At 48.9% G+C, this 115,343-nt stretch carries 102 protein-coding genes, 1 rRNA gene and 1 riboswitch (1 of these 104 running past the window's edge); of the genes, 52 read left to right on the top strand and 51 right to left on the bottom strand.

What is annotated here, in order from left to right; translation table 11 throughout:
• Together BM318_RS00005 and BM318_RS00010 are read right to left on the bottom strand one after the other, a co-directional pair.
• A 16S ribosomal RNA gene (locus BM318_RS00005) occupies positions 1-121 on the bottom strand; the annotation flags it as partial.
• Between the two features lie 431 nt (positions 122-552).
• Positions 553-1,239: a DUF4294 domain-containing protein gene (locus BM318_RS00010; protein ID WP_092979666.1), complete on the bottom strand. Its 687-nt coding sequence runs from the start codon at positions 1,237-1,239 to the stop codon at positions 553-555.
• Between the two features lie 101 nt (positions 1,240-1,340).
• Here BM318_RS00010 and BM318_RS00015 point away from each other — a divergent pair, with 101 nt between their 5' ends.
• The 3 genes from BM318_RS00015 (at position 1,341) to BM318_RS00025 (ending at position 3,533) form a co-directional block, all read left to right on the top strand.
• Positions 1,341-2,429 (top strand): M42 family metallopeptidase, encoded by a 1,089-nt coding sequence (locus BM318_RS00015; RefSeq protein ID WP_092979668.1) that lies wholly within the window; start codon positions 1,341-1,343, stop codon positions 2,427-2,429.
• 3 nt (positions 2,430-2,432) lie between these two features.
• Positions 2,433-2,996, top strand: coding sequence for an NUDIX hydrolase (locus BM318_RS00020; RefSeq protein ID WP_092979669.1), 564 nt, complete (start codon positions 2,433-2,435; stop codon positions 2,994-2,996).
• Positions 2,997-3,062: 66 nt separating this feature from the next.
• The gene (locus tag BM318_RS00025) at positions 3,063-3,533 is read left to right on the top strand and encodes a hypothetical protein (protein WP_092979670.1); all 471 of its coding nucleotides are present in this window, start codon (positions 3,063-3,065) and stop codon (positions 3,531-3,533) included.
• A 10-nt stretch (positions 3,534-3,543) separates the two neighbouring features.
• On the opposite strand, the gene hisS is transcribed toward BM318_RS00025, so the two are convergent.
• From hisS to rpsF, 5 genes are all read right to left on the bottom strand, one after another.
• A complete protein-coding gene (gene hisS / locus BM318_RS00030; protein WP_092979671.1) occupies positions 3,544-4,926 on the bottom strand; it encodes a histidine--tRNA ligase in 1,383 nt (460 codons plus the stop codon).
• Between the two features lie 42 nt (positions 4,927-4,968).
• On the bottom strand, positions 4,969-5,442 hold the full coding sequence (locus BM318_RS00035) for a DUF6495 family protein (protein ID WP_092979674.1): 474 nt from the start codon (positions 5,440-5,442) through the stop codon (positions 4,969-4,971).
• A 126-nt stretch (positions 5,443-5,568) separates the two neighbouring features.
• Positions 5,569-6,021 (bottom strand): 50S ribosomal protein L9, encoded by a 453-nt coding sequence (gene rplI, locus BM318_RS00040; protein ID WP_092979676.1) that lies wholly within the window; start codon positions 6,019-6,021, stop codon positions 5,569-5,571.
• Between the two features lie 12 nt (positions 6,022-6,033).
• Positions 6,034-6,330, bottom strand: coding sequence for a 30S ribosomal protein S18 (rpsR, locus tag BM318_RS00045; protein ID WP_092979678.1), 297 nt, complete (start codon positions 6,328-6,330; stop codon positions 6,034-6,036).
• Positions 6,331-6,333: 3 nt separating this feature from the next.
• Positions 6,334-6,672 carry a 30S ribosomal protein S6 gene (gene rpsF, locus BM318_RS00050; protein ID WP_092979681.1) on the bottom strand — a complete coding sequence of 113 codons (339 nt, stop codon included), beginning with the start codon at positions 6,670-6,672 and terminating at the stop codon, positions 6,334-6,336.
• A gap of 244 nt (positions 6,673-6,916) precedes the next feature.
• On the opposite strand from rpsF, the gene BM318_RS00055 reads away from it, so the two are divergent.
• The gene (locus BM318_RS00055; protein ID WP_092979682.1) at positions 6,917-7,609 is read left to right on the top strand and encodes a LytR/AlgR family response regulator transcription factor; all 693 of its coding nucleotides are present in this window, start codon (positions 6,917-6,919) and stop codon (positions 7,607-7,609) included.
• Here the strand turns inward: BM318_RS00055 and priA are convergent, their stop codons facing one another.
• Genes priA through nadC form a run of 3 tightly spaced genes read right to left on the bottom strand, consistent with a single transcriptional unit; the run spans position 7,610 to position 11,938 of the window.
• The gene (gene priA / locus BM318_RS00060) at positions 7,610-10,063 is read right to left on the bottom strand and encodes a replication restart helicase PriA (protein WP_092979684.1); all 2,454 of its coding nucleotides are present in this window, start codon (positions 10,061-10,063) and stop codon (positions 7,610-7,612) included.
• A gap of 39 nt (positions 10,064-10,102) precedes the next feature.
• Positions 10,103-11,080 carry a YihY/virulence factor BrkB family protein gene (locus tag BM318_RS00065; RefSeq protein WP_092979686.1) on the bottom strand — a complete coding sequence of 326 codons (978 nt, stop codon included), beginning with the start codon at positions 11,078-11,080 and terminating at the stop codon, positions 10,103-10,105.
• A complete protein-coding gene (nadC, locus tag BM318_RS00070; protein ID WP_092979688.1) occupies positions 11,081-11,938 on the bottom strand; it encodes a carboxylating nicotinate-nucleotide diphosphorylase in 858 nt (285 codons plus the stop codon). It abuts the gene before it with no gap.
• 97 nt (positions 11,939-12,035) lie between these two features.
• Between nadC and BM318_RS00075 the strand changes: the two genes are divergently transcribed.
• Positions 12,036-12,509 (top strand): 23S rRNA (pseudouridine(1915)-N(3))-methyltransferase RlmH, encoded by a 474-nt coding sequence (locus BM318_RS00075; RefSeq protein ID WP_092979689.1) that lies wholly within the window; start codon positions 12,036-12,038, stop codon positions 12,507-12,509.
• A 22-nt stretch (positions 12,510-12,531) separates the two neighbouring features.
• On the opposite strand, the gene serA is transcribed toward BM318_RS00075, so the two are convergent.
• The gene (gene serA / locus BM318_RS00080) at positions 12,532-14,442 is read right to left on the bottom strand and encodes a phosphoglycerate dehydrogenase (protein WP_092979691.1); all 1,911 of its coding nucleotides are present in this window, start codon (positions 14,440-14,442) and stop codon (positions 12,532-12,534) included.
• Between the two features lie 175 nt (positions 14,443-14,617).
• Positions 14,618-15,088, bottom strand: a complete 471-nt coding sequence (locus tag BM318_RS00085) for a methyltransferase family protein (protein WP_245759692.1) — start codon at positions 15,086-15,088, stop codon at positions 14,618-14,620.
• Between the two features lie 74 nt (positions 15,089-15,162).
• Here BM318_RS00085 and BM318_RS00090 point away from each other — a divergent pair, with 74 nt between their 5' ends.
• From BM318_RS00090 to BM318_RS00100, 3 genes are all read left to right on the top strand, one after another.
• Positions 15,163-15,741: a non-canonical purine NTP diphosphatase gene (locus tag BM318_RS00090; RefSeq protein WP_092979693.1), complete on the top strand. Its 579-nt coding sequence runs from the start codon at positions 15,163-15,165 to the stop codon at positions 15,739-15,741.
• A gap of 68 nt (positions 15,742-15,809) precedes the next feature.
• Positions 15,810-16,595 (top strand): carboxypeptidase-like regulatory domain-containing protein, encoded by a 786-nt coding sequence (locus BM318_RS00095; protein WP_092979695.1) that lies wholly within the window; start codon positions 15,810-15,812, stop codon positions 16,593-16,595.
• Positions 16,596-16,645: 50 nt separating this feature from the next.
• On the top strand, positions 16,646-18,343 hold the full coding sequence (locus BM318_RS00100; protein WP_092979697.1) for an alpha-amylase family glycosyl hydrolase: 1,698 nt from the start codon (positions 16,646-16,648) through the stop codon (positions 18,341-18,343).
• Between the two features lie 21 nt (positions 18,344-18,364).
• Here the strand turns inward: BM318_RS00100 and BM318_RS00105 are convergent, their stop codons facing one another.
• Genes BM318_RS00105 through BM318_RS00115 form a run of 3 tightly spaced genes read right to left on the bottom strand, consistent with a single transcriptional unit; the run spans position 18,365 to position 19,983 of the window.
• Positions 18,365-18,751 carry a VOC family protein gene (locus tag BM318_RS00105; RefSeq protein ID WP_092979699.1) on the bottom strand — a complete coding sequence of 129 codons (387 nt, stop codon included), beginning with the start codon at positions 18,749-18,751 and terminating at the stop codon, positions 18,365-18,367.
• A 12-nt stretch (positions 18,752-18,763) separates the two neighbouring features.
• A complete protein-coding gene (locus BM318_RS00110) occupies positions 18,764-19,288 on the bottom strand; it encodes an SRPBCC family protein (protein ID WP_092979701.1) in 525 nt (174 codons plus the stop codon).
• A gap of 32 nt (positions 19,289-19,320) precedes the next feature.
• Positions 19,321-19,983, bottom strand: coding sequence for a TrmH family RNA methyltransferase (locus tag BM318_RS00115; protein ID WP_092979703.1), 663 nt, complete (start codon positions 19,981-19,983; stop codon positions 19,321-19,323).
• A 59-nt stretch (positions 19,984-20,042) separates the two neighbouring features.
• On the opposite strand from BM318_RS00115, the gene BM318_RS00120 reads away from it, so the two are divergent.
• A complete protein-coding gene (locus BM318_RS00120; protein WP_092979704.1) occupies positions 20,043-20,735 on the top strand; it encodes an SIR2 family NAD-dependent protein deacylase in 693 nt (230 codons plus the stop codon).
• Here BM318_RS00120 and BM318_RS00125 read toward each other — a convergent pair.
• Positions 20,698-21,177, bottom strand: coding sequence for a heme-binding domain-containing protein (locus BM318_RS00125; RefSeq protein WP_092979706.1), 480 nt, complete (start codon positions 21,175-21,177; stop codon positions 20,698-20,700). The two genes, BM318_RS00120 and BM318_RS00125, sit on opposite strands and share 38 nt — an antisense overlap.
• A 40-nt stretch (positions 21,178-21,217) precedes the next feature.
• On the opposite strand from BM318_RS00125, the gene BM318_RS00130 reads away from it, so the two are divergent.
• Together BM318_RS00130 and purB are read left to right on the top strand one after the other, a co-directional pair.
• Positions 21,218-21,784, top strand: a complete 567-nt coding sequence (locus BM318_RS00130) for a hypothetical protein (RefSeq protein ID WP_143099891.1) — start codon at positions 21,218-21,220, stop codon at positions 21,782-21,784.
• Between the two features lie 37 nt (positions 21,785-21,821).
• Entirely contained in the window at positions 21,822-23,165 is a 1,344-nt protein-coding gene (gene purB / locus BM318_RS00135; RefSeq protein WP_092979710.1) for an adenylosuccinate lyase, read from the top strand.
• A gap of 4 nt (positions 23,166-23,169) precedes the next feature.
• Here the strand turns inward: purB and BM318_RS00140 are convergent, their stop codons facing one another.
• From BM318_RS00140 to BM318_RS00160, 5 genes are all read right to left on the bottom strand, one after another.
• Positions 23,170-23,979, bottom strand: coding sequence for a mechanosensitive ion channel family protein (locus BM318_RS00140; RefSeq protein WP_092979712.1), 810 nt, complete (start codon positions 23,977-23,979; stop codon positions 23,170-23,172).
• 153 nt (positions 23,980-24,132) lie between these two features.
• Entirely contained in the window at positions 24,133-24,687 is a 555-nt protein-coding gene (locus BM318_RS00145; protein WP_092979713.1) for a DUF4252 domain-containing protein, read from the bottom strand.
• A gap of 109 nt (positions 24,688-24,796) precedes the next feature.
• Positions 24,797-25,339 carry a DUF4252 domain-containing protein gene (locus tag BM318_RS00150; protein WP_092979715.1) on the bottom strand — a complete coding sequence of 181 codons (543 nt, stop codon included), beginning with the start codon at positions 25,337-25,339 and terminating at the stop codon, positions 24,797-24,799.
• A 12-nt stretch (positions 25,340-25,351) separates the two neighbouring features.
• Positions 25,352-25,768 carry a hypothetical protein gene (locus tag BM318_RS00155; protein ID WP_092979716.1) on the bottom strand — a complete coding sequence of 139 codons (417 nt, stop codon included), beginning with the start codon at positions 25,766-25,768 and terminating at the stop codon, positions 25,352-25,354.
• Entirely contained in the window at positions 25,755-26,264 is a 510-nt protein-coding gene (locus BM318_RS00160) for an RNA polymerase sigma factor (protein ID WP_092981988.1), read from the bottom strand. Before BM318_RS00160 ends, BM318_RS00155 begins: the two co-directional genes overlap by 14 nt.
• Positions 26,265-26,466: 202 nt before the next feature.
• On the opposite strand from BM318_RS00160, the gene BM318_RS00165 reads away from it, so the two are divergent.
• Positions 26,467-28,005, top strand: a complete 1,539-nt coding sequence (locus BM318_RS00165; RefSeq protein ID WP_092979718.1) for a S41 family peptidase — start codon at positions 26,467-26,469, stop codon at positions 28,003-28,005.
• 70 nt (positions 28,006-28,075) lie between these two features.
• Here BM318_RS00165 and BM318_RS00170 read toward each other — a convergent pair whose 3' ends face one another.
• Entirely contained in the window at positions 28,076-29,956 is a 1,881-nt protein-coding gene (locus BM318_RS00170; RefSeq protein ID WP_092979720.1) for a TonB-dependent receptor plug domain-containing protein, read from the bottom strand.
• Between the two features lie 72 nt (positions 29,957-30,028).
• Positions 30,029-30,250, bottom strand: a riboswitch (cobalamin riboswitch).
• A gap of 64 nt (positions 30,251-30,314) precedes the next feature.
• Between BM318_RS00170 and BM318_RS00175 the strand changes: the two genes are divergently transcribed.
• The 5 genes from BM318_RS00175 to BM318_RS00195 all read left to right on the top strand — a co-directional run bounded on the left by BM318_RS00175 (position 30,315) and on the right by BM318_RS00195 (position 35,129).
• Positions 30,315-31,514, top strand: a complete 1,200-nt coding sequence (locus tag BM318_RS00175) for an ABC transporter substrate-binding protein (protein WP_092979721.1) — start codon at positions 30,315-30,317, stop codon at positions 31,512-31,514.
• A 2-nt stretch (positions 31,515-31,516) separates the two neighbouring features.
• Positions 31,517-32,539: an iron ABC transporter permease gene (locus BM318_RS00180; protein WP_092979723.1), complete on the top strand. Its 1,023-nt coding sequence runs from the start codon at positions 31,517-31,519 to the stop codon at positions 32,537-32,539.
• Positions 32,540-32,637: 98 nt separating this feature from the next.
• Positions 32,638-33,387 carry an ABC transporter ATP-binding protein gene (locus BM318_RS00185; RefSeq protein ID WP_245759693.1) on the top strand — a complete coding sequence of 250 codons (750 nt, stop codon included), beginning with the start codon at positions 32,638-32,640 and terminating at the stop codon, positions 33,385-33,387.
• Positions 33,388-33,396: 9 nt separating this feature from the next.
• Positions 33,397-34,767 (top strand): DNA recombination protein RmuC, encoded by a 1,371-nt coding sequence (gene rmuC, locus BM318_RS00190; protein ID WP_092981989.1) that lies wholly within the window; start codon positions 33,397-33,399, stop codon positions 34,765-34,767.
• The gene (locus BM318_RS00195; protein ID WP_092979727.1) at positions 34,764-35,129 is read left to right on the top strand and encodes a 6-phosphogluconate dehydrogenase; all 366 of its coding nucleotides are present in this window, start codon (positions 34,764-34,766) and stop codon (positions 35,127-35,129) included. The genes rmuC and BM318_RS00195 overlap by 4 nt, the downstream gene beginning before the upstream one ends.
• Here the strand turns inward: BM318_RS00195 and pgl are convergent.
• Positions 35,119-35,838 carry a 6-phosphogluconolactonase gene (pgl, locus tag BM318_RS00200; protein ID WP_092979729.1) on the bottom strand — a complete coding sequence of 240 codons (720 nt, stop codon included), beginning with the start codon at positions 35,836-35,838 and terminating at the stop codon, positions 35,119-35,121. The genes BM318_RS00195 and pgl overlap by 11 nt on opposite strands.
• A gap of 7 nt (positions 35,839-35,845) precedes the next feature.
• Entirely contained in the window at positions 35,846-37,372 is a 1,527-nt protein-coding gene (gene zwf / locus BM318_RS00205) for a glucose-6-phosphate dehydrogenase (RefSeq protein WP_092979731.1), read from the bottom strand.
• Positions 37,373-37,476: 104 nt separating this feature from the next.
• On the opposite strand from zwf, the gene gndA reads away from it, so the two are divergent.
• Positions 37,477-38,895: an NADP-dependent phosphogluconate dehydrogenase gene (gene gndA, locus BM318_RS00210; RefSeq protein WP_092979733.1), complete on the top strand. Its 1,419-nt coding sequence runs from the start codon at positions 37,477-37,479 to the stop codon at positions 38,893-38,895.
• 15 nt (positions 38,896-38,910) lie between these two features.
• Here gndA and BM318_RS00215 read toward each other — a convergent pair whose 3' ends face one another.
• Positions 38,911-39,768: a DUF5777 family beta-barrel protein gene (locus BM318_RS00215; RefSeq protein WP_092979735.1), complete on the bottom strand. Its 858-nt coding sequence runs from the start codon at positions 39,766-39,768 to the stop codon at positions 38,911-38,913.
• Positions 39,769-39,875: 107 nt separating this feature from the next.
• Between BM318_RS00215 and BM318_RS00220 the strand changes: the two genes are divergently transcribed.
• Both BM318_RS00220 and BM318_RS00225 read left to right on the top strand, forming a co-directional pair.
• Positions 39,876-40,301: a hypothetical protein gene (locus BM318_RS00220; protein ID WP_092979738.1), complete on the top strand. Its 426-nt coding sequence runs from the start codon at positions 39,876-39,878 to the stop codon at positions 40,299-40,301.
• The gene (locus BM318_RS00225) at positions 40,298-40,855 is read left to right on the top strand and encodes a YceI family protein (protein WP_092979739.1); all 558 of its coding nucleotides are present in this window, start codon (positions 40,298-40,300) and stop codon (positions 40,853-40,855) included. The genes BM318_RS00220 and BM318_RS00225 overlap by 4 nt, the downstream gene beginning before the upstream one ends.
• Before the next feature lie 40 nt (positions 40,856-40,895).
• Here the strand turns inward: BM318_RS00225 and carB are convergent, their stop codons facing one another.
• Together carB and rpmH are read right to left on the bottom strand one after the other, a co-directional pair.
• Complete coding sequence (gene carB / locus BM318_RS00230; RefSeq protein WP_092979740.1) at positions 40,896-43,748, bottom strand: carbamoyl-phosphate synthase large subunit; 2,853 nt, start codon at positions 43,746-43,748, stop codon at positions 40,896-40,898.
• Between the two features lie 89 nt (positions 43,749-43,837).
• On the bottom strand, positions 43,838-43,996 hold the full coding sequence (rpmH, locus tag BM318_RS00235) for a 50S ribosomal protein L34 (protein ID WP_092979741.1): 159 nt from the start codon (positions 43,994-43,996) through the stop codon (positions 43,838-43,840).
• A gap of 246 nt (positions 43,997-44,242) precedes the next feature.
• Here rpmH and BM318_RS00240 point away from each other — a divergent pair, with 246 nt between their 5' ends.
• Entirely contained in the window at positions 44,243-44,758 is a 516-nt protein-coding gene (locus tag BM318_RS00240) for a hypothetical protein (RefSeq protein WP_092979743.1), read from the top strand.
• On the opposite strand, the gene cls is transcribed toward BM318_RS00240, so the two are convergent.
• The 3 genes from cls to BM318_RS00255 all read right to left on the bottom strand — a co-directional run bounded on the left by cls (position 44,755) and on the right by BM318_RS00255 (position 47,920).
• The gene (gene cls, locus BM318_RS00245) at positions 44,755-46,218 is read right to left on the bottom strand and encodes a cardiolipin synthase (RefSeq protein ID WP_092979745.1); all 1,464 of its coding nucleotides are present in this window, start codon (positions 46,216-46,218) and stop codon (positions 44,755-44,757) included. The two genes, BM318_RS00240 and cls, sit on opposite strands and share 4 nt — an antisense overlap.
• Positions 46,218-47,174, bottom strand: a complete 957-nt coding sequence (locus BM318_RS00250; RefSeq protein WP_092979747.1) for a lytic transglycosylase domain-containing protein — start codon at positions 47,172-47,174, stop codon at positions 46,218-46,220. Before BM318_RS00250 ends, cls begins: the two co-directional genes overlap by 1 nt.
• Before the next feature lie 68 nt (positions 47,175-47,242).
• Positions 47,243-47,920: an alpha/beta hydrolase gene (locus tag BM318_RS00255; protein WP_245759694.1), complete on the bottom strand. Its 678-nt coding sequence runs from the start codon at positions 47,918-47,920 to the stop codon at positions 47,243-47,245.
• A 165-nt stretch (positions 47,921-48,085) separates the two neighbouring features.
• On the opposite strand from BM318_RS00255, the gene BM318_RS00260 reads away from it, so the two are divergent.
• Entirely contained in the window at positions 48,086-48,379 is a 294-nt protein-coding gene (locus BM318_RS00260; RefSeq protein WP_092979749.1) for a GNAT family N-acetyltransferase, read from the top strand.
• Between the two features lie 85 nt (positions 48,380-48,464).
• On the opposite strand, the gene mtaB is transcribed toward BM318_RS00260, so the two are convergent.
• From mtaB to BM318_RS00275, 3 genes are all read right to left on the bottom strand, one after another.
• Positions 48,465-49,805, bottom strand: coding sequence for a tRNA (N(6)-L-threonylcarbamoyladenosine(37)-C(2))-methylthiotransferase MtaB (gene mtaB, locus BM318_RS00265; RefSeq protein WP_092979751.1), 1,341 nt, complete (start codon positions 49,803-49,805; stop codon positions 48,465-48,467).
• Positions 49,806-49,843: 38 nt separating this feature from the next.
• Positions 49,844-51,019, bottom strand: coding sequence for a GlmU family protein (locus BM318_RS00270; protein WP_092979755.1), 1,176 nt, complete (start codon positions 51,017-51,019; stop codon positions 49,844-49,846).
• Positions 51,020-51,157: 138 nt separating this feature from the next.
• The gene (locus BM318_RS00275; protein WP_092979757.1) at positions 51,158-51,415 is read right to left on the bottom strand and encodes a type B 50S ribosomal protein L31; all 258 of its coding nucleotides are present in this window, start codon (positions 51,413-51,415) and stop codon (positions 51,158-51,160) included.
• A 194-nt stretch (positions 51,416-51,609) separates the two neighbouring features.
• Here BM318_RS00275 and BM318_RS00280 point away from each other — a divergent pair, with 194 nt between their 5' ends.
• Both BM318_RS00280 and BM318_RS00285 read left to right on the top strand, forming a co-directional pair.
• Positions 51,610-52,125 carry a DUF4199 domain-containing protein gene (locus BM318_RS00280; protein ID WP_092979758.1) on the top strand — a complete coding sequence of 172 codons (516 nt, stop codon included), beginning with the start codon at positions 51,610-51,612 and terminating at the stop codon, positions 52,123-52,125.
• Positions 52,126-52,269: 144 nt separating this feature from the next.
• Complete coding sequence (locus tag BM318_RS00285; protein WP_092979760.1) at positions 52,270-53,217, top strand: glycosyltransferase family 2 protein; 948 nt, start codon at positions 52,270-52,272, stop codon at positions 53,215-53,217.
• Between the two features lie 46 nt (positions 53,218-53,263).
• Here BM318_RS00285 and BM318_RS00290 read toward each other — a convergent pair whose 3' ends face one another.
• Positions 53,264-55,927 (bottom strand): T9SS type B sorting domain-containing protein, encoded by a 2,664-nt coding sequence (locus BM318_RS00290; RefSeq protein ID WP_092979761.1) that lies wholly within the window; start codon positions 55,925-55,927, stop codon positions 53,264-53,266.
• Positions 55,928-56,061: 134 nt separating this feature from the next.
• On the opposite strand from BM318_RS00290, the gene BM318_RS00295 reads away from it, so the two are divergent.
• The 5 genes from BM318_RS00295 to BM318_RS00315 all read left to right on the top strand — a co-directional run bounded on the left by BM318_RS00295 (position 56,062) and on the right by BM318_RS00315 (position 61,235).
• Positions 56,062-57,780 (top strand): phospho-sugar mutase, encoded by a 1,719-nt coding sequence (locus BM318_RS00295; protein WP_092979762.1) that lies wholly within the window; start codon positions 56,062-56,064, stop codon positions 57,778-57,780.
• Positions 57,780-59,603, top strand: a complete 1,824-nt coding sequence (locus tag BM318_RS00300; RefSeq protein ID WP_092979764.1) for an ABC transporter ATP-binding protein — start codon at positions 57,780-57,782, stop codon at positions 59,601-59,603. Before BM318_RS00295 ends, BM318_RS00300 begins: the two co-directional genes overlap by 1 nt.
• 67 nt (positions 59,604-59,670) lie before the next feature.
• Positions 59,671-60,219: an RNA polymerase sigma factor gene (locus tag BM318_RS00305; RefSeq protein ID WP_092979765.1), complete on the top strand. Its 549-nt coding sequence runs from the start codon at positions 59,671-59,673 to the stop codon at positions 60,217-60,219.
• A 73-nt stretch (positions 60,220-60,292) separates the two neighbouring features.
• Positions 60,293-60,787 (top strand): hypothetical protein, encoded by a 495-nt coding sequence (locus BM318_RS00310; RefSeq protein WP_092979767.1) that lies wholly within the window; start codon positions 60,293-60,295, stop codon positions 60,785-60,787.
• Positions 60,780-61,235, top strand: a complete 456-nt coding sequence (locus tag BM318_RS00315) for a hypothetical protein (protein WP_092979769.1) — start codon at positions 60,780-60,782, stop codon at positions 61,233-61,235. The genes BM318_RS00310 and BM318_RS00315 overlap by 8 nt, the downstream gene beginning before the upstream one ends.
• Positions 61,236-61,241: 6 nt before the next feature.
• Here the strand turns inward: BM318_RS00315 and BM318_RS00320 are convergent, their stop codons facing one another.
• Positions 61,242-62,306: a WD40/YVTN/BNR-like repeat-containing protein gene (locus BM318_RS00320; protein WP_245759695.1), complete on the bottom strand. Its 1,065-nt coding sequence runs from the start codon at positions 62,304-62,306 to the stop codon at positions 61,242-61,244.
• Between the two features lie 63 nt (positions 62,307-62,369).
• Between BM318_RS00320 and BM318_RS00325 the strand changes: the two genes are divergently transcribed.
• From BM318_RS00325 to BM318_RS00360, 8 genes are all read left to right on the top strand, one after another.
• Positions 62,370-63,584 carry an RsmB/NOP family class I SAM-dependent RNA methyltransferase gene (locus BM318_RS00325; protein WP_092979771.1) on the top strand — a complete coding sequence of 405 codons (1,215 nt, stop codon included), beginning with the start codon at positions 62,370-62,372 and terminating at the stop codon, positions 63,582-63,584.
• A 64-nt stretch (positions 63,585-63,648) separates the two neighbouring features.
• A complete protein-coding gene (purL, locus tag BM318_RS00330; RefSeq protein ID WP_092979773.1) occupies positions 63,649-67,302 on the top strand; it encodes a phosphoribosylformylglycinamidine synthase in 3,654 nt (1,217 codons plus the stop codon).
• An 86-nt stretch (positions 67,303-67,388) separates the two neighbouring features.
• Positions 67,389-69,164: an AMP-dependent synthetase/ligase gene (locus BM318_RS00335; protein WP_092979774.1), complete on the top strand. Its 1,776-nt coding sequence runs from the start codon at positions 67,389-67,391 to the stop codon at positions 69,162-69,164.
• Positions 69,165-69,280: 116 nt separating this feature from the next.
• Positions 69,281-69,748: a MarR family winged helix-turn-helix transcriptional regulator gene (locus BM318_RS00340; protein WP_092981992.1), complete on the top strand. Its 468-nt coding sequence runs from the start codon at positions 69,281-69,283 to the stop codon at positions 69,746-69,748.
• 48 nt (positions 69,749-69,796) lie between these two features.
• A complete protein-coding gene (locus BM318_RS00345; RefSeq protein ID WP_092979777.1) occupies positions 69,797-72,202 on the top strand; it encodes a 3-hydroxyacyl-CoA dehydrogenase/enoyl-CoA hydratase family protein in 2,406 nt (801 codons plus the stop codon).
• A 17-nt stretch (positions 72,203-72,219) separates the two neighbouring features.
• Positions 72,220-73,407, top strand: a complete 1,188-nt coding sequence (locus tag BM318_RS00350; RefSeq protein ID WP_092979780.1) for an acetyl-CoA C-acyltransferase — start codon at positions 72,220-72,222, stop codon at positions 73,405-73,407.
• A 65-nt stretch (positions 73,408-73,472) separates the two neighbouring features.
• The gene (locus BM318_RS00355) at positions 73,473-75,284 is read left to right on the top strand and encodes an acyl-CoA dehydrogenase family protein (RefSeq protein ID WP_092979782.1); all 1,812 of its coding nucleotides are present in this window, start codon (positions 73,473-73,475) and stop codon (positions 75,282-75,284) included.
• A gap of 109 nt (positions 75,285-75,393) precedes the next feature.
• On the top strand, positions 75,394-75,891 hold the full coding sequence (locus BM318_RS00360) for a hypothetical protein (protein WP_092979785.1): 498 nt from the start codon (positions 75,394-75,396) through the stop codon (positions 75,889-75,891).
• Positions 75,892-75,898: 7 nt separating this feature from the next.
• On the opposite strand, the gene BM318_RS00365 is transcribed toward BM318_RS00360, so the two are convergent.
• Positions 75,899-77,701, bottom strand: a complete 1,803-nt coding sequence (locus tag BM318_RS00365; protein WP_092979786.1) for a glycoside hydrolase family 15 protein — start codon at positions 77,699-77,701, stop codon at positions 75,899-75,901.
• Positions 77,702-77,823: 122 nt separating this feature from the next.
• Between BM318_RS00365 and BM318_RS00370 the strand changes: the two genes are divergently transcribed.
• From BM318_RS00370 to BM318_RS00395, 6 genes are all read left to right on the top strand, one after another.
• Complete coding sequence (locus BM318_RS00370; RefSeq protein WP_092979788.1) at positions 77,824-80,034, top strand: bifunctional alpha,alpha-trehalose-phosphate synthase (UDP-forming)/trehalose-phosphatase; 2,211 nt, start codon at positions 77,824-77,826, stop codon at positions 80,032-80,034.
• 111 nt (positions 80,035-80,145) lie between these two features.
• Positions 80,146-81,018: a TolB-like translocation protein gene (locus BM318_RS00375; protein ID WP_092979789.1), complete on the top strand. Its 873-nt coding sequence runs from the start codon at positions 80,146-80,148 to the stop codon at positions 81,016-81,018.
• A gap of 5 nt (positions 81,019-81,023) precedes the next feature.
• Positions 81,024-81,653, top strand: a complete 630-nt coding sequence (locus BM318_RS00380) for a TMEM175 family protein (protein ID WP_092979791.1) — start codon at positions 81,024-81,026, stop codon at positions 81,651-81,653.
• Positions 81,654-81,703: 50 nt separating this feature from the next.
• The gene (locus BM318_RS00385) at positions 81,704-83,044 is read left to right on the top strand and encodes a M28 family metallopeptidase (RefSeq protein ID WP_092979793.1); all 1,341 of its coding nucleotides are present in this window, start codon (positions 81,704-81,706) and stop codon (positions 83,042-83,044) included.
• Between the two features lie 56 nt (positions 83,045-83,100).
• Positions 83,101-84,465 (top strand): gliding motility protein GldB-related protein, encoded by a 1,365-nt coding sequence (locus tag BM318_RS00390; RefSeq protein ID WP_177218229.1) that lies wholly within the window; start codon positions 83,101-83,103, stop codon positions 84,463-84,465.
• Between the two features lie 80 nt (positions 84,466-84,545).
• Positions 84,546-86,177, top strand: a complete 1,632-nt coding sequence (locus BM318_RS00395) for a M1 family metallopeptidase (RefSeq protein WP_092979796.1) — start codon at positions 84,546-84,548, stop codon at positions 86,175-86,177.
• Between the two features lie 10 nt (positions 86,178-86,187).
• Here the strand turns inward: BM318_RS00395 and BM318_RS00400 are convergent, their stop codons facing one another.
• Entirely contained in the window at positions 86,188-89,589 is a 3,402-nt protein-coding gene (locus BM318_RS00400) for a ThuA domain-containing protein (RefSeq protein ID WP_092979798.1), read from the bottom strand.
• A gap of 84 nt (positions 89,590-89,673) precedes the next feature.
• On the opposite strand from BM318_RS00400, the gene BM318_RS00405 reads away from it, so the two are divergent.
• Positions 89,674-91,068, top strand: coding sequence for an amidohydrolase family protein (locus BM318_RS00405; protein ID WP_092979800.1), 1,395 nt, complete (start codon positions 89,674-89,676; stop codon positions 91,066-91,068).
• A gap of 31 nt (positions 91,069-91,099) precedes the next feature.
• Positions 91,100-92,095 carry a sugar phosphate isomerase/epimerase family protein gene (locus tag BM318_RS00410; protein ID WP_218154971.1) on the top strand — a complete coding sequence of 332 codons (996 nt, stop codon included), beginning with the start codon at positions 91,100-91,102 and terminating at the stop codon, positions 92,093-92,095.
• 6 nt (positions 92,096-92,101) lie between these two features.
• On the opposite strand, the gene BM318_RS00415 is transcribed toward BM318_RS00410, so the two are convergent.
• The 9 genes from BM318_RS00415 to BM318_RS00455 form a co-directional block, all read right to left on the bottom strand.
• Positions 92,102-95,188 carry a WD40/YVTN/BNR-like repeat-containing protein gene (locus BM318_RS00415; RefSeq protein WP_245759696.1) on the bottom strand — a complete coding sequence of 1,029 codons (3,087 nt, stop codon included), beginning with the start codon at positions 95,186-95,188 and terminating at the stop codon, positions 92,102-92,104.
• 48 nt (positions 95,189-95,236) lie between these two features.
• Positions 95,237-95,761 carry a hypothetical protein gene (locus BM318_RS00420; RefSeq protein ID WP_092979804.1) on the bottom strand — a complete coding sequence of 175 codons (525 nt, stop codon included), beginning with the start codon at positions 95,759-95,761 and terminating at the stop codon, positions 95,237-95,239.
• Positions 95,762-95,819: 58 nt separating this feature from the next.
• Entirely contained in the window at positions 95,820-97,232 is a 1,413-nt protein-coding gene (locus BM318_RS00425; RefSeq protein WP_092981994.1) for a DEAD/DEAH box helicase, read from the bottom strand.
• Between the two features lie 126 nt (positions 97,233-97,358).
• Positions 97,359-97,712 (bottom strand): hypothetical protein, encoded by a 354-nt coding sequence (locus BM318_RS00430; RefSeq protein WP_092979806.1) that lies wholly within the window; start codon positions 97,710-97,712, stop codon positions 97,359-97,361.
• 141 nt (positions 97,713-97,853) lie between these two features.
• Positions 97,854-98,585, bottom strand: coding sequence for a DUF4328 domain-containing protein (locus tag BM318_RS00435; RefSeq protein WP_092979808.1), 732 nt, complete (start codon positions 98,583-98,585; stop codon positions 97,854-97,856).
• Positions 98,586-98,665: 80 nt separating this feature from the next.
• Positions 98,666-99,418 (bottom strand): subclass B1 metallo-beta-lactamase, encoded by a 753-nt coding sequence (bla, locus tag BM318_RS00440; RefSeq protein WP_092979809.1) that lies wholly within the window; start codon positions 99,416-99,418, stop codon positions 98,666-98,668.
• Positions 99,419-99,423: 5 nt separating this feature from the next.
• A complete protein-coding gene (locus BM318_RS00445) occupies positions 99,424-100,425 on the bottom strand; it encodes an MBL fold metallo-hydrolase (RefSeq protein ID WP_092979810.1) in 1,002 nt (333 codons plus the stop codon).
• A gap of 70 nt (positions 100,426-100,495) precedes the next feature.
• The gene (locus BM318_RS00450; protein WP_143099892.1) at positions 100,496-101,242 is read right to left on the bottom strand and encodes a hypothetical protein; all 747 of its coding nucleotides are present in this window, start codon (positions 101,240-101,242) and stop codon (positions 100,496-100,498) included.
• A 98-nt stretch (positions 101,243-101,340) separates the two neighbouring features.
• On the bottom strand, positions 101,341-102,858 hold the full coding sequence (locus tag BM318_RS00455) for a TIR domain-containing protein (RefSeq protein ID WP_092979813.1): 1,518 nt from the start codon (positions 102,856-102,858) through the stop codon (positions 101,341-101,343).
• A 180-nt stretch (positions 102,859-103,038) separates the two neighbouring features.
• On the opposite strand from BM318_RS00455, the gene BM318_RS00460 reads away from it, so the two are divergent.
• From BM318_RS00460 to BM318_RS00490, 7 genes are all read left to right on the top strand, one after another.
• On the top strand, positions 103,039-106,272 hold the full coding sequence (locus tag BM318_RS00460; protein WP_092979815.1) for a VPS10 domain-containing protein: 3,234 nt from the start codon (positions 103,039-103,041) through the stop codon (positions 106,270-106,272).
• A gap of 72 nt (positions 106,273-106,344) precedes the next feature.
• Positions 106,345-108,306: a S9 family peptidase gene (locus BM318_RS00465; RefSeq protein WP_092979817.1), complete on the top strand. Its 1,962-nt coding sequence runs from the start codon at positions 106,345-106,347 to the stop codon at positions 108,304-108,306.
• 89 nt (positions 108,307-108,395) lie between these two features.
• Entirely contained in the window at positions 108,396-109,151 is a 756-nt protein-coding gene (locus tag BM318_RS00470; RefSeq protein ID WP_092979818.1) for a DUF2490 domain-containing protein, read from the top strand.
• Positions 109,148-110,365 (top strand): bifunctional alpha/beta hydrolase/OsmC family protein, encoded by a 1,218-nt coding sequence (locus BM318_RS00475; protein WP_092979819.1) that lies wholly within the window; start codon positions 109,148-109,150, stop codon positions 110,363-110,365. Before BM318_RS00470 ends, BM318_RS00475 begins: the two co-directional genes overlap by 4 nt.
• A 4-nt stretch (positions 110,366-110,369) precedes the next feature.
• Positions 110,370-110,861, top strand: coding sequence for a YdeI/OmpD-associated family protein (locus tag BM318_RS00480; protein ID WP_177218230.1), 492 nt, complete (start codon positions 110,370-110,372; stop codon positions 110,859-110,861).
• Positions 110,862-110,924: 63 nt separating this feature from the next.
• Entirely contained in the window at positions 110,925-111,524 is a 600-nt protein-coding gene (locus BM318_RS00485; RefSeq protein ID WP_092979821.1) for a superoxide dismutase family protein, read from the top strand.
• 497 nt (positions 111,525-112,021) lie between these two features.
• Positions 112,022-113,200 (top strand): LETM1-related biofilm-associated protein, encoded by a 1,179-nt coding sequence (locus BM318_RS00490; protein WP_092979823.1) that lies wholly within the window; start codon positions 112,022-112,024, stop codon positions 113,198-113,200.
• A 79-nt stretch (positions 113,201-113,279) separates the two neighbouring features.
• Here BM318_RS00490 and BM318_RS00495 read toward each other — a convergent pair whose 3' ends face one another.
• From BM318_RS00495 to BM318_RS00515, 5 genes are all read right to left on the bottom strand, one after another.
• Positions 113,280-114,035: a LytR/AlgR family response regulator transcription factor gene (locus BM318_RS00495; protein WP_092979824.1), complete on the bottom strand. Its 756-nt coding sequence runs from the start codon at positions 114,033-114,035 to the stop codon at positions 113,280-113,282.
• A gap of 8 nt (positions 114,036-114,043) precedes the next feature.
• The gene (locus tag BM318_RS00500; RefSeq protein WP_245759697.1) at positions 114,044-114,382 is read right to left on the bottom strand and encodes a 2TM domain-containing protein; all 339 of its coding nucleotides are present in this window, start codon (positions 114,380-114,382) and stop codon (positions 114,044-114,046) included.
• A 32-nt stretch (positions 114,383-114,414) separates the two neighbouring features.
• Positions 114,415-114,717 (bottom strand): 2TM domain-containing protein, encoded by a 303-nt coding sequence (locus BM318_RS00505; RefSeq protein ID WP_092979825.1) that lies wholly within the window; start codon positions 114,715-114,717, stop codon positions 114,415-114,417.
• Between the two features lie 64 nt (positions 114,718-114,781).
• Complete coding sequence (locus BM318_RS00510; protein ID WP_092979827.1) at positions 114,782-115,063, bottom strand: 2TM domain-containing protein; 282 nt, start codon at positions 115,061-115,063, stop codon at positions 114,782-114,784.
• Positions 115,064-115,161: 98 nt separating this feature from the next.
• On the bottom strand, positions 115,162-115,343 hold the end of the coding sequence (locus BM318_RS00515; protein ID WP_245759698.1) for a 2TM domain-containing protein. It continues 1,204 nt past the right edge of the window; 182 of the gene's 1,386 nt are visible here — the last part of the coding sequence; its start codon lies off the right edge, out of view; it ends in the stop codon at positions 115,162-115,164.

A 115,343-nucleotide genomic window follows, 5' to 3' on the forward strand; every position in this document is an offset into this window, starting at 1 on the left:
GTTACGCACCCGTGCGCCACTCGTCATCAGAAAAGCAAGCTTTTCTATGTTACCGTTCGACTTGCATGTGTTAGGCCTGCCGCTAGCGTTCATCCTGAGCCAGGATCAAACTCTTCATCGTAGATTCTTAAATTTGGTGAGATCATAAAAGATTATTTAAAATCCTCCTACCACCAGCAAAACCCCCGATCAAAAGCCCTCCCAACTCGGTCCAGGTTTTTTTAATATTTCCTTGACGGATGTTGTTTGTACTTACCAAGTTATAGCTCCCCCCGGCTAGGAAGGGATCTACACTTAATGCTGTATGTCATTATGTCAATGAACAAAAACAAACCGCCTCTCTAGACGGCTTCCTTTTTCTCTCGCCCCCAAGGTTCCCCTCAAAAGCGGGTGCAAATATAGGAGGTATTTTTTAAAAAACCACCACTATTTTTTCGAATTTTTTTTGACAAAAATTTACCTGCAGGGTTAACCCGCTAAGAATTAGAATTTTGCCGAAAAAGTCTTCTGAAAAAGGACATGGAAGATACTAAAAAGTAAAGGATTGAGCAATCAATATCCTCGCTTTTTTTCTTCCTTCCATTTATTAGTAAGCGTAACGTAGTCAAAATCGAGCACAGATTCCTGACGCTCTAACTGCTCCGCCGCAAACGCGCGCTGTAATATGTCCTCGATCAGGTAATCCTCATGTATGCTCTCCGGGTGAAATTCCTCCTTGATGGAAATATCGAACATCTTAGCCGTGGTCTGGTACCAGAAGGCGCGCCAGCCACTACGCAGCTCTTTGACCAGCTCAAAAGCCGTGATCCCTGTTTGCCTGTAAATGAGCTTGACAAGGATCTGCCCCTCAGTACGTGTTAGCTTTTTGAGCTCTTCCGAAAACTCCTCCTCAATAAAACGCTGGACTATTTTGGTGTAGGCCTTGCGCTTCCGAGGGGATTTAATTTTGCCCAGGCGATCATTCAGGGCCAGCAATCGCTCCGAGGCGAGTTTTGCATACGGGTATACCTTGAGTGTTTTACGCCTTAGGATATAATAACTCAGCTTCTCCTTATAGGAATCGAACTTAAGAGGTCCGAACAGGAAGACTTCCTCGAGTTCAATGGAACTGCGATATACCGAATCCCCCTCCACAATGATCAGCTTTTCCTGTACCGAGTCTAAAGGCTGGTCCTCCAACTGGCCGAGAACCAGCAGCGGACAACAGAAAAGAGCGAGCAAACCAATTATTTTCTTCATAATATCCTTAGGGACAAGGCCCCGTCAAAAGTAACGATTCGATGAGGCAAGTAGTATTAAATAAGTGTGAATATTGCTAAGTTTGTAACAAAGAATCGAATATGAAAACTGAGCAAATCCTGGATAAAAAAGCCCTGGATTTTTTTGAGCAATACCTCAACAACGCCTCTCCTACCGGATACGAATCCGAGGGGCAGAAATTGTGGATGAATTACCTGAAGCCGTATGTAGATGACTTCATCACAGACACCTACGGCTCGGCCGTGGCGGTGATTAACCCGGAAGCCGAATACAAAGTGGTCATCGAAGGCCATTCAGACGAAATCAGTTGGTATGTAAACTATATTACCGACGAAGGCCTGATCTACGTGATCCGCAATGGCGGAAGCGACCATCAGATCGCCCCTTCCAAATGGGTAAATATCCATACCAAGAAAGGGATCGTAAAGGGCGTTTTTGGCTGGCCGGCAATCCATACCCGCGACAAGTCAAAGGAACAGGCGCCCAAACTGGACAATATCTTTATTGATATTGGTGCGAAGAATAAGGAGGAAGTGGAGAAAATGGGTGTTCATGTGGGTTGCGTGATTACCTACCCGGATAGTTTCCAGGTTTTGAATAAGGACAAATTCGTTTGCCGTGCCATCGACAACCGGGCAGGAGGCTTTATGATTGCCCAGGTGGGTAGGCTGCTTAAAGAGAATGGCGTCAAGCTGCCCTTTGGCCTTTATATTACAAATTCTGTTCAGGAGGAAATCGGGCTGCGGGGTGCGGAAATGATCTCGCGCCGAATCAGGCCTAATGCTGCCATCATCACCGATGTTTGCCACGATACAACCACCCCGATGATCGAAAAGAAAAAAGAAGGGTTGATCGAAATGGGTAAAGGACCGGTTATTTCCTATGCCCCTGCGGTACAGAATAAATTGCGGGAGAAGATTATTGAAACTGCTGAGGAACACAAAATACCGTTCCAGCGTCTGGCGGCTTCCCGTTCCACGGGTACCGATACGGATGCCTTTGCGTACAGCGACCAGGGGGTAGCCTCTGCGTTGATTTCCCTGCCCTTACGTTACATGCACACCACGGTGGAAATGGTTCACAAAGACGATGTGGCCAACGTTATTCAATTGATGTATCAAACCCTTCTCAACATGAAGGCCGGGGAATCTTACAGTTATTTCGATTAACGCATGCAAGCGGCCGAGGAGTGGATCCCTATCTGGGAGCCGGACATGACGCCTACTGGCAGGACAGCGCTGAAAGCTGAGGCGCACCGAAATGGTTGGTGGCATCCCACGGTTCATATTTGGTGCTTTGATGCTGCTCGCAATGTATTGGTGCAGCGCAGGTCGGCCTCCAAAAAAACCTTTCCCGGGCTTTGGGACGTTTCCGTAGCCGGGCATGTCAGTGCCGGGGAAGAGATTGTAGATGCAGCCCTTCGGGAAATCCAGGAGGAAGTCGGGTATGAAGCAAAAGCTGGTGACCTGAAACTCCTGGGGATTTTCCCGGAGCGGAACCAGCATCCCGGAGGCATCGAGGATTACGAATTCCACCATTGTTTCACCCTTGAAATGCCCCTGCCCCATCCGCAGCTCACTCCGGAAACCGGGGAGGTCGATGCGCTGGCCTGGGTGCAACTCCTGACCCTGACCCAGGAAACGCTCGGACTCACCGCCCCGGGTAAATACGTACCACACGATCCCGAATACTATGGAGCCGTTTTTCGGGAAATCCGGCAACGGACGGTATTATAGAGACATATATCCGTACAGATCACGCATCCATTTCCAGAATTTGAATCTATCCTGTAAAGGATTCTTATGCGTACTGTACTGGTTTTAACCGTTTCCCTGCTACTCTTTTCATGTTCCCCGGATACTGATGACGAAAGAATCGGGATTTCAGGGGATAGTTTCCTGATCTTCGGACATTTCTTCGGAGAGTGCATTGGAGAAGGTTGCGTGGAGACCTTTAAATTAACGGAGTCGCAGTTGTTGGAAGATACCATCGATGACTATTCCGGGCAACAACTCAATTTTGAGGTGCTAAGCGATGCGCTTTATCAGCAGGTCAGGGATTTACCGGATTTCTTCCCCCTGGAATTACTCAACGAGAAGGAGGCTGTCATTGGATGTCCCGATTGCGCCGATGGTGGAGGGCTATTCATTGTCTATTCAAAAAACGGGACGCAACAAAGCTGGCGCATTGACCAGTCCAAGGGGAATGTTCCCGTATACCTCCACGATTTTATCGATCAGGTGAACGCACGAATTGCGTTGATCAACCAGTAAGTCCTTGTATTTAACGGAGCAACTGGGCTGCGAAGTCTTCCCACTGCGCCATGGAGAAAGTTGCTTGCTCCCCACTTTTCATTTCCCGAACAGTGAAATTGCCGGCCTTTAATTCCTCGTCACCAATCAAAATTACCCTGGGGACCCCGCGTTTATCGGCATACTTAAACTGTTTCCCCACTTTGGCGGCATTGGGATAGATGTCGGTGCGGACGCCTTTGGAGCGCAGGTTTAATACGAGCTTAAAGGCAGCCTTTGCTTCGGCTTCCCCAAAATTGATACAGAACACATCGAGTTGTTGATCTACACTGGGTGGAAATAGGCCTAATTGTTCCATCACCAAATAAATCCGATCCAATCCAAAAGAAATCCCCACACCGCTCAGGTCTTTTAACCCGAAAATACCGGTAAGGTCGTCGTAGCGCCCGCCACCTCCAATAGAGCCCATTTCCACGCCCTCTGGAGCGGCCACTTCAAAGATGGCACCCGTATAGTAGTTAAGGCCACGAGCAAGGGTAACATCGGGTACTAATGTGCTGGCGCGCAATCCAAGCGCATCGGTTTGTTCGAGAATGCTGCGCAAATCGGCCAGACCTTCCTGTCCTACTTCAGAATCGGATAGTAATTCCTCCAGCTTTTCAAAGCGACCCATGGCGTCCATGGTAGTATCCAGTAAGGGCTTCACCTTCTCAACGGCATCCGGAGCAAGTCCTTTCCCGAGCATTTCCTTTTCAACTCCGGCTGCACCTATTTTATCGAGCTTATCCAGAGCTACTGTAAAATCGATCAGCTTGTCGGATGCACCGATTACTTCTGCAATCCCTGCCAGGACCTTACGATGGTTGATCTTGATGGTAACTCCTTTAAGTCCTAATTGGTCAAATACCCGGTCGTATAGTTGTACGAATTCCAATTCCTGCAGGATTCCTGTGGCCCCTACTACGTCCGCATCGCACTGAAAAAATTCCCGGAACCTTCCGCGCTGTGGTCGATCGGCCCGCCATACAGGCTGGATCTGATACCGCTTAAATGGGAAGTCCAGTTCGTTCTGATGCATGACTACATAGCGCGCAAAGGGCACGGTCAGGTCATAGCGCAAAGCTTTCTCGCTAATTTTCGGGGTTAGGCTGTTAGCATCGCCTTTGGCCAATTCATCGGCACCTACTTTTGATAAAAAATCTCCCGAATTCAGGATCTTAAATATGAGTCGGTCACCTTCGTCCCCGTATTTACCCATAAGGGTGTCGTAATTCTCGAATGAAGGCGTTTCAATAGGTTGAAATCCAAAGCGCTCAAAGGCCTCCCGAATTACTTCTATAATATAGTAGCGTCGGGCAAGTTCTCCCGGTCCGAAATCGCGGGTGCCTTTAGGTATGCCAGGTTTCTGAGCCATAAATTTGAATTGCTTGCGGCAAATATACAGTTTAGCAAGATGCTATTCCTCCATAATGGATTCAAACCATTGGTAGAGCTCCCCCTTGGTGATTACCGCACCTTTTTTTATGAGCTCAAACTTATCGCGTTTCGGATCCCCGGAATAAGCCTTGGAGGCTGTAAGGTATTCGACAAAGTCGGATTGCCAGTTTTTGCGAAACCAGGTAAAACCTTCGGCAGTTCTCAGGTCTATCTCAGGGTTCATCACCTTTACGGAAAGTAGTTTCATTTCCTTTTCCCCACAGTCGAAGAGATGCATTTGCGCATCACTGATATTCTCCAGGTAACGAACACCGCCTAATACCCCTTCCCAGATCAGGTCGCTGAACACATCGAGCTCCTGTTCGGCCACCTCGGGTTGGTCTTCCTTAAGCCGGGCCCACTCTTCGGCGGTAATAGACTGCGTAGCCAGGAAGTTGATAAACTCCTGGTGCAATTCTTCGAATTGTTCTTTGGTAAGGCGGGTGTATTTCATGGTCAATTTGGATTTATACCAGCCCCTTTCGGTTGGCTGTAAATCAAAAGTCCACCCCTTAGCGGAGTGGACTTTATTATATTTGATTAATACCGGGAAATCAATGTCCTGGTACTATGCAGCGTTTTATTTCTGCTCGGGTACGACTTCAAAATCGAATTCTACCTGAACCTCGCGGTGCAGGCGGATATCTGCAGTATAAGGTCCGGCACGTTTAATAGCGCCACCTTTGATGCTGATAAACTTCTTCTCGATATCGTGTCCTTCTTTCTCCAAAGCTGCGGAGAGGTCGGCGTTGGTAACTGAACCAAAAAGCTTATCGGCTTCACCTACTTTAGCGCTGATTTTAACTTCCAGGCTTTTCAGGGCCTCGGCAGTTTTTTCAGCAGCTTCGATAGCTTGCTTTTCCTTATGTGCTTTCTGCTTCAGGTTTTCGGCCAGTACTTTCTTAGCGGAAGGAGTTGCCAAAACGGCTTTACCCTGAGGGATCAGGAAGTTTCTTCCGTATCCGTTGCGCACTGTTACCAAATCGTCTTTGAACCCTAGGTTCTCAACGTCTTGTTTCAATATCAATTCCATGGTTCCTCTCGCTTATTTTAATAGGTCTCCTTCGTACGGCATCAGGGCAAGGTGACGGGCACGCTTGATAGCCTGAGCTACTTTACGCTGGTATTTCAGCGATGTTCCTGTAAGGCGACGCGGTAAAATTTTACCTTGTTCGTTTACCAGTTTAATAAGGAAATCCGGATCCTTGTAATCGATGTACTTAATTCCGGACCGCTTGAAACGGCAGTACTTTTTTTCCTTCGAAGTTTCGATGTTCAACGGGGTGAGATATCTGATCTCTCCGTCTTTCTTTCCTTTTGCCTGTTGTTGTAATGTGGCCATGTCTTACGCTTTTGCTTTAAGTTTCTTACGACGCTTTTCCGCCCATTCTACGGCATGCTTGTCCAGCTTAACCGTTAAGAAGCGCATGATTCGCTCATCGCGCTTGAATTCTTGCTCGTAAGGAGTAATAACTTCACCAGGAGCAGTAAATTCAAAAAGGTGGTAAAAACCACTTTTTTTGTGCTGAATGGGATAGGCCAGCTTCTTCAGGCCCCAATCCTCCTTGGAGACCATCTTGGCTCCATTTTTGGTCAGGAAATCTTCGAATTTCCGTACTGTTTCCTCTATCTGCGTATCAGATAGAACGGGATTCAAAATGAAAACAGTTTCGTAATTGTTCATAAATTATTTTTCGTTTAAAAGGAGCGCAAAAGTAACAATTCCAAAAAGTATTTACAAGAAATCAGAAAAAACTTCGTTATAGCTACATGAATGTCAAATTCAAACTTAACCTATAACCCAAATCGAATGACAGTATTTCATGGTCATTAACACAACAATTGCTACCGTGTTTACAACTTATGTTGCATTTCACCGGTAATTTTGTGTATTTTGACGATGATTTAACCCCACAAATCAACCATTTATGAAACTTAGAAGTATTGTGGTTGATGATTCATCAATGCAACGTATGGCGGTTGCGAAATTGGTGAATAATCATCCAAATCTTGCCCTGGTCGCAGAGTACAGCAATGCGATCGAAGCCAAAAATGGCCTCAAAAACAACGAAATAGATCTGATTTTCCTCGATGTTGAGATGCCCATTATCAACGGCTTTGACCTGCTGGAATCTCTGGAAAACAGGCCTCAGGTTATCCTGATTACCGGGAAGCCCGACTACGCACTGAAAGCATTTGACTACGACGTTACCGATTACCTGCACAAACCCATTACTATGGCGCGGTTTGATGCTTCGGTAAAACGCGCTGTAACCAAGTACGAACAACTTCACAAAGTTGCTGAGGACGAAGAGCATATTTTCGTAAAAAGCAACCTGAAGAAACGCAAAGTTATCCTCAACGATATCAAGTGGATCGAAGCCCTTGGAGATTATATCAAATTGGTAACCGACGAAGCCAATATTGTGATCCTTTCTACCATGAAGGCCTTTGAAAAGCAATTACCCGAGGATAAATTCCTTCGCATTCACAAATCATACATTGTTAACCTCGAAAAGATCGAGAAATTCAACAGCAAGAATGTTGAAGTAAGCGGCCGATCTATTCCGCTCAGCCGGAACAAGAAAACTGAGTTGGCCGAAGCCCTTAGCAATGTCTAATTAAATGTAGTCTACATTATAGATCACACGAATACTCCTGAATTGTGAAATAGCATTAAAAGATCGTTCGATTCTTTTGATGCTATTTTTCGTTTGGGCAAGTCCCTGATTTGGAGGAAGTTTGATCAGGATATTCCGGATGTATTGATTTCGGATTCGCGCTATCGGGGGGAATTCAGGACCCAATACGCCGCGTGTAAAACGCTGACGCAGTGCCTGGTTGAACCAGTTGGAACCCTCCACTACCCTATTGAATTCTTTGTGTCGGAAAGTAATTTTGATCAGTCGGAGTGCCGGAGGATATTCAAATTGCTGTCGTTCGTAAAGTTGGTCTGCGAACATACCCAGATAATCATTGGCCGAAACCTGCTGAAGGATGCGATGGTTCGGGTTAAAGGTCTGTATAAGCACCAGGCCCCGGTCGCGGGTCCGACCGGCACGTCCGGCCACCTGGGTCAGTAATTGGAAACAACGCTCATGTGCCCGGAAATGGGGAAAATTCAATAAGGTATCGGCATTCATTATGCCGACCAGGCCCACATTTCGGAAATCGAGTCCCTTAGTAAGCATCTGGGTTCCCACCAGAATATCGATTTCGCGGGCTTCGAAATCCTGAATAACGCGCTGAAATCCATATTTCCCCCGGGTAGTATCCAGGTCCATGCGCCGCACGGCGGCATCCGGAAAGATTCTTGCAACCTCCTCTTCTACCTGTTCGGTCCCGAAACCTTTGGTGTCCAGCGTTACATTGCCACAGGCCTCGCAGTCCGGCTCCAGGTTGCGGTGATGTCCGCAATAATGACAGCGCAGTTCTTTGCGGTACTGGTGGAAGGTCAGGGAGACATCGCAATTGGGACATTGCGGGGAATGACCACAGCTCAGGCATTCGACAATCGGGGCAAATCCGCGACGATTCTGGAATAGGATTATTTGCCGGCCTTCGTTTAGCTGTTCTTCAATAGCCAGTTTAAGACGTTCCGAGAACCGTCCGTCCATCCGCTTTTTGCGCTGATACATCCCCAAATCGACCAGTTCCATTTCCGGAGGCAGGACATTGCCATACCTGCGTTTCATTTCTACCAGTGCGTATTTCCCGGTTTTGGCATTGTGGTAGCTCTCCACGGCCGGAGTGGCCGACCCGAGTAGTACCTGTGCCTTGTGATAGCCTGCCAGGACTATAGCGGCATCCCGGGCGTGATACCTCGGGGCAGGATCAAATTGCTTAAAGGTATTTTCGTGCTCTTCGTCAATAACCAGCAACCCTAATTTCGCAAAGGGGAGGAAAAGGGCAGATCGCGCACCCACAATGAGTCGGGCCCGCTCGGAATGAGACGCAATTCGCCGCCAAAGTTCGGCCCGCTCCTGCAAATTCAGGCGGGAATGAAATACAGCAACCTGTTCCCCGAAAACAGCTTCCAGGCGACGCACCAATTGTTCGGTCAGCGAAATTTCCGGAACCAGATACAGGGTTTGTTTCCCGGCCTCGAGTTGTTGGGAAATCAAGTGGATATAGATTTCTGTTTTACCCGATGACGTTATCCCGTGTAAAAGTGTTGGTTTCCCGGCGGCCAATCCCGTTTGAATTTCACCGAGAGCCCGCTGCTGCTCTTCGGTCAGTACGGGTAGCGTGCCTCCTCCACTTGCGTCATCGGTATCCAGTCGGGAAGTTTCCAGGAGGTATTCCTCCAGAATTCCTTTGTCGATCAATGCGTTGAGGCTGGGTCTTGAAGCACCCGAAGCCTTTAATAAATCCTTCGTTTTTACCGGCTTTTCCTTCCCTTGTTGCAGTTGGAATAGTTGCAGGACCAGGGCGCCTTGTTTAGGAGCTCGGCTTAAGGCCTCCATAGCCTCCTCCAGTGCAGACTCCTCTTGATACTGTGTGGCGAGGCGGGTAAATCGCTCAGCCTTGGGTTTAAATCGCTCCACGAGCTTTTCCTCCTGGATCACCCAACCCTTTCCTACCATGCCGTGAAGCAACGGCAACACATTTTTGCGATCCACAATCTGGCTGATTTCCTCCACGCTCAGGACATCCTGATGGCCCAATGCTTCCAGGATAAGGAAGGCATCATCGGGCAATTCGCCATCAGACTTCGGTGGAACACCCGCTTTAACACGAGTCTCGCTCTGAAGCAAGAATACCGAAGGTACAGCAGTGCGGAACACTTCCCCCAGCGTACACATGTAGTAGGAAGCAATCCAGATCCAGTGTCGCAACTGAATTTCGCTGACCAGGGGCTCCTGGTCCAGGACCCGATATATCTCTTTGGGCTCGTAGGCCTCAGGTTTCTCCTGATGACATTTTAGCACCAGGCCTGTATACAGTTTTCGCTTACCGAAGGGGACGGCCACCCGCATACCCACTTCCATTTGATCCAGCAAATCCGCAGGTATGGCGTAGGTATAATTCCTTTCGAGGGGAAGCGGGAGCAATATGTCGGCAAAATAGGTCATTCAAAAAAGCACCGGCCCTGCAGGCGGCGATATGGAAATTCAACTTTTCTCCTCCCCGGGATAACTCCTGCGGAGGTAATTCAAGGTGGCATTCAATTCAAAGCCCAGCAGGAGAATATTGGAGTTTAGCCAGATATAAACCATCAGAATCAATAAGCCACTCAGGGTTCCATACAGCTCATTGTATCGGGCAAAGCTATCGATATAAATCCCGAAAAAATAGGAGGTTAGAAGGATCAACAATGTGGTCATTAAGGCGCCGTAAGAAAAGAATTTCGCCTGTTTGCCCTCGGCGGTGCCAAAGTAATAGAGTATGGCCGTGGTCAGGTAAGTCAATAGGGTAAAGAATAAGAATTTACCGATGCGCGCGCCAAAGATTTCTCCTTCATCCAGTACTACCCCACTGGTTTTAGCGGTGAAGTCCGTAAGGTAGCCCAGTACGTAAAATTCGAAATAGACATAACCCACTGCACCAATAATCAACAACAAGGAAAGAATCAAACCCACCATGAGTGCATAGGCGTATTGCTTAAAGAAGTTTCTGGTGAGTTCAATATGATAGCTATTTTCAAATCCCCCGAAAATGGCATTAACGCCATTGGCCATCAGCAGAATAGAAATCAGAAAAGCAGAGGATAGCAATCCGCCTTGCTTGCGATCCCGGATTTGCTGAAAGATCTCTGTAAAGTAATCCCCGGTGGCGGCCGGCAGGAAACTTTCCATAAATTTTAGGAATTGCGTGTCAAATTCGGCATTGCCCAGACTTACGTATGGAATAATAAAGGGTATTAGGGTAATGAGGAAAATAAGCAGCGGAAACAGGGCCATAAAGAGACTAAAGGCAATGGCACTTGCCCGGGTCGACAAGGCACCTCCAATGATCCCTTTGACGTACATGACCAGCAAATCGTAGAGCGATAAGCCTTCGAAAGCAGGCAATTGAATGCGCCTCAGGAATAAAATCAACTGACGAATGATCGGCAGGCGTTCCAGTTTTTCTTCCAGTGATTCTCCCATTTAAACAGCTTTCAGGCTAAGGTCCATATTGGAAACGGAATGGGTCAGGGCCCCTGAAGAAATATAATCCACGCCACATTCGGCGTAGGCCCGCAAGGTTTCCGCCGTGATTCCTCCTGAGGATTCGCTCTGGCAGGAATCGCCAATAAGGGCAACGGCCTCCCGGGTCTGCTCGTAATTGAAATTATCCAATAAAATCCGGTGGATCCCGCCATTGTCTAGGATTTCCCGAACCTCATCCAGATCGCGGGCTTCTACAATAATTTTTAAATCCCTCCCGGTGCGTTCCAAATAACTTTTGGTTTTGCCAATCGCAGCAGAAATTCCCCCGGCAAAGTCAATGTGGTTATCCTTGAGCATGATCATATCGTAGAGCGCAAACCGATGGTTTTCTCCCCCTCCGATTTTAACGGCCCACTTTTCCAAAGCGCGAATTCCCGGTGTTGTCTTTCGGGTATCCAGAATCTTCGTGCCGGTACCTTCCAGCAAAGCCGTGTACTCCCTGGTCTTTGTGGCTATGGCACTCATACGCTGCATGGCGTTGAGCACCAGGCGTTCGGCCCGTAAAATGGCCTGTGAACTCCCACTGACGTAAAAGGCAACATCGCCGTAGCTTACCTGGGCGCCATCTTGCATTATCGGGTTAAATTCCAGTTCCGGGTCGGTCGCGGCAAACACCTGTCTCGCAAAATCTACCCCTGCCAAATAGCCTTCATCCTTTACAAGTAAGCGAGCTTTGCCCTTAGCCGTTTCGGGTATACAGGCCAGGGAACTGTGATCGCCATCGCCTACATCTTCGCGTAAGGCATTTGCGATTATATGGTCTATCTCCCACTGGAATTGTTCGGCTGAAATCATCTGCAAAAAATAAAGTCCTAAAGTACTAAATAGTTGTGTGAAAGTCCTGCAGGGAAAATGTCCCGATCCTTCCGGCTAAAGCAACTACCTTTGGGGTATGAAATTAGTATTGCTCGCCTGTGGCAAAACGCAGCCTGCTCAGCTGGAGCCGCTCATCGCAGATTTTTCCAAACGCATAAAGCGCTATCTCCCTTTCGAGATCATTTACACACGGGATTTGAAGTTTAAAGGGAATACCGATCCCGATTTTATGCGTCAAAAAGAAGGCGAGGTCCTCCTCAGTCAACTACAACCACAGGATCAGGTTTGGATCCTGGATGAAGCCGGGCGGCAGTTTACTTCCAGGGGGTTCGCAAAGCGTTTGCAAAAAGCAATGAATGCCGGGCCTAAACGGCTGGTTCTCATCATCGGCGGCGCCTATGGCTTTAGTCAAGAGGTTCGGGAGAAGGCGGATTTTTCCCTGAGCCTTTCAGAGATGACCTTTAACCACCAGGTAGTCAGACTCATGGCTGTGGAACAACTCTATCGCGCCCTATCAATCTTAAGGGGCGACCCCTACCACAACGATTAATGGGCTTGCCAAAAACAGCTTCCTAGTAGAGTACCCTGAATTTTATGGTGTGTTCGATCTTACGCAGGGCCCGGACCACTTCTTTATTGTAATCCTTATCCAAATCCGTAATTACATATCCCACCTGAGGGTCAGTAGAAAGGTACTGTCCGGTAATATTCATATCGAATTCGGCCAGTACTTTGTTGATGTGCGCCATGATTCCGGGAACATTCCGGTGGATATGCAGGAATCGGTGCGCATTCTGCTGTTTGGGCAAACGGATATTCGGGAAATTCACGGCATCAACAGTGCTCCCTGCGTTGATGTATTCCATGATCTTATTGGGAACAAAATCAGCGATGTCTCGCTGGGCTTCCTCGGTACTTCCCCCGATATGCGGGGTTAGGATTACGTTTTCCAGGCCGGCCAGTTCGGTCTGGTACTCCCCGTTACTTCTGGGTTCTTCAGGATATACATCGATGGCGGCACCTGCCAGCTTCCCGCTTTTAAGGGCGTTGCCCAGGGCGGGGATATCTACTACAAATCCGCGGCTCAGGTTAATGAGATAGGCCCCTTCACGCATGCGCGCCAGTTCCCGCTCCCCGATATAATTCTTATTGGCGGGGTTGTCGTCGATATGCAGGGTAACGACATCGGAGACCGAAAGAAGGTCTTCCAGGGTATTGCATTTTGTGGCGTTCCCCAGAGCGAGCTGTTCATCCACATCGTAATAATACACACGCATTCCCATAGCCTCAGCGAGAACAGAGAGCTGCTTCCCGATGTTCCCGTAGCCTACGATACCCAGGTTCTTTCCACGTATCTCGCGGGAATTTGCTGCCGTCTTGTTCCACTTCCCGCCGTGGATTTCTGTACTGCGCGGAAATATGCTGCGCATGAGCATGATAATTTCCCCTATCGCCAGTTCGACCACGGAGCGGGTATTGCTGTAGGGAGCGTTGAAAACGACGACCCCTTTTTCCTTGGCGTATTCCAGGGCTATTTGTGTGGTCCCGATACAAAAGGCACCCACAACCAGAAGTTTGTCTGCGGCATCAAGCACGCGTTGGGTTACCTGAGTTTTAGAGCGGATCCCGAGGACATGTACCCCCTTAATGCGCTCAATGAGCTCTTCCTCCGGCAAACTGTGCGATACGAGTTCAACGGAGAATCCATCTTCGGAAAGGTTATCAAAAGCTGCCGGGTGGACATTTTCCAGCAGTAAAATCTTAATTCGGTTCTTAGGGTAACTTAAGTTTCTAGGCAAATCGTTCACAAATAAAAATTCATCCAGGTTGGGTGCAATATGATCGGCATTGCGGGCCGCCTTCTCGCGATGTACATTTTCGGTATAGGCGAAGAATTTATCGGCTATTCCTGCCTCACGCATCACATAATCGCTGTATCCGTCTCCAATTACCTGGACCTCTCCGTCCAGGTCGAGTTGCCGGAGACAGGCGATCTTTCCATTATGAGTGGCCAGGACATTTTCTTTGTCGAAGCCAATAATCTTTCCTTCCGCATCTACTTCAAAAGTATTGGCAAAAACCCTTTCGGAAGGGATGTTGTATTCCGAGACAATAGGATCGATAAATTCCTTAAAGCCACAGGAAATAACGTAAATATCATCGGCATAATCTTCAAAGAATGCACGATTGGCGGTAATGGACTTACTGATCTTGTTCCGGAGCGCGTCAATAAGCGGAATGAGATCTTTCTCATGCGCATTGAGCAGCCGTATCCGTCGTTCCAGGGATTCCGTAAAGGATATATCCCCATCGATACCGAGGTTGGTTATCTCCTGGATTTTACGGATAATCTCTTCCCGGTCTTCCCTGTTTTCCAGGGTAAGTTCTGCCAGCACATCCAGGGCTTCGACCTGGGTAAGTGTACTGTCGAAATCGAATATGAATTTACGGGTGGAAATCGTTTGGTTTGATTGTTTTGCCATAAAACTGCCTCCTGGCTTCTCGCACTTTTCGGGGGTGAATATACTAAGTTTTCCCCGGCCACAATCGCTGCATTTCTTAATTCGAAACTCCCCGCAGCTCAGGCGGGATTCTATTGAAAATTTCGCGATTTAGCCTGCCCTTTTTTAAGAATACTGCAAGTGGAATTCTAAAGATTCAGAACCATCTCCGGGTTTGCAGGCAAAACTGTTTGAACTCGTTCCCAAACAGCCGGGACAACTGACGCTCTTCCGGTTGGATCTGAAAACGATTCATATAGGCGACATAACCAGCCGCAACTAAGGTGTTAAAGGCATTGCCTAAATGCAGTCCTAACGCCAGTAAGAACAAAAGCATTCCCAAATACATGGGATTTCGGGTAAACCGATATATTCCGGTAGTTACCAAATGAGATGCCGACTGCGGTTTGGTGGGATCGATCGTGGTTTTGTGCCGCGCAAATTGAATCAGAGCAATCCCTGCCACCAACACGGCCAGCACTACTAATAGCTTCATCAAGAGCTCGCGACCAAAAAAATCGAATTCCCCTACCGGCAGCGTGCGGTCTAACAGGAACATCAGGGCTCCGAAAATCAGAAATACAAGGGCCGGGGGAATTTTTAACTCCAGAAATTGCAGGTTTCGCATAGGCTGGTAAAAGTACTATTTTTGAGCGGTAAATCCATTGCCAAACACGCGCAGGAACCTAAGCTTTACCCCTATTGAAAACCCTGGTATTCGCAACGAATAACCCCCACAAACTGGAAGAAGTCCGGCAAATGCTCCCGGCTTCCATCGAGTTGAAATCCCTTAAAGATATCGGCTGCATGCAGGACATCCCGGAAACGGGAACAACCCTTGAAGCCAATGCCCGCTTAAAGGCGGAATTCATCCGCGAACGCTTTGGCTTGGATGTCTTTGCAGACGATACCGGGCTGGAAGTAGAAGCCCTGGACGGAGCCCCTGGTGTGTATTCGGCGCGTTATGCCGGAGAGCCGGGCAATAGTGCTGCTAACATGGCCTTGTTAATGGAGAATATGAAGGGCCAAGCCAATCGAAAAGCCCGCTTCAGGACGGTAATTGCCCTATTTTTAGCCGATTCCTACTATGAATTTGAAGGCATTGTTACTGGTGAAATCCTCGAAGCCGCCCAGGGAGAAAAAGGATTTGGGTACGATCCCCTATTCGCCCCGGAAGGACAAGCGCGTAGTTTTGCCGAATTCAGTATGTCTGAAAAAAATGAAATCAGCCACCGTGGCCGGGCATTCCGGAAGTTGCAGGCCTTCCTCGCACACCGTTAAGGCCTTCCTAAAAATTGGGAACAGGAGTATTTTTTTACGTTCTTAGCATTCCAACCGAAGGTGGATTTATGAAGTACTACTTTACCCTGTTATTTTTTCTTGCCCTTTCTACCGCCGTTATCGCCCAGGATACGACACCTGAAGGGAGCGAAAGCAGGGATTTCTCCGCCCGGGTAATCAATGCACAAACCCAACGACCGCTGGAAAGTGTTCACGTGGTAAACCTCAACCAGGTGGTGGGTACCATTACCGATGCACAAGGCGAATTTACTATTCGCGCAGCTGTGAACGATACCCTGTTTTTCTCCTATCTCGGTTTTAAAACACAAAAAATCCGGGTCACCAATGATATGTTCCGCTTCGCTGAAACCCAGGTTGAACTCACCGAATTGGCTTATGCCCTGGAAGAAGTTATCGTACAACCCTATCAGCTTACCGGTTTTCTGGACATCGATGTGCGTAACCTCCCGATGAACAATGCCTATCAGTACAGTATTTCGGGCTTACCGGTGAGTTATGAAGGAGGAAACAAGAGCCCGAATGCGGTTACCAAAGTCCTGGGTGCCATTATGAACCCCGCGGACCTGTTGCGGAATTTGTTTGGCCGCCATCCCCGTCAGATGCGGAAACTACGGCAAGTAAAGGAAGACGATCGCATTCGCGACCTGCTCGCATCTAAATTTGACCGGGAAACTCTTACGGAACTCCTGCAACTCGAAAAGGTTGACATCGAAGATATCCTTACAAACTGCAATTATTCTTCATCTTTTATCCGGACGGCAAATGACTTGCAAATCCTCGATGCCCTGAGCGCTTGCTATGAGGAATTCAAAGTGCTGAACCGGCAAAATTAATTTTACTTTTCGCCCGCCATTTTATAGTTTTAGGGCAAATCCTCGGCCCTATGCGGAAATTCCTGCCTTTGTTGCTCGTTGTAGCGCTTTTCTGGCAATGTAAACCCGAACCTAAAAAAGAAACAACACCTCCGGCTGAAGCGGAAAGTGCTGCGATCGAAGTAAAATCCGACAGCATCCCATTTCTCTGGGAGGCGGCTAACGTTTATTTCCTCCTTACCGACCGCTTCAACAACGGAAACCCGGATAACGATACCAACTTTGAACGCGATAACCCCACCGGACCCCTGCGCGGTTTTATGGGCGGGGATATTGCGGGGATTACCTCCAAAATTGAAACCGGATACTTCGATGCCCTCGGGGTCAATGCCATATGGTTTACCCCGGTTGTGGAACAAGTGCATGGGGATACCGATGAAGGTACAGGGAATACCTACGGTTATCACGGATACTGGACCAAAGACTGGACCGCTCTGGATCCGAATTTCGGAACTATGAAAGACCTGCGGCGGATGGTCGATGCTGCGCATGACAGGGGTATACGTGTGCTTATGGACGTGGTGATTAATCACACAGGGCCGGTAACCGAGGAAGATCCAGCCTGGCCCGAGGCCTGGGTTCGGCTCTCGCCTACCTGTGATTTTCAAACCTATGAAACTACAACTTCCTGCACCCTGGTAGATAACCTGCCAGATATCCGTACCGAAAGTGATGCGGGTGTAGAACTTCCCGATGCTTTGCTTGCAAAATGGAAGCAGGAAGGCCGCTTGAGTACGGAACTGGATGAATTGCAATTATTCTTTGAGCGCACCGGGTATCCCCGGGCGCCCCGATTCTATATCATTAAGTGGCTCACCGACTATGTCGGAGATCTCGGTATTGACGGTTTTCGTGTAGACACCGTTAAACATGCCGACGAGAAGGCCTGGAGTGAATTGTATACCGAGGCCGCTATCGCCTTTGAACGCTGGAAAAAACAACACCAGGATAAGGTGCTGGACGACACCCCATTCTACATGGTGGGAGAAGTTTACAACTATGGGATTTCCGGAGGGAGGTCTTTTGATTTCGGGGATCAGCAAGTAGACTACTTTGACCATGGCTTCAAGAGCCTAATCAACTTTGAGCTGAAATACGATGCGGCACAGCTCAGTTATGATAAAATCTTCAGTAAATACGACGGATTACTGCGGAAAGAGCTTTCTGGAAAATCTGTATTGAATTACCTGAGTTCCCACGACGATGGTGCCCCGTTCGATCCGAATCGGGAAATGCCGATGAAAGCGGCCAATGTGCTGATGCTAACTCCAGGAGCCTCTCAAATCTATTACGGTGATGAATCTTCCAGAAGCCTGGTGATCGACGGCACCGTCGGAGACGCCACCTTGCGCTCTTTTATGAACTGGGAAGAAATCGATTCCCTGGAATCGACGCAAAAGACCCTGGAGCACTGGCAAAAATTAGGGCAGTTTCGCGCGAAACACCCGGCTGTAGGAGCAGGCATCCACCAGCGCCTTTCCAGCAAACCCTATGTATTTAGCCGTAGCCTTACCGGTGAAGGCTACCGGGATAAGGTGGCCATTGGCCTGGATTTGCCTGAGGGACCTAAATCCTTATACGTACGTGGCTTTTTCGGAAATGGCACCAAGCTACTCGACGCCTATTCGGGACAGGAAGTAGTTGTGGAAAACGGACGTGTCGCTTTGGACAGTCCGTATACCATAGCATTGCTGGAAGTGCTTCCTTAAGTTCAATCCCCTTAATTGGACTTAGGTTCTGGAGTGCAGGGCCACACGATTCCCTTCAGAGTCTATGAATAATCCCATATATCCGTAACCTTCGGCAATCAGTTTTTTTTCCTGTACTATCGTTCCACCTGCTTTAGCTATCAGTTCCAGACTGTCCGCAACATCGGGACAATTGATATAAACCAGCGTACCGTGGGTTGGGCTGGGATGATAGAATTCCTCATGCCGGACCAGGGATCCGCCCGCACCAGCACCATCACTGACAAAAGGGAACCAACCCATTTCCAGCTCGCCCATTTGGTGTACTTCAATCTTAATATCAAACGCAGCCTCATAAAATGCTTTAGCACGTTGCATGTCGGTAACCGGTATTTCAAACCAGCCTACCATGTTCTCTTCTTTACTCATAATGCCTGAATATTAAGATTCCATTATTTGCTTAAGATCGGCCAGGCCTTCTTCAAAGTCCTTTCCAATCATTTTATCCATATTCATGAAAAGCAGCATAATGCGCATCGGAAACCCGCTTTTTCCTTCAAATCCCCAGGTCACAGCAGCTTTATCCGCTCCATTCGGTTCCACGTCTATATACGCCTGGGATGTGGATTTCCAGGGTTTTAAAAATCGCAATTCGCTTTCGACGCGTTGTCCGGGAATTATTTTCGTGATTTCCTGCTCCCCGGAACCTACCTCTTTGTTTCCTTCCCAGCGGCTTATCGCGCCTACCTCCCCATCGGTTCCTTCAAATTCCTTCTTCATATTGGGATCACGCTTTCCCCAGGGCGACCAGTCGTCCTGTTTTTTTAAGGATCGGATGTACTCAAAAACTTCGTCGGCGGGCCGGTTTATTACCGCGCTCCTCTCGGCCTTGTAGGATGAGGGGCCTGCCAGATAAAGCAACAGGATCAAGCCCACTATCCCGAGGATAATGTATAGTACTAGCATATCGATTAGGTTTGGATAAAAGATACAAAAATTCAGGGGGACTCCTGATATCTCGAAATGATATCTTCTACAGATTTAATGGTCTTTTTGGTCCAATCCAACCGAATTTCATCTCTTTGTTTTTCAGGAATTTGCCAGGGAATGTCACTGGCGTTTAGCCGGGAACGTAGCGTATTGAGCACTATCGCTGCAGCCACCGACACATTGAGGCTTTCGGTAAAGCCATACATGGGAATCTTTAGTTTACAATCGGCCTGATTTAGCACGACATCGCTAAGGCCTTCCTTTTCGGTCCCGAAGAACAGGGCTATTGGAACATCCAAAGGTAGTTCCTGCGGAGCAATTGCCGATACATGGGGTGTCGTGGCCACTATTTTATATCCCTTGGCGCGAAGGGACTCCATACAAGCTGCAGCGCTGACCTGCCGATGGATACTCACCCATTTCTGGGCACCGAGGGCAATATTCTTGTCGAGACGGCGTCCAAACCGATCTTCGATAAGGTGAACGTCCTGAATTCCGAAAACATCGCAGGATCGCACCACTGCGCTGGCATTGTGCAATTGGAAGACATCCTCAAGTACGACTGTGATGTGCCGCGTGCGCCAATCCAGGATCTCTTCAAAACGCTGCAGGCGGGATGGGGTCAGATATCCCTGTAAATAAGATAGTAAATCTGGTTTGCGCTCTGGCATTTTGGCTAGGGTTTCGATTTTTGTCCCGCAACTAAAAGTAGTAAATTTCCGGGGCGGAGATGAAACGAATCGTGGTACTTAGCGGCGCCGGAATGAGTGCGGAAAGTGGAATCAGTACCTTCCGGGACGCTGGCGGGTTATGGGAAGGGCACGATGTTATGGAAGTAGCTTCCCCCGAGGGATTTGCACGGAATCCCGCATTAGTCCAGGATTTTTACAATCAGCGCCGTCGGCAGCTTCACGAGGTAAAACCCAATGCCGGACACAGCGCCCTGGTTGAACTCGAAAAATTCTTTGAAGTATCTATTGTAACCCAAAATGTAGATGACTTGCACGAAAGGGCAGGTAGCAGCCACGTATTGCACTTGCATGGGGAATTGCGAAAGGTCCGCAGTACGGGTCCAACAGCTGCTGTTTTTCCGTGGAAAGAAGATTTAACCCCGGACGACCGTTGTCCGGATGGCTTCCCGCTGCGTCCACACATTGTGTGGTTCGGGGAGGAAGTACCCTTGCTGGGGCCCGCAGCTCATATAACGGCTCAGGCCGATGTTTTGATCATTGTCGGTACGTCAATGCAGGTCTATCCCGCGGCTGGGCTGGTGCATTACAAGCAACCCGGGGTGCCCCTCTATTTTGTCGATCCCAACCCGGCAGTAGTTCCGGACCAGTACGATTCCCTTGAAATTATCCCCGAAAAAGCCGGTGCAGGTCTTACTACTCTGGCCGAGCGTTTAGCGTATACAAGGCTCTAGTGCGGTCCGCCCAGGCCACTAAGGCCTGACGTTCGGTCTCACTCAATCGGGCCTCACTGTGTGCCCAGGTATAGGAATTAAGCGGCATTTCCCCGGATTTCACTTCCTCTACAATTTCCTCCAATTTGTGGTCTTTGCGATCTGCGGGATAGCCACTCCACTCTGAGAAATTCAAGTTTCCTTTGCCGTGGTCTATATGGTCCGCCAGCCAATAGGAAACCGGCGCTACCTGACTGTACCAGGGATAGGTGGTTTGGTTGCTGTGGCAATCGTAACAAGCACCGGAAAGTATTTCCCGCACTTCCTCCGGGGGATTGGTTTCCTCCAGGAAGACATCCAGGTGGCCCGGTTCGGCTGTATTGAGCTCGGGGCGGTAGAACTGAATCGCCACCAGGGCTATAAGCAAGGTCCAGCCTATTTTTTTTACTAAATTGGATCGCATGGTTGTTTCTTTTGGTGTTGTTTAGGTTAAATGTATGGTATTGGACCCTAAAGCTCAATTAATTAACAGATTGGATTATGTGGATGCCACGCGCATAGCCCGGGGACAGGCTGCACGGGAAATCCTCGATAATCCGGATGAATTCGGCACCTTATTGGAAATAGCTATGACCGAAAAAGGGGTTATCGGACATCGTGCCTGCTGGGTAACCGAATTTGTCTGCAAGGAGAATTTACGGCTCATGGAACCCCATCTGGACTATTGGGTGTCTATGCTGCCCGGTCTTACTGACGAATCCGCTATCCGGCCTATGGCCAAGCTAAGTGAAATGCTTTGTGAATACCATGAGAAAACCGACCAACCCTTCACAACCTGGACAGCGGAATTCCGGGAAGAACTGATCGCGGTTTGTTTTGACTGGCTTATCGGGCCGCATAAGGTGGCGCCCAAAGCCTTTAGCATGCGATGTCTTTATTTGCTTGGAAAAGAATTCGACTGGGTTCACGACGAGCTGCGTGCCACGCTCTTAAAAGGCTATCCAACCGGAAGTGCCGGTTACAAATCCCGGGCAGGTCATTTGCTCAAGAAACTGGAAAAATCGGCTTAATCGCTATCTTTGCACTTTCCTAATCTGGACCTGGACCATGAATTTCGATGCCTTAAGTGCCATTTCCCCAATAGACGGACGTTACCGCTCCAAAGCCGAGCCCCTGGCCGATTACTTCTCAGAAGCAGCCCTGATCAAGTATCGCCTGCAAATTGAGGTAGAATATTTTATCGCGTTATGCGAACTGCCCCTACCCCAACTATCCGATTTCCCCAAAGCCAAATGGGAGGATTTACGAGCTATTTACCGGGGTTTTGACCTGGACGATGCCCGGGCCATTAAGGAAATTGAAAAAACGACCAACCACGATGTCAAGGCCGTAGAATACCACCTCAAAAATCAGTTTGATTCCCTGGGGTTGCAGCCTTACAAAGAATTTATCCACTTCGGGCTAACCTCCCAGGATATCAACAATACAGCCATCCCTTTATCCTTAACCGAGGGCATCAATGCCTGCTACGTTCCCCGGTATCAGGAATTGCTCCAGAAAATTGAAGCCCTTGCAAAAGAATGGCAAAACGTACCTATGCTGGCACGTACCCACGGGCAACCGGCCTCCCCTACCCGTCTGGGTAAAGAAATCCAGGTCTTTGTGGTACGCCTAAAAGAACAGTTCGATCTGCTCAACGACGTTCCTTCGGCAGCGAAATTCGGAGGCGCTACCGGGAATTTCAATGCACATGCTATTGCTTATCCCGATATCGACTGGCAGGAATTCGGGCGTAATTTCGTGCAGGAAAAATTGGGCTTGCATTATTCCTTTCCAACCACACAGATTGAGCACTACGACCATATGGCCGCCCTGTTCCACGGGCTTAGCCGGATCAATACCGTGCTCATTGACCTGAACAGGGATTTTTGGAGTTATATCTCCATGGACTATTTCAAACAGCAAATCAAAGCAGGTGAGGTAGGTTCCAGTGCCATGCCCCATAAGGTAAACCCTATCGATTTCGAAAATTCGGAAGGAAATCTTGGAGTAGCCAATGCGCTATTCGGACACCTGGCAGCAAAACTCCCTGTCTCCCGCTTGCAGCGAGATCTTACCGACAGTACCGTCCTCCGGAATATTGGCGTCCCGCTGGCCCATACCATCATTTCCCTTGAAGCTACATTGAAAGGGCTCAACAAGCTGCTGCTGAACGCAGATAAAATCGAGGCGGATCTTGAAGGCAATTGGGCTGTGCTGGCCGAAGCTATCCAGACTATTTTACGCCGGGAGGGATATCCCAATCCCTACGAAGCGCTGAAAGGGCTCACCCGTACCAATTCCAAAATAACCGAGGAAACCCTGAACGTATTCATAAACGACCTTGATATTAGTGAAAATATCAAGGCCGAATTACGTGCATTGCGCCCGGAAAACTACACCGGGATTTAAGCCTTTATTTATTGATTTGTACCTCGTGTGGATAAGGAATTTCAATTCCTGCCTTATCAAGTGCCAGTTTGCATCCTTCGTAGGTGGCAAAGTACACATCCCAATAGTCGTCCGGAGTTGCGTAAGGACGAACCGCAAAATTTACAGAGCTGTCTGCCAGTTCCAGCACATTCACTGAAGGCGCTGGGTCCTTTAGGACTTTGGGGTTGGAGGTGAGCACCTCCAGCAATACCTCCTTAGCTTTCTGGATATCCTCATCGTACCCGATCCCGATAACCGTATCGACCCGGATCTTGCCCTGGGCAGTATAATTGATAATATTTCCATTGGCCATAGCCCCGTTGGGTACGATGGCGAGCTTGCTTTCAGGTGTGGAAAGCTTGGTAGTGAAGATTTCGATTTGCTTGACCACCCCCAGTACTCCCTGGGCTTCGATCAGGTCGCCGATCTTGTATGGCTTGAAGATCATGATCAGCACCCCTCCGGCGAAATTGGAGAGCGATCCCTGCAAGGCCAGCCCTACTGCCAAGCCAGCGGCGGCAATTACGGCGGCAAAAGTAGTGATGTCCACACCGAGCTGACCAACCACCACAAGGATAAGCACAACTTTTAAGGTCCAGTTGAGCAAGTTCAGCAGAAAACGCTGCAGGCTTTCGTCGTAGTTGCTCTTGTTCATTACTTTGCGCAAGGCGCCCATGATCTTTTTGATCACCCAGGATCCTACGATAAATACAAGAATCGCCCCTATGAGTTTGGGGCCGTAATCAATTACGAATTCGGCTATTTTGTCATACCAGATCTGTGCTTGTTCCATAGTGTCTTATTAAAGGAGATTATATTCTACTCGTTAGACACCAATGTAGGGATTCGGTCACAATAAAAGAAATCCCGCCTATAGCTATAAGCGGGATTGTCTTCTCGGTATAACCAGCAGTAATCGACTGGTAATGCTCTTGGTACAGTAATATTAACCCTTAAAGATGCCTCGTAACTGCGACAGGCCTTCGGTGTCAAAATCGTCCTGCTCCAGGGACTGCATGAGTTGTGCAAAATGAACAGGGTTCATATCCTTTCCTAAAATGCGGATTAAGGCAAACCCGTCTTCGGTATTATCGCCATAAATGATAACCTCATCGATCGCATCCTCATCGCCCAGATATTTAATTACGCCCTTACCGTACTTGGTATTTAACTTCATAAGCTCTTTGTACTTCTCATTCTTGAGAATAGCTTTTACGGTATTGCGTTCGACCTGAAATTCGGCCTCGTTGTTCTCCGTAAGGCGGAATGCCAGGATGTTGAGTTTGCGTACCGAGCGCATGGCATTCAACTCGGTTTCCCCCAAATCTGTTTCTTCCAGCTTAAGGATATTCGCAGGAACATCTACGGCGAGGAAATTGGGATTCTGTGCATTATCTACATAATACTCCTGCAAGCTCTGGGTTGCAGAGCAGGAGGAAAATAGCAAGAGCAGCCCAAAGGCGGCAGCCAGCCAGAGTTTAGAGGAATACAGTCGGTTCATTTTATTCGTTTTTTGAAAACCCGGGATTCAGAAGAATCCCGGGGTATTTTGATTGTTGATTGTCTTGCGGAGTATTTCCTGGTCCTTTGTATAACCCCCGGAATGCTCCTTAATTCTTACCTGCCTTGTTCAATTCTTCCGGCAAGTTCATTTTATTGGTCAGGGAACCAATTTTGGTCAGGTCAATGTCGCCGGTAAGGGTCAACAGTACCGTTTCAATCTGACGGTCGTCTACCTCAACGTCCATGTTCTTAATTCCGGTCACAAACATGAGCAATTCACTAACATGGTCGCTGTCTTTTCCTTCACGGATATAGAACTTCACGTTGGCATCTTTATCCTTCACGCGCATCAGCTCGCTCAAGGAGGAAGATTTCAGGTAACGGTCTACGGTAGCCTTCATATCAGCTGAAATTGCCTTGTCTTCTGTTGCGAATACCTTAACCCCGGTGAGGCTTTGGGCAATTTCCATAAACTCCTTGGCTTCAGGATCATCTACATCCATATCCATCTTAACCAGGAGTTCGAACATGTTTTTGTTGACAATTACCGAGCTTACCTCATCCATATCCTCATATTTATCGAAGATAGATTGGGCACCGGCCAGCATAGGGGCCAGTAAAATGGCTGCAATAATAAAATACTTCTTCATGATTTTAAGTTTCTAATTTTTGTAAATCTTTTGTTTTGCTTCATCGAATTCTGCGATATAGGCAACCTTTTCAGTGCCTCTATCGAGGTTTTGCGCGATCATCCCCAGAGCTTTCCGGGTTTCATTATAGGCAAATTCGGCCTCGCGCTGCTCCCGGTATCTATTACCGAAATACAAACCGAACATCAGGACGCCTACTGCGGCAACGGATAACCACCGATAATCAAATCTTCTGGTTTTTAGCGGCACCTGCCCAGTAAAGCGTTCGTCTCTTGCTTCGGAAAAGTAGGCGAAGAGCGGGCGGTAAGCCTCCAGCTCGGGGGCTACCTGATCTCCAGAGAAATATTCCCGAAGCTGAGCTTCTTCAGCAACGGTAGTTTCCCCCTCCAAATACTTTCCCAATACTATTTTTACACTAGCCAATTCCATAGCGATGTTTTTCTAAAAGTTGTTCCCTGACAGCCTTGCGGGCCCTTGATAGTGCCACACGAACAGCTGTAGGTTTCATATCCAGCATCTTTTCAATTTCTTCGAACTCATAGGATTCTACATCCCGGAGCTGAAGGATCAGCCTTTGCTGTTCTGGCAATCCTTCTACGATCTTCCCCACCCAATCCAGGCTGTCTTTAACCTCTACTTGTTTTTGGAGGGAAGTCTGACCATCTGTATAATTACTGTGTACCAGTTTCAGGTTCCCGGATTGTTTGGATTTCAATCGATCCAGGCAGAAATTTTTGGTCATGGTCATCGCAAACGCTTCCACGTTGGCGTATCGTTCCATTTTCTTTTTCCCGGCCCACAGTTTCATCAGAATCTCCTGGGTGGCGTCCTCGGCCTCCTCTGAGGAAATCAGCAGTCGCTTCGCAAGCCGGTACAGCTTATCCTTAAAAGGATTCACGATCTGCATGAATTCATTCTGTGTCATTATCGGTTGATCGGTTGTTGTTATCACCTTATCGAGTGTCTTACAAAAGCAAGACGACGCAGGTCGAAATTTGTTACAAAAAATTTTATTTTAACTCGTAACCCCCTATTTTAGAGCTGGGTTTGGGTAGAAAAGGTAACCTAATTTATTGCAAACCAGTACAGATGGAACGATAATTGCTGTACACCCCAAAAAAAGAACTATGAAAAAATTCCTGCTCCTATTCGTGGGCCTGGCACTCCTTGCCTGCAGCAAAGACGACGACAATCTCAATCCCGGGGGGCCGAATCCAGGCGGCCAAAACCTCGATACCCAGGATTTTATGTGGAAAGCTATGAACCTCTGGTATTTCTGGCAGGGGGATGTAGCGAACCTCGCGGATGACCGGTTCTCCACTGATCAGGAGTATACCGAGTTCCTCGCTTCTGAAAGCGATCCCGCACTTTTCTTTAACAACCGCCTGCGCTTTAGCGAAGACCGCTTTAGTTTCTTCAGTGAGGATTACCGGGACCTTACCCAGAGCCTGGCAGGAACCACGCTTTCTACCGGACTAGAATTCGGGCTTACCTATGACGATGTAAACGGTAACGGACAGCTGGATGCCACTGATCCAGTCTATGGTATTGTACGTTATGTGCTTCCTAATGGGAGTGCCGCTAGTGCCGACATTGCTCGAGGAGACATCTTTATCGGGGTAGACGGCACCAATTTGAATGGCGGAAACTTCAGTGACCTGCTCTTTGGTGAAAATACCTCGCTTACGCTGAATATGGCAGATTTTGCCGGAGGGGAGCTTAACCCCAGTGGCAAGGAAGTCCCGCTCACGAAAGCGGTCCTTACAGAAAATCCGGTTTTCATTACGAAAACCTTTAACCTCAATGGTACTATTGTAGGTTACCTCATGTATAATGGCTTTACCAATGAGTTCGATGCCGACCTGAACAATGCCTTCGGCGAGTTAGTTGGCGCCGGGGCCACTGAGTTAGTGCTGGACCTTCGTTACAACAGCGGTGGTTCTGTAAATAGTTCCCGCCTGTTGTCCAGTATGATTTACGGTACGTTTACCAACCAGCTGTACCTGCGCCAGCGCTGGAACGACAAGATTCAGGAAGCCTTTACCCGGGACGATCCTAATGCCCTTGACGATTTCTTCGCCAGTACCATTGGTGGTGGGACAGCGGTCAACACGCTTAATTTGAGCCGGGTTTACATCCTCACTTCGCGAAGCACCGCTTCTGCAAGTGAATTGGTTATTAATGGACTGGATCCGTATATCGACGTTATCCTGATCGGGCGTACTACTACAGGAAAGAATGAATTTTCGCTGACTATGGTCGACGATCCGGATCGATCAGGCGCTCCTTTTATTTATACCCAGTCCCGTGAGGCCAACATCAATCCAGACAATGAATGGGCCATTCAGCCCCTGGTAGGACGTAATGAGAATTCTGTTGGATTCTCCGATTACACCGCTGGTTTTGCACCTGACATTGAGCAGGGGGAAACCCTTGGAAACTACGGAATCCTCGGAGATGAAAATGAACCGCTTTTGGCACTTGCCCTTCAGGAAATCTCGGGAATGAGCGGGCGCACCAGTACTGCGCGACAAGCCAACGCCCGGGAGGTAGTACCTTTTACCCATAGCGGTATGTTTACCCCTACCCGGGACAATATGTACCTGGACAAGAATATTACCCTGCCTTCCCTGGAAGTGGGTACAATAACGATCGGGGATCAGTAATCTCCAGATAACACTGCAAAAAGGGTTGGCTTTTCGGCCAACCCTTTTTTTTATGGATCAAAGTTATCCGCTATAATCTAAGCGTTCCTCCGAGCAGGAAATTACGCCCGGGAGTTTGAAAACCGATCACCTCGGTAAATTCGGTATTGAAGATGTTGGACACTAGAAAGAATCCCCGGAGCTTCCCGTTAAACCAGGAATACGATATCCGCATATCCCAAAGGGAGAAAGGATCGAGTCGCTGATTTGTTCCCTGGGTAAAGTTGGTATCCGTTCGGGATCCAACGTGTTGAAAATTCAACGCGGTTTGCAATCTGTCTCCCGGGGCATATTGCAGACCGGAAGAAAAGGTATGTCCAGGCACCCTAATTTGTGACAAGGTTGTAGGGTCCGTAAAGGTATATTGCGCATCCCATTTCCAGTCGGGCGACAGATTTCCGGATGCCGTAACTTCTACCCCCTGCGCTGTACCTGTTCCATCTGCATTGAAATACTGGAAATTAGCATTGTCGAACAGGACCTGCTGCCTTTCCTCCCGGTTAAAGTATAGTACGCCGAATTCCCAGGAACCCCGGTTCCAAACAGTTCCTGCTTCGATGCTGCGATTGGCTTCAGGTTCCAGATCGGGATTCGCCCCAAAAGGTCCAAAGAGCTGGCTCAGGGAAGGTGTTATATAAGCGGTAGCCCAGCTTGCCAATACCTTTACGTTACCTTCGGGAACGGGAATATTATAGGAGGGATTAATCTGGTAAACAGCCTGGGATCCGTATTCAGAATGCACGTTTAAGCGAACCCCGGTATTCAGGTTGAACGAGCCCGGGCTCCATACCAGATTCAAATGGGGGTCTATTATCAGGAAGGATTCAGCGGCTTCAAATTCGGCCTGATCGGCAACTACCTGGAGCCCGACCAGGGATTTCAGATCGGCACCCCAGGATCGTTTATACAGTAGCTCTCCATTAAGGGTACGCCCCTTGAATTCACCTGGAAAACTACTTCGGTTTTCCGACTCATAATTGCTGAGCCCCATGCGTAACTCCCAGGTATCTGCCCCGCTCTGATGGGTACCAGTGAGTGTAAGGCGCTCCTGGGTGGTCCAATATTCAAACACGGCATCGGCGGCTGCAAAGGAATCGTCGTAAGCAGCGTTAAACTGGCTTCGGTTGGCCAGGAGTTGGATACGGGTTTTATCGGTAGGCTGCCATCCCAACCCGAGGTTTAATGCAAAGCTGCCGAAAGCATCTTTTTCATTGGTTTCGGTTTCCAGAGATGACAAACCATTGTCCAGGCTATAAGTAAGACCGGCCTGATAGGTCAATTCTTGTTGGGTTCCACTCAGGCGAATGGCCGAACCAAATTGCCCCCAAACCGGAAAGGAATCCTCTGAACTGCCTAATGTTCCCACACGCTGCGAAATTTCGACAGCCAAAGGTTTTCCTGCTGCCTTACGAGTTGTGATTGAAATAACCGCAGTTGCCGCCTGAGCTCCGTAAAGCGTACTTGAGGCGCCTTTTAAAATTTCGATGGATTCAATATCCGAAGCTGCCAGTAACCGCAAGTCGTACTCAAGGGAGATCGAAGAGGGATCTGAGACCCTGACCCCATCGATCAGGATCAAAACCTGCCTGCCCCGCCCACCTCGGGCAAAAACCCCCAGGACTTCCCCTGGCCGGCTCCGGCTTCCATTGATTTCGAGACCCGGCTGGCGATTGAGTATCTCAGCTACACTCAGGCCCGAATAGCTTTCAATATCGGCGCGATCGAGCCGAATTACGGTTTTCCCCGATTGCTCCCGGGGAATGGGAAATCGCGTGTCACTTACTACAACTTCGTCGAGTCGCTGGATTCGGACACTGTCTTGATTTGGCTCCTGGGAGCCTTGTTGGGCGGATGCACCTCCACCCCAACAGCAGGTCATAAGGACTGCTGTCCATACATAAGAAATTTTCATGTTTGCGCATGTTGCACGGGAGCGGTACCCTAGGGTTCCGCAGTCGTCAAACTTTTATCCCGAAAGTTTATACTTCGTATTTTGAAACAGGCAGGTCTCCTGACTTGCGTCCTCTGGCTTGCCTTCCCATCTCCTGCGAGACAGTGGTATGTAGTGCGTCAGAGGCATTTCCTTTCCTCAATCGAAAAGGAAACTGAGCTTACAGTTGCGGGAACAGTTCCGGATTTGCACCGGATTCCCTTTTCATTCCAGAACCTAAAAAGTGTCCTGGAAACCTGATTTCGGGACCAAGGTAGTCATTTAGGCGGGATTTTTGACTGCCCGCCCTTTTACGCTAATTTTGACACAAAGAATTTCCATGCAGGTACTCCATCGCTGCCTTTTACTCTTACTACTCCTATCCCTGGCCGGAAGTTGCCGTGAAGGGCAATCGGGAACTACCTCCGAGAAGGCCACCACAACCGCTGCAGACACCCTGGCTCCAAGCTATGCTACAGGATTTACTGCAATAACCAATACGCAGGGGTACACGGAATTAATTATCAATGAACCCTGGCCGGGTGCCGACCGGAGTTTTCGATATGCCCTGGTACCCGATTCCTTACAGACCGAGACTTATTTAGCAGCTATCGCCGGACTCAGAGCAGAAGATGAATCCCTGAAATTTGATGGGATCGTAGGAGTTCCGATTACTTCAATGGTACTGACCTCCACAACACATATCCCTGCCCTGGAGGCCCTCGGAACGGCAGATGCCCTTGTTGGATTCCCGGGGCTAGATTACATTTCTTCGACTCAGACGCGGGAACGAATTTCCAAAGGGCTGGTAACCGAATTGGGTGCCAATGAGCAACTCAATACCGAATTAGTGCTGCAATTACAACCCGAAGCCCTCATAGGCTTCGCAGTGAGCGAGGCCCCTAAGTCCTATGAGTTAATTGAAAACTCAGGCATACCTGTACTGTATAACGGGGATTGGAACGAAGCTACCCCCTTGGCTAAAGCCGAATGGATCAAATTCTTTGGGTTACTGCTCGATCGGCAAGAGGAAGCCAATGCGCACTTCGCAGCCATAGAAGAAGAATACCTCCGCGTCCGATCCCTGGCCCGGCAAGCAGCCGGGAAACCAACCGTTCTGAGTGGGGCGCTCTATCGCGATGTCTGGTACCTGCCTGGTGGTAAAAGCTGGGCTGCACAATTTGTTGCAGATGCACAGGGCCAGTATCTCTGGGCGAATACCCCACAAAGTGGGAGTTTAAGCCTAAGTCTTGAAGTAATCCTGGAACAGGGCGAATCGGCGGAATTCTGGATTGCCCCCTCTCAGTTTACCTCCTATTCTGAAATGTTGGAAGCCAATCCCCACTACGATAAAATCAAGGCCTTCCAGTTACGACAAGTCTACGGTTATGCCGACTCCCGCGGACCTACAGGTGGCTTGCTCTATTTTGAGCTCGGTCCCAACCGTCCCGACCTGATTCTTAAGGACCTGGTTTTTCACCTGCATCCCGGACTCCTCACAGACTATGAACCGGTTTTCTTTAAACCGTTAAAACCATAAAAGTGCATCGGAATACCTGGCGATATACGTTGCTTTTTCTGCTGCTTCTGGGGAGCTTTCTGCTCAATTTGGGCCTGGGATCGGCAAAAATCCCCCTTAGCGAAACAATCGCCATCCTTACCGGAGGGACTCCGGAGGTTGCCTCCTGGGAATACATAATCACCGAATACCGGCTGCCAAAAGCATTGACGGCCATACTCACGGGTGGTGGCCTGGCATTGAGCGGATTGTTGATGCAGACCTTTTTCAGGAATCCCCTGGCAGGTCCTTTCGTATTGGGGATTAGTTCGGGAGCGTCCCTGGGTGCAGCCCTGTTGATATTCGGCAGTGGGTTTCTCCTTCCGGCAAGCCTGGCTTTTGCACCGACCAATGCCGCCCTTGCCATTGCGAGCTCTTTGGGCAGTCTCGCAGTACTACTTCTGGTACTCAGCGTCAGTTATAGGGTAAAGGATGCCATGGCCCTCCTTATCATCGGGCTAATGTTCGGAAGTATTACCGCGGCAGTTGTAACGGTACTTTCCTCACTCAGTCAGGCAGAGGCCCTACAGCAATATATTTTCTGGTCCTATGGGAGCATTGGAAACCTGGGATGGAATAACCTCGGGATCCTCGGCTTGCTCTTTCTCCTCGGGGTAGGCCTGGCAGTGAGTTGTCTAAAAGGACTGAATGCCTTATTGCTGGGGCCTGAATACGCTGGAAGTCTGGGGATTAATATGTCCCGGTTACGCTTACAAATAATCCTGGCTACCGGTATTCTCGCAGGTGGAATTACGGCTTTTGCTGGTCCAATTGCCTTTGTAGGTCTCGCCGTGCCGCACCTCACCCGCCTGGCATTTAAGAGTTCCGATCACCGGGTTTTGCTTCCCGGGGTACTCCTGACAGGAGCTATCATGATGCTGTGTTGCGATACCGTTGCACAATTACCCCGAACGGCTTATGTGCTCCCAATCAATGCCATAACCTCAGTCCTCGGGGCTCCAGTTGTCATCTGGCTACTCTTGCGCCGTAAGACAATGATGTTTTAATTTCATCTCGAACGAATCTGAACCGACAATCCCTGAATTCAAAAGACCAAATACCAGCTCCTCATCCACAGGACAACATCCTCCTGAATGCAACGAAATTGCGCATCGGTTATTCGAAACCTGAACTGGAACTCGGTCCTCGGCAAGGGCTGGATTTTGAATTGCAGTCGGGCAGTCTAACCGCGATTATCGGCATCAATGGCGTTGGTAAATCTACCTTACTCCGGACCCTGGCCGGGCTTCAACCCGCTCTGGGTGGCGTTGTAAAAATACTGGGAAATGAATCTGATACGTTAAGCGCAAGACAACAGGCCAGGCAGCTGAGCGTGGTACTCACCAATCCTCCTGCTTCACGGAATCTCAGTGTCCGGGATCTCATTGCCCTCGGCAGGCACCCTTATACGAATTGGTTGGGGCAATTGAGCGCTTTGGATGAGCAATGCATTGCCGATGCCCTTAAGCTTACAGCTTTGGAGTCACTTGCCCAACATCCTTGCCATTCGCTGAGCGATGGACAGCTCCAACGGGTTCTCATAGCCCGTGCCCTGGCACAACAAACCCCGTTGGTCCTCCTGGATGAACCGACTTCTCATCTGGACCTCCACCACAAGGTGCGCATTTTGAAGTTACTTCGCGACATTAGCCGGCAACCGGGCAAAGCAGTGGTTTTTACTACACATGAGATCGACCTTGCGCTGCAACTATGTACGCATATGCTGGTGCTTTTTCCTGACAATTATGCTTTCGGCACCCCGCAAGAGTTGATAAAAAGCAAGGTGCTGGAATCCCTTTTCCCCTCAGATTCTGTTACCTTTGATACCGTGCTGCAACGCTTTAATATCTCCTAATTGATGGGTATGGAAAATATCTGGGTAATTCTTGGTTTGGCGCTCGTTTTTGGCGGTCTTGGCTTTCTGGTAGGACGTTTACTTACCCGTTCGCAATTCACCTCCCAGTCGCTGGTTCAGCAAGAGCGTGAACGCGCCAGTGAACAAAGTCAGGAACAATTGCGCCTTGAATTGGCCAGCGCCCGGGAAGAAGTGACATCATTACGTGAACAGCGCGAAATCCAGGGGCAACAACTCATCCGCAGAGAGGGTGAGGTCGCTGCACTACAAGAAAAATATCAGGAGCAGAAAGCACAACTCGAAGAAGTACAACAGCGCTTTACCAAAGAATTTGAGAACCTCGCCAACAAAATCCTGGAGGAGAAAAGCCTGAAGTTCACGGAGCAAAACCAGAAGAATATCAAGACTGTTCTGGAGCCACTTCAACAACGCATCAAAGATTTTGAGGAAAAAGTGGAGAAAACGCGAAAGGAGAATTACGGCATTCACGAAGCCCTGAAAGAACAACTGCGAAACCTGCAATCCCAAAACCTCAAGATCAGCCAGGAGGCGGAGAACCTGACCCGCGCTCTTAAAGGCGACAGCAAGATGCAGGGGAACTGGGGTGAGCTGGTATTGGAACGGGTCCTTGAAAAATCCGGGTTGGAACGGGATCGGGAATACCACGTGCAACAAAGTTTTCAGCGCGCAGACGGGACGCGTGTCCTTCCCGATGTGATCATTAATTTGCCCAATGGCAATAAGATGGTAGTCGATTCCAAAGTTTCCCTCACCGATTACGAACGGTATGTAAATGCGGAAGAAGAGGAGCGTGCTGCTCTGTTAAAAGCCCACGTAAATTCTATCAAACGCCATGTAGAGCAACTCTCGGCCAAGAAGTACGAGGACCTCTACGAAATGGAGAGTCCTGATTTTGTTTTGATGTTTGTGCCGATAGAAACGGCATTTACCGTAGCTGTAAACTACGATCTGGAAATCTACAACACGGCCTTCGCCAAAAATATCGTCATCGTAACGCCGTCTACCTTGTTGGCAACCCTCAGGACCATTGACAGCATGTGGAGCAACGAGAAACAGCGGCGCAATGCCCTGGAAATTGCGCGTCAGGCGGGTAATCTCTATGATAAATTCGTGGGCTTTGCCGACGACCTTACCGAGGTTGGGCGTAAAATGGACAGCGCCAAAAAGGATTATGAAGGTGCCATGAATAAACTCGTTAGCGGTAAAGGCAACCTGGTGAGCCGGGTGGAAACGCTGCGCAGTCTGGGTGCCAAGTCCAAAAAATCCCTGCCAGAGCCCCTACTTAAGAGGGCCGAGCGCCTGGATGAAGCCAGCAATGCCCTGGAGGGAGAATCCACCGCTAAACCGAACAAGTCATGAAAAAAGCCTTTGGGATAAGCCTTTTGGTCATTTTTCTGTGTTTTGCAGCGTACTACGCCTTTGTATACTATGTACCCTACAGCGAAGGGGTTCGTTCCGGGGAGCTCATCAAAATATCCAATAAAGGGGTTCTGATAAAGACCTGGGAAGGAGAAATCAGCCAGGGTATTTCTGGTGCCCAAATATTTGCCTTTTCGGTGCAGGACAATGAGCAGGAAGCTATTCAGCGCCTTCAGGAATTCCAGGGTAGGTATGTTAAGCTGTATTATCGCGAGCGCTACACTACATTTCCCTGGTTAGGCGACACCAAGTACTTTATTTACAGGGTCGAGGAGGAAGAATCCCCGCATTTCAGGAGGTAGCGGGATAGCCCGCAGCGGCCTGGTCAAGCATCCAGATAAGGTCACCGTTGACCGGTGCAACCCGGGAAGCCGGGTAGTCGGTTGCGACTGCGTGTTGATTCAGGATTTCTTCGACTCGATCGGCTTTGGATTCCCCGGTCACCAGGAAAACTACCTTTTTGGCATTGTTGATAACGCTACCGGACAGGCTAATGCGCTGCTGGCCCGAATCGGGATGGGTTGCCACGACACAATCGCGATCGGCATCCCAAAGCTCCATCTCATGGGGAAAGATCGAAGCCGTATGTCCGTCAGTCCCCAGGCCGAGAATCACCAGGTCAAATTGTGGGACCCCGTTTACAAGCGGTAGTTTTTTGTGCAAGAGGCCGGCGTATCTTTCGGCTTCCTGGGCCGGGAGATCTTCCCCCCGCATCCGATGTACCTGTTGTTCATCAATTCCCAAAGGCCGCAACAAGCGCTCGGCAGTCATGCCGTAATTACTTTCGGGGTGATCCGGCGCTACGCAGCGCTCATCGCCCCAGTAAAATTCAAGGGAATTCCAGGATAGATCCTCCCTGAAATCCTGTGCCAGGATATCAAACCATAAGGCAGGAGTACTTCCTCCTGATAAGGCAATATGGTGGAAATCCCCTCCTGCTGTCCATTCCCGCAGGCTGGCTGCCAGAGCATGGGCCACCTCTTCTTTTGTTTTGAATATGCGTTTTTCCATAAGGGTTTTAAGAAATCACACAGAATCCGGGGTCGTCGGTAAGCAGTTTCCCGGGATTTCTCCAGTAACTGTCGCCTTCCAACAACTCATCGGCATTATTGGGGCCCCACATTCCAGCGGAATAGCCATAGGTAACCACATTTTTATCGGTCTTCCAGTAATTGAGGATGGGATCTACAAACTCCCAGGCCGCTTCAACCTCATCGGCGCGCGCATAGAGCGTGGCATCGCCCTGCATGGCATCCAGTAAAAGCCGCTCGTAGGCATCCATTACCCGCGTACCTTTCAAATCGTCGTAATAGAAATCGAGATTGGCCCGCTCTACCTTGAAACCCTGCCCGGGAACCTTGACCCCGAACTTAACCAGGATCCCCTCGTTGGGTTGAATCCGAATAATGAGCTTATTGTCCTTGCTGTCCACACCCGAATCCTTGAACAATTGATGGTGCGGGGTTTTGAAGTGGATTACAATCTCAGTGACCTTGGTTGGCATCCTTTTAGCTGTTCGGACATAAAAAGGGATATCGGCCCACCGCCAGTTATCTACAAAGAACTTGATCGCTGCATAGGTTTCCGTGGTACTGTTGGGATCTACCCCGGATTCTTCCCGATACCCGAGCACCTGTTCCCCATCTATTTCTCCAGACAGATACTGCCCGCGTATGGTGTTCTGATGTAAGATATCCGGATCGGTCATTATCCGGAGCGATTTCAGGGCTTTTACTTTTTCGTTTCGGATACTTTCGGCCTTGGCGTCAATGGGAGGTTCCATAACAACCAGTGAAATAATTTGCAGGAGGTGATTCTGGAACATATCCCGTAACGCCCCGGCAGAATCGTAATAACCCCCGCGTTTACCGACACCTACACTTTCTGCGTTGGTAATCTCTACATGACGGATATAATTGCGGTTCCACAACGGCTCAAAGATGGAATTCGAAAACCGGGTTACCAGCAAATTCTGAACAGTTTCTTTCCCCAGGTAATGATCGATACGGTAAATCTGGGATTCCCCGAAATTATCCTGTAGGCCTTTATTCAACTCCCGGGCCGTATCCAGATCATAGCCGAAAGGCTTTTCGACAATGAGTCGCCGATGACCTTCCGATTCCTTACTAAGGCCCTGCTCATTGAGCCTGCTCGCTATGGTTTCATATATTTTCGGAGGTACGGAAAGGTAGAACATGCAATTTCCGTCACAACCCATTGTCTTGTCCAATGCCTCAATACGCTCCCGCAACGGGCTGTAATCCAGATCGTAGGAGTCTCCCAGCGCCTGATAGAATATTTTTTCCGCAAAACTGTCTCGCTTTGCAAAGTTTCCAATCGTATCGGAGATATGCTGATTTTCCAGCACCACCTTTTTGCGAAAGTCCTCATCGGAAACTTCACTTCGGCTTACTCCTAGGACGCCAAAGTTTTCAGGAAGGTGCCCTTCACAGTATAACTTAAAGATTGAGGGTATTAATTTACGCTGCGTCAGATCCCCGGAAGAACCAAAGATTACCAGCAACTGGTTCGGCGTTTTACTCATGTCCGATTAGGATTATTTGCCCTATTTTTGAAAGGACTGCTGAAAACGAATATACAGCGAAAATAGCGGGTGGTAAAACCCTTTTCCCCGCGAAAAAAAATAGTATGTCAAAATCCGCATCTTATACATTTGGTTTGGTTGGCCTGGGCGTCATGGGTCGAAATTTTATCCTTAACGTAGCCGATAATGGTTTTTCGGCTCTTGGTTACGACCTGGATGAAGAAAAGGCCCGTTCCTTGCGGGAGGAAGGGGGTAATCCGGATAAGGTTGATGCCACCAGCGATTTGGGAACGTTTGTTGCCGGACTAAGCCTGCCACGCAAGATCATGCTGCTGGTCCCTGCAGGAAACATTGTAGACCGGGTTATTGAGGATTTGCTTCCTCTTTTGGATGAGGGCGATATCATTGTCGATGGCGGAAACTCTTTCTTCCGGGATACCGACCGGCGGGAGACTTATCTGAAAGAAAAGGGAATTAACTTTTTTGGTGCGGGAGTTTCAGGAGGAGCCGAAGGGGCACGACGGGGCCCCAGTATCATGCCTGGCGGTAATCGGGAGGCCTATGCGCATTTGAAGCCGATCTTCGAGGCTGCCTCTGCCAAGTATAAAGGAGAACCTTGTGTGGCTTACCTGGGGCCCAAATCCTCTGGAAACTACGTGAAGATGGTTCATAACGGCATTGAATACGGCCTGATGCAACTCACTGCGGAAATTTATGAATTGTTGAAGACTGCTGGTCGCCTGGACAACCCGGCGATCTCGGACGCCTTTCATCGATGGGACCAGGATCGGCTGGAGTCGTTTCTGGTGTCTATTTCGGCCACCATATTAAAGCAGAAGGACGATCTGGGATCGGGTTATCTCGTCGACAAAATCCTGGACAAGGCAAAACAAAAAGGAACCGGGAAATGGACCTCTCAAAACAGTATGGACCTAGGGATTCCGATGCCTACGATAGATATGGCGGTAAGTATGCGTCAGTTATCCGCTTTAAAAGATCACCGGGAAACCCTGGATGAACGTTTCGGGGATTTGGAAGTACCCGAATGGACCCCGGAGGATTTACTTCCCAAAGCAGAAGCAGCCCTTTATTTCGCTTTTATAATGACCTATGCCCAGGGCCTGCACTTACTGACTGAAGCCTCGGAAGACTATGAATACAACCTGAATATGGAGACGATCGCCAAAATATGGCGGGCAGGTTGTATTATCCGGGCGGAACTCCTGGCAGACATCGCCCAAGCCTACGGAGCCAATCCGGAACTCCCCAATTTAGTCCTGGCTCCAGAGCTGACCGATGCTATTGGATCATGCTTACCGGCGATTCGGGAAGTTGTCGCTTATGGGGCGAAATATGGAATCTCTATTCCGTGCCTCTCAAGTGCCCTCTCCTATTTTGACGCATTCAGCAGCGGACGACTCCCCTTGAACCTGGTTCAGGCACAACGGGATTATTTCGGTTCGCATACCTATGAGCGAACCGATCAGGAAGGCATATTCCATACCGAGTGGCCCAAAGGATAATTTGAGCAGCACGGGTTAGAAATTAAAGACCCGGACGAGGTTAAACCCGAAATAAACGATCCCCTCACCCCAGTCACCGACGGCATTTCCAAGAAAGCCACTTTCAAAAGTGGGTTGGGCATTGGTGAAGTGTAGTTGGAAGACATGCCCCCCGGTTTCGATATCCACGCCTATAGATAATGGGTTTTTGAATGGAGACCCGTCGGCCCGGTTCAGATGCCAGCCATAGTCCACATTCAGGCTCCAACGGGGTCCCAACTTATACCTTCCCCCTATTCCCAGCGCATATTGGGCGTTATCCTGTGGGGCGTAATCGACGAAGCCTTCGTAGAAGAATGTCGGCATGAGTTGCAGCGATAGTTTGTCGTTGAATTTCCTGGAGATCAGGACCTGCTGGGTAAAGGATAGCCGGTCCGAAAAATCGATGGGAATTCCAATCAGGGCCTCATCCAATTCAGTATTTATGGCACCCTGGGAGTAGCCAGCCACCGTAACCGGTGTCCTTCCATCTTGTTGCAGCAATCGGTACTTCAGGGAGAGTTCATAGGTTTTATTGAAGGAGCTGCGCGAAGTCCCAATGTTGAAATTATCGCTTACGCCATAAATGAATTGTAGTCGGGTATTGGCAAAGTCCAGGCCAAAGAAATCATCAAATCCATTGGAAATACTGCCAAAGCGGTGGCTCACCACAAAATAGAACTCCTTTTTACTCAATAACTTGGTCGACTCAAAGTTGACAATTTTGATCCCCTTAAATGCAGCAATAGCGTCTGCATTTGTATCCGATTTATCGATGCGATCCAGAAGATCGTCCTGTGCTTTGACTTGAACGCTTAAGGCAAGACAAAAACTGAGTAGAAGTAAATTTTTCATAGCGGTTGTTTTAAAGCGAACATACGAAATATTCAAAACTGACCCCGCACCCAATGCAAGGGCAAGCAACCTATCGGGTTTCCATGTATCTCTATTAAAACACTGCTATGAAGTTTCCAAGCAATTCCGGAGGCCTACTGGTCCTTTGCCTCTGCCTCACGCTGCTGGTCTTTCAGGGATGTTCCAGCGAATCCGACAACGGCGACCTCATAGAAACTGGGGGCACTAATAATCCTCCCTCTTCCGATGGAGGATCGGGAGGTTCAGGGAATGACAACCCCGAGCCCCTTTCATTTTCCGCAGATATCCAGCCCATTTTTAATTCAAATTGTGTTACTTGCCATGACGATCCGCCAACACGTAGTGCACCTATGCCCCTGGTAACCCTGGAAGAAGTTCGTGAAGCGGTTGAAAACAGGAATCTGCTCGGTAGAATAAACAGTGTTACCCGCCCTATGCCCACTGAAGGACGTATGCCCAGTGCAACACGCGCGCGAATTGAAAGTTGGATAAACCAGGGAATGCCTGAATGAGAACTACACTACTTACTACTATTCTAAGCCTGTTATCCCTCTTGGGAATGGCTACGGTAACGGCACAAACTACCCTGGAAACCCGGGAGGGTGTGATTAATTTTAATGCTTCATCACCCCTGGAGAAAATCCAGGCGAAAAACGAGGCGGTCAACGCCATTTACCTTTCGGAAAAGGGAGACCTCGGGATTGTTATGCTGATCGCTGATTTCAACTTTCCCAAGCCCCTAATGCAGGAGCATTTTAATGAAAACTACCTGGAATCGGAGAAATTCCCCAAAGCCACATTCCGGGGGAAACTCAGCCGCGTACCGGCATTTCCGCTCGAGTCGGAGATTGAAACAGAAGCTAAAGGGTCGTTGACCATCCATGGCGTGGCGCGAGAAGTTACCATTCCGGTAGTCCTTAAACCTGAAAACGGTGGACTCCAATTAGAAGCGGATTTTATTGTCCGGCCCGAAGACCATAAAATAAAAGTCCCGCGCTTCCTATTTAAAAAGATAGCGCGGGAAGTTCAGGTTGAGGTATCCCTTCCCTTGCAAGCCGAAGAATAGCTTAATAGCCAACTCCACCAGCCGGGGGGAGAATCTCCGGTTATTTACTCAGATACATGGTACGACGGGAATACAGGTTGTAAAACTCGTCGTCTTTGAGGCTGTCTATAAACAAGATACTTTCGCCGGTACTTTTCATTTCAGGTCCCAGGTTCTTATTGACCTTAGGGAACTTATTGAAACTAAAGACCGGTTGCTTGATCGCATAGCCTTCTAATTTCGGATCAAAATTAAAGTCTTTAATCTTCTTTTTACCCAGCATAACCTTGGTGGCATAATTCACGTAAGGCTCTCCATAGGCCTTGGCGATAAAGGGAACCGTTCGGGACGCACGCGGATTAGCTTCAATGATATAAACTTTATCGTCCTTGATGGCAAACTGAATGTTTATTAGACCTACTGTGTTGAGCGCCAGGGCAATCTTATGGGTATGGTCCTTGATCTGTTGCATTACAAATTCCCCGAGATTAAAAGGTGGAAGGGTTGCGTTCGAGTCTCCTGAGTGGATTCCACAAGGCTCAATGTGTTCCATGATCCCGATGATGTAGACATTTTCCCCGTCGCAGATGGCATCGGCTTCGGCTTCGATAGCACCATCGAGATAGTGGTCTAACAGCAGCTTGTTATTAGGAATTTTGCGCAGCAAATCCACAACATGCGCCTCTAACTCCTCCTTGTTGATCACAATTTTCATCCCCTGTCCTCCAAGGACGTAAGAGGGTCGCACCAACAATGGGAATTTTAGCTCGTCGGCCAGTTTCAGGGCCTCATCGGCGTTTTCGGCTACACCGAATTGCGGATAGGGAATATCGTTTTCCTTAAGCAGGGTGGAAAAGCTTCCCCGATCCTCGGCCAAATCCAGGGACTGGAAAGGCGTACCGATGATTTTAATACCGTATTTATCGAGCTTTTCGGCCAGTTTCAGTGCCGTTTGCCCTCCCAGCTGAACGATCACCCCTTCGGGTTTCTCGTGCAGGATAATGTCGTAGATATGCTCCCAGAATACGGGCTCAAAGTAGAGTTTATCGGCCGTATCAAAATCGGTAGAAACCGTTTCCGGGTTACAGTTGATCATGATGGTTTCATAATCGCATTCCGCGGCGGCCAGCACCCCGTGCACGCAACAGTAATCGAACTCGATCCCCTGCCCGATTCGGTTAGGCCCGGATCCCAGCACCACAATTTTCTTGCGGTCTGTGACTTCACTGTCATTCTCGACGAATCGTTTCCCATCCGCTGTCTCCACTTCTTCTTCAAAGGTGGAATAGTAATATGGGGTTACCGCCTTGAATTCTGCGGCACAGGTATCTACCAACTTATACACCCGCTTGATATCAAAGTCCGTCCGTTTGGTATGTACTTCGCTTTCCCAGCACTCGAGCATGTGTGCGATCTGACGGTCTGCAAATCCTTTTTGTTTGGCTTCGAGCAGCAGGGGTTTGGGCAGGGTGTCAATGCTGTACTTCCCTATTTCCTTTTCGAGTTGATAAAGCTCTTCGTATTGTCTGAGGAACCACATATCGATCTTGGTAATCTCGTGGATTCGACTCAAGGGAATCCCCAGGGCAATCGCATCATAGATCACAAATACCCGGTCCCAGGAGGCATGGGTTAACTTGGAGATGATGGTATCATAGTCGGTATAACCCTTTCCGTCGGCACCGAGACCATTTCGTTTGATCTCCAGGGATTGCGTTGCCTTATGCAGGGCTTCCTGGAAGGAACGTCCGATTCCCATAACCTCTCCTACCGCCTTCATCGCCAGTCCCAGGGTACGGTCGGCACCTTCGAACTTATCGAAGTTCCAGCGTGGGATCTTCACAATTACATAGTCGAGGGTAGGTTCGAATAAGGCCGAAGTAGACTTGGTAATCTGGTTTTCCAGCTCATCGAGGTGGTAGCCAATAGCCAGCTTGGCCGCTACCTTGGCAATCGGATACCCGGTGGCCTTGGAGGCAAGAGCAGAAGACCGACTTACCCGAGGGTTAATTTCGATGGCAATAATTTCTTCTTCTTCATCCGGACTCACAGCAAACTGCACGTTACATCCTCCGGCAAAATCCCCGATGCTGCGCATCATGTGGATGGCCATGTCCCGCATGCGCTGAAAGGTTCGGTCGGAAAGGGTCATCGCCGGAGCTACTGTAATGGAGTCCCCGGTATGAATCCCCATCGGATCCATATTTTCGATGGTACAGATAATTACGACGTTATCGTTTTTATCCCGGAGCAGCTCCAACTCATATTCCTTCCACCCCATCATCGCCTTGTCGATCATTACCTCGTGAATCGGAGAGATTTCAAGGCCATGGCTGAGTTTTTCGTCAAAATCCTTTGGGTCATAGACAATGGAAGCCCCTGCACCACCCAGGGTAAAACTGGCCCGGATTACCAGGGGGAAACCAAATTCCTGGGCGATTTCCTTTCCCTGAAGGAAGGAAGTTGCTGTTGCCTGAGGCGCCATGGGAACCCCAATTTTTTCCATCAGCCCACGGAATTGCTCCCGATCCTCGGTAATGTTTATCGCATCGATATCCACTCCAATGATCTCAATTCCGAAGTCCTCCCAGATTCCCTTGTCACCGGCTTCTATACAAAGGTTCAGGGCGGTCTGCCCTCCCATAGTTGGCAGAACGGCATCGATCTCAGGATGTTCCTTCAGTACCTGAACAATAGACTTGGTGTTCAGAGGCAACAGGTATACATGATCGGCCATGGAGGGATCCGTCATGATGGTTGCCGGGTTACTGTTGATCAGTACGGTCTTGATCCCATCCTCCCGCAGCGAACGCAGGGCTTGGGAACCGGAATAATCGAATTCACAGGCCTGACCGATGATAATTGGTCCGGACCCGATAATCAGGATACATTCGATGTCTTTTCTTTTGGGCATGTGGAGTTAATTTTTGGCGGTTCAAGGATAAAAAAAAGGTGTTACTTTCAGAAAGTAACACCTTTAAAGTTGTTAACACGATATCCCATCTATCGCTTGTGTCGCGGTTCAGAGGATACACTTAATTTCTTACGCCCCTTGGCTCGGCGTCGAGCAAGGACCTTTCTCCCGTTGGCTGACGCCATACGCTCACGGAATCCGTGTTTGTTTCTTCTCTTTCTTTTAGAAGGCTGAAATGTTCTTTTCATGTTGACAAATTTTCCGCGGGAGCGGTTAGGCCTGGATGGGCTATCAATTTTCCGGGGGCAAATATACAAAGAGTTTTATCTCCGAACAATATCGATTCGGCATTTTTTTATTTAGATTTTCTTAATTTTGCCGAACCCTTTTCAATAGGGGCTTTTCCCGGTGATCTCGGGGAGGAAATCCCTGAAATAATACAGTTAATTCTCCGGAGCCCTGACCGGCAGAGGAAATAAATAGATATAACGCTAATGTTCCATAAATACATAAAAATTGCACTGGCAGCCCTGATCATTGGATACGCTGGCTATCAATTCGCAGAAGGCGAAATTGGTAATGGTATTGCCCTAGTCCTGTTATCGCTGATCTTTGTTTTCCTGTATTTCCGCAACGAAATTATCCTATTGGCCTTCCTGCGCATGCGCAAACAGGATATGGAAGGAACTGAGAAGTGGTTGGGACGCATCCGCAACCCGGAAGCCGCCCTGACTCAGAAGCAACAGGGTTATTACAATTACCTGTATGGGATTATCTACTCCCAGAAAAACCTCACCCAGGCCGAGAAATATTTCAAGAAGGCGATTAAGCTGGGGTTAAATATGGATTATGACCTGGCTATGGCCAAATTAAGCCTGGCGGGGATTGCCATGCAGAAACGACGCAAGCGGGAAGCCACTACCCTATTGGCCGAAGCCAAGAAACTCGACAAAAACAGCATGCTTACCGAACAGATTCGGATGATGCAGCAGCAGATGAAGAAAATCTAGAGTAAGGGAGCCACCAGGCGTGTAACCGACTCTTTAAGTTTTCGGGTTATTCCACGAGCCTCCCACCTTTCGAGATCTACAAGCTCCGCTTCCTCGATATCCTCCAAGAAAACCTCTTTGACCTCTTTGGCTTTGGACTGCCCGTACAGTAAGGCATTGACTTCAAAATTAATCGAAAAGCTCCTATAGTCCAGATTGGCTGTCCCGACACTGGCCAACACATCGTCTACGGCCATAGTTTTGGAATGCACAAAGCCTTTTTTGTAGCGGTATATTTTTACACCAGCTTCGATTAATTCCTCAATGAACGAGTCGGTGGCATACTGTGCTACCCAGGAGTCGGACTTATACGGGATAAGGATCCGGACATCCACCCCACATCGGGCCGCCGTACTCAGGGCCGTTTTCATGGCGGAATTCGGGATAAAATAGGGGGTAGTAATGTATACGTATTCATGCGCGTTATTTATGGCCATGAATAGTGCTTCCATAATATTTGCCCAATCGGAATCCGGACCACTGCTAGCGATCTGGATTGCAACAGGGTCTTTGCTGGAACTCGGCTTGTTCGGAAATAGATCGGCATCTTCCGGAGGCCTCTCACCCGAAACAAATTCCCAGCTCAGTAAAAATATCGCTTGAAGAGAACCAGCAGCCGGTCCTTCCAGTCGCAGGTGGGTATCCCGCCAATACCGAGAATTCCCAATCGAGTTATCGTATTCGTCTTTGATGTTAATACCGCCCACAAAACCTACCTGACCATCGATAACCACAATCTTTCGGTGATCCCTGTAATTGAATTTACTGGTAAAGCGCGTAAATACGACAGGCATAAATGGATGGTGTTCTATTCCGGAATCATCAAGGCGCTTCTTGGTCTTACGGCTTAGCGAACTACCTACAGAATCGTAAATCAATCGAACGGCGACCCCTTGTTCGGCTTTTTCGCAGAGTATATTGAGAATCGAGATACCGGTGACGTCGTCACGTAGTACAAAATATTCTATGTGAATATGGCGCTCAGCCTTTTTCAGATCCTCTTTGAGGCATTTGAATTTAGCTTCACCATCCTGCAAGATATCGACCTGGTTTTCGAAGGTAAGAATGGAACGCTCATTGAATTCCAGAAGTTCGTGTAGTTTTACTATCCAGGGCGCATTGTCGCGGGCGAAGGCTGCGACCTTTGCATCGTCTTCTCGAAATTTTTTTCGCCAGGATTTCAGGCGCTTGTTATCGTGAAGGTACTTGCGGGTAAAAATCTTGTCTTTCCGGTAGTCCATCCCGAAAAGATAATATACCAACAACCCTATAAAAGGGAGCGTAGCCAGGGCGAAAATATACGCCATGGTCTTTGAGGGGTTTCGATTCTTAAGGAGAACAACCACCGAGAGGATTACTACAAAGATGTAATTCCCCAGTAGAAGAAATTTCCAGAGTTGGCTGTTAAACCAATCAGCCATCAGGGTCCTGTTCGGTAGTAGCCTTTCAGAGGTATGGAAATCTGGTAAACCTTTCCTGAAGCGTTATTCAAATGAGGCTCTCTGAGCCAAGGATTGTGCCGCTTGAGAATTTTATAGGTGATTTCGTACTGCTTGGCAAACTCAGCGAAATCCGCAACCGGGGTATTCACTTCTACCTGGAAGGTGGGCACGTTGGAATACATGTCGTCTTGCTCCAGGATGAAGCCATATTTTTCAGGAGCTGAGAGGATTTCCTTGATCGCCATGATGCGGAAAACATAGCGACCTGTTTCCTGACCGAGCAGCAGATCGTAATAATCATCTACCTGTTGAATACCCATGTATTTATCAATGGAACCCGTTCCGGCATTGTAAGCCGCCGCTGCCAGGGTCCAGCTACCGTACTTTTCCTTGTAGCGCTTTAAATAGCGACAGGCGACTTCTGTAGCCTTTTCCAGGTGATAGCGCTCATCGACATTGCTATTAACTTCGAGGCCATATTCTCTTCCGGTGGCGCGCATGATTTGCCAGAAACCGGTAGCTCCTGCCGGCGATACTACATTTTGCAGTCCACTTTCGGCCACGGCCAAATACTTGAAATCATCGGGTACACCATTCTTAGCGAGGATCGGTTCGATTACCGGAAAATACTTGTTGGCCCGCTTCATCAGCAAAACCGCATTGGATTGCCAGTACGTATTTACCAGGAATTCCCGGTCAATGCGTTCCATGATCTCGGGATCGTCCTGGGGAACCGCTTCACCCGCGAAATTCAGATCCTCGGGGATATCGATAGCGGTAATCTGATACTTGGGACTAACACGAGTATCCGTTGCCGGATCAGTGGCCTCCTGGGTTTGTATATTCGGCGTTGCCTCCTGTTGAAGGGCAAAGATCAATGTACTTAAGACAAAACAGATGCCCACTATCATCAGGGCGTTTTTCAGGACTCGCATGGTGCTGGTTTAAAGAGTTTTCCTACCCAAAGGTATAAAATAGTCCCTCACGGACTTAAAATAGAACTTCAATCTTCCAAAATAATTGCAGGTAATCGTTCATTAAACCATCTGGCCCGATGAATGATCATGGTGTGTGTACCCCCTGGAACGGTCTGGCAGGCACCGATGTGCGTGATCGGGAAGACGACATCTTTGTCCCCGTGAAGGTGTATTAGACCCGGCAGGGGTGTTTCGCGTTTCCAGTGAATTGCCTGGTTAATGGCCCAGTTCAGGTATTTTTTCTCGCGCACGGCCAAATACTTCTCGTATAGTTTCAACCGCTTTTTGACGCGCCCTCCCATCGTATACCGGGCAAGCACTTCTACGTTGCTCAATAAACCCGTAGGCAGCGCATGGTGAATTCCTGTGCGTCTTGCCCATACCATCCTACTGGGCATTTCCGAGCGACATTTTATACTGGAAATGATAATGGTTTTCGCAGGATTGAGGAATTCGGCCATTTCCTGAACGAGCATACCCCCAAAAGAAACACCTATGAGAACGGGTTGTTCATGGCGCACCTTTTCACTCATTTTGCGGGCATATTGCTGCAAATCCATGCCCGGTTCTGGTATAAACCATTCCAGGTGAGTAATTTCGAATCGGGATTCCGGTAATTTTAGGTGTTCAAAGATTTCCGGACTGGCTGCCAGACCCGGCATTAGATATACCCCGATTTTATCCCTTGCATTTCTACGCTCCATCAATTCAAAACACGCTAAATCTTAGGATTTTAGCAATTTTTTTTTTAATTTTGTTAACTCTCGGGATATGAAATTTTTTATCGCAAATATTATATCCCTCATCGAAATTACGCTCCGTGAAACGGCGTAATTTTTTTGTCTGGAAACCAAATTAAAACTAATCATATGAGCGAACTGGCCATTAAGGACAATAGCTTTCTCCGTCAATTTGAAACCCGAGTAGACGGGCAATTGGCAAAAATTGAATATTCTTCCCAGGAACGAAAAGTTTTCCTGACCAAATTAGTAATCCCTGAAAGTATCAGTCAGGAAGGGTTCCGCGAGTCCTTTATCAAGGCCGTTTTGAATCACCTTCAAGACCAAAATCTGCGTGTGGTTCCAACTAGCCCGCAGATCGCAGGATTCCTAAGGAAGAATCGCCAGTATAAGGAAATGCTGCCGGTAGGCATTCGCATCTGATCCTGCCACGGCGCCAAGAGAAAACGCTATAAGAAAATGAAATCCGGCCAGAGTGCCGGATTTTTTTATTCCCCGAAACTTGTGGCTATTCTCCGGAGAATTCCGGAACCAGTGTAGTAACAAATTCCCCACGAACCAACCCGCTAGCATCGATTTCCTTCAATCGAACCTTGCGAAGCTGGCCAACTAATGCAGGATCCCAGGGCATTTGCACTTTGACGTAATTCGCTGTGAATCCATGGATGTACCCTTTTTTGTTTTCACCTTCAAAAAGCACGTCGAATTCTTCTTCCAATTGGGATTGATAGAACGCCCTGCGTTTTTTAACCGATAAACTGCGAAGCATTTTACTGCGCTTGGCACGATCCTCCTGGGAGACTACCCCATCCATGGACGCAGCCGGAGTATTGGGCCGTTCGCTATAGGTAAATACATGGAGGTAGTTAATATCCAGTGCATGCAGGAATTCGTAGGTTTCCATGAAATGGGATTCGGATTCCCCGGGGAATCCGACGATAACGTCGACTCCTATACACGCCTCGGGCATATATTTTCGGATAAGCCGGACTTTTTCGCTGTACAATTCGCGCAGGTATCTTCTGCGCATCTTTTTCAAGATATCGTTGCTCCCGCTTTGCAGTGGAATGTGGAAATGCGGCACAAAATGCCGGCTTTCGGCAACACATTGGATAATTTCCTCGAGGAGCAAATTGGGCTCGATAGAAGAAATGCGCAACCGCTCCAGACCCGGCACTTCATCCAGGGCACGTACCAAGTCCAGAAAGGTATGTTCGTGGCGCTTGTTGCCAAACTCGCCTTTTCCATAGTCCCCGATATTGACACCGGTCAAAACAATTTCACGGATACCCTGCTCTGAAATCTCACGGGCATTTTTAAGGACATTCTCCAGGGTGTCGCTGCGGGAGATCCCTCGGGCCAATGGGATGGTACAGTAGGTGCATTTGTAATCACAACCATCCTGCACTTTCAGGAAGGCTCGGGTCCTGTCGCCTATGGCATAACTACTAACATAAAAATCCGCAGCTTCTATCTCACAGCTGTGTACCTGGCCCTGATCTTCTTTGTCCAGGGAGTCGAGGTATTTGGTGAGGTTAAATTTTTCAGTGGCTCCCAGAACCAAATCAACCCCGGGGATTGCGGCGATTTCCTCCGGTTTGAGTTGTGCGTAACAGCCGACCACGGCGATATACCCTTCGGGATTTGCCCGTTGTGCCTGACGAACCGCATAGCGGCAGCTTTTATCTGCATTATCTGTAACCGAACAGGTGTTGATCACATATAAGTCAGCAGCTTCCGGAAAACCCACTTTCTCAAATCCCTCGGCCTGGAGGTTCCTGGCGATCGTGGAGGTTTCCGCGAAATTGAGTTTGCAACCCAGGGTATGAAAAGCAACGGTTCTGGACATGTCTCCTGCGCAATTTTCAGGGCACAAAGATACGATCTTTAATACTTACGCCACTTTCGGGTTTGCTCAAAGACTTCCTGCAGGATTTCTGCGTCCGCCGCTGTAAATTCGACGTTTCTGCGGGCCATCATGACTTCGGCGGCTTCAAAGGCCCGGGCTGGTTTATACTCACTGAAACCAGAAGCTCCGCCCCAACTAAAACTGGGAACAAAATTCCGGGGGAATCCGGGAACATAAATATTGCAATTTACCCCGATTACCGTCCCGGTATTGAACATGGTATTGATAGCCGTTTTACTGTGGTCCCCCATCATGAGACCACAAAATTGCAATCCGGTATGGTCAAAACCTTCAGTATCATAATTCCACAACCGAACTTTGGCGTAGTTATTCTTGAGGTTGGAGTTGTTGGAATCGGCACCGATATTGCACCATTCCCCCAGGACCGCATTACCCAGATACCCGTCGTGCCCTTTGCTGGAATAGCCAAAAATTACCGAGTTATTGACCTCTCCGCAAATTTTACCGTAAGGCCCGATAGTGGTTGGACCATAAATTTTGGCTCCCATTTTCACCACGCCATGATCGCAAAGCGCAAAACCTCCTCGAATCATATTTCCTTCCATGACCAGGGAGTTCCTTCCCAGATAAATGGGACCCTCGGTGGCGTTTAGGATGCTGTGTTCTACTTCAGCCCCATCCTCGAGAAAAATGCGGTCAGGTTTAATCAGGCGGTTGGTCACTGAAATAGGTTGGGATTGGCGACCAGCGGTCAACAAATCAAAATCCGCTTCCAAAGCAGCACCGTTTTTACTGAATATGTCCCAGGTGTTTCGGACCTGGAAACAACCCCCCGTGAATTCGACGCGTTTCAGGGAAGCTGCCGACTCAAAGGTTTCCGGGTTTTCAACCCTGCAGGCGAGTAATAAGTCGTCTTTCCAAAGCGCTTCTCCTCGTTCCAGTTTTTTAATAGCGGCTACCAGATCGCCATCAGGCAGTACAGAGCCATGTATGACAACATTGTCTGCTCCTGAAGCCGTTGGAAATTTACCACGGAGGTAAGATTCGGTCCAGGTGCTGGTCTCAGCAGACAGCCAATGGTTCCACTTTTCGCGGATAGTCAGGATTCCAATGCGAATTTCTGCAACCGGGCGTGTAAATGTGAATGGAAGCAAGGCTGTCCTCCGATCCCCATCGTGAAGGATGTACTGCATGAAAAGCTTTTTTACAAAATTAGAAAAAGCGCGGAAAGGCCTCGTTCAGCTGATCGGGTAAATCCGGATTGGGTCGAAAAAAGCAAAAAAAAAGCAGTCCGGGAAGGACTGCTCTCTATAATCTTCGCACGCGGCGATTTATTTCTTCTTCTCGAACTTCTTGTACTTGTTCTTGAATTTGTCGATACGTCCTGCGGTATCGATCAACTTAGATTTACCGGTGTAAAAAGGATGGGAAGTGCGGGAAATTTCCAGTTTTACCAGCGGGTATTCCACGCCATCCACCTCCAGGGTCTCCTTAGTCTCCGCAGTGGATTTCGTAATAAAAACATCGTCATTGGACATGTCCTTAAAGGCGACCAAGCGATAATTGTCGGGGTGAATATCTTTTCTCATCGTATTCTAAGTATTGTAAAGGTCTGAATTTTCAGGCTGCAAATCTAAGCATTTTTATTTGGAATTCAATGCGGTGTCCGGCAATTTTAAAAATCATTTTTGTAATTTTCTTTCTCATAAACTGCTCATGGATGTAACAAAGTACGTCTTATGTTTACTAATGGGCAGGTATAACCATCTAAACGATTAATAAAATGGAAGAAATCCAACCGAAAACTGGAAAGTATGCAATGAAATTTGGCCTGATCATGGGCGGAATTGGCGTGGTATTAAGCCTGATGATGTATCTACAGGACGCACATACCCAGCCCAACTCAGCAATTCAATTGGTCAGCTTGGCAATATCTATCGCCGTTGTGATCTGGGCACTTATTAGCTTTCGTAAGGCCAACGGCGGGCTGCTCAGTATCTCTCAGGCATTAAAAATTGGAGCGGGAATGGGAGCCGTAGCGGGCGTGGTTACGGTACTTTATACCCTATTACTGGCGAATGTCCTCGATCCGGACTACGCCATGACCGTTACCCAGGCAAGAATAGCCGAAGCTGCCGCTGAAAACAATTTAACCCCTGAAATGGTTCAACAACAAACCGAAATGGGTGTTAAATTCTTTTGGATTGGCTATCCTGTTATCCTGATCGTTTCTACCCTGATCGGTCTGGTTACCGGCCTGATCGGTGGCCTTATTCTCAAAAAATCAGTGGAGGAATAGCCCCGATTTCAATTTAACAGTTACGAACAAGCACCCGGATTCCCTGGAGAATTTCCGGGTGCTATTTTTTTGCAATAGTCTATATTTGGTTCGGAGAAGGTCCTGGCTGCTTCAGCCGGGAGAATCATAACCCGCCAAACGACCATGTTGTTATCCATTATTATCCCTTTACTTAACGAAGACGAGTCGCTGGAGGAATTACACGGCTGGATTCAAAAAGTGATGCAACAGAACGGGTATTCGTATGAAATCCTGTTTATAGACGATGGCAGTACCGATAACAGCTGGCAGGTGATTGAGAGACTCGCCGCTGCGAATCCTTCGGTAAGAGGAATTAAATTCCTGAAAAACTTCGGTAAATCACAAGCCTTACACGCAGGATTTAAAGCTGCTCAAGGCGAAGTGGTCATAACCATGGATGCAGATTTGCAGGATAATCCGGAGGAAATCCCGGAACTTCTTGCCATGATCCGTGAAGAAGGATATGATCTGGTTTCCGGATGGAAAAAGAAGCGGTACGACTCTGTACTTATGAAAAACCTTCCTTCCAAACTCTTTAATTGGGCGGCCCGAAAGACTTCCGGTGTAAAGCTCCACGATTTTAATTGTGGGTTAAAAGCTTTCGACCATCGCGTAATCAAACAGATAGAGGTGAGCGGTGAAATGCATCGCTATATCCCTGTACTTGCCAAAAACGCAGGTTACGGCAAAATCGGTGAAAAAGTTGTGCAGCACCAGGCGCGAAAATTCGGTAAAACCAAATTTGGCGCAGATCGTTTCATAAACGGTTTCCTGGATTTGATTACTATCTGGTTTGTCTCCAAGTTCGGGAAGCGACCCATGCACCTCTTCGGGGCCTTAGGCGTACTGATGTTCGTCATCGGGTTCGGCTTTGCACTCTATCTGGGAATCGACAAGCTCTTTATCAATAAAACCGGACGGTTACTTACCGACCGGCCCCAATTCTTCATCGCCCTTACGGCCATGCTAATTGGCACCCAGTTTTTTATGACAGGATTCCTGGGGGAAATGATCCTCCGCAGTAAACGGGACACCGAACGCTACACGATCAGTGAGCGACTAAACATGTGACCTGGTATTTCGAAGTCTGAGATTTCGGATTTGGAATTTGGGATTTCTACCGCTTTAAGGTAAAATGTCCCCGGAACTCCCGCCCATCGGCAAAACGCAAGTGATACCAGTAATCTGCAGGAGGCATCGGGTTCCCAGAGCGATTTCCATCCCAGGAGGGATTTGAAGGATTCAGGACCTGGACAAGATTTCCATAACGATCGAAAATGGTAAGGCTGTAAGATTCAAAATATTCGGCATATTCCATTTGCCAAACTTCGTTATGGGCGTCCCCGTTTGGAGTAAAGAAGGTCGGCAAACCGCTCACAACAACCTCCTGGCTATCTTCAGAACACGGACCGCGAACCACGAGTTCATAAACCCCTGGAATTATTCCATTGAAAAAGGCATTCCCCTGAAAGGTACGTCCGCCATCCAGGGAATACTCCAAATCTTCGTCTCGGCCGGAGGTCAGTACATTAATCGTATTGTTCGCCTTAAAGTCATCAATCACAACCTCATCGATGGTAAAGCCCTGAGCCTCGACAACGCGAAACTGCTGAAAACCGGTACACTCTAACAGCTGCATTTCGACGGAATAAACTCCTGGCTCGGTTACTTCCCGCAATCGCTCTGTACTTCCGTCCTCCCAAAGGTATTCCTCAAAAACGTCCGAGGCCTCCAGGATGGCGCTTTCCCCGCAAATTTCAACCTCTTCGATGCCATCAAAAACCGGAGGCTCCACAAAAATGACTTCGACCTTACCTATTTGCCCGCAACTCCCGGCTTCGTCTATTCTGAACCACGTTTCTCTCGGTGCATCCGGAAGATATACCACCTGGAACTTGAACAGGGGAAGTCTTCGCAATAAGGCGTCCTCCTGAGTTTCGAATAAAGCCAGAGCACCGTCTTCCTCAACCTGTGCCCGGACATGAGCTTCAAGACCTTCCCGACGAACACTCACCAGGCCGTCCTCTTCGGTTACCTCACACAGGATAAGGGGTTCGATCTCCAGCGTATCCATAAAGTTGGTGGAAAGGACTACCGATACAATGACGAAACACTCCGGGTTATCAAAAACCCGGGCAAAAATTACCTGATCCGGCGTGGAGTTGGTATACCCACGCGATGTAATTTGATTCTCATTGGCCAGGGCATCGGCAAAGCTTTCAAAAAAGAAGGCGGTAACATCAGGGTCTCCCCCATCGAGCAGGGGAATTGCATCCGACAGATCAAAAAGGGTAATCCCATCGTCTACCCCGTCTACATCGCATTGGGTAAGCACAACACTGGCAGGGGGTTGTGGTACATCCACGATATCGACAAATTCTACAAAATCCCGCTGGCTCCCATTGACATAGTTAACCGTATACGCCACTTCGAAGACTCCCGGTGCGGTAAATGTGTGGTTGGGTTCCAGTTGGGTGGTAGTATTCGCACCACCACTGGCCGGATCTCCAAAATTCCAGTTGATCGTCTGAATTCCATTGGCATTTTCGAGTCGGAATTCCGTAGGCTGCCCGTAACAGAATTGTTCAATGATTACCTCTGTGTCGAAATAGGACTGCATATAAGGAGGCAAACCGTAGGTAGCGAGGCGTCCACCCAAATCCACATGAAATTCCCTGAAATCACAATCAACACCGGCGACATTGGGTCTTCGGATTACCGACAGGCTACCGCCCGGATAAGAGTGATATATCCTACGGTTAACGGCCAATTGAATGCTTCCGGAAACTACTCCGGGCACCTTGCGGTCGTAACGATGCACCAGGTATTCAGAATCCTCGATATAAGAAGCCCCGAGGTCCCACTGCGTGATATCAACCGTGTTCTGCCCACCCTGAAGGCCCGAGGCCGTGGCTTCCAGAATCCCGCCGGTGGCATATAATTTGGAGGAATCCGGGGAAAACTCTACCCCGTAATATACGCGCTCATCGCCCAGGGCGACCGCATTGCTGACCACGCCGGTATCCGCATTGAAATCGTAGAGATAGAGGTGACTCTCAAAACGGGGATTGCGGACAGCATGGGCAATTGCAAGCTTTTCTCCGTTAGGGGATATCTTAGCACATCCGCGAAAATTGTCGGGGTTCGAGATGGAGGGTCCTACAATAGATACTACCGGATTGGGATCGAGGCCTGCAGCTGTCAGTTTCCAGGCGTAAAAGCGATCCACCCGATGCGTAACCACCCAATAAAAGTCCGGCACGAAATTCCAGATTGCTGAAACATTTTCCGAGGCCCGGTCCAATAGCGTGATGTTTTTTTGAACAACAGCCCCACGGCCGCCCGAAAGACTCATATCAATCACCGAATAGTTGAAACCAAGGGGACCTGCACCTTGCAGGCCATTGTCATAGGCCAGGGCATCGTCGGGTGTAAATATGTAGTAGATGTCTTCGGTTCCGGGTAAAGGCACTACCATGGCTGCCTGCGCCCCGGAAGGGCTACTGGCCAGGTTGGTTCCATTAGTCATTACCTCATTAAACCGGTTCCAGATAGTTAAACCATCGGTATAGAAGAGCAGGTTACCCGCTTCATCGGAGTAGCTGTCGCAACCTTCCGCCGTGCTGACCAATCCGTTGAATAAGAGTTGGGGATCTCCCGCACGAAAATCCAGTCCGGCTTCATCCCCAAAATACCAAATAGCAGCTTCTAACTGCGCCTGTACCCGGGAGACTACCGAAAACAAGAATACAACCGATAAAAGTCCGGAAATTCTTTTCATAGCGTTCTGGCGAACGTTAAATATACTTAAATACAAATCAAAGGCATAATGGCAGCGATCAATTGCAGCTATCGACAGATGAGTGGTTGACGGCTATTTGTATTTCTGCATTACCTTTGGTAAAAAATAATCCGATGGAACAATTTCCGGAGATACTGCAGAACGCGAAATCATGGTTAACTGATTTCTTTGACCCAGCTGTTAAACAGGAAATTCAAGAGCTAATTGAGAAGGATCCGGAATCCTTGCAAGACCGCTTTTACAAGAATCTCGAATTCGGGACTGGGGGCATGCGTGGGATCATGGGTACCGGAACAAACCGGATCAACAAATATACCCTGGGAAAAAGTACTCAGGGGCTGAGCAACTACCTGAAGCAGACCTACGGCCCGGATGGTCTCAAGGTGGTTATTGCCTATGATTGCCGCAATAACAGCCAATCCCTGGCAAGGGTTGTAGCAGAGGTTTTTTCGGCCAATGGAATCCAGGTATACTTATTCTCAGAGCTTCGCACTACTCCCGAACTGAGCTTCGCGGTTCGGTATTTGAATTGTCATGCCGGGGTGGTACTTACCGCATCACACAATCCACCCGAATACAATGGATATAAGGTATACTGGACCGATGGCGGCCAGATCGTGCCTCCTCAGGATGGTGAAATCATTGCCGCTATCGATAAATTGAGCTTTGAGGAAATCGCATTTGAGCCTCGAGAAGAGCTTATCCATATTATCGACAAGGAAGTCGACGAGCCGTTTATCAATGCTTCGGTTGCGAACGGGAGTATCGGAGCCCGGGGCAGGGATCAGTTTTCCATAGTGTTTACCCCGCTCCACGGCACCTCCATTACTGCTATTCCTGAAGTGCTCAAAAGGGCTGGGTATTCCCAGGTAACGATTATCGAAGAGCAGGCCGAACCCGATGGAAACTTTCCTACGGTAGTCTCTCCAAACCCTGAAGAACAGGAAGCCCTGGACCTTGCCATTAAAAAAGGAGAAGCGATTGGGGCAGATATGGTAGTAGGAACTGACCCCGATAGCGACAGGTTAGGTATTGCCGTGCGCAACGGAGAAGGTAAACTGGAAATTCTGAACGGAAACCAGACGATGATCCTCATGACTCGGTTTTTGCTGGATAAACGAAAAGCAACCGGATTTAAGGGGGATGAATTCGTGGCCTCTACCATCGTGTCTACTCCGATGATGTCCGTTATGGCGGCCGACTACGGCGTGGATTGCAAAACCTCCCTTACCGGATTCAAGTGGATCGCCAAAATGATCGAAGACTATCCTGATCAGGACTTTCTGGGGGGCGGAGAGGAGAGCTATGGTTTTATGGTCGGCGAGTTCGTGCGCGACAAGGACGCTGTTACCTCTACCCTGCTCGCCTGTGAAATTGCAGCCGAGGCCAAAGCAGCAGGAAGTAGTTTTTACCAGGAACTGCTCAAGTGTTACGTAGATTTTGGTTGTTACCGGGAACGTCTTGTTTCCCTGACCAAAAAAGGGATGGACGGGGCAAAAGAAATCCGGGAAATGATGGTGAAATTCCGGGAGAATCCGCCAGCCAGCCTAGATGGTTCGCCCGTGGTCCGGGTTGAGGATTACAGCACTGCCGTGGCTACCGATCCCCGGGATGGTAGTTCCGAAGCCATTGACCTGCCCAAATCCAACGTGCTGATTTTTATTACTGAAGATGGGTCTCGCCTGGCAGCACGACCGAGCGGAACTGAACCCAAGATCAAATTCTATATAAGCGTCAATGCTCCTTTGGATTCTGTATCGGATTACGCTGGTGTTGCCGGTGGGCTCGATGCAAAAATCGACCGAATCCTGGCCGAACTTACTCTGGATTAATGCACTATTTTCGGAAAATCCTGCGCTTTGCAAAACCGTATCAGCGGTATGGGGCGCTGAATATCTTCTTTAATGTCCTCTATGCACTGTTTAGTGCCCTGTCCTTTGTGGCGCTTATCCCTATGCTGGAGGTGCTTTTTGAGCAGACCGAACCCATTACAGAAGCTCCGGTGTATACGGGGATAGGCGAGCTGGAGAGTTACATCAAGGATTCCCTCTATTTTAAGATGGGGGCCGTGGCCGCAGACGACAAAATGCAAGCCCTCCTGTGGGTAATCGGGCTGGTGCTGGTACTTTTTCTCCTGAAAAACATCTTTAATTACCTGGCCATGTATTTCATCACCTTCTTGCGCAATGGCGTGCTGAAGGATCTGAGAAATGCCCTTTACGATAAAATTGTTTCCCTCCCCATTTCCTTTTACTCTGAGAAACGAAAAGGGGACGTTATTGCCCGGATTACCTCAGATGTCCTGGAAATACAACATTCCTTCCTCTCTATCCTGGAGTTAATAGTAAGGGAACCCCTGACCATTTTGTTTACAATCGGAGCCATGTTCCTGATCAGCGTTAAACTGACCCTGTTCGTTTTCATATTCATTCCACTTGCCGGCTTCCTGATTTCTAGGATCGGTAAATCGTTGAAGCGAAAATCGGATCGGGTGCAAAAGGAACAGGGAGCTTTCCTGTCTATAGTGGAGGAAACACTGGGCGGTCTTAAGGTAATTAAAGCATTCAATGCCGAAAGTATCTTCAGTAAGGAATTTACCCATTCCACTTCGCGATTTTTCCGCTTTTCAAACAGCCTGCTCAATCGCCAGAACCTGGCTTCCCCTGTCGGGGAATTTCTGGGTATCCTCGTCATCGGGGTTTTGCTTTGGTTTGGAGGTAAAATGGTACTGGAAGATGGCACCCTCGAAGCCTCTTCCTTTATAGCATATATGGGGTTGGCCTATAATATTCTCACTCCTGCCAAGGCAATATCCAAGGCCTCCTACGGCGTTAAGAAAGGGAATGCCGCTGCCGAACGGGTGCTGGAAGTCCTGGAAACGGAGAATACCATTGCAGATCCTGAAAACGGAGCAACCCCTGCCGAATTTCAAACCGAATTAAGCCTGAATAATGTAAGCTTTGCCTATGAGGAGCAGGCAGTTCTCCGGAATTTTAACCTCAGCGTTAAGAAAGGGCAAACCGTTGCCCTGGTAGGTCAGTCCGGAAGTGGGAAAAGCACCATTGCCAATTTGGTAACCCGGTTTTACGATGTTAGCGATGGCAGTATTACCATTGATGGCACGGATATCCGAAATATCAGAAAACCAGCCCTGAGATCGCTTATGGGACTGGTCACGCAGGATTCCATCCTCTTTAATGATACCGTCCGGAACAACATATTATTGAGTAAGCCAGAAGCGTCGCAAGAAGAAGTAGAAGCAGCAGCGCGAATCGCTAACGCCCATGACTTTATCGCCGCTTTACCCGAGGTTTACGACACCAATATCGGAGATAGCGGGAACAAGCTCAGCGGTGGGCAGAAACAACGACTTTCCATTGCACGGGCTGTTCTGAAAAATCCACCGATTATGATCCTCGATGAGGCTACTTCTGCCCTGGACACTGAAAGTGAGCGCCTGGTACAACAAGCGCTGGAAAACATGATGAAGGGACGCACTTCGCTGGTAATAGCACATCGCTTGAGTACCATTCAGAATGCCGATCAGATCGTTGTCCTCGATCGAGGTGAAATTGTGGAATCGGGTAGCCATAAAGAACTCATGGCAGCGAAAGGGGCTTACTACAAGCTGGTTGGCCTTCAACAAATCGGTTAATTTGATCCGGCCGCAAGGTCCCGGATTAAACCTTGTGTGTATTCTGAAGTCTTAAGTACAGATCCTAATGGGAACGGAGACCGAATTCATAGCACGGCTTCAAAGCGATTCTACGCGAGAATTGGCTTTTAAGGAACTGGTAGCAACCTATCAGGAGCGCCTGTATTGGCATGTGCGAAGAATTGTCCTGGTCCATGCCGATGCAGACGACGTCCTCCAGAATACCTTTATTAAAATATACCGGAACATCGGTAAATTCAATGAACAGAGTAAACTGTATTCCTGGATGTACCGAATAGCTACGAATGAAGCCCTGAGTTTTTTGAAAACTGAAACCAGGATGCGCAAACTAAAGGATGAGGAGCAGCAATCCTATCTGGCTGGAAAATTGGCCGCTGACCCTTATTTTGATGGGGATCAGGCACAATTATTATTACAACAGGCTATTGCTGGACTTCCCGAAAAACAGCGGTTGGTTTTTAACATGAAGTATTACCAGCAGCTCAAATACAAGGATATGGCAGATATCCTGGAGACCTCGGAAGGAGCTCTGAAGGCTTCCTACCATTTGGCAAGTAAAAAGATTGAAGAGTATATTAAAGGCGTAAATGCTTAAAAATCACAGCTTGGGATTAAACCTTTTGTGCGGGCAGACGTCTAAAGATAAAAGACCTAACGTAATTTAATAAATGAAGCAACATTCCAGGGACGGATTTAAGACACCTGATAAGTATTTCGAAAACTTTCAGGAACAACTCGGAAAGCGCCTTAACGCTGAGGATTCCGACGGTTTTTCCGTGCCTGAAGGCTTTTTCGAAAGTTTCGGGGAGAAACTGGAGCAGCGACTCACAGAAAGTCCTGGAAAGGTTCGAAAGCTAAGGCCGCAATTGCTGGCCTGGAGTGGTGCTGTTGCTGCAGCCATTATCCTTTTTGTGGTTTTACAGCCCGGCTCGAATTACGCATCCCCTACCTTCTCGGATCTCGCAGATGCGGAAATCGAGAATTATCTGGAAGTGGGCTATGAGGATTTGAGCGCCTATGAATGGGCAGAAAATTTCCCGCCGGAAAGTTTAAGCGCGGAAGATTTGATCGAGGTCGAGCCTGCAGAGGAGCAGTTATTGGATTATCTGGATCAGGATCCGGATGCCCTGGAAGAATTATTTAAGGACACGGACAATGAGTAAGCAACTTATTACTGTTATAACGATACTATTTTGTGCCTTTGGTTCAATACAGGCACAACAATCCAGCGAAAAGATTAAAGCGCTGAAGATTGCCTTTTTCACAGAGCGAATCGGTCTGAGTTCCGAGGAAGCCGAAATCTTCTGGCCCCTCTATAACGATTATCAAGAGCGTCGCCAGCAGCTCATGCAGCAGGAAAAACGCGACGTAAGGGATAAGATCGGTGCAGGAGGATACTCAGAATCCCAGGCCAATACCATACTGAAACGGTACCTAGAACTGGAGGAACAGCAGGAGGAACTGGACAAGACTTTTTATCAGACCCTGAGCGAACGGATGTCGGCAACCAAGGTGCTCAAACTCTTCCAGGCCGAGCATGAATTCCGCAGGCGAATGCTACGAGAGTATCGCAACCGACGTGGACAAAACGGCGGACATCCTATTCCTTAGTCATAATTATTTACGGAATACAAGCCGGGAAACCCTGCCGCGACCTGACGCGTAGGCTATGGAGTCATTAATAAATCGGATGCTGTAATAGGAGCTCTCCGATAGGGCCTTCCAGTTAAGACCCCCATCTCCAGAATAGCTTATCCCTGTAAATCCCACAGCTACCAAATCCGATCCCCCGGCCCCCGGAATATACTGGACACAACTCTTGTATCCGGGCGCATTGCCATCGGCTACGACTTCCCAGGTCTTACCACTATCAGAAGTTCGCATCTTGTTGTTGGTATTTCCTTCGGGTTGTGTATAATCACCGCCAATGGCATATCCGTATTTCCCTTCGTAAAAATCCATGCTATAAAGTCCCTGAGTGGCCACTTCAGGAGCAATAGGGCTTTGGAGAACCGACCAGTTCTGGCCGCGATCCGGGCTATAGAGAATTCGGCCTTTTGTGGTAATTATCCAGGCTTCGTCCTCCCAGATCTCGATATTGGTGTCACTTGCCGCGAAGGCCCCTTCGCCTGGCAAGGCCACGGGTAGCGCTGTGCAAGGAATTTTCCCCCAGCTAGTTCCGCCATCTGTGGTTCGCAGTAGCGTCAGACAGTCTCCCTGTGCGTCCCCGAAAGCAATCCCCTCTTTGTCGTTCCAAAAGGCCAGGGCGTCGTAAAATACTTCCGGGCCCGATTCTGAGTAGACCAACTCCATATTGCCGGAATTTCCAGTTTTGTACAACAGGGCCGGATCGCCCGCCGACAACATGAAAAAGTCAGATGCTGTATGGGCAAGGGCGCGAAATTCAGGGTACAAGCTATCCTGTTGTTGCCTACCGACACGTACCTGGCCATCCGCGAGTGAAATGGTTCCAAAAGTTCCTGCACTTCCTGCAAAGGCTACAGCCCCCGGCATAATTTCTAATGCCCTCACCGAAACGGAGTCTTCCCATAAAACGGTTTCAGCCACCTGGGTATAGGCATGACTTTCCTGCTCCTGGCCACAGCTAAACAGGCTAATGGCCACCACCATTGTCAGGATTGGAAGGGTTACTATATCGCTGTTCTTACGTTTTTGCATCATACATATATTTCCACTTGCTGGAAAGATAAGGGAATTAAAGGCAAAGCAATACCTTTGCCGACTATGCGATTACATCGAAATTTAGTTGAAGCCGTAGTCCAGGGATTGGAGCTGATCTTTTCAAAGGACACCTATGCCGATAAAGCCATAGAGCGTTTGTTGAAGAGCAATAAACGCTGGGGCAGTCGTGATCGGGGATTTATAGCCGAAACCTGCTATGAAATCGTTCGCTACAAGCGGCTTTACACGGAAATTGCAGGTGTGGGACAACGAATGACTAACCGGCAGGACGGGTTCAGAATCTTTGCAGTATGGGCCGTTCTCAGGGGAATTTCGCTCCCTGATTGGCCTGAGTTTAAAGGCACCCCGGAGCGCAGAATTAAAGGTCGTTTTGATGCCTTGCAAAAAGAACGCGTTTATCGCGAATCCATCCCGGACTGGCTCGACCAAATAGGATTGGAAGGCCTTGGCGAGACGCTTTGGGAGGCAGAGCTCAGCGCCCTGAACCAAGTGGCACCGGTAGTAATCCGAACCAATACGCTTAAGACTAACCCGAAGCTACTCCAGGCCACTCTTACTGAAGAGGGCTTTGAAACCGATCCCATAAAAGGGCAACCAGAAGCCCTGGTTCTCCGCAAGCGTGGCAATCTGTTTAAGACAAAATCATTTTCTGAAGGCTGGTTCGAAGTACAGGACGCTTCTTCTCAGCGGGTAGCTCCCCTATTGGATGTTGGCGCGGGAATGCGCGTATTGGACTGTTGTGCCGGCGCAGGAGGAAAGACCCTGCATCTGGCGGCGCTCATGGAAAATAAAGGACGTATCCTGGCCACCGACATCTACCCGGGAAAATTAAACGAACTAAAAAAACGTGCCCGCAGGGCCGGTGCCTTCTGTATTGAAGCCCGGGCCGTCAAGGGACCATCGGACCTGAAACGCCAGAAGGGTAAATTTGATCGCATACTGATCGATGCCCCGTGCAGTGGACTCGGGGTTTTACGCCGCAACCCCGATACGAAATGGAAATTGAGGCCTGACCAAATCGAAACCCTTGTTCAAACGCAGCGGGAAATCTTGTCCGGATACAGTCGCTTACTTAGTCCTGGCGGGAAATTGGTATATGCCACCTGTTCCATCCTTCCCCAGGAAAATCGACAGCAAGTAGATTGGTTTCTCGATACCGAGGCTGGGGCAGCGTTTAAGCTGGTAAAGGATGAAAAAATATTTGCTTCAGCCTCCGGATTTGACGGATTCTATCTGGCGCTTCTTGAAAGAAAATGATACCTTTACGCCGCGATTCAAACCCTGTTCGATCGCGCTTTGAAAACATAAAGGCCAACTGCCCATGATCCTCTTTTTCGGAGACCCTCAGACCAAGATTTACGCCTTACAAACCAACAACACCCCGAGCGCTGCCGACCTCGAAAAACTAAGCTGGCTTTTTGGGAATCTTCCACTTTTGGAATCGGCGTCTGTAGACGCCTTTTTTGTTGGTCCCCGGGCTGCAATGGTAACCCCCTGGAGTACGAACGCTACGGAAATCACCCAGAATATGGGGATTTCAGGAATATTGCGTATCGAAGTTTACGATCGGGTTTCAGAAGGTTTCCAGGACTTTGATCCCATGCTTCGCCAAAAATTCAATGGGCTGGATCAGGACATTTTCCGAATTGATCACGAGCCGGAAGCCATTCGGGACATTACCAATATTGGCGCATATAACCAGGAGGAAGGGCTCGCCCTCAGCGAGGAAGAAGTCCACTACCTGGAATCATTGAGCGAACGTCTGGGCCGGCCGCTGACCGATTCCGAAGTCTTCGGGTTTAGCCAGGTAAACTCAGAGCATTGCCGCCATAAGATTTTCAACGGGACTTTCGTTATCGACCATCTGGAGATGCCGGAATCCTTATTCGGGTTGATAAAGAAAACATCCCGGCAAAATCCAAATGACATTGTTTCGGCCTACAAGGACAATGTGGCCTTTATCAAGGGCCCGCAAGCTATCCAGTTTGCACCAAAAACGGCCGATAAGCCGGACTTCTATGAGGAAAAACCATTCGAGTCGGTACTTTCCCTGAAAGCGGAAACCCACAATTTTCCAACCACTGTAGAACCGTTTAATGGTGCAGCGACGGGCTCCGGGGGAGAAATCCGGGATCGGCTTGCAGGAGGAAAAGGAGCATTGCCCCTGGCCGGTACTGCTGTTTACATGACGGCCTATTCCCGATTGGAACAGGATCGCCCCTGGGAGAAATTCTCCCGGGAGCGCAATTGGCTTTACCAAACGCCCATGGATATCCTGATCAAGGCTTCCAACGGAGCTTCCGATTTCGGAAATAAGTTCGGGCAACCCCTGATCAGTGGATCCGTGCTCACTTTTGAGCACCAGGAAGGAGATCGATTCCTCGGCTTTGACAAAGTGATCATGCTCGCGGGAGGTATTGGGTATGGCAAAGCAGACCAAGCCTTAAAGGATACACCCTCAAAAGGGGACCGCATCCTCGTTATGGGTGGCGACAACTACCGTATCGGTATGGGGGGCGCTGCTGTGTCCAGTGCAGACACCGGGGAATTCAGCTCAGCGATAGAACTAAACGCCGTTCAGCGCTCCAATCCGGAGATGCAGAAACGTGCAGCCAATGCAATCCGCGGCCTGGTGGAAGGAGCCGAAAACCCCATCGTGTCTATTCACGATCACGGTGCGGGAGGCCACCTGAATTGCCTCTCAGAATTGGTGGAGGAAACGGGCGGGCGGATTGATCTCAATAAACTGCCGGTCGGGGATCCTACGCTTTCGGCTAAAGAGATTATCGGGAACGAATCCCAGGAACGCATGGGGCTTGTAATAGGCCCTGAAGACACCCACCTGCTACGGCGTATTGCCGATCGGGAGCGCGCTCCCCTCTACGATGTCGGGGAAGTGACCGGCGACCATCGCTTCACCTTTGCCCATGAGCAGCGATCTCCAATGGATCTTTCGCTGGCCGATATGTTTGGCAGCTCGCCCAAGACCATCATGTCCGACAAGCGAATCAATCGCCGTTATGAGGAAAAAGAATACCAGATTGAGCGCTTCCACGAGTATCTTGAACAGGTTCTCCAGTTGGAAGCCGTGGCCTGTAAGGACTGGCTTACCAATAAAGTAGACCGCTGCGTTGGTGGCAGGGTAGCTAAGCAACAATGTGCCGGACCCTTGCAACTACCCCTGAATAACTGTGGGGTAATGGCTCTGGACTTTAAAGGAAAAGAAGGCCTTGCTACTTCCATAGGCCACTCCCCGGTTTCCGCATTGATACATCCGGGTGCAGGTAGCCGCAACAGTATTGCCGAAGCCCTGACCAACCTGGTCTGGGCCCCTTTATCCAAGGGACTAAAGTCTGTCTCCCTTTCTGCCAACTGGATGTGGCCGTGTAATAACCCCGGCGAAGACGCCCGCCTGTACGATGCCGTTGAAGCCGCTTCAGAATTTGCAATTGCTCTGGGTATCAATATCCCAACCGGTAAGGATTCCCTGTCTATGAAGCAAAAGTATCCGGATGGTGATGTCCTGGCTCCCGGAACGGTTATCATCTCCGCCGCCGGGCATTGTGATGCCATCGGGGAAGTCGTTGAGCCTGTTTTTAAATCCGAGGGAGGCGAGCTCTTTTATGTTCCACTTTCGGCGAGTTCCTTTGAACTGGGGGGATCTTCATTTGCTCAGGTACTCGGCAGTATTGGGAGTAAAGCTCCGGACGTCAAGGACGCCGCTTACTTTGCCAAAGCTTTTGACACCCTGCAAGACCTTATCCGGGAAGGCCAAATTCTCGCAGGACATGATGTTGCCTCAGGAGGCCTGATTACGAGCTTACTCGAAGGCTGTTTTGCCACCCCGGGGATTGGGGCAAACCTCGACCTTACGTCCCTGGAAGAAGCAGATACGATTCGCTTGCTTTTCGCTGAAAATGCAGGGGTAATTCTTCAAGCGCGGGATGCCAAAGCGGCCCGCGAAATATTGGCATCCGAAATTGGGGCCGTGCGAATTGGCGATGTAGATGATTCGGGAACCATGCAAATCAAAAACTTCCGGCAGAGTATGCAATTGGATATCGCGGCTTTGCGCGATACCTGGTACCGCACTTCCTTCCTCCTGGATCAGAAGCAAACCGCAGGAGAGCTGGCCGCTGCCCGCTATGAAAACTATAAAAACCAGCCACTGCACTATGAATTTCCGAAAAAGTTCAGAGGCAAAATTTCGGAGCAGAGCAAGTCGCGTCCCAAGGCAGCCATTCTGAGGGAAAAGGGCAGTAACTCGGAGCGGGAAATGGCACACGCCATGTATTTAGCAGGATTCGATGTCAAAGATGTGCATATGACCGACCTGATCAGCGGGCGGGAAACCCTGGAGGACATTCGGTTTATCGGTGCTGTAGGTGGGTTTTCGAATTCAGATGTGCTGGGTAGTGCCAAAGGATGGGCCGGTGCTTTCAAATACAATGAAAAAGCCAATAAGGCCCTGAAGGATTTCTTTTCAAGACCCGATACCCTGTCCGTTGGAATCTGTAATGGCTGTCAGCTATTTATGGAACTGGAACTGATTCATCCCGACCACGAGGTGCACGGCAAAATGACGTATAACCATTCCGGAAAACACGAGAGTGCCTTTACCTCCGTTGTGGTAGGTCCTAACCGTTCGGTAATGCTTGAAAACCTCGAAGGAGCCCGCCTTGGCGTCTGGATCTCCCACGGGGAAGGTAAATTTGACCTACCCCATGAGGAAGACCAGTATCACATCGTTGCCAAATACGGATATGAAGGATATCCATCCAACCCCAATGGAAGTGATTACAACACCGCGATGTTATGCGATTCCAGCGGCCGGCATTTGGTGACCATGCCGCATATTGAACGCTCCATATTCCCCTGGAATTGGGCTTATTACCCCGAGGATCGCAAAGACGAAGTCAGTCCCTGGTTGCAGGCATTCATCAATGCCCGGGAGTGGGTAGAAAAAAATAGTTGATCGCGCCCAGTACCTGAGCGCCCGCTAAGCCATTTTAGAATACCGAAGCCTTTTCTTATTTTGCAGTATCCAGAACGAAACTAACTATGGCTACTGTAACCCGATTATTTGATATCGCTCGCTACCAAATCGAGAATAACCCCCTTGAGCGTGCGTGGGTGATGAAACAAAATGGGGTATGGGAAGGTATTTCCTCCCAGGAATTTCTAGATCGGGCTAATGCGGTAAGCCGCGCCTTATTGCGTATGGGGGTTCAACCCGGAGACAAGATTGGTGTGATCTCCATGACCAACCGGACCGAGTGGAATATCATGGACACCGGTATCCTTCAAATCGGGGCACAGAACGTGCCTATTTATCCGACTATTTCAGAAGAAGACTACGCGTATATCCTGAATCACTCCGGGAGTTCCTATTGTTTTGTTTCCTGTGAAGAAGTTCTCGGGAAGGTTCGTGCTATTGAAAAGGAAGTACCTGGCCTGAAAGCGGTGTATAGTTTTGATAAAATTGAAGGCTGCCTGCATTGGGCAGAGCTTTTGGAAAAAGGTGCCGATGATTCCAACCAGGCCGAAGTGCAGCAGCGCATGGATGCTGTAAAGCCCGAGGATCTGGCTACCTTAATTTACACCTCCGGGACAACCGGAAGACCCAAGGGAGTAATGCTATCCCACGACAATATTGTTTCCAATGTGTTGGCCAGCGATGAACGGGTCCCCTTTGAATATGGTGGGCTGGCTTTAAGTTTTCTGCCGGTTTGCCACATTTTTGAACGCATGATTCTCTACCTCTATCAGTATTGCGGAATCAGTGTGAATTTTGCCGAAGGTCTCGACATGATTAGCGATAACCTGAAGGAGGTTAAGCCGGATGTGATGACGGTGGTACCGAGGTTATTGGAAAAAGTCTACGACAAGATCGTGGCGCGGGGAGCAGATCTTACCGGGGTCAAGAAAAAACTGTTTTTCTGGGCAGTAGAACTGGGCTTGAAATTTGAACCCTACGGTGCCAATGGGTGGTGGTATGAAACCAAGCTCAAAATTGCCCGAAAACTGATCTTTTCGAAGTGGCAGGAAGCCCTGGGCGGAAACCTACAGACCATGGTCAGCGGAAGTGCGGCCTTACAACCGCGTTTGGCACGGGTTTTTGCAGCAGCGGGCATCCCGGTTATGGAAGGATATGGCCTTACGGAAACATCTCCGGTTATTTCCGTTAACGACCAACGGAATCGCGGGTGGAAAATCGGTAGTGTCGGGCGAATCATTACCGGGGTGGAAGTCAAAATTGCTTCGGATGGTGAAATCCTGTGCAAAGGCCCGAACGTGATGTTGGGATACTACAAGGATCCTGAAAAGACCAATGAGGTGCTCGAAAACGGGTATTTCCATACTGGGGATATTGGCGAGATCGATTCGGAAGGATTCCTGCGCATCACGGATCGCAAGAAGGAGATGTTTAAAACTTCGGGTGGAAAATACGTTGCCCCTCAGCTCTTAGAGAATCGTCTGAAACAATCGCGCTTTATTGAGCAGGTAATGGTCGTAGGCGAAGGAGAAAAAATGCCAGCGGCATTGATCCAACCAAATTTTGAATTTTTGGAATCCTGGGCAGAACGCCATGGAATCGCCAACAGTGGAAATGGTTCCCTACTCAGGGATCCCAAAGTCCTGGACCGCATTGAAGAGGAAGTGAGTAAGGCCAATGAGGAGTTCGCCAAGTGGGAGAAAGTAAAAACCTTCCGCCTGACGGACGATGCCTGGTCTGTAGAAGGTGGCCACCTCACCCCTACTATGAAACTCAAGCGTAAGATTATCAAGGAAAAATACCGCTCCCTCTACAACGATATCTACGGTCACCAGGATTAAATTCTCAACGTAAATAGGGTCAGACCCACCTGTCTAGTGTTTCCAGTTTATTTTAGTAATTTATTATGCATGCATAATAATTTTTGCTATATTTGGAATCCAACAATTTTGGCAACATGAAAGATTTGACCATTGATTATGCATTGCGGGCTACCTGGCAAGCAGTTGCCCGTATGTATAATGAGGAAGCCAAAAAATTTGACGGAACTATGGCCGTTGGTTTTTGCCTGTTGAGCATTGATCCGCGCGAGGGCACACCCTCTACCGCCCTGGGTCCGAAAATGGGGATGGAAGCCACCAGTCTTTCGCGAATCTTGAAGAGTATGGAGGAAAAAGGCCTGATCGAACGTCGTCCTAATCCGGAGGATGGGCGCAGCGTGCTGATCCACCTTACCCCTTTCGGCCGGACCATGCGGGAGGATTCCAAAGCTGTAGTACTTCGCTTCAACGAAGCCGTGCGTTCCGTAGTTAAACCGGCCGCACTCGAAGGGTTTTTCGAAGTCAGCACCAAAATTAACCAGCTGATCGCCGAAAAGAGAATCTACCCGGTAACCGAGGAAACCCCCGCATCCAAATCCAGTTAAAGCAGAAAATTTTCCACACGAAATAGTATCCAGACAGAACTTTCTATTATGAACAGACACATTAATAAGGTAGCAGTAATCGGTTCCGGAATCATGGGGAGCGGGATTGCCTGCCATTTCGCCAATATAGGCGTACAGGTGCTCTTATTGGACATCGTTCCCAGGGAACTGACCGAAGCGGAGAAAGCCAAAGGCCTTACGCTGGAGGACAAACGCGTTCGCAACCGGCTGGTAAATGACTCCCTGACCAAGGCGCTTAAATCCAAGCCCTCTCCTATCTACCATAAGGACATGGCCAGCAGGATCCAAACGGGTAATCTTGACGACGATATCGCCAGGGTAGCTGAAGTGGATTGGATCATCGAGGTTGTAGTAGAGCGCCTTGATATCAAAAAGCAAGTGTTCGAAAAACTCGATGCACATAGAACACCAGGCACTTTGATCAGTTCCAACACTTCGGGAATCCCCATCCGATTCATGAATGAAGGGCGAAGTGATGACTTCCAGAAACACTTTTGCGGGACACACTTTTTTAACCCGGCGCGTTACCTAAAGCTCTTTGAAATCATACCTGGGCCAAAAACAGACCCAGAAGTACTGGAGTTCCTGAATTCCTATGGCGAAAAATATCTGGGGAAAACCTCGGTAGTTGCTAAAGACACCCCAGCTTTTATCGGAAACCGAATCGGGATCTTCAGCATCATGAGTCTTTTCCATGCTGTAAAGGAAATGGGGCTTACCGTTGAGGAGGTAGATAAGCTCACCGGCCCGGTTATTGGCCGGCCTAAATCGGCAACCTTCCGTACCGTAGATGTGGTAGGGCTCGATACCCTGGTGCATGTGGCCAACGGAATAGGTGAAAACTGTCCTGACGACGAACGCAAGGAACTTTTCCAGCTACCGGAATTTATCCAGACCATGTTCGACAATAAATGGTTGGGAAGTAAAAGCGGACAGGGCTTCTACAAGAAAGTAAGCGGTAAGGATGGAAAAAGCGAAATCCTGACCCTGGACCTGGATTCTATGGACTACCGGTCTCGCAAAAAGGCCTCATTTGCTACCCTCGAGCTTACTAAAAGCGTCGACATGGTAATTGATCGTTTCCCTATCCTTATAGGAGGAAAAGACAAGGCAGGGGAATTTTACCGACAAACCCTCGGAGCGCTCTTTGCCTACGTGAGCCATCGCATCCCGGAGATTACGGATGCGCTCTATAAAATAGACGATGCCATGAAGGCGGGGTTTGGCTGGGAGCACGGACCTTTCCAAATCTGGGACGCTGTGGGCCTCGACAAAGGTATTGCCCTGGCGCAGGAAGCCGGACAGGAAGTGGCAGCCTGGGTAAATACGATGAAAGACAAAGGGGTAAACGCTTTCTATGAAGTTCGTGAGGGGGCTACCTACTTCTACGACATCGATGCGGGTAGCGTGGAGCGCAAGCCCGGTCAGGATGCCTTTATTATCCTCGATAATATCCGGGAATCCAAAGCTGTCTTTAAGAACAGTGGTGTGGTTGTAGAAGACCTTGGAGATGGTATCCTCAATGTAGAATTCCGTTCCAAAATGAATACGATTGGTGGAGATGTCCTGGCTGGTCTGAATACCGCTGTGGACATGGCCGAAAAGGATTTCCGCGGACTGGTCGTTGGGAACCAGGCGGCCAATTTCTCTGTAGGGGCCAATATCGGAATGATCTTCATGATGGCTGTGGAGCAGGAATACGATGAGCTGAACCAGGCCATCAAGTACTTCCAGGACACCATGATGCGTATGCGCTATTCAGATATCCCGGTAATCGCGGCACCCCATGGTATGTGCCTGGGTGGCGGTTGCGAGTTAAGCCTACACGCCGACAAAGTGGTTGCCGCAGCCGAAACCTATATCGGGCTGGTAGAATTCGGTGTAGGTGTCATTCCAGGCGGAGGCGGTTCCAAAGAAATGACCCTCCGCGCTTCGGACACCTTCCAAAAGAACGATGTGGAACTTAACGTGCTCCGGGAATATTTCCTGACCATTGGTACTGCCAAAGTGAGCACTTCCGCCTACGAAGCTTTCGATACGGGAATCCTTCAGAAAGGGAAAGACGTCGTAGTCGTCAATAAAGATCGGCAAATTGCTACAGCAAAGGCCTATGCCTCCCTGCTGGCCGACCAGGGATATACCCGTCCGGTAGAACGCACGGATGTCAAGGTCCTCGGAAAACAGGCACTTGGAATGTTCCTGGTAGGAACGGATTCCATGCAAGCCGGTAAATACATATCAGATCACGACAAGAAAATTGCAAACAAGCTGGCCTGGGTTATGGCCGGGGGAGATCTCTCAGAGGCGAGTTATGTGAGCGAGCGCTACCTGCTCGACCTGGAACGGGAAGCTTTCCTTTCCTTATGCACCGAGCGTAAAACCCTGGAAAGAATCCAACATATGTTACAAAAGGGCAAGCCATTGCGCAATTAATATTAAAGGCAAACAAGATGAAAACAGCATATATCGTAAAAGCTTATCGCACGGCCGTTGGAAAAGCACCCCGTGGTACCTTCAGGTTCAAAAGACCGGATGAGTTGGCCGGGGAAACCATCTCCTACATGATGGAACAGCTGCCCGAGTTGGACAAGAAACGAATCGATGACGTAATTGTGGGTAATGCCATGCCCGAGGCGGAACAAGGCCTCAATATGGCGCGACTCATTTCCCTGATGGGCTTGCATATTGAAGATGTTCCGGGTGTGACCGTGAACCGTTATTGTGCATCCGGACTGGAAACGATTGCGATGGCCACGGCCAAAATCCAATCGGGAATGGCCGAGTGTATTATTGCGGGTGGCGCGGAATCCATGAGCTACATCCCCATGGGAGGATATAAACCCGTTCCGGACTACGGACTCGCCAAGGCCGGACACGAAGATTACTACTGGGGTATGGGACTCACCGCAGAGGCCGTTGCCAACGAGTATAAGATTTCAAGAGAAGACCAGGATGCCTTTGCCTTTGAATCACATCAACGCGCCCTGAAAGCACAGGCCGAAGGCAAATTTGACAGTCAGATTGTTCCGATTTCCGTAGAGCATACCTATGTCAAAAACGACAAAAAAACCACGGATTCCTACGAGGTAAAACAAGACGAGGGACCACGTGCAGACACTAATATTGCTGCTTTGGGGCGCTTGCGTCCTGTATTTGCGGATGGTGGAAGTGTCACAGCCGGCAACAGCTCACAAATGAGCGATGGGGCCGCTTTTGTGATGGTCATGAGCGAAGCAATGGTTAAGGAGTTGAACCTGGAGCCTATTGCCCGCCTGGTGAATTACGCAGCTGTTGGCGTGGAACCCCGAATTATGGGTATAGGACCGGTTAAGGCTATTCCAAAAGCCCTCAAACTGGCTGGAAAAGAAATTAAGGACCTGGAATTGATCGAATTGAATGAGGCCTTTGCCTCCCAGTCCCTCGCGGTGATTCGCGAGCTGGGTCTGAACCCGGATATCGTCAATGTAAATGGAGGAGCCATTGCCCTGGGTCACCCCCTGGGATGTACCGGTGCAAAGCTTTCCGTTCAACTTTTTGACGAAATGCGCCACCGCAACTTAAACGGGAAATACGGCATGGTTACCATGTGTGTGGGAACTGGTCAGGGAGCAGCGGGCGTTTACGAGTTTTTGTCGTAGGCGAACCCGAGTGGCTAAGTCATAAATAGAACTGAAAAAGAAAATAACCTATTAATACCATTAACATGAGTACAGAAACCAAGGAAAAGGAAATCCTGCGCGGCGGACAATTCCTGGTAAAGGAAACGGCCTGTGAAGACGTTTTTACCCTGGAAGACCTGAGTGAGGAACAGCGCATGATGCGCGACAGTACGGTCGAATTTGTAGACCGCGAACTATGGGCCCACTGGGAGCGCTTTGAACAAAAAGACTACGAGTACACCAAAACGTGTATGCAAAAAGCCGGTGAAATGGGCTTTTTGAGTATTTCTGTTCCAGAAGCCTACGGTGGAATGGGCATGGGATTCGTAGACACCATGCTGGTTTGTGATTACATTTCCGGAGCCACAGGTTCCTTCTCCACAGCTTTTGGTGCCCATACCGGGATTGGAACCATGCCAATTACCCTGTACGGAACCGAGGAGCAGAAAACGAAATACGTTCCTAAACTCGCGAGCGGAGAATGGTTTGGCGCATACTGCCTAACCGAACCCGGAGCGGGATCGGATGCGAATTCCGGGAAAACCAAAGCTGTGCTGACCGATGACGGGAAACATTACCTGATCTCCGGTCAGAAAATGTGGATTTCCAATGCCGGTTTCTGCAACTTGTTTATTGTCTTTGCACGGATCGGCGACGATAAGAATATCACTGGCTTTATTGTTGAAAATGATCCGGAGAATGGCATTTCCCTGGGAGACGAAGAGAAGAAACTCGGAATCCATTCCTCCTCTACCCGCCAGGTATTCTTTAACGAAACCAAGGTGCCTGTCGAAAACATGCTTTCCGAAAGGGGAAATGGCTTTAAGATTGCCATGAACGCCCTGAATGTAGGAAGAATCAAGTTGGCTGCTGCCTGTCTGGAAGCCCAACGTCGGGTAACTGATGAGGCAGTAACCTATGCCAAGGAACGGGTACAGTTCAAAACACCGATCATCAATTTTGGAGCGATAAAGGCTAAGATCGCCACGATGGCAACCAATGCCTATGTGGGAGAAGCTGCCTGCTATCGCGCAGCTAAAAATATCCAGGACCGCATTGAGCTTCGCGTAGCTGCCGGGAACTCCCATCAGGAAGCGGAGTTGAAGGGTGTGGAAGAGTACGCCATTGAGTGTTCCATCCTGAAAGTTGCCGTATCCGAAGATGTTCAGGAAACCACAGACGAAGGAATCCAGATTTTCGGAGGAATGGGCTTCAGCGCCGATACTCCTATGGAATCGGCCTGGAGGGACGCCCGAATTGCCCGGATTTATGAGGGAACCAATGAGATCAATCGCATGCTCAGCGTAGGGATGCTGGTCAAGAAAGCCATGAAAGGCCACGTAGATCTACTTGGGCCGGCCACAGCGGTTGGCGAAGAGCTTATGGGTATACCTTCTTTTGACACCCCGGACTTTTCCGAGTTATTTTCTGAAGAGAAAGACTTGATCAAGCGCCTGAAAAAGGTGTTCCTGATGGTTGCCGGGAAAGCAGTGCAAACCTTTGGACCTGATCTCGAGGAGCACCAACAACTACTGATGGCTGCCTCCGATATCCTGATTCAAATCTATATGGCAGAATCCGCAGTGCTTCGCGCTGAAAAGAATGCCAAAAAGCTAGGGGAAGCTGCACAGCAGACCCAAATTGCGATGGCGCGTTTGAACCTTTACGAAGCTACCGACATCGTAATTCGAAAAGGAAAAGAAGCCATAGTGTCCTTCGCAGAAGGCGATGAACAACGCATGATGCTCATGGGGCTCAAACGCTTCACAAAATATACCAATACCCCCAACGTAGTTGCGCTGCGCGAGATGATCGCCGACAGTGTTGCGGAAGCCGGTGGGTACACCTTTGACTAATTCAATGCTGCCTAATTGAGGCTAAATTGGAACCGCCCCCGATTGGGGGCGGTTTTGTTTTAAAGGTGATGAAGGATTCCATTACATTTGGATGGTAGAACAAGTGAGCATGCCATCCCATTTGAAAATCCAGCTACAGAAGAAAAGAGACCTGGCCATCCTGAGGTGTGAGCGCCCGGATGGTTCCATCACCTTTTCCCGCATGCAGCACGCCATGGCGTTTCACGATCTCGCCCATTACGCGGTAGAGATGGAACTCGGCTTTTCTCAAGCCTTCTACGGGTTGTTGGCGGAAGGCTATGCTATCGAGGATTTTGAATTGCCCAGGGATAAAAGACCCGAAGCCCTGATCCCGGCGAATTTGCCCGAAGAATCCCTACAAACCGAGCACCTGGTTAATTTACTGCAGGTTCACGCCATCCAGGACTCCACGACAGATATTCGGAAGCAGTTGGCCGAGATCCTCGCGGAAAACGAGCTGAGCTATCCGAAAAACCTAAGCCCGGAGCGTTTGGCGTCCATTCAAGAGAGGCTCCAGGAGCTGTTGGAGAACTGGAAGCGACTGCAAGTCGGACAATCCCTGGAATTGAGCTTCCCCCTGGATTAAGTCAGACTTAATTTTTCATCGATTCCAAAACGCGTTCCACGCTATCCTTGTTGGAAAAGTTTATCGCACATTCGATTAAGGCCAGGTGGGAGTACGCCTGAGGGAAATTCCCCAACAGTCGCTTGGTTTTGAAATCGATATCCTCGCTGAAAAGACCGAGGTGGTTGCTGTACGAAAGCAATTGATCAAAGAGCTGCTGCGCCCGCTCCTCCTCTCCTATCTTAAAGAGGCTATTGATAAACCAAAAGGTACAGATGGTGAAGGAAGAAGAGGGTAATCCAAAATCGTCCTGGTTCTTGTAGCGGTAGAGCAGGCCGTCGTTACTCAACTCCTTCTCAACCGCTTTCACGGTGCTGATGAATTTTTCGTCCCGGGCATGGATAAAGCCATAGCTTTCCATGAGCAGTACCGACGCGTCCATATCCGAGGAGCCGTAGCTCTGGGTAAAGGCCTTCACCTTGGGATTCCAGGCGTTTTCATGGATATCTTCCCGGATCTGTTGTTCCAGCACCGACCATTTGTCGATTTTGCGCTGTTTGTTGAAAATTCGGGCAATCTTGATAGCCCGGTCAATGGCTACCCAGCACAGTACCTTGGAAAAGGTGAAATGCCGGTCTTCGGATCGGAATTCCCAAATACCTTTATCTGGCTCTTGCCAGTGTTTATCTACAATCCAGACAATTCCTTTGGTAAGGCTCCACAGTTCTTCGCCATGGTCGATATTGTTTTTGAAGCGGACGAGTTGGGCGTGGATAACATCCATAAGAATCCCGTAAATATCGTTTTGCTGCTGCTTATACGCTGCGTTTCCAATGCGCACGGGTTTGGATCCCTTATAGCCTTCCAGGTGGTCCAGGGTAGCTTCTGTGAGCTTCTTTTCCTTGTTGATCCCGTACATGATCTGCAATTTCTCGTCTTTGTCCGGAATCAAATCCACGATAAAGTTCAGATAACGCCTGGCTACGTTTTTATGTCCGAGTTCGGAAACTACCTTCACGACCATGGAAGCATCCCGGATCCAGCAAAAGCGGTAATCCCAATTCCGCACTTCTCCTATCGTTTCCGGCAGGGAGGTGGTTGCCGCTGCAAGGATGGCCCCGGAGCGATCATAGCTCAGTAATTTCAGCGTTATGGCCGAGCGCTTGATCTGCTTGTCGTAGCGTCGGTAATCCGGTGTCTGGTTACTCCAATTGAGCCAGTATACCTTGGTCCGTTCCATTTCCAGATAGGTCTTTCGAACATTCGGGCGGAACAGTTTTTCGTTGTAGGACAGGAGGAAGTAGCCGTCCTTCTTCAATTGAATCTTACGCCCATCGGCCACAGCGTTTTTATTGAAGGAGGTATAGAGGAAAACCGTATCAAAACGCTTACCGCGATTGAGGCTTACCACAAAGGCGTGCTTGACATAGGTTTCTGTTTTCCCCTTGGCGTACTCCAGCTTGGGGTCAAATTTCACGCTGAATTCAGGATTGCCTTTAATCAGGCGTACATATCGGATAATTTCCGGGGGGGAATAATGATTACCGTTTTCGCGCAGGTAGCGGGGCATAAAATCCCGCACTTCAAAGATGTCTTCCCCGTTATCAAAGCGGGTAATCAGAAGGGCCGTATTCTTTTTGTAGCGCTGGGTTATTCGATAGCTTTCATCGACCAGAAATTCAAAACTACCTCCCTTTTTCTCATCGAGGAGTTTTGCGAAGATGGAAGGGGAATCGAATTCGGGCAAACAACACCAGTCCAGAGAACCGGATTGAGAAATAAGGGCCGCCGAACGGCAATTGCCTATTATTCCATAATTGAGGTTATCCATAAATTGGATTTTAGGATTAGTGATTGCTAGAATTGGATAGGCCCACGAATTTCACGAAATTTAGACAAATAGCAAGCAAATCGCGGAAATATCACCGCTATAATCGCCAAATCGCTCCATAAATGAGTAAAACCATCATCGTTTCCAACAGACTCCCCGTTCAATTGCAAATTTCCGAAGGCAAGATCACTGCCATTCCCAGTGTCGGTGGGCTGGCCACAGGGATGAAATCCGTGCACAGTGGGGGCGAAAGCCTGTGGATCGGGTGGAGTGGCCTGACCCAGGAGGAAATTCCGGAAGATTTAGTCGGGGACATTGACGAGGCCCTTGCCGGGCAGGGTTGTAGCAAGGTAGCCCTCAGTCAGGAGGAAGTCGATGGGTTTTACTTTGGATTCAGCAACCGGACAATCTGGCCCCTGTTCCATTATTTTATGGAATACACAGAGTTTGAGTGGGATTTCTGGGAGGCTTATGAAGCTGTCAATCGAAAATTTGCGGATGCTATTCTGGAGCAGACTTCTGAAGATGATGTTGTGTGGGTTCACGATTACCAGCTAATGCTGGTCCCGGAAATGCTTCGGGCGGAGCGACCTGGCCTTTCCATTGGGTTTTTTCTGCATATCCCCTTCCCTTCTTATGAGATCTTCCGAACCATGCCCTGGCGTCGGGAAGTGCTGGCGGGATTATTGGGGTCGGACCTCATCGGTTTCCATACCTACGACTACGAACGTCACTTTCTGAGTTCGGTCCGGCGTATCCTGGGGCATGAAGTGAGCTTCAATGAAATTCACCTCGACGACAGAGTGGCCAAGGTCGATTCTTTTCCTATGGGGATCGACTACAAAAAATTCCACGAGGCGGCGATCCGGCATCGCGAGATGAAGCCCGGGGAGGAATCGGACCTGCAACAGCGCCTGAATTCGCACAAAGCTTCCACCCCCAATGCCAAATTCTTCCTTTCCATTGATCGCCTGGATTACAGTAAAGGGATTGCAAAACGGATCAAGGCCTTTGAATACTTCCTCCAGAAATATCCGGAATACAAGGAAAAAGTACGGCTGATTATTCTGGCCGTACCCTCCCGATCCCTGGTTCCCCAGTATCAGCTACTCAAGAAAGAAATAGATGAACTAGTGGGGCGGATTAATGGGGAAATCTCCACAGTGAGCTGGACTCCAATCTGGTACTTTTATCGATCCCTGCCATTTGACAACCTGATAGACCTGTATACCACCTGCGACATTGCCTGGCTTACCCCCATTCGGGATGGAATGAACCTGGTTGCCAAGGAATATATTGCCACACGCACCGACCAGACCGGGGTTTTGCTACTATCCGAAATGGCCGGATCCGCCAATGAAATGCATGAATCCCTCCTGATTAACCCGAACAACTTTGAGCAGATCGCCGATTCGCTGCACCAGGCGATAACCATGCCGGTTTCCGAGCAGATCGCCCGAAATGCACCAATGCAAAAGCGATTGGAACGATACAACGTCGAAAAGTGGGCGCGGGATTTTATGGATTCCCTGAAAGCCCAGCAAAACCGAGATTATTCCCAGGTGGCCAGCCGACTTTCGGTAGACCTGACCAATACCTTGATTAAGACCTACAGGGAAGCAAAGCGAAGGATCCTATTCCTGGATTATGACGGTACCCTGGCCGGATTCCGCACCGACCCGCAAAAGGCAGCCCCTGATGAAGAACTCTACGAATTGCTCGACAATCTGTACCGTCAGGAAAACACGGATATCTTCCTGATTAGCGGGCGAGACAAAGACACGTTTGATCGTTGGTTCAATGGTCGCGACTATGCCATGATCGTGGAACACGGGGTGTGGATCTCTGAAAACAACGCCCCGTTTAAAATGCTCGAAAACGTGAAGAACGACTGGATGGACAAGATTCGTCCGGTTCTGGAATCCTTTGTGGATCGAACTCCCGGCTCCTTTATCGAGGATAAGAATTACTCCGTGGCCTGGCATTACCGCAATACAGACCCGGATTTCGGACAAAAGCGGGCAACGGAACTCAATACGGTATTGACCTCCCTGATCGCCAACGACGACCTCAGTGTCCTCAACGGCAACAAAGTTGTCGAAATCAAAAGCAGTAATGTCAACAAAGGCCGTGCGGCAATGCGCATGATTGCGCGAAAGGAATACGATTTTATTTTTGCGATTGGCGATGACTGGACCGATGAATTCATGTTCCAGGAATTGCCCAAGGACGCCGTTACGGTAAAAGTGGGTCGTATGAAGACCCAGGCACGCTACTATGTGGATAATATCTCTTCGGTGCGCGGGCTGCTGCAGCGCTTCGTCGAGCCCTGATCGCGTTAAGCCCAACAGACCGGCTAAGGCATTGAAATATTGTAAACCTGTGGGTATTTCGCTACTTTCACAGGAACTCTGGCCAAGGCCTTAGCTATAATCTACCAACCTATGAAATCCCTGCTCACTTGCGGTTTACTGTTCGTTTCCTCTTTGGCTATCGGGCAACCGGATACCGACGTTTACATTGCTGAACTAACGCTTAGTTCCAAGGCCATTGTGGTGAAAAACCCTTTCAATGTCAGCAACAATCCGGGTTATGACAACCAGCCTTCTTTCCGTTCGGATGGTGAAATCCTGATTTATGCTAAAACACGAAACGGACAAACGGACATCGCCGATTACGATCCGGAATCAGGGCATGGGAGCTGGCTTACCAATACCCCGGGAGGCAGTGAATATTCCCCTACGGAAATACCTGAAACAAATTCTGTTTCCGCCATCCGCCTGGACACTACCGGCCTGCAGCGGCTCTATCGCTATGAATTCAAGGACCGGGAAAAATCACAGGTGCTCTTCGACGACCTGAAAATCGGGTACCATCTCTGGTTTCGTCCAAATATCCTGGTGTGCACTGTGCTCACTGAAAACCGAATGGACCTGGTGGTAGCCTACCCGGAAGACCAAACTGCAAATACCTATCAGAAAAAAGTAGGGCGCAGCCTGCACCGTATACCCGGGCGGGACCTGATCAGCTATGTTTCCCTGGAAGATGGCAAACCCATCCTGAAATCCATGGACCCGATTTCGGGGAGCACAGCGATCATTGCCCCCCTTCCGGAAGGGATACAGGATGTCTGCTGGCTTCCCAATGGCTTACTCCTATGCGGAGGCGACGGTATCCTGCAGCTTTGGGATCCCGAAAAATCGGCATGGAACACTGCTGTTGAGTTGGGTAATGACTTCGGACAAATAAGTCGGATTGCCGTTAACAAGCAGGGAACGCTGATCGCCCTGGTCAATACCAAAACACAACGCAATTAATCCCTATGAAATTTCCTCACGACAGTAACCGAATTCAGGCATTCAGTGATGGGGTTTTCGCTTTTGCTGCGACCCTGATGGTCGTTAGCCTGGATTTCGAAGGGGGCTTCAAAACCCTGATGACCCAATGGACCGACTTGATCGCTTTTGGGGTTAGCTTCTTTGTCCTGGTGGCTTTTTGGGTGGTTCATTACAATTACTTCAGAAGATCGGGCTATGTAGATTACTGGATCATTACCTTCAATACCTTATTGCTCTTTGTAATCCTCTACTATGTCTTCCCCCTGAAATCTTTGGTGACTTCCTGGTTGGGCGCCGAACGAATTACAATGGCGGAACTGGCGAGCCTTTTTGAATTATACAGTATTGGCTTTGCACTTATTTTCCTCTGTTACGCCCTGATGTACTTCCGTGCCTATCGGAAGGAAAAATCTATGGAATCGGCATTGGTGTTGTATTTTTATGCACGCCATTTTAGCATATACATCGTGGTTGGTGTCCTTTCAGTAGCGCTTTCTGCCATGAATATCGGAGTTACTTTTGGGTTGCCAGGTTTTGTTTATGCATTACTGGGACCTTTGTGTTACTTCCATTCTGTCCTTTTCCGGCGACAGTTTGGGGAGTGGGAAACCTGAGCATGACCTGCCTCCCCTCATTATTGATAACTATAAAATAGCATGCAAATATGAAACTTAGATTGCTGTTCTTCCTCGCATTACTCGGATTATCGGGGACCGTATTTTCGCAAACCGATTCCCGTATTTACGACATAATCGATGCTGTCTCTGAAAGCCGTATCGGAGCCGATGTAGCTACCCTGGCCGGATTCGGGACGCGACATACCCTCAGTGATACCGTCTCACAGACCCGAGGAATCGGGGCTGCCCGTCGCTGGATCAAGGCCGAGTTCGATAAAATCTCCGCCGATTGCGGGGGTTGCCTCGAGGTCTTTTATCAGCGAAATCTGGTGAAAGAAGGGGAAGGATCCCGAATTATCCGCGATGTCTGGGTCGTTAATGTTGTGGCTATCCTAAGAGGAACGGAAACTCCGGATAACTACATCATGATGAGCGGAGATATCGATTCAAGGGTAAGTGATCCTGTCGATTTCACCTCTGATTCTCCTGGAGCCAATGACAATGCCAGCGGAATGGCAGGCACTATTGAAGCCGCACGGGTGCTCTCCAAGTACCAGTTTAAGTCCAGTGTGGTCTTTGCAGGGCTCTCAGGCGAAGAGCAGGGCTTGTTTGGAGGAAGGGGCCTGGCTGCCTATGCCAAAGAACAAGGCTGGAACCTGATTGGAATACTGAACAATGACATGATCGGAAATATCCGGGGCCTCGATGGTGTTATTAGCAACCGCGATTTCCGAATTTTCTCTGAACCCGTTCCTCCGACTGAGACGGATAGGCAAAGACGCGGGCGTCGATTTTATGGAGGGGAAGTGGATGGAATCTCTAGGCAACTTGCCCGATACATCCACAAAACTACGCAGACGTATATGCCTGAGATGAACCCGATGATGATTTATCGTCTGGATCGCTTCGGACGCGGCGGCCACCACCGGCCGTTTAACGATCTGGGATTTGCCGGGGTCCGTATCATGGAAGCTCACGAAAATTATACCCAGCAACATCAGGACATTCGCGTCGAAGATGGAATCGCCTATGGCGATGTGTTGGAACATGTAAACTTTCCGTATGCAGCCAAACTCACCGCGGTAAATGCTATTGCCCTCGCCTCCCTGGCCTGGGCCCCTCCAGCACCGACTAATGTAGAAATCGGTGGAATCGTGGAGCCTTCAGCCAAACTGCGTTGGGAAGCTTCGCCGGGTGCTGTGGGCTACAAAGTATATTGGCGGGATACCACCTCCCCGACCTGGGATCATTTCAGGATGGTTGGGAATGTCACCGAAACGACGCTAGAAGGGATCGTTATTGATAACTTTTTCTTTGGAGTAGCTGCGATTGGACCCGATGGTCATGAAAGCCCTGTTGTCTTTCCCGGAGGTGTATTTCGGGATTAAAGGGGGGATAAGTCCACATTAAATCGCTCATGAATCTGAAACTACCCGTGCCTACTATGAAAACTAAAACCCTATCCCTGTTCGCCCTTAGAAATACTGTTTTCATGGCATCGGGACTGGCATTGCTACTGATCACTTCCTGCGGGGAAAGCAAGGAAGCTGAAACCAGCATGTATGATCCTGCCACCATGCATTTTCCGGATGTGGAAGGATTGTTCAATTACTTCCACCAACTTAACGCCAGTCGTCAGTTTGAAGCGCTTGGGGATACGCTCTCCGCAGCAAACAAAGATTTGCGCTCATCCGTACTTTCCATTCAGGCTGCCTATGGGTATTGGGAAGCAGGTATGGATCAGCAGGCTGCAGAGCAGTTGCACCTGGCCATTGACCAGGGTATGTCTGACCCTAACGTTCTCGATAAATTTGTACGCCCTGGACGCGTTCCAGAGGGCGGGGTTTGGGAGAGTCTTCAAAGCCGCCTGGACTCTATTCAGGAATTATTGGGCAACATTGAGCACTTTGAGTTCCGCACGGAAGCCATGGATGCCTTCTGGCCCCATTTCAACAAAGCTGTAGCCGATACAACCCAGGCCCGGTTGGCCTTGAAATCCTTCATTGCTGAAGGGCCTCAGGAACTCCGGGATTACTATGTTATTCGCTACGGTAGTATTGATAATATGTTCGGACAAATGATCAACGGAGCCCCGGATTACTACCAATATCTGGAAGGCCAGTTCCAGGCCGACAGCCTCGCTCCCATTCGCGGTGAAATCCTGGAAGCTATGTCCCGATTAAAGGAGTATTATCCCAATGCCGTCTTTCCTAAAGTCTTTGTGGTTCCCGGTATCCTGAACTCAGGAGGAACGGCAACTGAAATGGGAATGTTCCTGGGTGGGGACATGTACGGGAAGTCCGCGGAGATGCCAGTGGAATCTCTGAACGACTGGCAGCGGGAGTCTATTATGGACTTTACCTCCCTGCCCCAGCTTACCATCCATGAACTCATGCATTTTCAACAGCACTACCGGGATCGGGACAACCAGGAGACCTTGCTCTCGGCGGCAATCCAGGAAGGTGTCTGTGATTTTCTGGCAGAGCTTTGCCTGGGATCGTCCCATGAAAATGAGAACCTGACTTTTATGGCCGATCCTGACAACAGCGCCTGGATTTTTGGAGAATTCAAAGAAGAAATGATGGGCGATGACAATAGCAAGTGGCTCTACAACGGCGGTAGTATCGAAGATCGCCCTGCAGATTTAGGGTATACCCTGGGATACCTCATTACGAAATCCTATTTCGAACAACAGGAGAATAAACAAGATGCCGTCAATGAACTGCTGACCACGGATGATTTCCGAAAAATTGTGGCAGGCAGTTCCTATGCCGAGGTATTGGGGATGGATGAAGACATACTCCCCTAGTTACAGCATTCAATCGAGATGGCAGGATAATTGTTATGCATTATTGCCATCATTAATAATCCGGTCTTAAGTTCCTTACTATGAATATTAAAAGCTACTCCTTCCTCCTGGTATTTTGCCTGCCATTCAGCCTTTTAGGGCAAGAGGAAAATCAGTTTACCCGTCAGGACAGCCTGCGGGGAAGTATCACCCCGGAGCGCGCCTGGTGGGATCTAACCTATTACGATTTAGATGTTTCCATAAGTCCCGATGAGCGATTTATCGAAGGAACCAACACGGTACATTATACCGCTACTGCCCCGGGCGAGGTACTGCAAATTGATTTACAACCTCCCATGCAATTGTCTGGGGCTACACAAGATGGGAAATCCCTGGACATTCGTAAGGAAGGCAATGCGCATTTTATAAGCCTGAAGAAGAAGCAAAAGGCGGGAGAAAAGGCAAAGATTACCCTGGAATTTTCGGGCAATCCAAAGGTAGCCGTCAATGCCCCCTGGGATGGCGGCTTTTCCTGGAAGCAGGACGGAGCAGGCAATCCCTTTATCGCAACTTCCTGCCAAGGACTGGGAGCCAGTGTCTGGTGGCCCAATAAGGACCATATGTATGACGAACCCGATAGTATGGCTATTAGCCTTACGGTACCCGAACCCCTGGTTGGGGTAGCCAATGGAAGGCTTATTTCGAAACAGGTCAACGGGGGCATGGAAACCTATAACTGGAAAGTGGTCAATCCGATAAACAATTACGGCGTTAATGCCAATGTGGCGAATTATGTGAATTTCAAAGACACCTACCAGGGAGAAAATGGGCAGTTAGACCTGGATTACTATGTCTTGCCTGAAAACCTGGACAAGGCCCGGGAACAGTTCAAGCAAGTGCCATTAATGCTCGATGCTTTTGAACACTGGTTTGGCCCCTACCCTTTTTATGAGGACAGTTTTAAACTGGTGGAGGTTCCCTACCTGGGTATGGAACACCAGAGCTCCGTTACCTATGGCAATGGCTACCAGAATGGTTATCGGGGATACGATCTCTCAGGCAGCGGCTGGGGATTAAAATTTGATTTTATCATTATCCACGAGGCAGGCCACGAATGGTTTGCCAACAATATTACCTACAAAGATGCGGCCGATATGTGGATCCATGAAGGTTTTACCGCCTACAGTGAAAATCTCTACCTGGATTACCACTTCGGGTCAGAAGCCGCCGCGGCCTATGTAATCGGCACCCGGGCCAACATTCAAAACGACAAACCCATCATTGGCCAATACGATGTCAATCAGGAAGGTTCCGGCGACATGTACTACAAGGGTGCCAATATGTTGCACACCTTAAGGCAACTGATCGAAGACGACGATTTGTGGCGATCCATTCTCAGGGGTCTGAATGAGGAGTTTTACCACAAGACAGTAACCACCGCACAGATTGAGAATTACATCAGTAAAGCTTCCGGGAAGGACCTCAGCGCTTTTTTTAATCAGTACTTGCGGACCACGTCAATTCCAGTTCTGGAGTATCAACAGGAAGGGGATGAATTAAAATTCCGCTACACCGGGGTGGTCGAAGACTTTGACATGCCCGTTCGGATATTCGCGGATGGCACCGAAAAATGGATCTTTCCCGATTCACAGTGGAAGCGCGAAAAGCTGCCGGGAACGGCTGTGCAATTCGATCCGAACTTTTATGTGGACTACCGGGAAGCCGGGAAATAAAACACTTCTTCTACATAAACTGTAAGCCGACCAGCGCCATGATATCGGAATCTCCGGCACCACTGCGTGAATAGGTCAGGAATATGGGTTGTTTTCCGCTTTGTGGCGCATCGAGGCGCAGCATCATTCCGCCACCTTGCCCAACAGTTGGGGGGATAAAGGTACCCTGTCCGATAACTTCTCCTTCAGCGCTTCCTTTTCGCAATTGAAAATCCGCTCCTACAGCAGGAGGGGATTGCCAACCTATTTGAAGCATGAGGTTCTGGACTCCTGACATATCCCAGTTACCCAGGTTCAGGTAACCGTTATCTGCATTGATCAATGCCAGATCCATACCTCCGAAACGCATGTGCTGGAAACCTTCCATCTCCATTTCGGCATTGATCCCTACCCTGCTCGGAGATAATACGATTCGCTCTCCTCCAGTCAAAGGTCGAATCCCATTCTGTCCGGCATCCGTGTAGGTAGCCGTGAGAATCAGGGTTTTACCCGCCTCAGACGGGCCGGGAACTACTTTGCCTAAGGCTGGCAGGGAGGAAGGACGAGGACTTTCATCGGTAAGGCTCACAATCCAGCTCGCAATCTGCCGGGAATCGTCCGGGCTGAGATCCGGGTGGGCAGGCATTGCAACAGCACCCCACACTCCGGAGCCTCCGGAAATAATCTTTTCCTGCAGGTATTTGATCCTTGAATTCATAGAACCCTCCTGGTATTTCGCTGCAATATCATAATAGGTTGGGCCGATAGATGCCTCAGCCTCTTTATGACAGGTCTTACAATCCAGCGCCTGGGCAATCGCCTTCCCACTAATCTCAGCACTGGCTTCCTGATGTCCGAAATCCTGGGAACTTTCATCCATCCCCTCACGATAATCCACAGAGATAAAAAGTGCTTCGTCGTCTAAAGGCATCGCCTTCCCTTCGTCCATAACGGAAACCTCATAAGATATGGGTTGCCCTGGCAAGTAGAAGGAGGTATTCCCCCCGCCGAGGGTAATTTTAACTTCAGGTCGCGAATTCCCTACATAGATGGTTTCACTGCGAGCCTCAGAAATCAGGCCTTCACTATCCATAGCACGGGCAATGAGTTCGTACTCCCCTACCTCAGCAATCTCGTGCACGAGCTCGGGAGAATCGGTAACCAGACTATCTCCGTTACTTAACGTCCAGATATAGCGCATAGCATCTGCTTCCGGATCGGAGGCATTCAAGGTCGCGTTGAGCGATAGGGGTGCAAGACCAGAATTGATTTCGACTTCCAGCCCCTCTGGCATGGGCGGACGGTTTCCACCTACATAATCGATGTATCCCAGGCCACTGTCCTCGTTCTGACTAAACCAACCCGAACCGTATTCCAGGAGGTAAACTCGGCCCGTTGGGCCTACTTCTATATCAATGAGATTTCTCAGCTCGATATCGGCTGCAAAAGGTTCCAACTTATTAAACGTACCATCCTCGAAAAGGTGTACCGCCTTCATCCAGCCCCGCATCCAGTCGTAGACAATAACTTTCCCATCGTAATATTCCGGTAAGGCACCTTCTCCATTGTAGAGGTCGGTATAATACGCCGGTCCGGCCATAGCGTTACGACTGCCCGACCCCACCTGCGGGAATTCGGCACTTTCACCATAGTGATAATATACCATTGCAGGTTGCGCAGGCGGAAGTTCCTGCAGCCCGGTATTATTTCGGGAATTATTGATCGGTTTTTCAGGGTCAAAGGATTCCCCACTCTCCCCGGTTTCGTAGTTATAGGCCCTATAAGGTTTATTGTTGGCAATGAATAGCGGCCAGCCATAATTCCCTGCCTCCCGGGCCTGGTTCATTTCATCGTAACCCCTGGGGCCTCGCGTTTGAAGGCTATCTCCAGAAGCATCCGGACCTACATCCCCCCAATAGACATAACCATTTTTGGGATCTACGGAAATCCGATAGGGATTGCGGTGACCCATGGTATAAATTTCCGGACGGGTATTTGCCGTTCCTTCGGGAAATAGATTGCCCTTAGGGATGTCGTAACTGCCATCCTCATTGACGCGGATCCTGAGGATTTTTCCGCGTAAATCATTGGTGTTTCCGGAAGACCGACGGGCATCGAATTGCTCGCTTCCCGGGATATCGTTCAAAGGTGCAAAACCGTTATTTACATATTTTACGTCGGCCTGATTAAAGGGGGTGGAATTGTCACCCGTGGAAAGATAGAGCAGGCCGTCTCCACCAAAGGCGATTGAGCCCCCGGTATGGCAACAAATCTCACGATCACTTCCGACCTCCAGGATAATTTGTTCACTGTCGAGGTCAAAATTCCCATCTTGATACTTGAATCTGGAAAGACGATTTACTTCTGCCTCCCCTGTGGGAGCATAGTAGGCGTAAATCCAATGATTTCGGGCGTAGTCGGGATCTTTTTGCAAGCCCATTAAACCCTCTTCAGCATTGACCCCAGGAGTGTTTAGTGTTTTGTGATAAACATCCAGGAGTGCAACTTCCTTTAATTCGCCGGTGGCCTGCTCGTAAAGCATAATCTCCCCGCGACGCTGAGCGATCAGAATATCTTCATTGGGCAAAATGGCCATTTCTGTGGGTTCAAAAAACTCCCCTCTGGAGAGGGTTACTTTCGAGAAACGATTCGCATCTGGAGGAATTTCAGAATGGGCAGCATCGTAATCCAGAACTAAATTCTCTCCGATGGCGTATTGAATTCCTCCCAGTAGGTGCTTGAGGAAATCGTCTTCGGAAAAACTCTCCTCGGTATGACCCAGCGCGGTGTAAAAGACGCGCCCTCCATCGAACTCGTGGTACCAGGCCATTGGGTGGAAATCCCCGTTTTCACCTCCTTCATAGGTCGATTCGTCAACAGTGATCAAAACATTGAGATCCGGGTTGATATTATAGAAATTATACATCTCATCGGATCGGTTCCATGTGGCATTCTCAAAATGGGCGGTCGACGGATGGTCGAAATCTTCTATGGTAAAGTCGGCGGTCTTGATTCCCGGAGGGTGGCTTTGGAAATAAGCGCCCACCAACCGGCCATACCAGCCCCAATCGTATTCGGTATCTGTAGCGGCATGAACCCCGACAAAACCTCCTCCAGATTGAATGTAGCGTTCAAAGGCCGCTTCTTCCACTGCGTTGAGGATATCGCCAGTAGTGCTCAAAAAGACAATGGCACTGTATTGCTCCAGGTTCTCATCGGTAAACACACCGGCGTCCTCAGAGGCATCCACACTGAACCCATTGGCAGATCCCAGCTCGCGTATCGCCTCGATCCCTGTTGGAATGGACGCATGCCTGAAGCCCATGGTCTTGCTGAATATCAAAATTTTAGGGTCGCCTTCGCGTTTCTTGTCACAGGAAGTTAATGGAAGGATAAGGAGGAATAAGGCCATAAGGCCCAGGATCTTCTTCATTGTAGAAAGTTTGGATTATTTCGATTGAAGTTTCTAAGGTACGCATTTCAAACCGCTTAGCTTAAAGAATGCTTATCTTTAAACATGAGCTATTCCACCCTGTTCCAGCGCGCACTGGTTTTGATAATCACTGTTTCAACGACCTTGTTATCCTGCCAGGATAAAACAACTACTACCCCGGATTCTGGTCAACTCATTGAGAATGTCCATATCGTGGATGTTCGCGAGGGCACGGTTTCTGACCTGCAACATATAGTAATAGATTCCGGACGAATTACCGCAATACTTCCACAAGAAGTCGAGACGAAAACATTTGTAAATAGGATCGATGGGGAAGGCGCCTATGTAGTGCCGGGGCTTACAGAGATGCATGCCCATATCCCTTCACCCCCGACCTCTGAGGAGCGCATTGAAGCTACGCTCTTCCTGTATCTGGCCGGCGGGGTCACCACCATTCGCGGTATGCTTGGCCACCCGAGACATTTATCGCTGCGGCAAGAAGCACTGGATGGTGCTGTACTCAGCCCTCGAATTTACACCTCCAGCCCTTCTCTGAATGGCAACAGTATCCCGGACGCTGAGACCGCGATAGCACGGGTAAGGCAATACGCTGAAGAAGGTTATGATTTTCTAAAGATCCATCCTGGTATTAAGCGGCCCGTATTCGATTCCCTGGTGCGTACCGCCAAAGAAGCTGGCATTCCTTTTGCCGGGCATGTCCCGGTCGATGTTGGGATCAGGCATGCCCTGGAAAGCGGCTATGCAACGATAGACCATGTAGATGGATATCTCGAAGGTCTTGTCCCGGAATCGGCCGGAGTATCCCCGGATGCCAATGGCTTTTTTGGGTTTAATTTCACAGATCTGGCCGACACCGCCAAAATCGCAGAATTAGTGGCCTTAAGCAAGGAACGAAATGTTCGAATTGTCCCTACGCAAAGTCTGTTTGAGCGATGGTTTGCCCCTACCACTGCCGATAGCCTGTTGGCCCAGGAGGAAATGAAATACATGCCAGCAGCCACGCTCGAAAACTGGAGAACGGTTAAAAATCAATACATGGAAGACCCCGCGTGGGATCCGGAAAAATGGAAACGATTCGATGCAATCCGGCTTCATTTGATCGCGGCGCTCTCCGCTGAAGGTCCGGGGCTTCTTCTCGGGTCGGACGCCCCCCAATTGTTCAATGTACCGGGTTTCTCTATTCATCATGAAATCGACGGAATGCAGCGCGCCGGAATTTCCAATGCAGAAATTCTCAGAACGGCAACCCTCTACCCCGCCCAATTCTTTGAAATGGAGTCGGAGTTTGGTAGCATAGCGGTTGGTAAATCCGCCGAATTTATTCTGGTTAAGGGCAACCCCTTAGAAGACCTGGACGCCCTTCAGGAGCTACAGGGAGTAATGCTGCGGGGTAACTGGATTTCACATGATGTCATTCAATCAGAGCTAGCCCGTATTGCCAAACTCGATAAGGAGTAAACGTTCAGCCAGCACCTAACACCATATTTTGATGAAACGCAAAGATTTTCTAAAAACCTCAGGTCTCGCCGCGACAAGTTTGGGGTTCCTGCCCGGAATTACCCGGGCGGCAATATCGCATCAGGGTCCTTACAGTCCATTACGTGCACTGCTCTACCAAAAGCTAAATCGGATTGGTATCCAGCTTTTCTCCTGTCCCAAGCTAATGGAAGCCGATCCGGCAGAAGGGCTAAAGATTTTGGCGGAAATGGGCTATTCGGAAATCGAATTATACGGCCCTTATCCCATCAGTGCCCAAAGCAACAAGGAGCGTTGGGCTTCGCTGGTTCCCATGCTCGGGTTCAGCGGGAGTGGGTATTTTGAAAAATCGCGGAACGATTTTAAGATCCTCGCTAATGAACTGGGTTTGCGAATTCCTTCCCTGCACACCGATCTCGACAGCCTGGAAAATAAGCTGCCGGCCCTTGCACAGGAAGCCCGGTCTATGGGGGCGACCTACGTAGTGCTACCCGCCATCCCAGACGACAAGCGTCAAACCCTTGACGACTATAAGCGTATGGCAGAAACCTTCAACAGCATCGGATCAGAAGCACGGGATCTGGGAATTCGGTTTGCTTATCACAATCACGGTTATGGCTTGCAGGAGCAGGACGGGGTAATTCCCTTTGACACGCTGATCGAGGCAACAGATCCAGAACTGGTTTTTCTGGAGATGGACATATTCTGGACCGTTGCCGGACGTGCCAATCCGGTCGAGTATCTCCGTAAGTACGCCAACCGCTATAAGCTCATGCACTTAAAGGACATGGTGGAATTAAAATACTTTTCCGGCGACGGAGGAGACGCCACCCAGTGGATGGAATTATGGCCACTTATGGCTAGTACAGGGACCGGTGTCCTGGACCTGGAAGCCATCATTGACACCGCACTGGCCGGCGGAGTAGAACACTTTTTCGTGGAACAGGATTTGGTCGCAAATCCCGAGACAGCCCTGAAAACGAGCCACGACTACCTCAACGCCCTATAATCCGACTTAATCCAATCCCTCGTAACTCGACTTGAGACTCGTAAGGGTGGCATTTAATTCTGAATAACGTTGCCGGGCATCTGCTCCGGGGGCCTGATCGGCCTGAAGCAGCATATAATACAGGTAACGCCACTGATCAGCCAGCATGGGCTGCATATAAATTCCCTCGGCGGTTTTAAGCTGATCCCTTAAGTTCTCCAGGGCTTCCAGCTCCTTCGTTTCTGCATCGGATTTTCTTTTTTGTCCATCGATTTCCTCAATGCGGGATTCTACCTCGTCCTGCAATCTCAGGGTTTCCCCAATAGCCTCCCGAACCTGTACGGCCAGGCGCAATTGGTCGGCAACTTCATCGGAAGTAACTCCGGCTTCGAGTACCCTCGGATCCATTTTGAGCTCAAAGCTCACCTGGGCTTCCTGATCGCCCGAAGTTATTCGTGCAGTATAGGTGCCCGGACCCGCCAGGGGACCATTGCGGAAACGTCGCCGAGCATTGGGATGCCAGGGACCCGCCATTCGCATGTCCCAGGTAAAACGGTTCAGCCCTTGTGAGGCACTCAGGCGATTGTCAACGATGTACTCGGTAAAACCAGTTGCCATATCCCACGTGGCCCCGGTAGCGGGCTGGGGAATACTATCATTGCTAAAGGAATTTATCACCTTGCCCGAAGCATCAAGGATGTCGAGACGTACCAGGGAATCCGATCCCTTAGGTAGGATATAATCCAGGATAACACCTGGATTGGGGTAGCGGGGGGAATCACTGCCATAACCTCCTGAAGGACTGCGATACCTGAAATGATCTGCAGCACTAAAGATCATGGGGCCATCCGTTCCGGCTTTAGCTTCCAGGGCCTCTGCAAGTAGGTCTACCCGATCCATCATCCAGAATCCTCGTCCCATAGTGGAAAGGACGAGATCTCCGCGGTGCAATTTCATATCGGTCACTGGGGTGAGTGGCAGGTTCTGCTGGAATTTCTCCCAGCTTTTACCATCGTCCACAGACATAAAAACACCCGTTTCTGTACCTGCAAAAAGTAAGCCTTCCCGTTGCGGATGCTCCCGAATTACCCGAGTAGGCACCCCTGAAGGGAGTCCGTTGTTCCCCGGAGTTAATAAGTCCCAGGACCTGCCGTAATCTTCGGTTTTATAGATATAGGGTTTCCGGTCTCCAAGCTGGTACCGCAATACCGCGATATAAGCCTTGGCCGGATCATGAGGAGAGGGTTCCACTGCATCTACCCTACCCCCGGGTGGCAAATTCCGTGGCGTTACTTTGCTCCAGGACGCTCCACCATCTCGGGTTACATGTACCGGACCATCGTTGGCACCTACCCAAATTACACCGGCCTGCACCGGGGATTCCCGGATGGCATAAATGGTACTGTAGAATTCCTCACCCGTAATGTCCCGGGTGATCGGGCTCCCGGAAATTACCTGTTTATCGGCCTCAAAGGCAGTCAGGTCGGGAGAAATGATTTCCCAGGTTTTGCCCTCATCTGTAGTCTTGTGCACAAATTGGGAAGTGTGATAAATCGTTGCGGGATCATGAGGACTTATGTGAATGGGGCTAACCCGCTGAAATCGATATTTTAAATCCTTGGGATTATGGCCATACATATTCGCCGCACCGACATAATACGATTGCTCGGTGCCCGTGCGCTTATTGTAGACGGTAAATCGTCCCTTGCAGTTGGAATAGACGATATCCGATTTAGTCGGATGGGGTACCGCCGGGCCGGTCTCACATCCCCCTGTATTGAGGATATAACCGGGTCCTGCCGTCTGGATTCCATAAGGTGGAAGGGTGGGTACGGCTACCGTTGAATAATTATCCTGCTGCCCTCCATAAACCCAATAGGGAAACTGGTTGTCGGCTTCGATCTGGTAAATTTCTGCCGTAGGCTGGTTAAACTGAGTAGACCAGGTTTTACCTCCATTGTGGGTAACGTTGGCACCCCCGTCATTACTCTGAATAAATAAATCAGGATTGTTCGGATTAATCCATTGATCGTGGTTGTCGCCATGCGGTGGACGCAGTCGGCTCCAGGTCTCCCCCCCGTCTTCGGATTCATAATAACCCGTGGCCAGCGCATACAGATGCTCTGAATCCGTCGGATCTACCCGCAAGTTGGTATAGTAAAACGGGCGGGTGCGAATCCCATTATGGGAACTAACCTGGGTGAAGCTTTCCCCCTGGTCAGTAGATTTATACAAGCCACCCTGTTTCCCGGGTGCCTCTACCAGGGCATATACGATACGGGAATCTGAAGGACACACGGCAATGTCTATCTTTCCAATTAGTTCTGAAGGCAGGCCCTTGGTTATCGAAGACCAGGTGCTTCCACCATCTACACTTTTATAAATACCGCCCTCTGCTGGAGTGCCCCCGCTGATAATTGTCCAGGGGGTCCGTCGCGCTTTCCACGCTGTTGCAAAAACAATTCGCGGGTTCCCCGGGAGTAATTCTACATCACTGACTCCACTTTGCTGTGAAATGTAAAGGATGCGCTCCCAGTTTTTGCCTCCATCGGTGGTCTTGTAAAGGCCGCGATCCGGAGTATCCTTAAACGCATTACCGATAGCTGCAACATAGACGGTGTTATGGTCGGTGGGGTCGATTCTTAAGCCCCCGATCTGGCCGGTATTTTCAAGGCCAATTTCCATCCAGTTCTTCCCGGCATCGATGGACTTATAGACCCCCATTCCTTCTATAACATTCGATCTCAGGCCATCGGTTCCTGTCCCGACATAAAGTATGTTTGGATCGTTTTGGGCAACCTCCAGGGCTCCGATCGAAGGGGTTTTAAAGAAGCCGTCCGAGATATTCTCCCAGCTTTGACCGTAATCTTCCGATTTCCAAACGCCTCCTCCTGTAGCTCCAAAATAAAATGTCCCGGGAAGGGAAGCGATCCCGGCAACGGCGGTAACCCGTCCCCCCCGGTAAGGTCCCAGTTCCCGATATTCGAGAGCATCCAAATTTGGGAGTTGTCCGTCGGCTGTATTTTGTGCTGTAAGTGAGGTTGGCGAGATACTGGCAAGGAAAGCCAGAAGCAGGGTAAGCGCTGTACCCCAGCGAGTAATTTTCATTTTCATGTTGGTGGTTTGCGATTCTCGGTTTAAAAGATACGCAATCCACAAAAATCACCTGTTGATTAAACGCAATATTCCCCCGCGGATTCCCTTATAAATAATCCAGCAACACAGAACAAGCAGCAAACCAATGGCAATGGGAAGGATCCCCCCAAAGGTCCAGGCCATCCCCAGGACCATACCCAGAAAGCATTCCCAGCGATAAACAGGAAGGAAAAAAGCCAGGAGCAAGGGTAGCAACAAGAGCGGAGGCATATAGGCATCCAGGTCAAATTCCCATAACCCGGACATCAATAATCCATAGGCCAATCCTCCTACAAATCCAGCAGCTATCCCTGTACGGGCATCATCACCATTTCGTGTAACCCGGCTTCGGAGTGATCTCACCACCAGGTAGGCAAGTAATGGGATACTTATTAATCCTAACCAGTTGCTGATCGCCGGCATATCCTCCCGCGCCAACAGGTGGTGGCTTACAACTCCACCATGGGTATATTCATAAAACAGTTGCAGACTAACCAGGCCGAATGCAATTAAGGCCGCAAGAAATGGTCGGGAAAGAAACTTATGTAACATTATCAGAAAGGTTGGTTGCCCTATCTGACGCTACGGTTACCAAATCGTTACAATGGATTTAGTTGCGACCTGACCTTGACGAATTGGTTTTCTTTTTGCCCCAATTAGATCTTTTGGGCTTCCCGGCTCTGGATTTCGAGTTTTTGCCCCGATGTGATTTGTTTTTGCCTGAAGGTTTGTTCTTACGACTTCTTTCTTCATTTCCGGCAGCTGCTGCCTTGGGCTTTTTGCCAGTTTTGTTTTTCTTTTCTTTTTTACGGGCAAAGTGCTCCTGACGACGCCTGGCTTTAGCCTTTTCGAACTCTTTGCGTTCCCGGGCATTCATCGGTTTGTCGGTTTGGGGGAAAGGATGGTCCTTTACTTCCTCCAGAGATTGTCCGATGAGCTTTTCGATGTCCTTTAGGTAAGCGAGTTCTTCGGGTTCGCACAACGATATGGCTATCCCTGATTCCCCTGCCCGCCCGGAACGTCCTATGCGGTGGACATAGGTTTCGGATTCATTGGGAAGATCAAAATTGATCACATAACCCAATTGTTCAATATCGATTCCCCGGGAGGCAATATCTGTAGCTACGAGAAGGCGAATCTTACCGGCCTTGAACTCCTTAAGTGCGTGCTGACGCTTATTTTGGGATTTATCACCATGAATGGCAACCGCACGTATTCCCGCCTTGCCCAGATTCCGTACAATTTTATCCGCTCCGTGTTTGGTACGTGAAAAAAGCAGGACCTGCTCCATTTTAGGATCCTCCAGAATATGCAACAAGAGGGCGTTTTTATCGGGACGGTTTGTTTTATACACATATTGGGTAACCGAATCTGCAGTAGACGAAACAGGATCCACGGATACCCGCACCGGCTCCTGGAGAATCTCTTTGGACAGGGTTACGATATCCCGAGGTAATGTAGCCGAGAAAAACAGACTCTGGCGACGTTCCGGTAACTCGCGGATAATCCGGCGAATATCATTGATAAAGCCCATATCCAGCATACGATCCGCCTCATCCAGCACAAAATGTTGGATTCCCGAAAGATCGATTAAGCCTTGTCCTACTAAATCCAACAACCTCCCCGGGGTGGCCACAATAATATCTGCACCCCGACGCACCGCGTCGACCTGTCGGTTTTGTTTTACCCCACCGTAAATCGCCGTATAGCGGACGTTGGTGTAACGACCATAAGCCCGAATACTCTGCTCTATCTGGAGGGCTAGCTCCCGGGTAGGCGTCAGGATAAGTCCGCGAACTGGTCTGTACCCCTTCTTGGCCGGACGGGTTGTGGAAATCTTCTCCAGGATCGGAATTACAAAGGCAGCTGTCTTTCCAGTACCGGTTTGTGCACTGGCCAGGATATCCTTGCCTTGAAGTAATTCGGGGATGGCTTGGGATTGAATTGGGGTTGGGTTTGTGTAACCCTCGTGTTTGAGTGCTCGCAGAATCGGTTCACTCAACGCTAACTGATCGAATGTCATAGGTGGAATTAGGGCGCGAAGGTAGTCAATAATACCGATGGGTAACAAAAAAAGAACGCGGGATCTCTCCCGCGTTCCTACAACCATCATCAAAGCTGGCCCTCGTTACTGAGCCGTATCACTATCTTAATTGTCCGTTCCGGACTTTTTGAGGGCTTTTTCTGCTTTTTTAATTTGCTTAAGCTTCTTTTGCTCCTCTTTGTATTGTTTTTTCTGTTCTTTAAGCGCCTTCTTCTGTTTCTTTACACGCTTCTCCTCGGCCTTCATCTCGGCTTTCCGGGCCTTCAGCTCTTTCTCGCGTTTACGCATTTCTGCCTTACGCAGGGCCGTAGCCTCTTCTTTGACCGCTTGCTGGCGTTCGGCTTCTGACTTCGCTGTCTCAGCTACTGCAGGAATTTCTTTTTCATTAGTATTGTTTTCTTCCTGTCCGTAAGCCAATCCGCCAAGTGCGAGCAGTAAGATGGTAAACCATATTTTCATGATTTTCAGGGTGTTCGTTTTGAATTTTGCGGCGCAAATATACACTTTGGCCGAAATCCTACACTATTAAGACACCGAAATATAAAAGGGGTCACAAAATATTTTTGTGACCCCTTTTTCAGGTGCTGATTTCAGTGGGTTTTAATCCTTGGCTACACGACCGCCGTTTCTTCTAACTCCTTCTACCAGAGATAATTCCATTTTTCCAATTGCCCACACCAGGTACATTAAGCTGGCGGCTTCCAGTACGCCCACGGCATCGGATATCATCATGAGTTCCGTGCTTTGGATCATTTGCGGTAAGGTTTCCTCCTTGAAAGCAGAGCGCAGCAGGATGCGACCCAGGAAATTATCGATCAGGAAAAGGGCCCACCAGATGCCGATGACCCATTTCCCCTCAGGAATTTGAAAGTCTGGGCTGAGTTTTTTGGCCTGTTCCCCGGTTTCGTTCCAGATTTCGTTCATGATACGAACCGGATACCAGAAGGATATAATTGGAATGATCCACGACCAGATGGCCCAGTCGTCTTTATGGCGCAAATAGGTTAACCCAAGCCGGTGAAGATTGGCATATGCCCTGCGGAACCACATCAAAAACAGCACGGCTGTTGCGATGTATATGATGCTCTGCAGGATACCGATGCCCCCGTGAATAAAATCGCTCAGGGTCGCCTCATCGGGGTCGATCATACCCGTAGCCTGGAATTCCTCCAGCAGGCTTATTTGCCAGTATCCAGAAGCTACTCCAGCTAAAGTCAGGGTGGCCCATGCGCCAAAAAGTACATAGACAAAATTGCGGCGCATGCGATTTCTCTTGATTTCGATGCCGGCCGCCGGAGCTTCCTCCGATACAAGGGTCAATACGGATTCCATAGGTTGGTTTTAAGAGGAAACGTCCTGGTGCCCCACTTATTGAAATAATTCGACAAGGTGCCCGGAAATAAGATGAGCAGCTAGCGTTTTTTACTGAATAAGTTTGCCGTATAATCCAATAGTTCTGTGCCTCCGGGTAGACCATGCCCAGGAATTACCACCTTGAGGTTGGGAAATACCTCCCTGGTACTGGCCATTGTTTTGGACCATTCCCGTACAACGGCATCTTCCAGATTCCCTTCTCCTGCCCCAATGGATTTAACCAGACATCCACCAAAGAGCACTTCTTCTTCGGCTACATAAACCAGTAAATTATCCCGGGTATGCCCGTTGCCCACAAACTGAATCTGTACGCTGCGCTGCCCGATTTTGAACTCTTTATAGGATTCAATGACCTGCTGTGGAGGAGTTCCCCCTGATTTTTGAGCCAATCTGGGTGTTTTACGATATCCGTAGGAGGGTACACCCTTCTGGTGAAAGAGTGGCAGTCCGATCAGGCAATCCGCGTGAAAATGCGTGGCGATTACGGCTTTTATTTGCGCCTGCTGGTCGGCCGTAAGCCAATTGATTAATTCCTCGGTACCTTCCAGGCTCGCCGGGGTATCTGCAACAAGGGCTTCGCCTTCGCTTAGTACCAGCATACCGTTACAGGCAATCTTGCCCCAGTCCTCGGTATGGAGATAGGAAATATGCCGGTAAACCTGCTCACTGATTTTTTCAAGAATGAGCTCCTCCGATTCATAAACTATTTCCGGGGCATTGTCCTGGGCGTAGGTCCAGGATATACCCAGGAGAAAGATAAATGCGACATAATGTGCTCGTAGCTGCTTCATAGTAACTATAACGGAAAACGATCCCCGTAACGACCAATACGATAACCCAGCTCCAAAATCGAGAGGCTTTCCGGGCTATTTGGGTCCAGTACGGGGTTGGTATGATTAAAGTGGATGAAAATAATCTTCTGCTTTTGTTCGGGTGGAAGACCCTTGAACTGTTCCAGGCTCTCCAAAATGAATGGATGGGGAATCTCATTCATATCCCGATTGCCCAATTCGGTACCGCTGTAAAACGTGGCATCCAGGAAAGCATAATCTACCTGCTGTATTTCTGCAATGATGTCGCGTTCCCACAGTGCCCATTTGTCGATGTCCGGTATGAACAAAGCGCTCTTCTCGGGCCCCTGGATGCTGTAGCCCACGGTTTCTGAGTACTCGTCCCGATGCGGAACTTTTAATGGGGTTACCTGTAATTGATCCGATAAGCTCACGGGTACACCATCGCTCAAGTCCTGAAGGGCTATGTTTTCCCGGCGCACCAGCTGGTCCCAGGGTCCATTTTGACCGAGGAAGTCACGCATCCTGGGCATAACATAAACCGGCACTTTCCGGGCATCCATTACCTCTTTCCCCAAATACATCAGCCCGGTGTAATGGCCAATATGCGCATGGGTGAGGAATATTCCGTTGGGGACAATACTATTTGCCTGGGATAGCTTTCCGAGATATTCCAGTTGGGCGCTGATGTCAGGGGTTGCTTCAAATAGGTAGGATTTACCGTCATCGATATCGACCAATCCCAAGGAAACCACCTGCCGGGTACGATCCGGATTTTCGAATAGATCAGCGCAGCATTCCTTTTGACAGCCCGCCTGGGGTGAGCCGGCATCCTGAACATTCCCCAAAATAACCAGCGAAGTATGTTGTAATGGCGGGATCTTCAGGGTCTCGATCCGGGCTTCAGTGACCGGCGTTTCAGATTCGGATGACCCTCCCCTGGAATCTGCCTTCTCCCCGCAGGAGATAATACTGAGCGATAATAGCGCGAATAGGAACTTCTTCATACTAACTTTTGCCGGCCTTACGCAAATTAGGGTATTCCCCCGAGCTACAAAAAAAGAAGAACCCGGTGGTCTAGTAATAGGAAAAGGAGTAAAAGGAGACTACGAGAATCAGCAGCATCAGGGTCACCGCCCAGATATAGCTCTTACTGGTGACCTTATAAGCCGCCTTCAGCCTGGAATTATCCAAAGTCCAGGCAATGCCCAAAAAGGCAGCGAATAGCACAAATACCATCCCGGCACTGGGAACATCTACGAGCCGATCGTAAAAACTGCTTGTCGAAAGCAAGCCGGATTCTACCGGTCGCATCCGGAGAATTACGATAAAACCGATCAGGGCGCTCAAAATATAATACAAGGTATAGCCCATGAGCAGGATCCATCCCGCCCGTTTCCCTATCCAAAACAGGAAAACACCCAAAGGGATTAGCAGCATCAGGAGCAGGGTTTCCAGGAAGAAAATAACGGAAGAGCCCAGTGGACTGTCGAATACATATTGCAGGTACTGTACTCCGGTATACCAGATAAAGAGGCTGTGCAACCCAAAAAATATACAGAGGATGACAATGCGCTTTCGCAGCGATGAACTCCCTTCTGAGATGGGATTGATGGCCCCTGAAAGCCTGGTTCCGATGCCGGACCAACGGGCCTGGCGGGCTAATTCGGATGCCGCTCTGCGTTCCTTATCGGCCTGTTCTTTCTGGAGTTGCTGTTGTATCTGCGACTTTTCATCTTCACTGAGGGTACGATCCGCAATTTCTTCCTGCGCTGCCGCGATTGCTTCAGGCTGGTATTCGTGCTTGAAGGCCAGAATGCGCATCAAGTCCAGATTCGAATAGGATTGGTATGTCTTTCTGAAATCGTAAATCAAAATTTACGGGTACAATTAATACTTAGCCACCAATATTTTTATAAGAATTATTCATCTTGGGGTGAGTTCACCTCCTTTTTTTTAGCTCTATCTCTTCTTTTCTCCTCAAGCTTTTTAGAAAGCATTTCAACAATCTTGGAGACCTCTGTATCAAATTCAGCATTTACATCGAATGTCATACCACCATATTTTCTAGATTCATCAAAAAGACTCGAATCTGTGTCCGAAAACCATATAGGAATAATAGCATTCTCGCCAAATCTCTTTTTAAAATGTTCGGATTCAAATTTGGTCCATATTTTTTTTGGATAGTCAGAGCTAATCAAGACTACAACGAAATCCGCCTCTGAATTATAAATCGGGGCCAAATAATCTTCCACATTTAACGCCAGAATTCTATGTTGCTCATTTTTATCATAAAAAACCGCTATTTCCCTATCCGTTAGATTCTCGAAAAGTGATTCAGCCAAATCCCTATTCTCACCTGCAAACGAAAGTGCAAAGTCGTAGGGTTTAGAGAATTCTACTCCTATGAAACCTATTTGTTCGGCAAATTTGTTCCAGAGAATATTTCGAATGAAAAATAAAAATTTTGGATCCTCTACGGTTAATATGTTAGAGTGATCGTCATAATGAATAACATCCTGTAACATAGGGTTCTCTCCGATAAGTTTGGTTAGATAGCCTTTTTCAACAACCTGATTAATACTAAGTTTCATTTCAGGATGTTGGGAAAGTAGTTCATCAATATTAATTGACCACTCCGGACTAATTGCTAACCAATGGAGTAAATGCAAATATGGGGCCCTGCCCTCTTTTCGAAGTTTTGATCCTATTGCAAAAGCTCTCGCTTTAGGATAAAATAGTCTTGCTAATTCCTGAATCACTTTGGATCGAACCGTTTCTAAACTAGTATCCGTAATACTAATACCAGAGGTGTTATCTATAATATCACAACTAATACAGGTTTCCTTGGCAAGCATTTGAGCAATATGAAAGCTACCCTTTGATTCAGAGATAAGTTCACTCTTAATGTTTAATTCAATATTAAGTGCATTTTCACCCAAAGTGAGCATTTCCTCTATTTTCTCCTCAGGGTTAGCTTCAAACTTAATAGTATCGATTCGATTGTTTAAATCTGGAGAAAAGGAAACTAACGAGTCTCCAGCTTTGTTAATACCAATTAGTATTAATTTCGATGATTCCGAATCTTCGTCGGCTAAGGTTTTCATGAAATCTGATAAATCCTTTTTAATATCATTGGGCAAAACATGAAAGTCATCAACAATTACAATACCCATATCCGAAAACTCCGGTAAAAGTTTTATCATTTCGACATCTTCCTTTTTCCGGGCAGAAAGAGAGGTAACCGATGCTAATAGTCCTATTTCCTCAATTGCCTTATTTATACTTGTTGTTTTACCTATTCCTGATGGCCCTTCCACAACTAAGCCACGACCTTTAGTTCTCAAGGCAACTACAAGCTTGGTATATTCTACAGGCTTAACAAAAGTATGCGTTGGGGTTCCAGAGGTCTTAAAAACATCTTCTAAGTAAATTTTCATACAAAAGATCTAAAATGGTTAGATATTTAGAGTGTTGTCCGAAGTAAGCAAAATCTTACTAATATTCCTGCATTTTACGGGAATATTTTCTTGGGTCTTATCCTTTCCCTTAACAAACCTTTAACGTGCCTTCCCCCTGCCGTTTTCATACCTTTAGGCGACTAATCGACTATACTTCAAATGAAAAGAGCTTTACTCCTCGGGTTGCTATTGGCAGCCTTCCCCCTGTTTGCACAAGATTTTAACATGAAACTCGCGGGCGACCTCAAGCCCCGCAACATTGGCCCCGGCGGCATGAGTGGCCGGGTAACGGCCATTGACGTGGTAACCGACAATCCCGACGTCATGTATGCAGGGACTGCTTCCGGTGGCCTTTGGAAGTCTACCTCAGGCGGTATCAAATGGGAGCCCATTTTTGACGATCAACCTACGGCAAGTATCGGCGCAGTGGCGATTCAGCAAAGTAACCCCTCAGTCATTTGGGTGGGTACCGGCGAAGGGAACCCTCGTAACTCCCTCAATGGCGGCTACGGAGTGTACCGCAGTCTGGACGGCGGAAAATCCTGGCAATCTATGGGCCTGGAGGAAACCCGGCATATCCACAGAATTATCGTAGATCCTACCGATCCCAATACCGTCTACGTCGGTGCCATCGGAACGCCCTGGGGCGAGCACCCGCAACGTGGGGTATTTAAAACTACGGATGGCGGGAAAACCTGGAATAAAATTCTCTTCGTTAATAATAAGACAGGGGTTGGAGACATGGTCATGGACCCTACGAATCCCAACAAACTCCTGGTAGGTATGTGGGAGCACCGTCGCTGGCCCTGGTTCTTTGAATCGGGAGGACCTGGAAGCGGGCTGTACATGACCCATGACGGGGGTGCTACCTGGAAACAACTCGGGGAAAACGATGGTTTGCCTAAAGGGGATTTGGGACGAATTGGCCTGGCTATTGCGCCCGGCAAGCCCAACATTATATACGCATTAATCGAATCCAAGAAAAATGCGCTTTATAAATCTGAGGACGGCGGGTTCAAGTGGAAAAAGATCAACGACAAAAACGATATCGGAAACCGACCTTTCTATTATTCGGATATCCATGTAGATCCGCAGAACGAAAATCGCATCTATTCGGTTTTTACCTATGTGAATGTGAGCGAGGACGGAGGAAAGAATTTCTCCCAGTTAATGCCCGCTTATGGAGTAGATAATGGCGTACACCCCGATCACCATGCCTGGTGGATCCATCCGGAAAACGGGCAATTTATGATGGACGGTAATGACGGCGGGCTCAACCTTACCAAGGATGGCGGGAAAACCTGGCGATTTGTAGGTAACCTGCCCGTAGCCCAGTTCTATCATATTTCGGTAGACAATGAGTTTCCCTACAATGTTTACGGCGGTATGCAGGACAACGGTTCCTGGCGCGGACCGGCCTATGTGTGGCGAGCCCAGGGTATCCGCAACGATTACTGGCAGGAAATCGCATTCGGCGACGGTTTTGATGTAGTCCCCGACCCGGACGACAGTCGCTACGGTTATGCCATGAGCCAGGAAGGTTTTGTGGTACGCTACGATTGGATCACAGGGGATGGATACATCGTTAGGCCTACCTCGCCGGACGACTCTACGCGTCTGCGCTTTAACTGGAATTCGGCCATTGGGCAGGATCCCTTCGATAACAATACCGTTTATTTTGGCAGCCAGTTTGTGCACAAAAGCCGGGATAAGGGACTTACCTGGGAGGTTATTTCCCCGGACCTGACCACGAACAATCCGGAGAAGCAAAAACAAACCGAAAGTGGGGGGCTCACCATGGATGCCACTGGTGCAGAAAATCACACGACCCTGCTGGTCATTGAACCTTCACCAGTAGAGCGCAATATGCTCTGGGTCGGTTCCGATGATGGCCGGGTTCATTACACCGCCAACGGCGGGGAGAGCTGGACGGAAGTTACCGGGAACATCAAAGGACTGCCAGCAGGAAGCTGGATCCCGCAGATTAAGGCTTCGGCCACCCGTCCCGGAGAGGCCCTGTTGGTCGCGAATGATTATCGGCGCTATAACTATACCCCCTATGCCTGGCGTACCCGGGATTATGGAAGGTCTTGGCAGCGCATAGTAGACAGCGAGGATGTGGGTTCCTATGTACTGTCAATCGTTGAGGACAAGGAGAATCCCAACCTGATGTTCCTGGGTACCGACGACGGTTTATATTATTCCCTCAATGCAGGAGGAAGCTGGGATAAGTGGGATCACGGTTTCCCTACCGTAAGTACCAAAGACTTGGTGATCCACCCGCGCGAACAGGACCTGATCATTGGAACCTTTGGTCGCGCAGCCTGGGTACTGGACGATATCCGTCCCCTTCGCGCTATGGCTGGAAACAGCGGCATATTGGCGAAAGATGTTGCCCTTTTTCCGGCACCAACAGCCTACGATGCCGCATACCAGCAACCTACTGGAAGCCGATTCGGAGGAGATGCTTTGTTTAATGGCGAGAACCGGCGTGGCGGCGCTATGATTACGTACTACCTCAAAGAAGGCAAGAAAGATCGCAAACCGGATCCCAAGAAAGAAGTAAAGAATGAGGCTGATAAAAACGCTGAAGATGGGGATACTGAAGCCATGGTCGCTGATAAGAAGCCCACAAAGGATTCCGTAATCTTTAAGTTTTACGATGGGGAGCGCCTGATTCGAACCTTGAAGTATAAGACCCCGGATTCAGCAGGATTGCATCGCATCTATTGGGGGCTGGATGAGGCCGGGGCCGACCGGCCCTCTCGCAGTCTGCGCAAGCGCAACCGGGAACCAGGAGGTCCAACCGTAAAACCGGGAACATATAAAGTAGTTGCTCATTTTGGGGAAGCTAAGGATTCAACCACGGTCACCGTGGCAACCGATCCCCGACTCGATGTGCCTGCTAAGGCAATAGATGATGCCTACGCGGCAGCTACCAAACTGGAAGGATGGCAACAAACGGCGGCCGATGCCATGAAACAGTTGGCGGAGAGCAAGAAAACAGCCGAGGACCTGATGAAGACCCTGAAGGACAAAGACAAAGAGGGCTTTAAGGACGAACAGAAGGCTTCCAAGGCCATTGTAAAAGATATCGATTCGGTAATGGCACTCTACCTGGGCAAAGAGGACAAACGCCAGGGGATAACCGCTACCAAAGAAGTCCCCGTTAGTGAGCGTATGCAATGGGCATATTACTACTCGGTAACACGGCCCAATGGGCTAACCGCAACAGAACAGCGTTTGATGGAATTTGCGGAGCAGGATCTCAATGCGTTTTTAGATGCTACCAATGCCTTTTTTACCGAGAAATGGCCGGAATACAAAGCCACCATCGAGGCCCTGGAACTTTCTCCTTTCAAAGAGACCGAGTCGTTTAAAATAGATGAGTGATCCGCGGCCTTTGAGAAGCGTGTAACCCGAGGGCGCCGAAATGCGTCCAACCGATTAATAAAAACAACAACAATGAAACGCACTATTTATGGCCTTGGGCTTGCCCTGATATTTGGGACGGCCTGCAAGGAGGAACCCAAAGAACCCTCGATTGCCGAGAGTCTGAAATCCTATACCATCGAACAGATGATGGATAATGAGAATGTCGGAGGTGGAAGCTTCTCTTACGACAATTCCAAACTCCTGGTATCGAGCAACCGATCCGGCATCTACAACATGTACTCGGTTTCGACAGCGGATGGTACCTGGACGCCGGTAACAGAATCAGATAGCTCATCTGTTTTTGCAGTCGCTTACTTTCCGGAGGACGATCGCAAGCTGTTCCGAATGGATAACAATGGGGATGAAATCTATCACATATTCCTGATGGAGGAAGATGGTTCCTCAAGGGATTTAACCCCTGATGAAGGTGCGCGAGCCTTCTTTAACGGGTGGTCTGAGGATAAAAAGTCCTTCTTTTATTCCTCCAATGCCCGGGACAATCGGTTTTCCGATTATTTCCGAATGGATTTAGAGACATTCACGCCGGAATTGGTTTATCAGAACGACCAGGGGTACGACCTGAATATGATTTCCGATAATGGTCGGTACGTGCTGTATGCCAAAAATTTAAATACCAATGACAGTGACCTCTTCCTCCTGGATCTGGAAAGTGGAGAAACGGTACAGATCAATGAGAATCAATCAGCCAATGCCGCAGAAGACTTCGGTCCTGACGGCAAGTTCTTTTACTATACTACAGACGACGGAGCTGAATTCTCCTACCTGAAGCGCTACAACCTGGAAACCGGGGAGCGGGAAAAGGTAATGGAGAAAGACTGGGATATTATGGGCAGTTACTTCACTGACGGAGGAAGCTATCAGGTTACCTATGTAAACGAAGATGCTAAGAATGCCATAGAGGTTCTCGACGTAGAGACGGGGCAAGCTATTGAATTACCGGCTTTAGAAGGCATGGATATTACCAGTGTGGGATTCTCCAGAGATGAAACGATGATGCGTTTTTATGCCGGAGGCTCCCATACTCCTTCTAACCTCTATGTCTATAACCTGGAGAGCAAGGAAATGAAGCAGCTCTCCGACGTGTTGAATCCCGAAATCGAGGGAGAACATTTGGTCCAGGCTCAAGTAGTTCGTTTTCCATCCTTCGACGGGCTGGAGATTCCTGCCATCTATTACAAGCCCCATCAGGCCAGTGAAGCTAATCCGGCACCTGCTCTGGTCTGGGTACACGGTGGTCCCGGAGGGCAATCCCGCCAGAATTTTAATTCGGCCTTGCAGTATTTCGTAAACCACGGATATGCAATACTGGCCGTGAATAATCGCGGGAGTTCAGGATATGGGAAAACCTTCTATCAAATGGACGATCTCAACCACGGAGACAAAGATCTCAAGGACTGTATCGCCGGAAAAGATTGGTTGGCCCAGCAAGCGGAGATAGATGGCGAAAAGATCGGAATCCTGGGAGGATCTTATGGCGGTTTTATGACTATGGCGGCCCTTACTTTTGCCCCCGAAGAATTTGAAGTAGGCGTAAATCTTTTTGGGGTAACCAACTGGATCCGCACCATCCGTTCCATCCCGCCCTGGTGGGCTTCTTTTAAAGATGCTTTATACAAGGAAATGGGAGATCCCTATTCGGCCGACTCGGTGCGTTTGCGGGAAATCTCACCCCTGTTCCATACGGATCAGGTGACCAAACCATTGATTGTTTTGCAGGGTTCTCAGGATCCCCGGGTATTGCAGGTGGAATCCGATGAAATCGTAGAAGGTGTACGAGCCAATGGCGTACCTGTTGAATACGTGCTCTTTGAGGATGAGGGACACGGATTCGTCAAAAAAGAAAATCAAATCGAGGCGTACAGCAGTATTCTGGAATTTCTGGATGTTTATTTGAAAGGAAGCAAAGAGGCCGAGGTGGAAACCGAGGCAGTGGAACAGCCCGGAATGGCTGAGGAAAGCAGCGAAGATTAAAGGCGGTTTATGGCTGTTTACTACGGGGATCCCGGGGTCCTAACCCCGCCCCGCTTTCAAATTAGCCTGTAAAGCTGTAATTTACATTCATGATCAACAATCAAAATATGTCAAAAACAGGCCGAATTTCCGGCCTGTTTTTTTTCCTGCTTATAGGCCTGGCAACATTCCAAGCCAATGCCCAGGACACGGGTGAGGACGAACTTGGGGCCTGGTATATGTACTTTGGGATGAACCGGATATCAGACGATTGGAGCATCCATTCGGAGGCCCAGTTTCGATTTTACGAAACCACCAGTAATTTCAATCAACTCCTGCTTAGAACCGGGGCCAACTACCATATTTCAGAGCGGGCGATAGCCACTCTTGGATATGCTTATATCTGGACAGACCCAACCTTTGAGGATGAACCTTTACAGGATGCTGCCTTCGCTGGGAATAGTATTGACGAGCACCGTATCTTCCAGCAATTCCTCTTGTATAACCAGGTGGGGAAATTCAAGTTTGAGCACCGGTACCGCCTGGAGCAACGTTTTCTCAGTCAGGAGTTCTCGGCCAACACCACGGTTACCGACACCCAACACCGGGCCCGGTACCGACTGCAAATTACCTACCCCTTGGGGGACACCTTTTTCATTAATTGGTACGATGAAGTATTCATTAACCTGCAATCCCCGATTTTTGGCCAGAACAGGCTATATCTGGCCTTGGGAGCCAAATTGAATGCCAGTACAAGTATCCAGGCCGGATTCCTGAAGAACAGCTTTACGGGTGCCGATTTCAATCGCCTGCAGTTAGGAGTTTTCTTTAATCCCGACTTAAGAAAGAAAGATGTACAATCATGAAAACTGAAAAGGTCACGTTTACCAATGCATCGGGGGAAGAACTGGCAGGGCGCCTGGAACTTCCGGCCAACCGGATTCCTCATCAATACGCCATTTTCGCCCATTGTTTCACCTGTTCGAAGGATTTAAAGGCTGCGCGCGAAATTACCCGTGCCCTTAGCGGATCGGGGTTTGGCGTGCTCCGTTTTGATTTCACGGGGTTGGGAAGCAGTGACGGGGATTTTGCAGCTACTAATTTCAGTGGAAATGTAGAGGACTTGCTGTCGGCCGCTGAATTCCTGCGGCAATCCTACAAGGCTCCTGCCCTGCTTATCGGTCATTCCCTGGGCGGAACGGCCTGCCTGACGGCAGCTTTTGAACTACCGGAGGTGAAAGCTGTAGCAACCATCGGCTCGCCTTCGAACCCGGTCCATGTCAAGCACCTTTTCAGTCAGAAGTTAGACACAATTAAGGAGGAAGGAAGTGCTGAGGTACAGATCGGTGGACGTCCCTTTAAAATCCAGCGACAATTCGTGGAAGACCTCAATCAGCACCCCCTGGAAAAGCGACTCGGGAATATTGACAAGGCCCTGCTATTCCTGCATTCTCCCCAAGATACCACCGTGGAAATCCAAAATGCCGAATTGCTTTACAAAGCCGCCTGGCACCCAAAAAGTTTTGTCTCCCTGGATGGCGCGGATCACTTGCTGAGCAGGGCTGCTGACGCCGCCTACGCCGGGAAGGTAATAGCCGGATGGGCCACGCGCTATCTTCCGGAACCGGAGGATAAATCCCTGAAAAGCGCTAAACAAGTGGTCGCCAGTCTGGACAAAGAAGCCGCGTTTACAACCGAAATGAAAGTAGGGCGCCATCGGCTTACTGCAGATGAACCCGAAGATTTTGGCGGGAATGATTTTGGACCTTCCCCCTATGAGCTGGTGAGTGCAGGACTGGCCGCATGCACTGCTATGACGCTTCAGCTCTATGCCAAACGAAAAGATTGGGATCTGCAAAACGTTGAGGTACATATTTCACACGAGAAGGATCACGCCGTCGACAGCCAGGAATGCGAAGAGCGCGGGGCCAAAATCGATGTCTTCCAGCGCGAGATAAAACTGCGTGGCGACCTCGACGACGCACAGCGGGATAAATTTCTGGAAATTGCCGATAAGTGCCCGGTTCACCGCACCTTACATGGGGAGATTGAAGTACGCACCAAACTTTCCGACGACTGATTATATGGACTCTGAAAAAATTGAGATTCGCGTTGGAGAATCGCACAACCTGATCCTTCCCGATGCCCTGGTTACCCCATTTTTAGAAACGGGAAAAAACCGGGCCGAAGTAGTGGTTGAGTTTGAGGGAAAAACGTTGAGCTTCCATGCTGCCCTGCGCAAATACAAGGGACGCTTCCAGATTATGTTCAGCAAAAACAAACAAAAGGAGTTGGGGGTATTTCCCAATGATTATATCCGACTATACCTGAGAAAAGATACCACCCGTTATGGCGTGGAAATGCCCGAGGAATTGACCGAAGTGTTTTATCAGGACCCCGAGGCACATGAATTATTCAAGACGCTGAGCGATGGGGCCTGCCGATCCGTAATCTATGCTGTACTCCGCTATAAGACACCACAGCGGCGTGTAGAATTAGCCCTTGAGGTATGTAACCGGCTGAAAGATGGCATTCGATCCGGCCGCGAGCTGGTGCTGGGACCGAAATCCAACTAGCCTGCAAACTTGAACTACCTCACTAATTTGACTATCTTTAAGGGGAAACCTAAAAACAATACCATGAAAAAATTACCGCTTTTACTCTTATCCCTTTCACTGCTTACCGGTGTAGGCTGTAAAGAAGCTAAAAAAGAGGCTGAAGCTGCTGCGGAGGATATGGAAACTACCGCTGAGGATGCCTTGGAGGAGATGAAGGCAGAGATGACGGAAGAGAAAATTGCCTTTAAAATGGAGCCCAAAAGCGATAGTGGGGTGCAGGGGGAAGTCTCATTTACCGAAAAGGATGGTTCGGTAATGATGCATGCTTCCTTTACCGGTTTGAGTGCCGGGGAACACGCCATTCACATCCATGAGAAAGCCGATTGTTCCGCTGCTGATGGGACTTCGACTGGCGGACACTGGAATCCGACCAGCGAACCGCATGGCAAGTGGGGCGACGAAGGGGGATATCACAAAGGAGATATCGGAAACTTCACTGCAGATGAAGCCGGGAATGGCATGGTTGAATTTGAGACCGACCAATGGTGTATTGGTTGTGATGACCCTGCAAAAAATATTGTTGGCAAGGCCGTTATTGTGCATCAGGGAACCGATGATTTTACGTCACAACCCAGCGGAGCAGCAGGAGCGCGCATTTCCTGTACAGGAATTATCGAATAGCCCGGATAGTTAAAATATTGCTGATTGCACAGCATAAAAAAGCCCCGAATGTATCGGGGCTTTTCTTATATGGTTTTAATTTCTAAGCTTTGTCGGAGTGGAGTGTTTTCTGAAGCGACTGATGCGCCGAATAGACCCATAGGCCCAGTATAATCATCAAAAACAACCACAAGGAAAAGAGAAAGATTTCCATAACATATAGTTTAAGGTTACTAAAGGCCCTTCCGTTTGGGGCGAGAAGGGAGATTTGGTTCTGGGTCGAAAGTATAAATATTTTGTTAATAAACCTAAGAATTATTCATAGAAATGCCTGATAACATGGCATTTAGCAAAATTTTCTCCTGTTTATAACCACTTGTTACCGGGCCATTTTAAAGGCCTTATCGACCAACTGCACCATTTTGAATACATCAACGGCTTAATGAAAGAATAATCTGGGAGGTTTTTCTTACCCTGAAATATATTCTACTTTAGCCGTTTAATCCTACTTGCATTAAGTGAACCCTTCTGCATCAGGCTGGATAGACAAATTCGGACACCTGGTAAACCAATGGTCTAATTCCCCCGGGGATTTCTACAGTGTTTACCGGGATTTGAGAACCATGGGTTTTACCTATGGTATGAATGTCTCTATACCTGATTTCGTGGAGCCTGCGCATAAACTGACGCAGGATGAAATGGCCAAAATCAATTTGCTGTATGGCCTGTATGCAACCTATGTTATTCATAGGGGAAACGGGAATTTCAACGCCTTCCTGAAGGAAGTGTTTGAATTTTATCAGGACCTCGATATTGGTCGGATTTCTTTCCTGGAGAAAATACTGAGTGGCAGCAAGACTTCTGCACAACTTGAAAGGCTACTCGATTCACGAATCCACCTGGACACCAATGTGCTGACCCGCAGTTTTAATAGTCTGCTGACCAATACCATGCTTTTTGTCGATGTCCTCACCCTGGAGGCCTACTTAGTAGGAAGAGGGGACTTACAACGTTATGCGCGTAATTTGGAATACCTAAGTATCAATATCGCCTATCAGGCCCTTTCCAGTAGGGAGGAACAGCCGGAAGAGGATCGGCTCAGAGAGCTATTCAAAGCTTCCATGACATTTATGGAAGATCCCCTGGAAGAAGTTGACCTCGGGTATCGCAACATGCTTACAGAATATAAAAGAAGTTCGGCCGCCCCTTACTTCCTCGATTTGGCATGCCTGGCGGTGTGGGAGGATGCCCGGTTGCAGGGAACTGAATCCGATTTTGTTGCCGAACTGGGAAAAGAACTCGGATTTGCCGAAGAGGAAACCCAGCAGGCACTGGTCGAGGTAACTGCCTTTTTAGGGAACCACAGCGGGGAACTCCAAATCTTTCGCCGGGAGAAATTCTATGATGGGGTCAGCTCCCTGGTAGGTAAACTAATCCGGCGAAACAGTAAGCGTTTGCAGAAGGAATTATCACAGTCCCGGGACCTGGTCTTTTTGCTTTCCAAGTCTACGGTAAAAGACCTCAGTGCGAAGGAGCGTGAGCAGGTGCAAAATCAATTGCTCGACATCTTTAAGAGTATCCCGTCCCTGGCCATATTTATGCTGCCGGGAGGAGCGATATTACTACCGATTTTCATCAAACTAATTCCCAAGCTACTCCCCTCTTCCTTCGACGAAAACCGGGTCGATAAGAAGTGAAAAAACCTACCATAGATAATTTCTATAGATAGGTTTAATTATTTCTTTACTAGTATTTTAAAACTATTTGATTAAATAGTTACTCTAACCATAATTTAAAATCCTTTACCCGCTCCCTACTCACGATAATCTCCTGTTCATCATAGCGATTGAGCTTCACTTTAAGACGCGAATTGGTATAGGCTACGATGTCTTTTATGTGGTCGATATTGACGTAGAATTTTCGACTTACCCGGAAGAATTTTTGCGGGGATAATTCGGGTTCGAGTTGTTCCAAAGTAGTCTCGAGCAAGTAGGATCTGCCAGCATCTGTTGCCGCATAAGTGCCTTTGTCCTGACTGTAAAAACACTCGATTTCTTGGGCTGGAATAATCTTGAGGTGCTGCCCTACCCGAGCGGTAAATCGTTTTTTGTATTCCCGGTCGGCCGGGTTCACGAGCAGCTTTTTAATGTCCTCGAAATCGACCATGAGCCGTTCCGATTTCGGGCGCTGTTCTTTGAATTGTTTGAGGGCGGAAGTCAGGTCCTCCTCATCGATAGGCTTGAGGAGGTAATCGATGCTGTTGAGTTTAAAAGCCTGCAAAGCGTATTCGTCGTAGGCCGTTGTGAAGATGATAGGAGCTTTAACCGGGACTGCGTCAAAAATCTCGAAAGACAATCCGTCGGAGAGCTGAATGTCAAGAAAGATCAGGTCCGGATCGGAGTTGTTTCCGAACCAGGCAATTGCCTCTTCTACGGAATGCAGCATTTGGCTTACTTCCACCCCTTCGGCCTCGAGCATTCGGGACAAGCGCCTTGCGGCGGGTTTTTCATCTTCTATAATCAGTACTTGCATGTTGCGACTTATTTAAATTTCCGGGCCTCTTCTTCGTCCTGATCCATGAATTCCTGAAGCTTGCGCCGTTCCCAATCCTTTCCGAAGAATGGATTGACATTAAAAGTATTGATAAAATGAAAGCCGAGGCCTATTCCCCAAAAGAAAGGCGTAAGTAACATGGGCCATCTGAAGATAGGCTCTCCTTGGGATACGTTTTGGTATATCGACCATCCTATAATCAATAGGTTAATTACCAGGTATATGGTCAGATGCACGTAAAACCCCTTGATTTCTTCTACACGCTTTTTGGCGCGGGCGCGTTTGTCGAATTCCGCTTCCAATTGTGATGGTTCTAGTTCTTTCATGATTATTATTTGATCAATGCTGTTATTTTCGATTATTCCCAGCGGCCCCCGCGTTTTTCATCCTCTTCCATGAACTCGCGAATTTTGCGCTCTTCCCATTGCCGGTTAAAAAATGGATTCATCCGGAAAGTCCTTACGGCGTGAAAAAACAGGCCTATTCCCCAGCCCAGGGCAGCCCACAAGAACCATTTATACTCCCAATAGGTTATGTAATTGATTACAGCCAAAAGTCCTATAACAAATACATAGGAGGTAAGGTTACCGTAAAACTTTTTTAATTCTTCCACGCGCTGTTTGGCCCGGAAATACTTGCTCTCTTTATTTAATTCTTCCATGATTGTTTTCTTTTGTAAGGCTTTGCCTTGATAGGGAAAACCTCGGGTTGGATTTTCTTTTGCGTTAATCGTTGTCTTCTGCCATTAGCTCCTGGATCTTACGCTGTTCCCAGTTTTTGCCTAAAAAGATATCGTATCCGTAGACGCTAAGGGCGTGAAAGGCAAGGCCTATCCCCCAACCCAGGGCTGGAAATACGAACCAAAGGAAACTTGTGGTTTGGTAGTTGATCCAGGCCAGAATTGGAATAACCAGGCAGTAGGCCAGCAGGTTTCCATAAAATGACTTGATCTCCTCAACTTTCTTCTGGGCGCGGAGGTAACGCTCGGTTTGTTGTTGCACTTTCATCTTTGTTGTTTTTTAATGTTATAGGTCAAAGATGCGAGCTATTCCATGGTTTAGAAAAAGAACCGGACCGAACTGTTGAAATATCGTACCGAGTTGTTCTAGAAATCCTCCCGGTCCATTAATTCACGTATTTTTCGTTCCTCCCAGCGCTTTCCGAACAGTGGGTTATACCCATAAGCTTCCAGGCCGTGCATTACTAATCCAAAGCCCCAGCCTACCGCCGGAAATATCGCCCAGGGAAAATCCGAGCTACGCCAGTTAAGCCATGCCAGAAAAGGAA

This window comes from Robiginitalea myxolifaciens (assembly GCF_900115205.1).
GTDB classification, from domain to species: domain Bacteria; phylum Bacteroidota; class Bacteroidia; order Flavobacteriales; family Flavobacteriaceae; genus Robiginitalea; species Robiginitalea myxolifaciens.

Coding starts and splice junctions, on each gene's coding strand:
- BM318_RS00010 (WP_092979666.1), bottom strand. CDS start 1,239: ATGAAGAAAATAATTGGTTTGCTCGCTCTTTTCTGTTGTCCGCTGCTG.
- BM318_RS00015 (WP_092979668.1), top strand. CDS start 1,341: ATGAAAACTGAGCAAATCCTGGATAAAAAAGCCCTGGATTTTTTTGAG.
- BM318_RS00020 (WP_092979669.1), top strand. CDS start 2,433: ATGCAAGCGGCCGAGGAGTGGATCCCTATCTGGGAGCCGGACATGACG.
- BM318_RS00025 (WP_092979670.1), top strand. CDS start 3,063: ATGCGTACTGTACTGGTTTTAACCGTTTCCCTGCTACTCTTTTCATGT.
- hisS (WP_092979671.1), bottom strand. CDS start 4,926: ATGGCTCAGAAACCTGGCATACCTAAAGGCACCCGCGATTTCGGACCG.
- BM318_RS00035 (WP_092979674.1), bottom strand. CDS start 5,442: ATGAAATACACCCGCCTTACCAAAGAACAATTCGAAGAATTGCACCAG.
- rplI (WP_092979676.1), bottom strand. CDS start 6,021: ATGGAATTGATATTGAAACAAGACGTTGAGAACCTAGGGTTCAAAGAC.
- rpsR (WP_092979678.1), bottom strand. CDS start 6,330: ATGGCCACATTACAACAACAGGCAAAAGGAAAGAAAGACGGAGAGATC.
- rpsF (WP_092979681.1), bottom strand. CDS start 6,672: ATGAACAATTACGAAACTGTTTTCATTTTGAATCCCGTTCTATCTGAT.
- BM318_RS00055 (WP_092979682.1), top strand. CDS start 6,917: ATGAAACTTAGAAGTATTGTGGTTGATGATTCATCAATGCAACGTATG.
- priA (WP_092979684.1), bottom strand. CDS start 10,063: ATGACCTATTTTGCCGACATATTGCTCCCGCTTCCCCTCGAAAGGAAT.
- BM318_RS00065 (WP_092979686.1), bottom strand. CDS start 11,080: ATGGGAGAATCACTGGAAGAAAAACTGGAACGCCTGCCGATCATTCGT.
- nadC (WP_092979688.1), bottom strand. CDS start 11,938: ATGATTTCAGCCGAACAATTCCAGTGGGAGATAGACCATATAATCGCA.
- BM318_RS00075 (WP_092979689.1), top strand. CDS start 12,036: ATGAAATTAGTATTGCTCGCCTGTGGCAAAACGCAGCCTGCTCAGCTG.
- serA (WP_092979691.1), bottom strand. CDS start 14,442: ATGGCAAAACAATCAAACCAAACGATTTCCACCCGTAAATTCATATTC.
- BM318_RS00085 (WP_245759692.1), bottom strand. CDS start 15,088: ATGCGAAACCTGCAATTTCTGGAGTTAAAAATTCCCCCGGCCCTTGTA.
- BM318_RS00095 (WP_092979695.1), top strand. CDS start 15,810: ATGAAGTACTACTTTACCCTGTTATTTTTTCTTGCCCTTTCTACCGCC.
- BM318_RS00100 (WP_092979697.1), top strand. CDS start 16,646: ATGCGGAAATTCCTGCCTTTGTTGCTCGTTGTAGCGCTTTTCTGGCAA.
- BM318_RS00105 (WP_092979699.1), bottom strand. CDS start 18,751: ATGAGTAAAGAAGAGAACATGGTAGGCTGGTTTGAAATACCGGTTACC.
- BM318_RS00110 (WP_092979701.1), bottom strand. CDS start 19,288: ATGCTAGTACTATACATTATCCTCGGGATAGTGGGCTTGATCCTGTTG.
- BM318_RS00115 (WP_092979703.1), bottom strand. CDS start 19,983: ATGCCAGAGCGCAAACCAGATTTACTATCTTATTTACAGGGATATCTG.
- BM318_RS00120 (WP_092979704.1), top strand. CDS start 20,043: ATGAAACGAATCGTGGTACTTAGCGGCGCCGGAATGAGTGCGGAAAGT.
- BM318_RS00125 (WP_092979706.1), bottom strand. CDS start 21,177: ATGCGATCCAATTTAGTAAAAAAAATAGGCTGGACCTTGCTTATAGCC.
- purB (WP_092979710.1), top strand. CDS start 21,822: ATGAATTTCGATGCCTTAAGTGCCATTTCCCCAATAGACGGACGTTAC.
- BM318_RS00140 (WP_092979712.1), bottom strand. CDS start 23,979: ATGGAACAAGCACAGATCTGGTATGACAAAATAGCCGAATTCGTAATT.
- BM318_RS00145 (WP_092979713.1), bottom strand. CDS start 24,687: ATGAACCGACTGTATTCCTCTAAACTCTGGCTGGCTGCCGCCTTTGGG.
- BM318_RS00150 (WP_092979715.1), bottom strand. CDS start 25,339: ATGAAGAAGTATTTTATTATTGCAGCCATTTTACTGGCCCCTATGCTG.
- BM318_RS00155 (WP_092979716.1), bottom strand. CDS start 25,768: ATGGAATTGGCTAGTGTAAAAATAGTATTGGGAAAGTATTTGGAGGGG.
- BM318_RS00160 (WP_092981988.1), bottom strand. CDS start 26,264: ATGACACAGAATGAATTCATGCAGATCGTGAATCCTTTTAAGGATAAG.
- BM318_RS00165 (WP_092979718.1), top strand. CDS start 26,467: ATGAAAAAATTCCTGCTCCTATTCGTGGGCCTGGCACTCCTTGCCTGC.
- BM318_RS00170 (WP_092979720.1), bottom strand. CDS start 29,956: ATGAAAATTTCTTATGTATGGACAGCAGTCCTTATGACCTGCTGTTGG.
- BM318_RS00175 (WP_092979721.1), top strand. CDS start 30,315: ATGCAGGTACTCCATCGCTGCCTTTTACTCTTACTACTCCTATCCCTG.
- rmuC (WP_092981989.1), top strand. CDS start 33,397: ATGGAAAATATCTGGGTAATTCTTGGTTTGGCGCTCGTTTTTGGCGGT.
- BM318_RS00195 (WP_092979727.1), top strand. CDS start 34,764: ATGAAAAAAGCCTTTGGGATAAGCCTTTTGGTCATTTTTCTGTGTTTT.
- pgl (WP_092979729.1), bottom strand. CDS start 35,838: ATGGAAAAACGCATATTCAAAACAAAAGAAGAGGTGGCCCATGCTCTG.
- zwf (WP_092979731.1), bottom strand. CDS start 37,372: ATGAGTAAAACGCCGAACCAGTTGCTGGTAATCTTTGGTTCTTCCGGG.
- gndA (WP_092979733.1), top strand. CDS start 37,477: ATGTCAAAATCCGCATCTTATACATTTGGTTTGGTTGGCCTGGGCGTC.
- BM318_RS00215 (WP_092979735.1), bottom strand. CDS start 39,768: ATGAAAAATTTACTTCTACTCAGTTTTTGTCTTGCCTTAAGCGTTCAA.
- BM318_RS00220 (WP_092979738.1), top strand. CDS start 39,876: ATGAAGTTTCCAAGCAATTCCGGAGGCCTACTGGTCCTTTGCCTCTGC.
- BM318_RS00225 (WP_092979739.1), top strand. CDS start 40,298: ATGAGAACTACACTACTTACTACTATTCTAAGCCTGTTATCCCTCTTG.
- carB (WP_092979740.1), bottom strand. CDS start 43,748: ATGCCCAAAAGAAAAGACATCGAATGTATCCTGATTATCGGGTCCGGA.
- rpmH (WP_092979741.1), bottom strand. CDS start 43,996: ATGAAAAGAACATTTCAGCCTTCTAAAAGAAAGAGAAGAAACAAACAC.
- BM318_RS00240 (WP_092979743.1), top strand. CDS start 44,243: ATGTTCCATAAATACATAAAAATTGCACTGGCAGCCCTGATCATTGGA.
- cls (WP_092979745.1), bottom strand. CDS start 46,218: ATGGCTGATTGGTTTAACAGCCAACTCTGGAAATTTCTTCTACTGGGG.
- BM318_RS00250 (WP_092979747.1), bottom strand. CDS start 47,174: ATGCGAGTCCTGAAAAACGCCCTGATGATAGTGGGCATCTGTTTTGTC.
- BM318_RS00255 (WP_245759694.1), bottom strand. CDS start 47,920: ATGGAGCGTAGAAATGCAAGGGATAAAATCGGGGTATATCTAATGCCG.
- BM318_RS00260 (WP_092979749.1), top strand. CDS start 48,086: ATGAGCGAACTGGCCATTAAGGACAATAGCTTTCTCCGTCAATTTGAA.
- mtaB (WP_092979751.1), bottom strand. CDS start 49,805: ATGTCCAGAACCGTTGCTTTTCATACCCTGGGTTGCAAACTCAATTTC.
- BM318_RS00270 (WP_092979755.1), bottom strand. CDS start 51,019: ATGCAGTACATCCTTCACGATGGGGATCGGAGGACAGCCTTGCTTCCA.
- BM318_RS00275 (WP_092979757.1), bottom strand. CDS start 51,415: ATGAGAAAAGATATTCACCCCGACAATTATCGCTTGGTCGCCTTTAAG.
- BM318_RS00280 (WP_092979758.1), top strand. CDS start 51,610: ATGGAAGAAATCCAACCGAAAACTGGAAAGTATGCAATGAAATTTGGC.
- BM318_RS00285 (WP_092979760.1), top strand. CDS start 52,270: ATGTTGTTATCCATTATTATCCCTTTACTTAACGAAGACGAGTCGCTG.
- BM318_RS00290 (WP_092979761.1), bottom strand. CDS start 55,927: ATGAAAAGAATTTCCGGACTTTTATCGGTTGTATTCTTGTTTTCGGTA.
- BM318_RS00295 (WP_092979762.1), top strand. CDS start 56,062: ATGGAACAATTTCCGGAGATACTGCAGAACGCGAAATCATGGTTAACT.
- BM318_RS00300 (WP_092979764.1), top strand. CDS start 57,780: ATGCACTATTTTCGGAAAATCCTGCGCTTTGCAAAACCGTATCAGCGG.
- BM318_RS00305 (WP_092979765.1), top strand. CDS start 59,671: ATGGGAACGGAGACCGAATTCATAGCACGGCTTCAAAGCGATTCTACG.
- BM318_RS00310 (WP_092979767.1), top strand. CDS start 60,293: ATGAAGCAACATTCCAGGGACGGATTTAAGACACCTGATAAGTATTTC.
- BM318_RS00315 (WP_092979769.1), top strand. CDS start 60,780: ATGAGTAAGCAACTTATTACTGTTATAACGATACTATTTTGTGCCTTT.
- BM318_RS00320 (WP_245759695.1), bottom strand. CDS start 62,306: ATGATGCAAAAACGTAAGAACAGCGATATAGTAACCCTTCCAATCCTG.
- BM318_RS00325 (WP_092979771.1), top strand. CDS start 62,370: ATGCGATTACATCGAAATTTAGTTGAAGCCGTAGTCCAGGGATTGGAG.
- purL (WP_092979773.1), top strand. CDS start 63,649: ATGATCCTCTTTTTCGGAGACCCTCAGACCAAGATTTACGCCTTACAA.
- BM318_RS00335 (WP_092979774.1), top strand. CDS start 67,389: ATGGCTACTGTAACCCGATTATTTGATATCGCTCGCTACCAAATCGAG.
- BM318_RS00340 (WP_092981992.1), top strand. CDS start 69,281: ATGAAAGATTTGACCATTGATTATGCATTGCGGGCTACCTGGCAAGCA.
- BM318_RS00345 (WP_092979777.1), top strand. CDS start 69,797: ATGAACAGACACATTAATAAGGTAGCAGTAATCGGTTCCGGAATCATG.
- BM318_RS00350 (WP_092979780.1), top strand. CDS start 72,220: ATGAAAACAGCATATATCGTAAAAGCTTATCGCACGGCCGTTGGAAAA.
- BM318_RS00355 (WP_092979782.1), top strand. CDS start 73,473: ATGAGTACAGAAACCAAGGAAAAGGAAATCCTGCGCGGCGGACAATTC.
- BM318_RS00360 (WP_092979785.1), top strand. CDS start 75,394: ATGCCATCCCATTTGAAAATCCAGCTACAGAAGAAAAGAGACCTGGCC.
- BM318_RS00365 (WP_092979786.1), bottom strand. CDS start 77,701: ATGGATAACCTCAATTATGGAATAATAGGCAATTGCCGTTCGGCGGCC.
- BM318_RS00370 (WP_092979788.1), top strand. CDS start 77,824: ATGAGTAAAACCATCATCGTTTCCAACAGACTCCCCGTTCAATTGCAA.
- BM318_RS00375 (WP_092979789.1), top strand. CDS start 80,146: ATGAAATCCCTGCTCACTTGCGGTTTACTGTTCGTTTCCTCTTTGGCT.
- BM318_RS00380 (WP_092979791.1), top strand. CDS start 81,024: ATGAAATTTCCTCACGACAGTAACCGAATTCAGGCATTCAGTGATGGG.
- BM318_RS00385 (WP_092979793.1), top strand. CDS start 81,704: ATGAAACTTAGATTGCTGTTCTTCCTCGCATTACTCGGATTATCGGGG.
- BM318_RS00390 (WP_177218229.1), top strand. CDS start 83,101: ATGAAAACTAAAACCCTATCCCTGTTCGCCCTTAGAAATACTGTTTTC.
- BM318_RS00395 (WP_092979796.1), top strand. CDS start 84,546: ATGAATATTAAAAGCTACTCCTTCCTCCTGGTATTTTGCCTGCCATTC.
- BM318_RS00400 (WP_092979798.1), bottom strand. CDS start 89,589: ATGAAGAAGATCCTGGGCCTTATGGCCTTATTCCTCCTTATCCTTCCA.
- BM318_RS00405 (WP_092979800.1), top strand. CDS start 89,674: ATGAGCTATTCCACCCTGTTCCAGCGCGCACTGGTTTTGATAATCACT.
- BM318_RS00410 (WP_218154971.1), top strand. CDS start 91,100: ATGAAACGCAAAGATTTTCTAAAAACCTCAGGTCTCGCCGCGACAAGT.
- BM318_RS00415 (WP_245759696.1), bottom strand. CDS start 95,188: ATGAAAATGAAAATTACTCGCTGGGGTACAGCGCTTACCCTGCTTCTG.
- BM318_RS00420 (WP_092979804.1), bottom strand. CDS start 95,761: ATGTTACATAAGTTTCTTTCCCGACCATTTCTTGCGGCCTTAATTGCA.
- BM318_RS00425 (WP_092981994.1), bottom strand. CDS start 97,232: ATGACATTCGATCAGTTAGCGTTGAGTGAACCGATTCTGCGAGCACTC.
- BM318_RS00430 (WP_092979806.1), bottom strand. CDS start 97,712: ATGAAAATATGGTTTACCATCTTACTGCTCGCACTTGGCGGATTGGCT.
- BM318_RS00435 (WP_092979808.1), bottom strand. CDS start 98,585: ATGGAATCCGTATTGACCCTTGTATCGGAGGAAGCTCCGGCGGCCGGC.
- bla (WP_092979809.1), bottom strand. CDS start 99,418: ATGAAGCAGCTACGAGCACATTATGTCGCATTTATCTTTCTCCTGGGT.
- BM318_RS00445 (WP_092979810.1), bottom strand. CDS start 100,425: ATGAAGAAGTTCCTATTCGCGCTATTATCGCTCAGTATTATCTCCTGC.
- BM318_RS00450 (WP_143099892.1), bottom strand. CDS start 101,242: ATGCGCATTCTGGCCTTCAAGCACGAATACCAGCCTGAAGCAATCGCG.
- BM318_RS00455 (WP_092979813.1), bottom strand. CDS start 102,858: ATGAAAATTTACTTAGAAGATGTTTTTAAGACCTCTGGAACCCCAACG.
- BM318_RS00460 (WP_092979815.1), top strand. CDS start 103,039: ATGAAAAGAGCTTTACTCCTCGGGTTGCTATTGGCAGCCTTCCCCCTG.
- BM318_RS00465 (WP_092979817.1), top strand. CDS start 106,345: ATGAAACGCACTATTTATGGCCTTGGGCTTGCCCTGATATTTGGGACG.
- BM318_RS00470 (WP_092979818.1), top strand. CDS start 108,396: ATGATCAACAATCAAAATATGTCAAAAACAGGCCGAATTTCCGGCCTG.
- BM318_RS00475 (WP_092979819.1), top strand. CDS start 109,148: ATGAAAACTGAAAAGGTCACGTTTACCAATGCATCGGGGGAAGAACTG.
- BM318_RS00480 (WP_177218230.1), top strand. CDS start 110,370: ATGGACTCTGAAAAAATTGAGATTCGCGTTGGAGAATCGCACAACCTG.
- BM318_RS00485 (WP_092979821.1), top strand. CDS start 110,925: ATGAAAAAATTACCGCTTTTACTCTTATCCCTTTCACTGCTTACCGGT.
- BM318_RS00495 (WP_092979824.1), bottom strand. CDS start 114,035: ATGCAAGTACTGATTATAGAAGATGAAAAACCCGCCGCAAGGCGCTTG.
- BM318_RS00500 (WP_245759697.1), bottom strand. CDS start 114,382: ATGAAAGAACTAGAACCATCACAATTGGAAGCGGAATTCGACAAACGC.
- BM318_RS00505 (WP_092979825.1), bottom strand. CDS start 114,717: ATGGAAGAATTAAATAAAGAGAGCAAGTATTTCCGGGCCAAACAGCGC.
- BM318_RS00510 (WP_092979827.1), bottom strand. CDS start 115,063: ATGAAAGTGCAACAACAAACCGAGCGTTACCTCCGCGCCCAGAAGAAA.